This is a genomic window from Erwinia sp. TECH1 (assembly GCF_054057575.1).
The window spans coordinates 4,500,889-4,616,231 of the sequence record NZ_JBSRZK010000001.1 but is presented as its reverse complement, the minus strand read 5'-3'; the positions used below and the strand labels follow the sequence as shown (position 1 = coordinate 4,616,231).

General features: G+C 56.9%; 88 protein-coding genes, 7 tRNA genes, 3 rRNA genes, 1 other RNA gene and 5 pseudogenes (1 of these 104 running past the window's edge). 74 read left to right on the top strand and 30 right to left on the bottom strand.

Annotated features, from left to right (window positions below):
- A protein-coding gene (gene rhlB, locus ACVWZ0_RS21680; RefSeq protein WP_253457186.1) for an ATP-dependent RNA helicase RhlB crosses the window boundary here: on the bottom strand, positions 1 to 162 show its start. It extends 1,128 nt beyond the left edge of the window; only the first 162 of its 1,290 coding nucleotides appear in the window; the start codon lies at positions 160 to 162; the stop codon falls past the left edge of the window.
- A 117-nt stretch (positions 163 to 279) separates the two neighbouring features.
- Between rhlB and trxA the strand changes: the two genes are divergently transcribed.
- From trxA to ACVWZ0_RS21590, 18 genes and pseudogenes are all read left to right on the top strand, one after another.
- On the top strand, positions 280 to 612 hold the full coding sequence (trxA, locus tag ACVWZ0_RS21675) for a thioredoxin TrxA (protein ID WP_125290733.1): 333 nt from the start codon (positions 280 to 282) through the stop codon (positions 610 to 612).
- Positions 613 to 1,022: 410 nt separating this feature from the next.
- Positions 1,023 to 2,282, top strand: a complete 1,260-nt coding sequence (gene rho, locus ACVWZ0_RS21670) for a transcription termination factor Rho (RefSeq protein WP_125290732.1) — start codon at positions 1,023 to 1,025, stop codon at positions 2,280 to 2,282.
- Positions 2,283 to 2,594: 312 nt separating this feature from the next.
- Positions 2,595 to 3,674 (top strand): UDP-N-acetylglucosamine--undecaprenyl-phosphate N-acetylglucosaminephosphotransferase, encoded by a 1,080-nt coding sequence (gene wecA, locus ACVWZ0_RS21665; RefSeq protein ID WP_253457189.1) that lies wholly within the window; start codon positions 2,595 to 2,597, stop codon positions 3,672 to 3,674.
- A gap of 41 nt (positions 3,675 to 3,715) precedes the next feature.
- Positions 3,716 to 4,745: pseudogene (gene wzzE, locus ACVWZ0_RS21660) on the top strand (ECA polysaccharide chain length modulation protein).
- Positions 4,746 to 4,790: 45 nt separating this feature from the next.
- The gene (gene wecB / locus ACVWZ0_RS21655) at positions 4,791 to 5,921 is read left to right on the top strand and encodes a non-hydrolyzing UDP-N-acetylglucosamine 2-epimerase (protein ID WP_253457195.1); all 1,131 of its coding nucleotides are present in this window, start codon (positions 4,791 to 4,793) and stop codon (positions 5,919 to 5,921) included.
- Positions 5,918 to 7,180, top strand: a complete 1,263-nt coding sequence (gene wecC, locus ACVWZ0_RS21650; RefSeq protein WP_253461189.1) for a UDP-N-acetyl-D-mannosamine dehydrogenase — start codon at positions 5,918 to 5,920, stop codon at positions 7,178 to 7,180. Before wecB ends, wecC begins: the two co-directional genes overlap by 4 nt.
- Positions 7,177 to 7,881 (top strand): dTDP-4-amino-4,6-dideoxy-D-galactose acyltransferase, encoded by a 705-nt coding sequence (rffC, locus tag ACVWZ0_RS21645; RefSeq protein ID WP_253457197.1) that lies wholly within the window; start codon positions 7,177 to 7,179, stop codon positions 7,879 to 7,881. The genes wecC and rffC overlap by 4 nt, the downstream gene beginning before the upstream one ends.
- A 4-nt stretch (positions 7,882 to 7,885) precedes the next feature.
- Complete coding sequence (rffA, locus tag ACVWZ0_RS21640; RefSeq protein WP_253457201.1) at positions 7,886 to 9,013, top strand: dTDP-4-amino-4,6-dideoxygalactose transaminase; 1,128 nt, start codon at positions 7,886 to 7,888, stop codon at positions 9,011 to 9,013.
- A 1-nt stretch (position 9,014) separates the two neighbouring features.
- Positions 9,015 to 10,265 (top strand): lipid III flippase WzxE, encoded by a 1,251-nt coding sequence (wzxE, locus tag ACVWZ0_RS21635; RefSeq protein WP_253457204.1) that lies wholly within the window; start codon positions 9,015 to 9,017, stop codon positions 10,263 to 10,265.
- On the top strand, positions 10,262 to 11,326 hold the full coding sequence (locus tag ACVWZ0_RS21630; RefSeq protein WP_253457206.1) for a TDP-N-acetylfucosamine:lipid II N-acetylfucosaminyltransferase: 1,065 nt from the start codon (positions 10,262 to 10,264) through the stop codon (positions 11,324 to 11,326). Before wzxE ends, ACVWZ0_RS21630 begins: the two co-directional genes overlap by 4 nt.
- Positions 11,323 to 12,681 carry an ECA oligosaccharide polymerase gene (gene wzyE, locus ACVWZ0_RS21625; RefSeq protein ID WP_253457209.1) on the top strand — a complete coding sequence of 453 codons (1,359 nt, stop codon included), beginning with the start codon at positions 11,323 to 11,325 and terminating at the stop codon, positions 12,679 to 12,681. Before ACVWZ0_RS21630 ends, wzyE begins: the two co-directional genes overlap by 4 nt.
- 15 nt (positions 12,682 to 12,696) lie before the next feature.
- On the top strand, positions 12,697 to 13,437 hold the full coding sequence (wecG, locus tag ACVWZ0_RS21620) for a lipopolysaccharide N-acetylmannosaminouronosyltransferase (protein WP_253457211.1): 741 nt from the start codon (positions 12,697 to 12,699) through the stop codon (positions 13,435 to 13,437).
- 168 nt (positions 13,438 to 13,605) lie between these two features.
- A tRNA-Arg gene (locus ACVWZ0_RS21615) sits at positions 13,606 to 13,682 on the top strand.
- 74 nt (positions 13,683 to 13,756) lie between these two features.
- Positions 13,757 to 13,832 (top strand) — tRNA-His (locus tag ACVWZ0_RS21610).
- Positions 13,833 to 13,842: 10 nt separating this feature from the next.
- Positions 13,843 to 13,929: transfer RNA gene (locus ACVWZ0_RS21605), tRNA-Leu, on the top strand.
- A 26-nt stretch (positions 13,930 to 13,955) separates the two neighbouring features.
- A tRNA-Pro gene (locus ACVWZ0_RS21600) sits at positions 13,956 to 14,032 on the top strand.
- A 68-nt stretch (positions 14,033 to 14,100) separates the two neighbouring features.
- Positions 14,101 to 14,177 (top strand) — tRNA-Pro (locus ACVWZ0_RS21595).
- 35 nt (positions 14,178 to 14,212) lie between these two features.
- A non-coding RNA gene (locus tag ACVWZ0_RS21590) (RtT sRNA) lies at positions 14,213 to 14,326 on the top strand.
- Positions 14,327 to 14,992: 666 nt separating this feature from the next.
- Here ACVWZ0_RS21590 and hemY read toward each other — a convergent pair.
- From hemY to hemC, 4 genes and pseudogenes are all read right to left on the bottom strand, one after another.
- Positions 14,993 to 16,183 carry a protoheme IX biogenesis protein HemY gene (hemY, locus tag ACVWZ0_RS21585; RefSeq protein ID WP_253457214.1) on the bottom strand — a complete coding sequence of 397 codons (1,191 nt, stop codon included), beginning with the start codon at positions 16,181 to 16,183 and terminating at the stop codon, positions 14,993 to 14,995.
- Between the two features lie 2 nt (positions 16,184 to 16,185).
- The gene (hemX, locus tag ACVWZ0_RS21580) at positions 16,186 to 17,313 is read right to left on the bottom strand and encodes a uroporphyrinogen-III C-methyltransferase (protein ID WP_253457216.1); all 1,128 of its coding nucleotides are present in this window, start codon (positions 17,311 to 17,313) and stop codon (positions 16,186 to 16,188) included.
- A gap of 23 nt (positions 17,314 to 17,336) precedes the next feature.
- Complete coding sequence (hemD, locus tag ACVWZ0_RS21575; RefSeq protein WP_253457220.1) at positions 17,337 to 18,077, bottom strand: uroporphyrinogen-III synthase; 741 nt, start codon at positions 18,075 to 18,077, stop codon at positions 17,337 to 17,339.
- Positions 18,074 to 19,016 (bottom strand): annotated as a pseudogene (gene hemC, locus ACVWZ0_RS21570) (hydroxymethylbilane synthase). Before hemC ends, hemD begins: the two are co-directional and overlap by 4 nt.
- A 287-nt stretch (positions 19,017 to 19,303) precedes the next feature.
- On the opposite strand from hemC, the gene ACVWZ0_RS21565 reads away from it, so the two are divergent.
- From ACVWZ0_RS21565 to ACVWZ0_RS21555, 3 genes are all read left to right on the top strand, one after another.
- Positions 19,304 to 21,853: a class I adenylate cyclase gene (locus ACVWZ0_RS21565; protein ID WP_253457223.1), complete on the top strand. Its 2,550-nt coding sequence runs from the start codon at positions 19,304 to 19,306 to the stop codon at positions 21,851 to 21,853.
- A 168-nt stretch (positions 21,854 to 22,021) separates the two neighbouring features.
- On the top strand, positions 22,022 to 23,284 hold the full coding sequence (locus ACVWZ0_RS21560; protein WP_253457226.1) for an MFS transporter: 1,263 nt from the start codon (positions 22,022 to 22,024) through the stop codon (positions 23,282 to 23,284).
- 3 nt (positions 23,285 to 23,287) lie between these two features.
- A complete protein-coding gene (locus ACVWZ0_RS21555) occupies positions 23,288 to 24,586 on the top strand; it encodes a BNR repeat-containing protein (RefSeq protein ID WP_253457227.1) in 1,299 nt (432 codons plus the stop codon).
- An 11-nt stretch (positions 24,587 to 24,597) separates the two neighbouring features.
- Here ACVWZ0_RS21555 and ACVWZ0_RS21550 read toward each other — a convergent pair whose 3' ends face one another.
- Positions 24,598 to 25,410 carry a helix-turn-helix domain-containing protein gene (locus ACVWZ0_RS21550; RefSeq protein WP_253457230.1) on the bottom strand — a complete coding sequence of 271 codons (813 nt, stop codon included), beginning with the start codon at positions 25,408 to 25,410 and terminating at the stop codon, positions 24,598 to 24,600.
- Between the two features lie 264 nt (positions 25,411 to 25,674).
- Between ACVWZ0_RS21550 and ACVWZ0_RS21545 the strand changes: the two genes are divergently transcribed.
- The 9 genes and pseudogenes from ACVWZ0_RS21545 (at position 25,675) to corA (ending at position 33,071) form a co-directional block, all read left to right on the top strand.
- Complete coding sequence (locus ACVWZ0_RS21545; RefSeq protein ID WP_253457233.1) at positions 25,675 to 25,995, top strand: cupin domain-containing protein; 321 nt, start codon at positions 25,675 to 25,677, stop codon at positions 25,993 to 25,995.
- Positions 25,996 to 26,151: 156 nt separating this feature from the next.
- A complete protein-coding gene (gene lptM / locus ACVWZ0_RS21540; protein ID WP_253461191.1) occupies positions 26,152 to 26,361 on the top strand; it encodes an LPS translocon maturation chaperone LptM in 210 nt (69 codons plus the stop codon).
- 27 nt (positions 26,362 to 26,388) lie between these two features.
- Entirely contained in the window at positions 26,389 to 27,213 is an 825-nt protein-coding gene (gene dapF, locus ACVWZ0_RS21535; RefSeq protein ID WP_253457236.1) for a diaminopimelate epimerase, read from the top strand.
- Positions 27,210 to 27,911, top strand: a complete 702-nt coding sequence (locus ACVWZ0_RS21530; RefSeq protein ID WP_253457239.1) for a DUF484 domain-containing protein — start codon at positions 27,210 to 27,212, stop codon at positions 27,909 to 27,911. The genes dapF and ACVWZ0_RS21530 overlap by 4 nt, the downstream gene beginning before the upstream one ends.
- Positions 27,908 to 28,813 carry a tyrosine recombinase XerC gene (gene xerC / locus ACVWZ0_RS21525; protein ID WP_253457242.1) on the top strand — a complete coding sequence of 302 codons (906 nt, stop codon included), beginning with the start codon at positions 27,908 to 27,910 and terminating at the stop codon, positions 28,811 to 28,813. The genes ACVWZ0_RS21530 and xerC overlap by 4 nt, the downstream gene beginning before the upstream one ends.
- A pseudogene (gene yigB / locus ACVWZ0_RS21520) lies at positions 28,813 to 29,530 on the top strand (5-amino-6-(5-phospho-D-ribitylamino)uracil phosphatase YigB). The gene xerC and the pseudogene yigB overlap by 1 nt, the downstream one beginning before the upstream one ends.
- 54 nt (positions 29,531 to 29,584) lie before the next feature.
- Positions 29,585 to 31,747 carry a DNA helicase II gene (gene uvrD / locus ACVWZ0_RS21515; protein ID WP_253457248.1) on the top strand — a complete coding sequence of 721 codons (2,163 nt, stop codon included), beginning with the start codon at positions 29,585 to 29,587 and terminating at the stop codon, positions 31,745 to 31,747.
- 194 nt (positions 31,748 to 31,941) lie between these two features.
- A complete protein-coding gene (gene ysgD, locus ACVWZ0_RS21510; RefSeq protein ID WP_367317867.1) occupies positions 31,942 to 31,998 on the top strand; it encodes a YsgD/CorL family protein in 57 nt (18 codons plus the stop codon).
- A 119-nt stretch (positions 31,999 to 32,117) separates the two neighbouring features.
- The gene (corA, locus tag ACVWZ0_RS21505) at positions 32,118 to 33,071 is read left to right on the top strand and encodes a magnesium/cobalt transporter CorA (protein WP_253457251.1); all 954 of its coding nucleotides are present in this window, start codon (positions 32,118 to 32,120) and stop codon (positions 33,069 to 33,071) included.
- Positions 33,072 to 33,108: 37 nt separating this feature from the next.
- Here the strand turns inward: corA and mdtI are convergent, their stop codons facing one another.
- From mdtI to ACVWZ0_RS21485, 4 genes are all read right to left on the bottom strand, one after another.
- The gene (gene mdtI / locus ACVWZ0_RS21500; protein WP_253457253.1) at positions 33,109 to 33,438 is read right to left on the bottom strand and encodes a multidrug/spermidine efflux SMR transporter subunit MdtI; all 330 of its coding nucleotides are present in this window, start codon (positions 33,436 to 33,438) and stop codon (positions 33,109 to 33,111) included.
- Complete coding sequence (gene mdtJ / locus ACVWZ0_RS21495; RefSeq protein WP_253457255.1) at positions 33,425 to 33,775, bottom strand: multidrug/spermidine efflux SMR transporter subunit MdtJ; 351 nt, start codon at positions 33,773 to 33,775, stop codon at positions 33,425 to 33,427. Before mdtJ ends, mdtI begins: the two co-directional genes overlap by 14 nt.
- 372 nt (positions 33,776 to 34,147) lie before the next feature.
- Positions 34,148 to 35,047, bottom strand: a complete 900-nt coding sequence (gene rarD / locus ACVWZ0_RS21490; protein WP_253457257.1) for an EamA family transporter RarD — start codon at positions 35,045 to 35,047, stop codon at positions 34,148 to 34,150.
- A 28-nt stretch (positions 35,048 to 35,075) separates the two neighbouring features.
- Positions 35,076 to 35,549 (bottom strand): thioesterase family protein, encoded by a 474-nt coding sequence (locus ACVWZ0_RS21485; RefSeq protein WP_125290702.1) that lies wholly within the window; start codon positions 35,547 to 35,549, stop codon positions 35,076 to 35,078.
- Between the two features lie 161 nt (positions 35,550 to 35,710).
- On the opposite strand from ACVWZ0_RS21485, the gene pldA reads away from it, so the two are divergent.
- Complete coding sequence (pldA, locus tag ACVWZ0_RS21480; RefSeq protein ID WP_253457259.1) at positions 35,711 to 36,589, top strand: phospholipase A; 879 nt, start codon at positions 35,711 to 35,713, stop codon at positions 36,587 to 36,589.
- Between the two features lie 50 nt (positions 36,590 to 36,639).
- A complete protein-coding gene (gene recQ / locus ACVWZ0_RS21475) occupies positions 36,640 to 38,466 on the top strand; it encodes an ATP-dependent DNA helicase RecQ (RefSeq protein ID WP_253457261.1) in 1,827 nt (608 codons plus the stop codon).
- Positions 38,467 to 38,543: 77 nt separating this feature from the next.
- Here the strand turns inward: recQ and rhtB are convergent, their stop codons facing one another.
- Positions 38,544 to 39,167: a homoserine/homoserine lactone efflux protein gene (rhtB, locus tag ACVWZ0_RS21470; protein ID WP_125290699.1), complete on the bottom strand. Its 624-nt coding sequence runs from the start codon at positions 39,165 to 39,167 to the stop codon at positions 38,544 to 38,546.
- A gap of 103 nt (positions 39,168 to 39,270) precedes the next feature.
- Here rhtB and pldB point away from each other — a divergent pair, with 103 nt between their 5' ends.
- Both pldB and yigL read left to right on the top strand, forming a co-directional pair.
- Complete coding sequence (gene pldB / locus ACVWZ0_RS21465; protein ID WP_253457263.1) at positions 39,271 to 40,251, top strand: lysophospholipase L2; 981 nt, start codon at positions 39,271 to 39,273, stop codon at positions 40,249 to 40,251.
- A 49-nt stretch (positions 40,252 to 40,300) separates the two neighbouring features.
- Positions 40,301 to 41,101 carry a sugar/pyridoxal phosphate phosphatase YigL gene (gene yigL, locus ACVWZ0_RS21460; RefSeq protein WP_253457265.1) on the top strand — a complete coding sequence of 267 codons (801 nt, stop codon included), beginning with the start codon at positions 40,301 to 40,303 and terminating at the stop codon, positions 41,099 to 41,101.
- Between the two features lie 40 nt (positions 41,102 to 41,141).
- Here the strand turns inward: yigL and glpQ are convergent, their stop codons facing one another.
- A complete protein-coding gene (gene glpQ, locus ACVWZ0_RS21455) occupies positions 41,142 to 42,170 on the bottom strand; it encodes a glycerophosphodiester phosphodiesterase (protein ID WP_436830544.1) in 1,029 nt (342 codons plus the stop codon).
- A gap of 14 nt (positions 42,171 to 42,184) precedes the next feature.
- Positions 42,185 to 43,528: a glycerol-3-phosphate transporter gene (glpT, locus tag ACVWZ0_RS21450; RefSeq protein WP_253457269.1), complete on the bottom strand. Its 1,344-nt coding sequence runs from the start codon at positions 43,526 to 43,528 to the stop codon at positions 42,185 to 42,187.
- A 329-nt stretch (positions 43,529 to 43,857) separates the two neighbouring features.
- On the opposite strand from glpT, the gene ACVWZ0_RS21445 reads away from it, so the two are divergent.
- Positions 43,858 to 44,709 (top strand): carboxylate/amino acid/amine transporter, encoded by an 852-nt coding sequence (locus ACVWZ0_RS21445; protein WP_253457272.1) that lies wholly within the window; start codon positions 43,858 to 43,860, stop codon positions 44,707 to 44,709.
- Positions 44,710 to 45,138: 429 nt separating this feature from the next.
- Here ACVWZ0_RS21445 and ACVWZ0_RS21440 read toward each other — a convergent pair whose 3' ends face one another.
- Together ACVWZ0_RS21440 and metR are read right to left on the bottom strand one after the other, a co-directional pair.
- Positions 45,139 to 45,618 (bottom strand): YehS family protein, encoded by a 480-nt coding sequence (locus ACVWZ0_RS21440; protein WP_253457275.1) that lies wholly within the window; start codon positions 45,616 to 45,618, stop codon positions 45,139 to 45,141.
- A 158-nt stretch (positions 45,619 to 45,776) separates the two neighbouring features.
- Positions 45,777 to 46,718 carry an HTH-type transcriptional regulator MetR gene (gene metR, locus ACVWZ0_RS21435; RefSeq protein WP_253457277.1) on the bottom strand — a complete coding sequence of 314 codons (942 nt, stop codon included), beginning with the start codon at positions 46,716 to 46,718 and terminating at the stop codon, positions 45,777 to 45,779.
- A 135-nt stretch (positions 46,719 to 46,853) separates the two neighbouring features.
- Between metR and metE the strand changes: the two are divergent.
- Positions 46,854 to 49,125: pseudogene (metE, locus tag ACVWZ0_RS21430) on the top strand (5-methyltetrahydropteroyltriglutamate--homocysteine S-methyltransferase).
- Positions 49,126 to 49,507: 382 nt separating this feature from the next.
- Here the strand turns inward: metE and ACVWZ0_RS21425 are convergent.
- Positions 49,508 to 50,335 (bottom strand): dienelactone hydrolase family protein, encoded by an 828-nt coding sequence (locus ACVWZ0_RS21425; protein WP_253457283.1) that lies wholly within the window; start codon positions 50,333 to 50,335, stop codon positions 49,508 to 49,510.
- Between the two features lie 268 nt (positions 50,336 to 50,603).
- Between ACVWZ0_RS21425 and udp the strand changes: the two genes are divergently transcribed.
- The 9 genes and pseudogenes from udp to tatD all read left to right on the top strand — a co-directional run bounded on the left by udp (position 50,604) and on the right by tatD (position 59,095).
- The gene (udp, locus tag ACVWZ0_RS21420) at positions 50,604 to 51,365 is read left to right on the top strand and encodes a uridine phosphorylase (protein ID WP_253457286.1); all 762 of its coding nucleotides are present in this window, start codon (positions 50,604 to 50,606) and stop codon (positions 51,363 to 51,365) included.
- Between the two features lie 252 nt (positions 51,366 to 51,617).
- A complete protein-coding gene (gene rmuC / locus ACVWZ0_RS21415; RefSeq protein ID WP_253457289.1) occupies positions 51,618 to 53,150 on the top strand; it encodes a DNA recombination protein RmuC in 1,533 nt (510 codons plus the stop codon).
- 74 nt (positions 53,151 to 53,224) lie between these two features.
- Positions 53,225 to 53,980 carry a bifunctional demethylmenaquinone methyltransferase/2-methoxy-6-polyprenyl-1,4-benzoquinol methylase UbiE gene (gene ubiE, locus ACVWZ0_RS21410; RefSeq protein WP_125290686.1) on the top strand — a complete coding sequence of 252 codons (756 nt, stop codon included), beginning with the start codon at positions 53,225 to 53,227 and terminating at the stop codon, positions 53,978 to 53,980.
- Between the two features lie 12 nt (positions 53,981 to 53,992).
- Positions 53,993 to 54,598: a ubiquinone biosynthesis protein UbiJ gene (gene ubiJ, locus ACVWZ0_RS21405; RefSeq protein WP_253457292.1), complete on the top strand. Its 606-nt coding sequence runs from the start codon at positions 53,993 to 53,995 to the stop codon at positions 54,596 to 54,598.
- Entirely contained in the window at positions 54,595 to 56,232 is a 1,638-nt protein-coding gene (gene ubiB, locus ACVWZ0_RS21400; protein ID WP_253457296.1) for a ubiquinone biosynthesis regulatory protein kinase UbiB, read from the top strand. The genes ubiJ and ubiB overlap by 4 nt, the downstream gene beginning before the upstream one ends.
- A 99-nt stretch (positions 56,233 to 56,331) precedes the next feature.
- Positions 56,332 to 56,577 (top strand): Sec-independent protein translocase subunit TatA, encoded by a 246-nt coding sequence (gene tatA / locus ACVWZ0_RS21395; RefSeq protein WP_125290683.1) that lies wholly within the window; start codon positions 56,332 to 56,334, stop codon positions 56,575 to 56,577.
- A 3-nt stretch (positions 56,578 to 56,580) separates the two neighbouring features.
- A pseudogene (tatB, locus tag ACVWZ0_RS21390) lies at positions 56,581 to 57,090 on the top strand (Sec-independent protein translocase protein TatB); the annotation flags it as partial.
- 401 nt (positions 57,091 to 57,491) lie between these two features.
- A complete protein-coding gene (gene tatC / locus ACVWZ0_RS21385; protein WP_253457299.1) occupies positions 57,492 to 58,241 on the top strand; it encodes a Sec-independent protein translocase subunit TatC in 750 nt (249 codons plus the stop codon).
- Between the two features lie 65 nt (positions 58,242 to 58,306).
- Positions 58,307 to 59,095 carry a 3'-5' ssDNA/RNA exonuclease TatD gene (gene tatD, locus ACVWZ0_RS21380; protein WP_253457301.1) on the top strand — a complete coding sequence of 263 codons (789 nt, stop codon included), beginning with the start codon at positions 58,307 to 58,309 and terminating at the stop codon, positions 59,093 to 59,095.
- 2 nt (positions 59,096 to 59,097) lie between these two features.
- On the opposite strand, the gene rfaH is transcribed toward tatD, so the two are convergent.
- Positions 59,098 to 59,586 (bottom strand): transcription/translation regulatory transformer protein RfaH, encoded by a 489-nt coding sequence (rfaH, locus tag ACVWZ0_RS21375; protein ID WP_253457303.1) that lies wholly within the window; start codon positions 59,584 to 59,586, stop codon positions 59,098 to 59,100.
- Positions 59,587 to 59,876: 290 nt separating this feature from the next.
- Here rfaH and ubiD point away from each other — a divergent pair, with 290 nt between their 5' ends.
- The gene (ubiD, locus tag ACVWZ0_RS21370) at positions 59,877 to 61,379 is read left to right on the top strand and encodes a 4-hydroxy-3-polyprenylbenzoate decarboxylase (RefSeq protein WP_253457306.1); all 1,503 of its coding nucleotides are present in this window, start codon (positions 59,877 to 59,879) and stop codon (positions 61,377 to 61,379) included.
- A gap of 21 nt (positions 61,380 to 61,400) precedes the next feature.
- Positions 61,401 to 62,102 carry an NAD(P)H-flavin reductase gene (gene fre / locus ACVWZ0_RS21365; protein WP_253457309.1) on the top strand — a complete coding sequence of 234 codons (702 nt, stop codon included), beginning with the start codon at positions 61,401 to 61,403 and terminating at the stop codon, positions 62,100 to 62,102.
- 45 nt (positions 62,103 to 62,147) lie between these two features.
- On the opposite strand, the gene fadA is transcribed toward fre, so the two are convergent.
- Together fadA and fadB are read right to left on the bottom strand one after the other, a co-directional pair.
- A complete protein-coding gene (gene fadA / locus ACVWZ0_RS21360; protein ID WP_253457311.1) occupies positions 62,148 to 63,311 on the bottom strand; it encodes an acetyl-CoA C-acyltransferase FadA in 1,164 nt (387 codons plus the stop codon).
- Between the two features lie 10 nt (positions 63,312 to 63,321).
- Entirely contained in the window at positions 63,322 to 65,505 is a 2,184-nt protein-coding gene (gene fadB / locus ACVWZ0_RS21355) for a fatty acid oxidation complex subunit alpha FadB (protein ID WP_253457314.1), read from the bottom strand.
- Positions 65,506 to 65,684: 179 nt separating this feature from the next.
- On the opposite strand from fadB, the gene pepQ reads away from it, so the two are divergent.
- The 11 genes from pepQ to birA all read left to right on the top strand — a co-directional run bounded on the left by pepQ (position 65,685) and on the right by birA (position 77,733).
- On the top strand, positions 65,685 to 67,016 hold the full coding sequence (gene pepQ, locus ACVWZ0_RS21350; protein WP_253461193.1) for a Xaa-Pro dipeptidase: 1,332 nt from the start codon (positions 65,685 to 65,687) through the stop codon (positions 67,014 to 67,016).
- Entirely contained in the window at positions 67,016 to 67,627 is a 612-nt protein-coding gene (locus tag ACVWZ0_RS21345) for an IMPACT family protein (RefSeq protein ID WP_253457317.1), read from the top strand. Before pepQ ends, ACVWZ0_RS21345 begins: the two co-directional genes overlap by 1 nt.
- Positions 67,628 to 67,653: 26 nt before the next feature.
- Positions 67,654 to 69,105, top strand: a complete 1,452-nt coding sequence (gene trkH / locus ACVWZ0_RS21340) for a Trk system potassium transporter TrkH (protein WP_125290673.1) — start codon at positions 67,654 to 67,656, stop codon at positions 69,103 to 69,105.
- 15 nt (positions 69,106 to 69,120) lie between these two features.
- A complete protein-coding gene (gene hemG, locus ACVWZ0_RS21335) occupies positions 69,121 to 69,657 on the top strand; it encodes a menaquinone-dependent protoporphyrinogen IX dehydrogenase (RefSeq protein ID WP_253457320.1) in 537 nt (178 codons plus the stop codon).
- A gap of 408 nt (positions 69,658 to 70,065) precedes the next feature.
- A 16S ribosomal RNA gene (locus ACVWZ0_RS21330) occupies positions 70,066 to 71,607 on the top strand.
- A 74-nt stretch (positions 71,608 to 71,681) separates the two neighbouring features.
- Positions 71,682 to 71,758: transfer RNA gene (locus ACVWZ0_RS21325), tRNA-Ile, on the top strand.
- Between the two features lie 151 nt (positions 71,759 to 71,909).
- A tRNA-Ala gene (locus tag ACVWZ0_RS21320) sits at positions 71,910 to 71,985 on the top strand.
- Positions 71,986 to 72,184: 199 nt separating this feature from the next.
- A 23S ribosomal RNA gene (locus tag ACVWZ0_RS21315) occupies positions 72,185 to 75,091 on the top strand.
- Between the two features lie 105 nt (positions 75,092 to 75,196).
- A 5S ribosomal RNA gene (gene rrf / locus ACVWZ0_RS21310) occupies positions 75,197 to 75,312 on the top strand.
- The 16S, 23S and 5S rRNA genes sit together here with 2 tRNA genes alongside, the layout of an rRNA operon.
- A gap of 421 nt (positions 75,313 to 75,733) precedes the next feature.
- A complete protein-coding gene (murB, locus tag ACVWZ0_RS21305; protein WP_253457323.1) occupies positions 75,734 to 76,771 on the top strand; it encodes a UDP-N-acetylmuramate dehydrogenase in 1,038 nt (345 codons plus the stop codon).
- On the top strand, positions 76,768 to 77,733 hold the full coding sequence (birA, locus tag ACVWZ0_RS21300; RefSeq protein ID WP_253457326.1) for a bifunctional biotin--[acetyl-CoA-carboxylase] ligase/biotin operon repressor BirA: 966 nt from the start codon (positions 76,768 to 76,770) through the stop codon (positions 77,731 to 77,733). Before murB ends, birA begins: the two co-directional genes overlap by 4 nt.
- 39 nt (positions 77,734 to 77,772) lie before the next feature.
- Here the strand turns inward: birA and ACVWZ0_RS21295 are convergent, their stop codons facing one another.
- Entirely contained in the window at positions 77,773 to 78,594 is an 822-nt protein-coding gene (locus tag ACVWZ0_RS21295; RefSeq protein ID WP_253457329.1) for an alpha/beta fold hydrolase, read from the bottom strand.
- A gap of 298 nt (positions 78,595 to 78,892) precedes the next feature.
- On the opposite strand from ACVWZ0_RS21295, the gene ACVWZ0_RS21290 reads away from it, so the two are divergent.
- Both ACVWZ0_RS21290 and ACVWZ0_RS21285 read left to right on the top strand, forming a co-directional pair.
- The gene (locus tag ACVWZ0_RS21290) at positions 78,893 to 81,067 is read left to right on the top strand and encodes a TonB-dependent siderophore receptor (RefSeq protein WP_301289648.1); all 2,175 of its coding nucleotides are present in this window, start codon (positions 78,893 to 78,895) and stop codon (positions 81,065 to 81,067) included.
- Between the two features lie 294 nt (positions 81,068 to 81,361).
- Positions 81,362 to 83,452: a hypothetical protein gene (locus ACVWZ0_RS21285; protein WP_253457331.1), complete on the top strand. Its 2,091-nt coding sequence runs from the start codon at positions 81,362 to 81,364 to the stop codon at positions 83,450 to 83,452.
- A 42-nt stretch (positions 83,453 to 83,494) separates the two neighbouring features.
- Here ACVWZ0_RS21285 and gorA read toward each other — a convergent pair whose 3' ends face one another.
- Positions 83,495 to 84,847, bottom strand: coding sequence for a glutathione-disulfide reductase (gene gorA, locus ACVWZ0_RS21280; protein WP_253457335.1), 1,353 nt, complete (start codon positions 84,845 to 84,847; stop codon positions 83,495 to 83,497).
- 177 nt (positions 84,848 to 85,024) lie between these two features.
- Between gorA and rnz the strand changes: the two genes are divergently transcribed.
- Entirely contained in the window at positions 85,025 to 85,939 is a 915-nt protein-coding gene (gene rnz / locus ACVWZ0_RS21275; RefSeq protein WP_253457337.1) for a ribonuclease Z, read from the top strand.
- A 38-nt stretch (positions 85,940 to 85,977) separates the two neighbouring features.
- Here rnz and ACVWZ0_RS21270 read toward each other — a convergent pair whose 3' ends face one another.
- Both ACVWZ0_RS21270 and ACVWZ0_RS21265 read right to left on the bottom strand, forming a co-directional pair.
- Positions 85,978 to 86,820: a 23S rRNA (adenine(2030)-N(6))-methyltransferase RlmJ gene (locus ACVWZ0_RS21270; RefSeq protein ID WP_253457340.1), complete on the bottom strand. Its 843-nt coding sequence runs from the start codon at positions 86,818 to 86,820 to the stop codon at positions 85,978 to 85,980.
- 91 nt (positions 86,821 to 86,911) lie between these two features.
- The gene (locus ACVWZ0_RS21265) at positions 86,912 to 87,736 is read right to left on the bottom strand and encodes a CPBP family intramembrane glutamic endopeptidase (RefSeq protein ID WP_253457343.1); all 825 of its coding nucleotides are present in this window, start codon (positions 87,734 to 87,736) and stop codon (positions 86,912 to 86,914) included.
- Positions 87,737 to 87,917: 181 nt separating this feature from the next.
- Here ACVWZ0_RS21265 and prlC point away from each other — a divergent pair, with 181 nt between their 5' ends.
- Positions 87,918 to 89,966, top strand: coding sequence for an oligopeptidase A (prlC, locus tag ACVWZ0_RS21260; protein ID WP_253457346.1), 2,049 nt, complete (start codon positions 87,918 to 87,920; stop codon positions 89,964 to 89,966).
- Positions 89,963 to 90,721 (top strand): 16S rRNA (guanine(1516)-N(2))-methyltransferase RsmJ, encoded by a 759-nt coding sequence (gene rsmJ / locus ACVWZ0_RS21255; protein WP_253457348.1) that lies wholly within the window; start codon positions 89,963 to 89,965, stop codon positions 90,719 to 90,721. The genes prlC and rsmJ overlap by 4 nt, the downstream gene beginning before the upstream one ends.
- A gap of 63 nt (positions 90,722 to 90,784) precedes the next feature.
- Here rsmJ and uspA read toward each other — a convergent pair whose 3' ends face one another.
- On the bottom strand, positions 90,785 to 91,222 hold the full coding sequence (gene uspA / locus ACVWZ0_RS21250) for a universal stress protein UspA (protein WP_125289982.1): 438 nt from the start codon (positions 91,220 to 91,222) through the stop codon (positions 90,785 to 90,787).
- Positions 91,223 to 91,597: 375 nt separating this feature from the next.
- Here uspA and uspB point away from each other — a divergent pair, with 375 nt between their 5' ends.
- Positions 91,598 to 91,933, top strand: a complete 336-nt coding sequence (gene uspB / locus ACVWZ0_RS21245; RefSeq protein ID WP_125289981.1) for a universal stress protein UspB — start codon at positions 91,598 to 91,600, stop codon at positions 91,931 to 91,933.
- Positions 91,934 to 91,986: 53 nt separating this feature from the next.
- On the opposite strand, the gene pitA is transcribed toward uspB, so the two are convergent.
- Positions 91,987 to 93,489, bottom strand: coding sequence for an inorganic phosphate transporter PitA (gene pitA, locus ACVWZ0_RS21240; RefSeq protein ID WP_253457351.1), 1,503 nt, complete (start codon positions 93,487 to 93,489; stop codon positions 91,987 to 91,989).
- 243 nt (positions 93,490 to 93,732) lie between these two features.
- Here pitA and ACVWZ0_RS21235 point away from each other — a divergent pair, with 243 nt between their 5' ends.
- From ACVWZ0_RS21235 to ACVWZ0_RS21220, 4 genes are all read left to right on the top strand, one after another.
- Positions 93,733 to 94,914 (top strand): BaiN/RdsA family NAD(P)/FAD-dependent oxidoreductase, encoded by a 1,182-nt coding sequence (locus ACVWZ0_RS21235; RefSeq protein ID WP_253457354.1) that lies wholly within the window; start codon positions 93,733 to 93,735, stop codon positions 94,912 to 94,914.
- A 674-nt stretch (positions 94,915 to 95,588) separates the two neighbouring features.
- Positions 95,589 to 99,074 (top strand): autotransporter outer membrane beta-barrel domain-containing protein, encoded by a 3,486-nt coding sequence (locus ACVWZ0_RS21230; protein WP_253457357.1) that lies wholly within the window; start codon positions 95,589 to 95,591, stop codon positions 99,072 to 99,074.
- A 129-nt stretch (positions 99,075 to 99,203) separates the two neighbouring features.
- Positions 99,204 to 101,336 (top strand): TonB-dependent siderophore receptor, encoded by a 2,133-nt coding sequence (locus tag ACVWZ0_RS21225; RefSeq protein ID WP_253457360.1) that lies wholly within the window; start codon positions 99,204 to 99,206, stop codon positions 101,334 to 101,336.
- Between the two features lie 17 nt (positions 101,337 to 101,353).
- Positions 101,354 to 102,460: an ABC transporter substrate-binding protein gene (locus tag ACVWZ0_RS21220; protein WP_253457363.1), complete on the top strand. Its 1,107-nt coding sequence runs from the start codon at positions 101,354 to 101,356 to the stop codon at positions 102,458 to 102,460.
- A 58-nt stretch (positions 102,461 to 102,518) separates the two neighbouring features.
- On the opposite strand, the gene proP is transcribed toward ACVWZ0_RS21220, so the two are convergent.
- Complete coding sequence (proP, locus tag ACVWZ0_RS21215) at positions 102,519 to 104,024, bottom strand: glycine betaine/L-proline transporter ProP (RefSeq protein ID WP_253457366.1); 1,506 nt, start codon at positions 104,022 to 104,024, stop codon at positions 102,519 to 102,521.
- A gap of 418 nt (positions 104,025 to 104,442) precedes the next feature.
- Between proP and ACVWZ0_RS21210 the strand changes: the two genes are divergently transcribed.
- Positions 104,443 to 104,916 carry a hypothetical protein gene (locus tag ACVWZ0_RS21210; RefSeq protein WP_253457368.1) on the top strand — a complete coding sequence of 158 codons (474 nt, stop codon included), beginning with the start codon at positions 104,443 to 104,445 and terminating at the stop codon, positions 104,914 to 104,916.
- 58 nt (positions 104,917 to 104,974) lie between these two features.
- Here the strand turns inward: ACVWZ0_RS21210 and ACVWZ0_RS21205 are convergent, their stop codons facing one another.
- Positions 104,975 to 106,543 (bottom strand): EAL domain-containing protein, encoded by a 1,569-nt coding sequence (locus ACVWZ0_RS21205; protein WP_253457371.1) that lies wholly within the window; start codon positions 106,541 to 106,543, stop codon positions 104,975 to 104,977.
- Positions 106,544 to 106,747: 204 nt separating this feature from the next.
- Between ACVWZ0_RS21205 and ACVWZ0_RS21200 the strand changes: the two genes are divergently transcribed.
- Positions 106,748 to 107,512: a class II aldolase/adducin family protein gene (locus ACVWZ0_RS21200; protein WP_253457374.1), complete on the top strand. Its 765-nt coding sequence runs from the start codon at positions 106,748 to 106,750 to the stop codon at positions 107,510 to 107,512.
- 9 nt (positions 107,513 to 107,521) lie between these two features.
- On the top strand, positions 107,522 to 108,466 hold the full coding sequence (locus tag ACVWZ0_RS21195; protein ID WP_253457377.1) for an ABC transporter substrate-binding protein: 945 nt from the start codon (positions 107,522 to 107,524) through the stop codon (positions 108,464 to 108,466).
- A gap of 3 nt (positions 108,467 to 108,469) precedes the next feature.
- Here ACVWZ0_RS21195 and ACVWZ0_RS21190 read toward each other — a convergent pair whose 3' ends face one another.
- Positions 108,470 to 109,531, bottom strand: a complete 1,062-nt coding sequence (locus tag ACVWZ0_RS21190) for an AI-2E family transporter (protein WP_253457379.1) — start codon at positions 109,529 to 109,531, stop codon at positions 108,470 to 108,472.
- Between the two features lie 247 nt (positions 109,532 to 109,778).
- Between ACVWZ0_RS21190 and ACVWZ0_RS21185 the strand changes: the two genes are divergently transcribed.
- Positions 109,779 to 110,975 (top strand): MFS transporter, encoded by a 1,197-nt coding sequence (locus tag ACVWZ0_RS21185; protein WP_253457382.1) that lies wholly within the window; start codon positions 109,779 to 109,781, stop codon positions 110,973 to 110,975.
- Between the two features lie 302 nt (positions 110,976 to 111,277).
- Here ACVWZ0_RS21185 and ACVWZ0_RS21180 read toward each other — a convergent pair whose 3' ends face one another.
- The gene (locus ACVWZ0_RS21180) at positions 111,278 to 112,093 is read right to left on the bottom strand and encodes a TIM barrel protein (RefSeq protein ID WP_253457385.1); all 816 of its coding nucleotides are present in this window, start codon (positions 112,091 to 112,093) and stop codon (positions 111,278 to 111,280) included.
- Between the two features lie 545 nt (positions 112,094 to 112,638).
- On the opposite strand from ACVWZ0_RS21180, the gene ACVWZ0_RS21175 reads away from it, so the two are divergent.
- Positions 112,639 to 114,144: a CoA-acylating methylmalonate-semialdehyde dehydrogenase gene (locus tag ACVWZ0_RS21175; protein ID WP_253457389.1), complete on the top strand. Its 1,506-nt coding sequence runs from the start codon at positions 112,639 to 112,641 to the stop codon at positions 114,142 to 114,144.
- Positions 114,145 to 114,162: 18 nt separating this feature from the next.
- Positions 114,163 to 114,984, top strand: coding sequence for a 5-deoxy-glucuronate isomerase (gene iolB / locus ACVWZ0_RS21170; RefSeq protein ID WP_253457391.1), 822 nt, complete (start codon positions 114,163 to 114,165; stop codon positions 114,982 to 114,984).
- Between the two features lie 61 nt (positions 114,985 to 115,045).
- Here the strand turns inward: iolB and ACVWZ0_RS21165 are convergent, their stop codons facing one another.
- On the bottom strand, positions 115,046 to 115,315 hold the full coding sequence (locus ACVWZ0_RS21165) for a hypothetical protein (RefSeq protein WP_253457393.1): 270 nt from the start codon (positions 115,313 to 115,315) through the stop codon (positions 115,046 to 115,048).
- Positions 115,316 to 115,343 lie beyond the last annotated feature (28 nt).

The window sequence follows — 115,343 nt, the reverse complement described above, 5'->3', positions numbered from 1 at the left end:
TTGCGCCTGTCCCGCTACATCACGCCCGTTAAGGGTGAAAGGCAATGCCAGCGCCTGAATAGGCGTGCAGTTATGAAAGCCTTTATTTTCAAGGGCTTCAATGACCTGAGGGTGCAGGGCGAAGTCGGAAAACTTCTGTTCGGTTAAGTGTGTTTTGCTCATAGTGTGGTAGAATATCAGCTTACTATTGCTTTACGAAAGCGTATCCGGTGAAATAAAGTCAACCTAAGTTGGCAGATTTTACGCCAGGCAGCCAGGCATAATCTTTTGGAGTAAGACATGAGCAGCGATAAAATTGTCCACCTGACCGATGACAGCTTTGAAACCGACGTCCTGAAAGCAGAAGGCTTGACGCTGGTCGACTTCTGGGCAGAATGGTGCGGTCCGTGCAAAATGATCGCCCCGATCCTTGACGAAGTCGCCGAAGAATACGACGGCAAACTGACTATCGCCAAACTGAATATCGACGAAAACCCAGGCACCGCGCCAAAATACGGGATCCGCGGTATTCCTACTTTGCTGCTGTTTAAAGACGGCGAAGTCGCGGCAACGAAAGTGGGCGCACTTTCTAAAGGACAGCTGAAAGAGTTCCTGAACGCGAACCTGGGCTAACCAGCTCTGCTGCTGCGGTGGGCCATATGCGCTCACCGCAGGCGCGAGTCTGCTTCCCGCTTCGGTTTTCTTTTTGCCTCGTTCATATTTTTAGCTCATCGCTAGACGTTTGCCATAGAGCGTGCTAACTTACTTTTACTGCATTACGCACTTACCTGTAGTTTGAATCTAATATTTACTCCTTGTTGAACACTGTTTTCCTCTGAATGTAACAAATGTTCAGCAATCTGACGGTTAGTATCCAGAATTTCCGGCACCTTGTCCTTACCGTCTCCCCGTATCGGATCCGCGTATTCCTGCACGCGATGATCGGGAGTCTGACAAGACAGCCATTAACAGGCATGGATTTTTCGCCATACCATTGACGACAAACATTTCGAGATTTACCCCGAGTTTAAGAACCCACCATTATGAATCTTACCGAATTAAAAAATACGCCGGTTTCTGACCTGATAACACTCGGCGAAAATATGGGGCTGGAAAACCTGGCGCGCATGCGCAAACAGGACATTATCTTCGCCATCCTTAAACAACACGCGAAAAGCGGCGAAGATATCTTCGGCGACGGCGTACTGGAGATATTGCAGGATGGATTTGGTTTCCTCCGCTCTGGAGACAGCTCCTACCTCGCCGGCCCTGACGACATCTACGTATCCCCCAGCCAAATTCGCCGCTTTAACCTCCGCACTGGTGACACCATCTCCGGCAAGATCCGTCCGCCGAAAGAAGGCGAGCGCTACTTTGCCCTGCTGAAGGTTAATGAAGTTAACTTTGACAAGCCGGAAAATGCCCGTAACAAAATCCTGTTTGAAAACTTAACGCCGCTGCACGCTAATTCGCGTCTGCGCATGGAGCGCGGCAACGGGTCTACCGAAGACTTAACCGCACGCGTACTGGATTTGGCTTCGCCAATTGGTCGCGGCCAGCGTGGTCTGATCGTGGCGCCGCCAAAAGCGGGTAAAACCATGCTGCTGCAGAACATCGCGCAGAGCATCGCCTATAACCATCCTGACTGCGTGCTGATGGTGCTGCTGATTGACGAACGTCCGGAAGAAGTAACCGAGATGCAGCGTCTGGTGAAGGGTGAAGTGATCGCCTCTACCTTCGATGAGCCAGCTTCCCGCCACGTGCAGGTCGCTGAAATGGTGATCGAGAAAGCCAAGCGTCTGGTCGAGCATAAAAAGGACGTTATCATCCTGCTCGACTCCATCACGCGTCTGGCTCGCGCCTACAACACCGTGGTGCCGGCTTCCGGTAAAGTGCTGACCGGTGGTGTGGATGCCAACGCCCTGCACCGTCCAAAACGCTTCTTCGGCGCCGCGCGTAACGTGGAAGAGGGCGGCAGCCTGACCATCATCGCTACCGCGCTGGTCGATACCGGTTCGAAGATGGATGAAGTCATCTACGAAGAATTTAAGGGTACGGGCAACATGGAACTGCATCTGGCGCGTAAAATCGCCGAGAAGCGCGTGTTCCCTGCTATCGACTACAATCGTTCCGGTACGCGTAAAGAAGAGCTGCTTACCAGCTCTGAAGAGCTGCAGAAGATGTGGATCCTGCGCAAAATCATCCATCCAATGGGTGAGATCGATGCGATGGAATTCCTCATCAACAAGCTGGCGATGACCAAAACCAACGACGAATTCTTTGACATGATGAAGCGTTCGTAAGTCGGCTGGTCTGCTGGAAAAAAAGAGGGTTGAGCGATCAACCCTCTCTTTTTTTGGCCTGTTTTTGTGCGAATTCACCGCAGAAGCCGGAAAAAGAAGAAAACTCGGGGAACGCCGCGCTCAGACGTGGCGTTTTTCGTTTATGGGCTATACGATGTTGCCACTGGAGAATTAAATTAAAGGTGCGGCGGGCAGGAAATCGGGCGGTGAGGCTGGATTTTTCCCGTGGCACAATGGACATCAGAATCAGACAGCGGTTTGTGGCACAGAAATTGCTATAACACTGGGATTCTTAGCAGAGAGCTGGTTAATGTGAATTTACTCAATATGAGTACTGAGCTTGCTTTAATATTTTTGTTTTCGCTGGTGTTTCTCTTTTTCGCCCGTAAAGCAGCCAAGAAAGTGGGTCTTGTGGACAAGCCCAACTATCGCAAACGTCACCAGGGCGTTATTCCTCTGGTTGGCGGCATCTCTGTTTTCGCCGGCATCTGTTTTAGCTTCGCGGTGACCGATTACTACATTCCCCATAGTCTGCTTTACCTGAGCTGCGCTGGCGTGCTGGTGCTGGTCGGAGCGCTTGATGACCGCTTTGATATCAGCGTAAAGATACGCGCCTGCGTTCAGGCAGGCATCGCCGTGGTGATGATGACCATGGCCAAACTCTATCTGCTCAGCCTGGGCTTTATTTTTGGCCCCTGGGAGCTGATCGTCGGGCCTTTCGGCTACGTGCTGACGCTGTTTGCGGTCTGGGCGGCCATCAACGCTTTTAATATGGTGGACGGTATCGACGGTCTGCTGGGCGGCCTGTCCTGCGTCACCTTCCTGGCGATGGGCATTATTCTGTTCGTGGACGGACAGCAAAGCCTGGCGATGTGGTGTTTTGCGATGATCGCCGCCATTATCCCCTATATCCTGCTTAATCTTGGCGTTTTCGGCCGTCGCTACAAGGTTTTTATGGGCGATGCGGGCAGCACGCTGATTGGCTTTACCATTATCTGGATCCTGCTGGAGGCGACCCAGGGACAAAGCCATCCCGTCACGCCCGTCACGGCGCTGTGGCTGATCGCCATTCCGCTGATGGATATGATCGCCATTATGTATCGCCGCCTCAGCAAGGGCATGAGCCCGTTTTCCGCCGATCGCCAGCACATTCACCATTTGATTATGCGCGCCGGGTTTACCTCGCGGCAGGCCTGCTTTCTGATCACGCTGGCGGCCGCGCTGCTGGCCGGCGTCGGCGTGCTGGGCGAATCGCTGAGCTTTGTGCCGGAGTGGCTGATGCTGGTGCTGTTTTTACTGGCTTTTATGCTCTACGGCTACTGTATTAAACGCGCCTGGCGCGTGGCGCGAATGCTGAAAAGAGTCAAAAGAAGGCTGCGCAAAGCCCGCTAGACCGTTTCGGACCTCTTTACCCTGGACAAGGAATATCATGTATGACGCATCCTGACGTTGCAGAGAACGAGCTGGATATTCGCGGGCTGTGCTGCGCGCTATGGCGAGGAAAGCGGTGGATTATCGGCAGCGCGCTGCTTTTTGCCCTGCTGGCCTGGCTCTGCTCGCTGCTGATCACGCCAAAATGGAGCACCACGGCGGTCACCGATCGTCCCACCGTCAATATGTTGGGCAATTACTACTCGCAGCAGCTGTTTCTGAACAATCTGGACAGCCGCAGCAGCAGCACGCCCATCGTTGCGCCCGCCATTGCGGACGAAGCCTATCAGGAGTTCGTGATGCAGCTGGCGTCTTATGACACCCGCCGCGAGTTCTGGCTGCAAAGCGACTACTACAAACAGCGGCAGAGCGGGCAGGCTCGCGACGATGCCGCACTGCTCGACGAGCTGATCGCCAATATTCAGTATCAGCCCGGCGATGCGGCAAAAAGCCTGAATGACAGCGTCAAGCTGATTGCGGAAACCGCGCCGGCGGCCAACACGCTGCTGCGCCAGTATGTCGCTTTTGGCCGGCCAGCGCGCCGCGCAGCATCTTAACGCCGAGCTGGCAGGCGGCTGGGCCGCCCGCGCTCAGCAGCTGAAGGCGCAGGTGCAGCGGCAGGAAGCGGTAGCGAAAGCCATCTATGACCGCCAGATCAACAGCGTGCAGCAGGCGCTGAAAATCGCGCAGCAGCAGGGCTTCGAGCAGGCGAAAACCAGCACGCCTTCAGAACAGCTGCCCGATTCCGAGCTGTTTCTGCTGGGCCGCTCGCTGTTGCAGGCCCGCCTGGAAAACCTGCAGGCCAGCGGGCCGACCTACGATCTGGACTATGATCAAAACAGAGCCATGCTGAGCACGCTGAATGCCGGGCCGAAGCCGGATAATGCTTTCCAGACCTGGCGCTATCTGCGCACGCCGGAAGAGCCGGTGAAGCGCGACAGCCCACGTCGCCTGTTTATGATGATCATGTGGGGTGCCGTAGGCGCGCTGGTTGGCGCGGGTACCGCTTTGCTACGCCGACGTCGCGGTTAAGCGCCGATTTATAGTTACCTGACAGACGAAGGAAAGAGAACAACAGTGAAAGTATTAACTGTTTTTGGCACGCGCCCGGAAGCGATAAAAATGGCTCCGCTGGTTCATGCACTTGCCCAGGATGGCGAGATAGACGCGCGTCTGTGCGTTACCGCGCAGCATCGTGAGATGCTGGATCAGGTGCTGCAGCTGTTTGCTATCGTCCCCGATTACGATTTGAATATTATGCGGCCAGGCCAGGGGCTGACGGAGATCACCAGCCGTATTCTGGAAGGGCTGAAAGGCGTGTTTACGGAGTTCAGGCCGGATGTCGTGCTGGTGCACGGCGATACCACCACGACGTTCGCAGCCAGCCTGGCGGCTTTTTATCACCGCATTCCGGTGGGGCATGTGGAGGCCGGACTGCGTACGGGCGATCTGTATTCGCCGTGGCCGGAAGAGGCCAACCGCACGCTGACCGGGCATCTGGCGACCTGGCACTTCCCGCCGACGGAAACGGCGCGGCAAAATCTGCTGCGCGAAAATCTGCCCGCCGCGCGCATGTTTGTTACCGGCAACACGGTGATCGACGCGCTGTTTTGGGTACGCGATCGCGTGTTAAGCGACGAGCAGCTGCGTAACGGCCTGGCGACTCGCTATCCCTTCCTTGAGGCTGATAAGAAGTTGATCCTGGTAACGGGGCACCGTCGGGAAAGCTTCGGCGACGGCTTTGAGCGCATTTGCAGCGCGCTGGCCGATATCGCCCGCCGCCATCCCGAGGCGCAGATCGTTTATCCGGTGCACCTGAATCCTAACGTCAGCGAGCCGGTCAATCGTATTCTCAGCGATATCGACAACGTAGTGCTGATCGAGCCGCAGGAATACCTGCCGTTTGTCTGGCTGATGGATCGTGCCTGGCTGATCCTGACCGATTCCGGCGGCATCCAGGAAGAAGCGCCTTCGCTGGGCAAGCCGGTGCTGGTGATGCGTGATACCACCGAACGCCCGGAAGCGGTAGACGCAGGCACCGTCAGGCTGGTAGGCACTGACACACAAAAAATCGTTCGCGAGGTGACGCGCCTGCTGACGGACGAAGAGGCTTACCAATCCATGAGCCGCGCCCATAATCCCTATGGCGACGGCCTGGCCTGCGAACGTATTGTGCAGGCCCTTAAAAACAATCGGATTTCTTTATAATGTTCAATACCATTTCTGTTATCGGGCTGGGCTATATTGGCCTGCCTACCGCTGCGGCTTTCGCCTCCCGCCAGAAAAAAGTGATCGGCGTGGATATCAACACGCGAGCGGTCGAGACGATTAATCGCGGCGATATTCATATCGTGGAGCCGGACCTGGACGTGGTGGTGAAAACGGCCGTGGAGCAGGGCTATCTGCGGGCGACCACCCGGCCAGAGCCGGCGGACGCTTTTCTGATTGCGGTGCCGACGCCGTTCAAAGACGGACACCAGCCGGATCTCGCCTGGGTCAAAGCGGCGGCCGAGTCCATCGCGCCGGTGCTGAAAAAAGGCGATCTGGTTATCCTGGAATCGACCTCGCCCGTGGGCGCGACGGAGCAGATGGCCGAGTGGCTGGCGATGGCGCGCAGCGATCTGGCTTTTCCTCAGCACGCGGGCGAAAAAGCCGACGTGCAGATCGCCTATTGCCCGGAGCGCGTACTGCCCGGCCAGGTGATGGTCGAGCTGATTAAAAACGACCGCGTGATCGGCGGCATGACGTCGCTTTGCTCGCAGAGAGCGTGCGATCTCTACAAAATATTCCTTGAGGGCGAGTGTGTGGTCACTAACTCGCGCACCGCTGAGATGTGCAAGCTGACGGAAAACAGCTTCCGCGACGTCAATATCGCCTTCGCCAACGAGCTGTCGCTGATCTGTGCCGATCAGGGCATCAGCGTCTGGGAGCTGATCGCGCTGGCCAACCGCCATCCCCGCGTCAATATTTTACAGCCCGGCCCTGGCGTCGGCGGCCACTGCATCGCCGTGGATCCGTGGTTTATTGTGGCGCAGAATCCGGTACAGGCTCGCCTGATCCGCACCGCGCGCGAAGTTAACGACAGCAAGCCGCACTGGGTGCTGGAGCAGGTGAAGAAAAAGCTGGCCGAGTGCCTGGTCGCCAGCGACAAACGCCCCAGCGAGCTGACCATCGCCTGCTTTGGCCTGGCCTTTAAGCCCAATATCGACGACCTGCGGGAAAGTCCGGCAATGGAAGTGGCGCAGATGATCGCCGACTGGCATCAGGGCGTCACCCAGCTGGTGGAGCCGAATATTCACGAGCTGCCGAAGGGGATGCCGGAGAGAAGCGTGCTGGTTACGCAGGAAGAGGCGTTACGCCAGGCGGACGTGCTGGTTATGCTGGTGGATCATCAGCAGTTCAAAACCATCGACGTCGAAGGCCTGCGCTCGCGCTGGCTGGTGGATACCAAAGGCCTCTGGCGATGAACGCCACCGCTTTGCCGGGACGCGTCGAACCGCTGACGTGGGAAAACGCGTTCTTCGCTATCAACAGCGCCCTGCTGACCGTCGATCTGCACGAGGCGCCGATCGATGAAGCGTCGCTACGGCAATATGACCTCGTCCAGGCGAAAATCCTGTCGCAGCAGACGGCGGAGCTGGATGCGTTAAGCGCGCTGGGGTTTCGCTTTGTAGAAGGCGAAGCGGATTTCGTGCTGGGTATCGGCGTGGGCGGCAGGCCGGAAGGCATTCGCATTGCCCGTAAGGAACATATTCCGGCGCTGCGCGAGGTAGCCAGCAGCGCTTTTGCCTTCAGCCGCTTTCGCGCGCCCTGGTATAAAGCGGAAGACAGCGGGCGATTCTATGCGCAGTGGGTGGAAAACGCTGTACTGGGGACTTTCGACCATCAGTGCCTGATTGCCGTCAACGACCAGGGCGAACTACAGGGTTTCGTCTCACTGCGCGAGCTGGCCGACGGCAGCGGCAGGATCGGCCTGCTGGCGACGCTGCCTGAGGCGCAGGGACTGGGCGTCGGTCAGCGCATGATCGAGGCCGCCATTGACTGGTGTCGCGCGCGACGCCTGACGCGTCTGCATGTTGCCACTCAGCTTGGCAATCTGCCGGCACTCCGACTTTATCATCGCTGCGGCGGCGTAATTGAACGCACCGCCTGGTGGCTCTACAGGTAATTTTATGATCCCGTTTAATGCCCCACCGGTGGTGGGAACCGAACTTGAGTATATGCAGTCCGCGATGGGCAGCGGCAAGCTGTGCGGCGACGGCGGCTTTACCCGTCGCTGCCAGCAGTGGATGGAAAACCGGTTCGGCAGTCGTAAAGTGCTGCTGACGCCTTCCTGCACCGCCTCGCTGGAGATGGCCGCCATCCTGATCGACATTCAGCCCGGCGATGAAGTGATTATGCCGAGCTACACCTTCGTCTCTACCGCCAACGCCTTTGTGCTGCGCGGCGCGACTATCGTGTTTGTCGATATCCGTCCCGATACGCTCAACATCGACGAAAAACTGATCGAAGCGGCCATCACCGAGAAAACTCGCGCGATCGTGCCCGTGCATTACGCGGGCGTCGCCTGTGAGATGGATACGATCATGGCGCTGGCGGAAAAGCATAAACTCTATGTGATTGAAGACGCGGCGCAGGGCGTAATGGCTACCTACAAAGGCAAAGCGCTGGGTACGATTGGCCATATCGGCTGCTTCAGCTTTCACGAAACCAAGAACTATACAGCGGGCGGCGAGGGCGGCGCGACGCTGATCAACGATCCGGCGCTGGTGGAAAGAGCGGAAATCATCCGTGAAAAAGGCACCAACCGCAGCCAGTTCTTTCGCGGCCAGGTGGATAAATACACCTGGCGGGATATCGGCTCCAGCTACCTGATGGCCGATTTACAGGCCGCTTATCTCTGGGCGCAGCTGGAAGAGGCCAAACGCATCAACGAGCAGCGCCTGCGCCTGTGGCAGAACTACTACGACGCGCTGCTGCCCGTCGCCGCCAGCGGACGAATTACGCTGCCGACCCTTGCGGCAGATTGCCAGCACAACGCGCATATGTTCTATATCAAGCTGCGCGATAACGACGACCGCAACGCGCTGATTAACTGGTTAAAAGAAGCGGAAATCCTGGCCGTATTCCACTATATCCCGCTGCATTCGTCACCGGCCGGGCAGCGTTTTGGCCGTTTTCACGGGACGGACTGCTACACCACGGCGGAAAGCGAACGCCTGCTGCGGCTGCCGCTGTTTTACAACCTTTCCGACAATAACCAGAAAACGGTTATCAACTCGCTGCTGAGCTGGTTCTGATATGTCGCTGGCTAAAGCTTCGGTGTGGACGGCAGCGTCCACGCTGGTAAAAATCGCTGCCGGTCTGCTGGTGGTCAAGATGCTGGCCGTGTCCTTTGGCCCGGCGGGCGTGGGGCAGGCGGGCAACTTTCGCCAGCTAATCACCGTGCTGGGCGTGCTGGCTGGCGCAGGCATCTTCAACGGCGTCACCAAATACGTGGCGGAATATCAGCAGCAGCCTGCCCGGCTGCGCGCCGTAACCGGCACGGCGTCGGCAATGGTGCTTGGCTTCTCTACGCTGCTGGCGGTGGTTTTCCTGCTGTTTGCCGAACCGGTCAGCATAGGCCTGTTTGGTCACGGCGGCTATGCGAACGTGGTGCGGATGCTGGCTTTTGTGCAGGTCGGCATCGCCTGGGCCAACCTGGCGCTGGCGGTGATCAAAGGCTTTCGCGATGCGATGGGCAACGCGCTGTCGCTGATCGCAGGCAGCCTGATCGGCGTGGCGGCGTGGTTTGTCTGTTATTGGCTGGGCGGCTACAGCGGCGCGCTGATCGGCATGGCGCTGGTTCCGGCGCTGGTAGTGGTGCCCGCGGCGCTGTTGCTGGCAAAGCGCGACCATCTGCCGCTGCATTTCCTTAAGCCGCAGTGGCACGGCGACATCGCGCGTAATCTGGGTAAATTCACGCTGATGGCGCTGATGACCGCCGTAACGCTGCCGGTCGCCTGGGTGATGATGCGTAATCTGCTGGCGGCGCACGACGGCTGGGAGCAGGTCGGTCTGTGGCAGGGCGTAACCAGCATCTCGGACGCTTATCTGCAATTTATCACCGCCTCTTTCAGCGTCTATCTGCTGCCGACGCTGGCAAAGCTGACCGATAAAAAAGCGATCTCGCGCGAGATCCGGCGGTCGCTGAGCTTTGTGCTGCCTGCGGTGATGGCGGTCAGCCTTACCGTCTGGCTGCTGCGCGACGTGGCGATCTGGCTGCTGTTTTCCAGCAAGTTCACCGGGATGCGCGACCTCTTTATCTGGCAGCTGACCGGCGACGTTTTTAAGGTAGGCGCTTATGTGTTCGGCTATCTGGTGATTGCCAAAGCCTCGCTGCGTTTTTACCTGCTGACGGAAGTCAGCCAGTTTCTGCTGCTGACGCTGTTTGCCTGGTGGCTGATCCCACTGCACGGCGCTGTCGGCGCGGCGCAGGCCTATATGGCAACCTACATCGTCTATTTTGCGCTTTGCGCTGGCGTATTTTTTCTTTATCAAAGACAAGTATGACAACACTGATCCACGTTCTTGGCTCGCCGATTGAGCACCACAACCAGACCGTTCTGCGGTTTTTTAATGACGTCATGACCCAGGCCGCGCCGTGCAATGAACAGCGCCAGTTTTGGGTCGTGGGCGAACCTGCGACGGCGTTTCCCTCACTGGCTATTCGCTGGTTTAAGGATAAAAAAAGCATTGCTGAGGCAGTAACTGCCCGCGCACAGGCCGATCGACAGACGCGCTTTTTCTTTCATGGCCAGTTCAATCCGACGCTGTGGCTGGCGCTGCTGCTGCGCAAAATCCGGCCTGACCAGGCGTACTGGCATATCTGGGGCGCCGATCTCTACGAGCAGGCTGGCGGCCTGAAGTTCCGCCTGTTTTACGCCATGCGTCGCCTGGCGCAAAAGCGCATCGGTCATGTCTTCGCCACGCGCGGCGATATCGCCTTTTTCCAGCAGCGTCAGCCTGCCGTGCCCGCTTCGCTGCTCTATTTCCCGACGCGCATGGCGCAGATCGCGCTGCCTGACGCGCCAGAAAACAGCGAGCTGACCATTCTGGTCGGCAACTCCGGCGATGCCAGCAACCGTCACCTTCAGGCGTTGCAGGAAATCCATCAGCAGTTCGGCGAGCGGGTGAACGTCATTGTGCCCATGGGCTACCCGGCAAATAACGACGCTTATATCCAGCGCGTGCGGGAAGCCGGCGCGGCGCTGTTTGGCGCCAGGCTGAACGTGCTGACCGAAAAGCTTGATTTTACGGCTTACCTGGCGCTACTTGCCCGTTGCGATTTGGGCTACTTTATCTTCGAGCGCCAGCAGGGCATTGGCACGCTGTGTCTGCTGATCCAGGCCAACATTCCGTTTGTTATCAACCGTAAAAATCCTTTCTGGCAGGATCTGACCGGGCAGCAGGTGCCGGTGCTTTTTGCCGGTGATAAACTGACGCCGGAGCTGATCGCCGAAACAAAGCGGCAGATGGCCGGCATGGATAAAGCCGCCATCGCCTTTTTCGACCCGGCCTTTGTGGCGGGCTGGCAGCAGGCGCTGGCGCTGGCGGAAGGAGCAACGGCATGATGTTTTCACAGTTTGCAGGCCTGCTGTCGGTCTGGCTGCTGTCGCTGGGGCTAATTTTGACGCTGACCTGGCGAGAGTTTCGGCGCGTGCGGTTTAACTTCAACGTCTTCTTCTCGCTGCTTTTTCTGCTGACCTTTTACTTTGGCTTCCCGCTGACCTGCGTGCTGGTGTTTGGCTTCAATGTGCAGGTGGTGCCTGCGGAGTATTTGCTGCAGGCGATGCTTGCCGCAACCTGCTTCTACGCTATCTATTATGTCAGCTATAAAACCCGGCTCAGGCAGGCGACGGAAAGGCCTGCTCGCCAGGTGTTCACCATCAACCGCGTTGAGGCGCACCTGACGTGGAGCATCCTGGCGCTGATTGCGCTGGGCACGGTGCTGGTGTTCTTTCTGCATAACGGTTTTCTGCTGTTTAAGCTGCACAGCTACAGCCAGATTTTCTCGGCAGAAGTGTCGGGCGTGGCGCTGAAGCGCTTCTTCTACTTCTTTATCCCGGCGATGCTGGTGGTCTACTTCCTGCGTCCCGGCCTGAAAAGCTGGCTGCTGTTCCTGGTGGCTACCGTCGCTTTTGGGCTGCTGACCTATGCGATTGTCGGCGGCACGCGCGCCAACATCATCATCGCCTTTGCGCTGTTTCTTTTTATCGGCATCATCCAGGGCTGGATCACGCTGTGGATGCTGGCCGCCGCTGGCGTTGCGGGCATCGTTGGCATGTTCTGGCTGGCGCTGCGCCGTTATAACCTCGACGTCAGCGGCAGCGAGGCGTTTTACACCTTCCTTTACCTGACGCGCGATACCTTTTCGCCCTGGGAAAATTTGGGTCTTCTGCTGCAAAATTACGACAAAATCGAATTCCAGGGGCTGGCGCCCATCGTCCGGGATTTCTACGTCTTTATTCCGGGCTGGCTGTGGCCGGACAGGCCTTCGGTGGTACTGAACAGCGCCAACTACTTTACCTGGGAAGTGCTGAACAACCATTCCGGGCTGGCGATCTCGCCGACGCTGTTAGGCTCGCTGGTGGTGATGGGCGGCGTCTGGTTTATTCCGCTGGGCGCGGTGGCGGTAGGCATGATTATCAAATGGTTCGACTGGCTGTATGCCAAAGGACGTCATGAGGATAATCGCTACAAGGCCGCCATTCTGCAAAGCTTCTGCTTCGGCGCGGTTTTTAATATGATCGTGCTCGCCAGAGAAGGGCTGGACGCCTTCGCCTCCCGCGTGGTGTTCTTCTGCCTGATTTTTGCGGCGGCGGTGGTGGCAGCCAAGCTGCTCTACTGGTTGTTCGACAGCGCGGGCGTAATCCGTGCGCGGCCGGTGCGCCATCCGGGCGCAAAAACAAAACCTGTTAGCCAGTAACTTTAAGGACCTGTCATGGACTCCGCTTTTACGCCGCCGCACTACCCGATCCGCGGCATTACGCTGTTGGGCTTTCGCGATATGGCCGAATTCCTTGATTATCTCTGGCTGGGGGAACGCCTGAAAAGCGGCACGCTGGTGGCTATCAATGCGGAAAAGGTGCTGACGGCGGAAAGCCGCCCGGAAATTCATCGTCTGATCGACGAGGCGGAATATAAGTACGCCGACGGCATCAGTATCGTCCGCTCCATCCGCAAAAAGTATCCGCAGGCTAAGGTTGCGCGTATTGCCGGAGCCGATCTGTGGGAAGGACTGATGGAGCGTGCCGGCCGCGAAGGCACGCCGGTTTTCCTGGTCGGCGGCAAGCCGGGCATTTTGTCCCAGACCGAAGAGAAGCTGAAGCGCCAGTGGAACGTCAATATTGTTGGCTCGCAGGACGGCTATTTCGCGCCTGCCGATCGGGAAGCGCTGTTTGCCCGCATCGCCGCCAGCGGCGCAAAGATTGTCACCGTGGCGATGGGATCGCCGCGTCAGGAGATCCTGATGCGCGACTGCAAGGCTCTCTACCCTGATGCGCTCTATATGGGCGTAGGCGGCACCTACGATGTTTTCACGGGCAACGTGAAGCGCGCGCCGAAAATATGGCAGAGAACGGGCTTTGAGTGGCTTTATCGGCTGATCGTGCAGCCTTCGCGGATTGGAAGGCAGCTCAGCCTGCTAAAATACCTGCGTTATCACCTGCGCGGCGATCTTTAATTAACGGCTTTTAAACGGCCTCATCGGTTAAAAGACAAGCATTAACGCGCTAAAACGCCTGTAGTTTAGACAGAACGCACAAAGCGTAAGCAAACGGAATTTTTTGTGCAAAAAGCACTGGACAGGATCGGCTCGAATCCGTAGTATGCCCATCCGCAACGGCGCTACGCGCCCGTAGCTCAGCTGGATAGAGCGCTGCCCTCCGGAGGCAGAGGTCTCAGGTTCGAATCCTGTCGGGCGCGCCATTAAGTTTGTGCGCAAGAGCTGCGGTGGTAGTATTACCGCGTTAGGTAGTAAAGCAGTACGAGTAACAGGTGTGGTGGCTATAGCTCAGTTGGTAGAGCCCTGGATTGTGATTCCAGTTGTCGTGGGTTCGAGTCCCATTAGCCACCCCAGATTTTGTATGCGAAGGTGGCGGAATTGGTAGACGCGCTAGCTTCAGGTGTTAGTGTTCTTACGGACGTGAGGGTTCAAGTCCCTCTCTTCGCACCACAAAATCTTTAGCAGTACGCAGTTTTCGGCGAGTAGCGCAGCTTGGTAGCGCAACTGGTTTGGGACCAGTGGGTCGGAGGTTCGAATCCTCTCTCGCCGACCATATTCCTGAAACCTTGCCGAGGCAGGGTTTTCGCTTAAAGCGATTTAAGCCGCAGTAAAAGCAGTATTCGGCGAGTAGCGCAGCTTGGTAGCGCAACTGGTTTGGGACCAGTGGGTCGGAGGTTCGAATCCTCTCTCGCCGACCACTTTAAGAAAAAGCCAGCTCTCGAGCTGGCTTTTTTGTCTCTGTAGCTTCCAGAGGATGAGAAGCTCCGAAGGAGGTTTGCGCCGAGCGCAGCGAGACAACGTTGCTACAGCAACGGCCCGCAGGGGAATAATCCTCTCTCGCCGACCACTTTAAGAAAAGGCCAGCTCTCGAGCTGGCCTTTTTGTCTCTGTAGTTTCCAGAGGATGAGAACCTCCGAAGGAGGTTTGCGCCGAGCGCAGCGAGACAACGTTGCTTCCCGCCTTCATAACGTCCCGGCTTTCGTGCGTTTTACAGTAAACAGCGCTTCCGGCGAGGGCTTCTCTGCTTTGTCTCTGAAAGACGACATTCATCTCATTGTTATTTAAAAGGTTTACCCGCCTGTACATAAGCTGTCGCTGACTGACGACGCTGTAAACGGCCTCTGTTGTTTTTTAGCGACGGCCCCTGAAAAGTAATATAAGAATATTTTCAGGATAACAGGCTGAATTTAATAGAAATAAGCATCGTTCACAGGCGTAGCTGAAGACCTGGCACGGTATATGCTACAATCCCCCTGTAGAATGCTCATTCCATCTCTTATGTTCGCGTAAGCTTCATAAACCCGGGAATGATGCAGAGCCATTAGGGTACCTGTTGTCCATCTGCCGCTATCGCCGTCAGGCCTTAACGGAGGTTCAGGGCAAAACGTTGAGTCAGGTACCAGCCGGTCTTTCGGCCTGTTTATTTACACCCGCCAAATCGGCGGGTGTTTTTTTATCGGGCTACAGGTAAAAAAAGCCGGGCAGGGCGCCCGGCTCGTTAATCCAGCCTGGATCAGGGATTGTTTTTCAGCGTTAGCAGCAAACCGTCGCGACGCATTTGCGCGGCTTCTTCCGGCTTGTGCTGACGATCCAGCGTGTCGGCCAGCCAGGCGTAGTCAAACGCGTCAGGACGCTGCTTCAGCGCCTCACGGAAAGCTTCGCTCGCCTGCTCCCACTCGCCGTGCTTCATCAACAGCTGACCCAGCGTACTGTGCAGCAGCGGCGTAGCGCCGTGCTGCTTGATCTGCTGGCGGAGCGCTTTTTCAAGCTGTTCAGGATTGCCGGTTTTCAGGCGCGGCATCAGCAGCACCAGTCGCTCATCGTAACCGCGCTTCAGGCCGTCCAGCACGATGGTCTGCGCGCTGTCATGATCGTCACAAACGATCAGATGATCCGCCATCGCCACCTGCAATGCCGTTTCCTGACGCGTTTTACGACTCTGGTCATGCCACCAGCGCTTCAGGCCTTCGCTGCCCTGATCGGCCATCGCCTGATTCATCAGGCCCAGCCAGGCCTGCTGCTGTAGCGCCAGACGGTGCGTTTCATCGGCAACGTGCGCTTTTTCCATAGCGGGCAGGATATCCAGCAAGGCGCTCCATGCGCCGGTGCGAACGTAGGCCTGCTCGGCCAGACGCAGCACTTCCGGATGGCGAGGCGCGACCTCCAGCAGGCGATCAACGCCGTTACGCGCGGCATGATCTTCATTACGCGCCAGCTGTAAACGCACGCGCGTAATTTCCACCGGCAGCTGATCGTTGCCGGCCAGCTCGGTAGCGCGTTCCAGATGCTGATTAGCGCGCGCCTCATCGTTACGCTGCTGAGCGGCTTCCGCCGCCAGCAAATAGTTAACCATCGGCTGTTCAGCGTGATCCGCATTGCGCGACAGCAGCTTTTCAACCTGACGATGATCGCCTTCCGCCAGTTTGATCAGCGCGGCGTTAGTCTGCTTACGCGCCCGGCTGCGCTTGCGTCCCTTAAACCAGCCGCGGGTTTTGGCGCCGGTGCGGAATAAACGGCGCAGGATCCACTCGACGAACAGGATCACCAGCAGCGAAAGGATCAGCACGATCGCCAGCCCTGTGACGCTGGTTTCAATATTCCAGTTGTCGGTCTGGATCAGCACGTAACCCTGATGGCCCGCCAGCATCGGGCCAAGCACGACGCCGACCATCAGCAAGACAAAAATAATCAGTACTTTAAGCATGCTCATTCTCCCTGCTGCTGTTGGACACCCGGCTGGGCCAGCAGGTTGCGCACGCGCGTTTGCATCAGCTTATCCAGCATCGGCTGGCTTTGCAGCGTATCCGGCACGTCCATCGACACGCTCTGCTGGCTCAGCTCGTCCAGCTGGCTCAGGAAGGCTTTGGTGGCCGCATCGTTAGTGTCGAACCAGGCGCGTACCCAGGCAGAGACCGTATCAATAGACTGCTTATAAACCTGATCCTGATGACGCGGTACGGCCTGAGCGGCAATCAGCAGGCGCGAACGGATGTTTTCCCGCAGGTAAATATCCTGATTAGGGGCCAGCAGCGGCTCAGCGGTGGTGTCGCGGCGGCGGATGGTGATGAAATCATCCATAAAGTTATGCCAGCTTTTCACCAGGTTCTGTCGCCACTCGCGCAGCGAAGAGGAAAGCTCACCGCTGTCGGCGTCCATCGGCGCGTCGTCGCTGTCGTTATCGGCCAGGCGCAGATTATCCACGCCGTTGGAGAGCTGGTTCAGCTTGAGGATAATGCCGTCGTAGTCGACCTGACTGACGGCGGAGAGCGAACTGATATCCTGGGTTAACGCGCGACGCGCGTCGATCAGGCTGGGATCGTTCATATCGGCCAGGCTGGCATCGGCGCTTTTCAGCAGCGCGGCGGCCGTGGTCACATCCTGATCGCTCCACAGTTTGCGCCCGGCCAGCTTGACCAGGTAATCCGCCTGCGCCAGCAGCCAGGTGTGTGCGTCATTGCCGGAGATAGTCGCCACTTTCTCTTTCAGCTCTTCCAGCTGCTTGCTCGTGGCCGCCTGCTGAGCGCGTGCGGTATCCAGCGCGCTGCTCTGCGTGGCCAGCTGACGCACCAGATTCTGTTTTTCGCCAGCGGCGTCCTGCTGCAAACTGGCAAGCTGGTCAGCCAGCGCCTGGTTGGTCGCGGCCTGCTGCTGAGCCTGAGTGCGGGCGTGGAAATAGAGGCCTGCGCCCGTAGCCAGCGCAATCGCAATCGCCAGCACGGCCAGCGCCGTAGCGGCATTGCGTGGCTTACGGTCGGGCTGTTGCTTTGGCGTTAAGGTCGCTTCCTCCGGGGTGGTTGCTTCAACCATGGCAGAGGACTCTTTTTGTTCCGTCATTGTGGCACATCCCATATTTAAGTTTATTGTAACGCGCGCAGTAAGGCGTCGTTATCGGCACCCTCGGCCACCCTGATATCGCGCCAGCCCAGTTCTGCGGCACGGGTAGCCAGGCGTTCACTGACGACAATCAGCCGACAGTGCAGAAGCCATTCCTCGCGATCGATCTCCGGGAACAGCGAATAAAGCTGCTGTAGCATTTCGCCGCTGGTAACCACCAGCGTATCCACCTGCCGGTCACGCCAGCGGCGGCCTTCAATGGCGCCCTGATAAATTTTCGCACAGCGTTGATAGCATTCAACAAACTGTACATCAGCGCCGCGCTGTTGCAAGGTTTCCGCCAGTAATTCCCGCCCGCCGTTGCCGCGCAGGATCAGCGCGCGTTTGCCGGCTACCTGCTGTAAGGCAGGAAGCTGGATTAAGATCTCACTGGTTTCGCGCTCGTGCGGCCAGACGACATCGTGTCCGCTGACGGTATGCAAGGCGAGCGCGGTAGTGCGGCCTATAGCATAGTAGTGCAGTGAAGCGGGCCACGACACGCCGGCTCGCACTAAGGCGGGATGAGCGTAATGGATCGCATGCTGCGACAGAAGAAAAACCAGATCGCCGCTTTGCAACGACGTCAGCTGGTTCGGGAGATCGTCCAGACCGGTGCCCGGCGTAAATTCAATCAGCGGCATCGCCCAGGCAACCCGGCCAGCGGTACGTAAACGGCTGACCAACTCTTCGGCCGCCGGTGTCGGACGGGTTACCAGGATGCTCATCTGGGCGGATTTCCTTTATACACTTCCGCCAGAATTTCGCGCGCGCCATTATTCAGCAGCTCTTCCGCCAGCGAGATGCCCATCTTTTCGGCGTCTTCGCGCGGGCCACGGCGCTCGCCACGGATCATAGCGCGCCCGTCCGGCGAGCCGACCAGGCCGCGCAGCCACAGCTCGTCGCCTTCCAGCTCGGCAAAGCTGCCGATCGGCACCTGACAGCCGCCTTCCAGCCGGGTATTCATCGCCCGCTCGGCCTTGACGCGCACCGCGGTGTCTTCATCATTCAGCGCGGCGAGCAGCGTGATGGTCTGCGCGTCGTCAAGACGGCATTCGATCCCGACCGCGCCCTGGCCGACCGCAGGCAGCGACTCTTCCGCAGGCATGGCATGGCGAATGCGATCGCCCATGCCCAGACGCTTCAGTCCGGCGACGGCAAGGATAATGGCGTCGTATTCGCCCGCATCCAGCTTGCTTAAGCGGGTGCCGACGTTACCGCGCAGCGAGCGGATAACCAGATCCGGACGGCGCGCGCTCAGCTGACACTGGCGGCGCAGGCTGCTGGTGCCGACCACCGCGCCCTGAGGCAGCGCGTCCACGGAATCAAAGCGATGGGAAACAAAGGCGTCCAGCGGATCTTCGCGCTCGCAAATCGTGACCAGCCCCAGGCCCCTGGGGAAACTCGACCGGCACATCCTTCATGGAGTGAACGGCGATATCCGCACGGCCGTCCAGCAGCGCCTGTTCCAGCTCTTTCACGAACAGGCCCTTGCCGCCGACCTTGGCCAGCGGCGTATCTAAAATGATGTCGCCTTTGGTGACCATGGGCACCAGCTCAACGCTCAGCCCCGGATGACAGGCCATCAGGCGCTGCTGAACATAGTGCGCCTGCCACAGCGCAAGTGGACTCTGGCGGGTAGCTATTCTTAAAATTTTGTCTGACATGCTGGTTACCGTTTTTATCGTTCACTGATTATCCTATCATTGATACGGGAAGGCTGACAGTTTCCGCCGCCTGAAACGGCAGGCGCGGGCGGTATGCGGGCTTTTTCGGTCGGGGTGATGGTAAAACGTGCTAAACTGTTTGGTAGCGCAACTTTCTTTACGGTCAACCGACCAGGTGTTAGATTGATCACGTTTCCAGCAATTATTCGCACGACTATTTTTAAAGCAAGCGGCGGATGTCGGGAACGGGGTTTTTTGCAGGCACTGGGATAATCAGGCGAGACGTCTTGTACCTCTACATTGAGACACTGAAACAGAGACTGGATGCCATCAACCAGCTACGCGTCGATCGCGCGCTGGCGGCCATGGGACCTGCTTTTCAACAGGTTTACAGTCTGCTGCCGACCTTATTACATTATCATCATCCGTTGATGCCGGGTTACCTTGCAGGTAACGTTCCACATGGCATCAGCTTCTACACGCCTGATGAAAGCCAAAAAAATTATCTTTATGATTTAGAAGGCAAATCTGGATCCCTCGCCGCGCTGACGCCGCAGGGCGAGATGCCGATCACCGGCGTTTACTCCATGGGCAGCACTTCTTCCGTCGGCCAGAACGCCACTTCCGACCTGGATATCTGGGTCTGCCATCAATCCTGGCTGGATAACGAAGAGCGGCTGGCGCTGCAAAAGAAATGTACGCTGCTGCAAAAATGGTGCGCCGGTATGGGCGTCGATGCCAGCTTCTTTCTGATCGATGAAAACCGCTTCCGTCATAACGAAAGCGGCAGCCTGGGCGGCGAAGACTGCGGTTCCACGCAGCATATCCTGCTGCTGGACGAATTCTATCGCACTGCGGTACGCATGGCCGGCAAACGCATTCTGTGGAATATGGTGCCGGGCGAAGAAGAAGAGCATTACGACGACTACGTGATGTCGCTGTATCAAAAAGGCGTGCTGACCCCGAACGAGTGGCTTGATTTGGGCGGTCTGAGCACGCTTTCCGCCGAGGAGTATTTCGGCGCGAGCCTGTGGCAGCTCTATAAAAGCATCGACTCGCCCTATAAGGCGGTGCTGAAGACGCTGCTGCTGGAAGCCTACTCCTGGGAGTATCCGGGCACCCGGCTGCTGGCGATGGATATCAAACAGCGCCTGCACGATGGCGAAATCGTCTCTTATGGTCTGGATCCCTACTGCATGATGCTGGAACGCGTCACGCACTACCTCACCAGCATTGACGATCATGCGCGTCTGGATTTGGTACGCCGCTGCTTCTATCTGAAGGTGCGCGAAAAACTTTCCGTCGACAGCGATCCGGGCTGGCGGCGCGAAATTCTCAGCCAGCTGGTCAGTGAATGGGGCTGGGACAAAGAGCGGCTCACAATGCTGGACAGCCGCGCCGAGTGGAAAATCGGCCGCGTGCGTGAAGCGCACAACGAGCTGCTGGACGCGATGATGCAGAGCTACCGCAACCTGATCCGCTTTGCCCGCCGCAATAATCTGAGCGTCAGCGCCAGTCCGCAGGATATCGGCGTGCTGACGCGCAAACTCTACGCCGCTTTCGAGGCGCTGCCGGGCAAGGTGACGCTGGTCAATCCACAGATTTCGCCCGATCTTTCCGAGCCGCATCTGACCTTTATTCACGTGCCGCACGGCCGCGCCAACCGCGCCGGCTGGTATCTTTATAATCAGTCGCCGGATATGCAGTCCATCATCAGCCATCAGCCGCTGGAATATAACCGCTACCTGAACAAGCTGGTGGCGTGGGCGTGGTTCAACGGCCTGCTGACCAGCAAAACGCGACTGCATATTAAAGGCAATGAGATTTGCGATCTGGCCAGGTTACAGGAGCTGGTGACGGACGTGTCGCACCATTTCCCGCTGCGGCTGCCCGCGCCGACGGCAAAGGCGCTTTACAGCCCGTGCGAGATCCGCCATCTGGCAATCATCGTTAACCTGGAACACGATCCTACGGCGGCCTTCCGCAATCAGGTGGTGCATTTTGACTTCCGCAAGCTGGACGTGTTCAGCTTTGGGCAGCAGCAGCAGTGCCTGATCGGCAGCATCGATCTGCTTTACCGCAACTCGTGGAATGAAGTCCGTACGCTGCATTTCAACGGCGAGCAGGCGATGATCGAGGCGCTGAAAACCATCCTGGGTAAAATGCATCAGGATGCGGCGCCGCCGGATAACGTCGAGGTCTTTTGTTACAGCCAGCATCTGCGCGGCCTGATCCGCACTCGCGTGCAGCAGCTGGTGTCGGAGTGTATCGAGCTGCGCCTCTCCAGCACGCGCCAGGAACCCGGTCGGTTTAAAGCCGTGCGCGTGGCCGGACAAACCTGGGGACTGTTCTTTGAGCGGCTGAGCGTCTCGGTGCAAAAGCTGGAAAACGCCGTGGAGTTTTATGGCGCCATCTCCAACAACAAGCTGCACGGCCTGTCGATTAAGGTGGAAACCGATCAGACGCGGCTGCCGTCGGTAGTCAACGGCTACGCCAGCGAAGGCATCATCCAGTTTTTCTTTGAGGATACGAAAGACGATCGCGGCTTTAATATCTACATCCTGGATGAGACCAATCGGGTGGAGATCTATCATCACTGCGAGGGCAGCAAAGAGGAGCTGGTACGCGACGTCAGCCGCTTCTACTCCTCCTCGCACGATCGCTTTACCTACGGCTCCAGCTTTATCAACTTTAACCTGCCGCAGTTCTATCAGATTGTGCAGGTGGACGATCGTTTTCAGGTTATCCCTTTCCGCAGCCAGACGCTGACGCAGCTGTGCGCGACCGATTCAGACAACGATCCCAGCGACTACACGCCGCGTTATCAGATGCATTGATACTGCCCGCCATCTGCGGGCAAATGCCATTTCTTCCGCCGTTCTGGCGCTGAAGTACAAATCGCCATGATGCTATTCACAGAGTAAATCATCCCGCGCTCTTGCCCGATATCATCCATTTTATACTCGCGCCGTATTCTCATTTAAAGGCATTACCGCGAGGGATATATGGAAAAAGGACAGGCATTACTCACCAGGGAAGGAAATAAGTTCGGCCTTTTTATTTCTCTGCTTCTGCTCTTGCTCGGCTGCATTCTGTTTTTCTTCTCTTTCGATCGGCAAATCGTTTCCATTCTTAAAACCACGCTGATGCATGAAATGGGCGTGGGCAATAAAGAGTATTCGCTGCTGATTACCGCTTTTATGCTGCCCTATATCGTGATGTATTTTTTCTCGGGCGCGCTGGTGGATAAATTCGGCAGCCGCTGCGTGCTGACCTTTTTAATGCTGCTAATGTCGATAGCCACGCTGATCACCGGCCTGGCGCATTCGCTGACCGGGATGCTGATTGGCCGCTTTATTCTTGGCATAGCGGAGTCCGGCGTCGTGCCCGCCTTGACGCTGGCGATATTTACCTGGTTTAGAGCGGAGCAGCGCGCTTTCGCTTTTCAGCTGACCAATATTATTCAGTCGCTGGGCCTGATCGTTGCGCCGCCTTTTATTGCCTGGGTCACGCTGGCGGGCGGCTGGCGCTGGGCGTTCTTTATTCCGGCCGCGGCGGGCATCGTGGTCGGCCTGCTGTGGTTTCTGGCCAGCCGTCGCCAGCCGACGTCGGCGGAGCCGCTGCCGGAAAAAGAGGACGACCGCGTCTCCACGCTGCAACGCTATAAATTGGTGCTGGCTTCCGCGCCCGTCTGGACGCTGATTATCGCGCGGCTGCTGACCGATCCTTTCTGGTTCTTTTATCAATACTGGCAGATCGGCTTTATGCAGGAAAAGCTGGGGCTGAGCCTGGCACGCGTCGGCGAGCTGATGTGGTTTCCGCCGCTGGCGGCGGTGTTTGGCGTGCTGCTGGTGTGCCGGATCTCCGATCGGCTGGTGGCGCGCGGCGTCGAGCCAACCCGGGCGCGGCTGAATCTGATCTGGACGGTAACCTGTCTGGCGCCGCTGATTTTTTTACTGCCCACGGTACAAAACATCTGGCTGGCGGTAGGCATTATGACCGTGATTAATTTTATGTGCACCGCCTGGCTGAGCATGGTGACCATCATGATGGGCGGGCTGGTGCCGCGCGCGGCCATCGCTACCGCTATCGGCATCATGAGCGCGCTCGGCGGCATCAGCGCCATTCTCTTCAACGGCTTTGTCGGCACCATTATCGATGCCTTTGGCTATGCCGTACCGATCTATATCGGCGCGATGCTTCATCCCGCCGGTGCCATCGTGCTGGCCGTTTATTTCCTGCGCCGTAAAAATAATCAAGGAGAATGAAAGATGAGTACAGAGGTTCATGTCTCTGCCGTGGGTGAGGCCTGCGCAGATTTTAACGTGCTCTATTGCCTGCTGCATCATGAGGGGACGCTGTTTGCCGCCTGGTACGACGCCGCGCATCGCATCACCGTGGGATGCCGTCGTGCAGGCGTAGCGACATGGGAAACTTTTCAGCCGGAAGGCTTCTGGCTGGCGTCGCGCAACCGTGACGCCAACGTCACCGATTACGATTCACATAACTACCTGACGATGGCCATAGACAGCGAAGGCTACCTGCACCTTTCCGGCAATATGCATGTCGATCCGCTGATCTATTTTCGCTCTGAACGCCCGCTGGATATTTATTCGCTGCGCGTGGTCAGAGCGATGACCGGCGCACGCGAAGCGCGCACAACTTACCCGCTGTTTTTTAAAGACGCGCAGGGACGTTTACTGTTCCGCTATCGCGACGGCTGTAGCGGCAACGGCGACGATATCTATAACGTATATAATACGGCGCGGCGGCAGTGGTCGCGCCTGTTGGACACGCCGCTGCTGGACGGCGAAGGCTTACGCAACGGCTACGCGCGGCCGCCGGTAGCCGGGCCGGATGGCTGGTGGCATCTGGTCTGGATGTGGCGCGAAACCCCGCACTGTGAAACCAACAACAATTTATCCTATGCGCGAAGCCGCGACCTGCAACGCTGGGAAACCTCTGCCGGACAGCACCTGACGCTGCCCATCTCGCGGGAACGAGGCGAAATTGTTGATAGCGCCGGGGTTGGCGAAGGGCTGATTAATATGGTGCAGGAAATCGGCTTTGACAGTCAGGGAAGGCCGCTGCTGATTTATCACCGCTACGACCAGAACGGCTGCTCGCAGGCTTATCTCGCCAGGCCGGATGGCACGGGAAACTGGCAGAAAAGCCAGCTCAGCCAGTGGCGTTTTCGCTGGGATTTCAACGGGCCTGGCTCTATCCCGCCGGATCTGGTTTTGCAGCCGCCGCGCGTGACCGCCGAAGGCCAGCTGGAAGTGGCGTGGCGTTCGCTATGGAGCGGCGCAGGGCGCTGGCTGATTGATGAAGCATCCTTAACCGTGACGGCAACGCTCCCCGCCCGCGTAACGCTGCCGGAAACGCTGTTGCGGCCGCGCCAGCAGCTGCATCCGCAGGCCGAGGTGCAGCTGCTGGCGGCGCAAAACAGCGACTATAGCCCGCAACATCGCTACTGGCTGCGCTGGGAGGCGCTGCCGATCTGCCGCGACGAACCTTATCCGGCGACGGTGGCGCCGGGCAGGCTGGAACTGGTCGAAGCGCAGGGCTAACTGCTTTGGGCTTAACGGCACTGGCCGGGCGACAGGCCAAACTGCTTGCGAAACAGACGGGAAAAATAGCTGACCTCGTTAAAGCCGACCCGCTTTCCCGCTTCGGAGATGGTCATATCACTGTATTGCAGGTGATATCTTGCCTGGAGCAGCCTGGTGGTGGTCAGATATTGCTGCGGCGAGACGCCCGTATAGTCGACAAACCCCCGTTGCAGCGTGCGGCGGGAAATCGCAAACGTCTGGCAGAGGCGCTCCATATCCAGCGGCTCGGCCAGATGACTATTCAGCCAGATAATAATCTGGCTGATGCGATCGTCGCTGGAGGCGAAATCCTGGGTTTTATAGCGCCACTGGTTCAGCGTATGCAGCGTTTCCAGAAAAATAGCTTCCTTATGGCTTTCGCCAAGCAGCTTGTTTTCGTACTTTGTGGCCGAATGCGCCATTAATCTGGCCATGATCTGCTTTATTACCCGTATATTTATCTGCCAGACGCGGCTTTCACCCGGCTGAATCAATAAGTGCTCAATATTTTTTAGCACGTTAAAACGATCGGGCGCCAGATAAAGTAAATTCACCTGCCTGATATTTTTCATCTCTTCGAAAAGGTGATAATCGTGACGGTTGAGATAACACAATGTGCCTGCGGTTAATAAGTAGGGTTTTTCATTAATAACGTGGATGCCGCTGCCTTTTTCCACCAGAAACAGTTCGCAATACTCATGCCGGTGCTCCTGACACAGGCTCTTTTCCGGCCGCCAGAAATGAAAAATAACTTTTTCATCGGGATGGCGGAAATGCGTCTCGCGTGGAAGCGTAATCGTCATGGCTTTATATCCTTATCGCGGGCGTCGTTTGCAAATAAATAGTCATCTTCAGCCAGGCTGCCCGCCCTGTAATTGCCGCCCATCACAAAATGGTAAAAAATTAACCCGCCTCGCGGCGGGAATAACTATTACGCCATCCCAACTCATCCGTTTGCGCTTTTGTACAAATCGGCATGATAGCCGTCACAGTTGGTTTTGCGTTGCCTGGAAAATTGCCGCTGCCGGAGCAGAATAGCGGCCAAATTTATTGTAAGGAGAACACGCATGTTTTTCTTTTATAAAGATTCACGGCAGGAAAGAGCGGGTGAAGGCGTCGCCCGTCGCGTGCTGGCGCACGGCGGCAAGCTGATGTGCGTGCAGGTCAGTTTTGAGCAGGGCGCGATTGGCCCGATGCACAGCCATCCTCATGAACAGCAAACCTGGGTGCGTTCCGGCGTCTTTCTGTTCACTATCGGTAAGGAACAGCGCGAGGTGAGAGCGGGCGACAGCTTATATAAGCAGCCGAATATACCGCATGGATGCGTCTGCCTGGAAAGCGGCGTGCTGATCGATCTCTTTACGCCACAGCGCGAAGACTTTTTGTAGCCCATCGCCGCCGCTGCTTTTTGCCCGGCACGGCAAACAGGATGCCGTGCCTTTTACCGCTTTCCTTTCTGCAACCTTCGCCTTTTTCCTGTTGCTTTTAGCACTTCACCTGCGATGATAGTCTACCAACAGGCAGCAATGATGAGCAGAACAAGCATGAAGAAGATGATTTGCCGGATGGCGCTGGCGCTGGCCGTGGTCAGCCTGGCGGGATGCGGACTGAAAGGCCCTCTCTATTTTCCAAAGCAGGAGCAGCCGCCAAAAAACGCTGGCGCGACGACACCGCCAAAAACCGCCAGCGGTACGGCGTCCGGCGCGCAGCAGCAGTCAACGACTACCGATGCGGAACAGCAATCGGCTCAGTAACTCATGACGCACTCGCTGGAGCCAAACATGCAGTTCTCCAAAATGCACGGTCTGGGCAATGACTTTATGGTGGTCGATGCCGTGACGCAAAACGTCTATTTTTCTCCTGAACTGATCCGGCGACTGGCGGATCGGCATCTGGGGATCGGCTTCGATCAGCTGCTGATCGTGGAACCGCCTTACGATCCCGACCTGGATTTTCACTACCGCATTTTCAACGCCGACGGCAGTGAAGTGGCACAGTGCGGCAACGGCGCGCGCTGCTTCGCCCGCTTTGTGCGTCTGAAAGGGCTGACCAATAAAAGCGAGATCCGCGTCAGCACGCAGACCGGGCGCATGGTGCTGAGCGTCACGCCGGATGAGCTGGTGTGCGTCAACATGGGCGAGCCCAATTTTGAGCCGCAGCAGGTGCCTTTTCGCGCGAACAAGGCGGAAAGCCTCTATCTGATGCGCGCGGCGGAGCAAACGGTGATGTGCGGCGTGGTATCGATGGGCAACCCGCATTGCGTATTACAGGTCGACAGCGTAAAAACGGCGCGAGTGGAAAGCTTAGGGCCGGTGCTGGAAAGCCACGAGCGTTTTCCCGAACGCGTTAACGTCGGCTTTATGGAAGTGGTCAGCCGCGAGCATATCCGCCTGCGCGTCTACGAGCGCGGCGCGGGCGAAACGCAGGCGTGCGGCAGCGGCGCCTGTGCGGCGGTAGCGGTCGGCATTCAGCAAACCCTGCTGGCAGAAAAGGTTCGCGTCGATCTGCCCGGCGGCAGCCTGCATATCGCCTGGAAAGGGCCGGGACATCCGCTCTATATGACCGGCCCGGCCACTCACGTTTACGACGGATTTATTCATCTATGAAACATGTCAGCGAGGCCGCCAGCGATATCCTGTTGGACGATCGCGCGGTGAGCGATTACCTGCTGCAAAACCCGGATTTCTTTATCCGCAACGCTCGCCAGGTCGAGCAAATGATTGTGCCGCATCCGGTACGCGGCACGGTTTCGCTGGTGGAGTGGCAGCTCAGCCGCCAGCGCCACCAGATTGCGCAGCTGGAAGAGGAAATAACGCTGCTGATGGAGCAGGCCAGCGCCAATCATCGGCTGTTCGAACAGCTGCTGACCTTGCAGACGCGGCTGGCGGCGGCCGACAGCCTGCACGAGATGCTCAACCGCCTGCATCGCTGGGCGCGCGAGCTGGGGCTGGCGGGCGCCAACGTGCGGCTGTTCAGCGAAAAGTGGCGGATTGGCGCGCCGTCCGACTTCACGCAGCTGGCGCTGTCGCGGCAGGCGTTCGAGCCGGTACGTATTCAGCGTCTGGGCAAGCAGCAGCACTATCTGGGCAGCCTTAACGGCCCGGAACTGCTGCTGTTGCTGCCGCAGGCCAAAGCGGTCGGCTCGGTGGCGATGTCGCTGCTGGGCGAGCGCGGCGAGCTGGGCGTGCTGATCTTCAGCAGCCGCGACAGCCAGCACTATCAGTCCGGCATGGGCACGGTGCTGTTGCAGCACCTCTCGCATATGCTGCCGGAACTGCTGCAGCGCTGGGTGGAAAGGGCATGAACGCGTCTCCTCTACAGCCAGCCGTAGAGGGCTTCCTGCGCTACCTGAAAGTCGAGCGCCAGCTCAGCCCGCTCACGCAGATTAGCTACGAGCGGCAGCTGAGCGCCTGTATTATCCTGCTGGATGAGATGAAGCTTGCCGCCTGGGAGAAGCTGGACGCCGCCCAGGTACGCGCGCTGGCCGCACGCAGCCGCCGTGGCGGCCTTAAGCCCGCGAGCCTGGCGCTACGCCTTTCCGCGCTGCGCAGCTTTCTGGACTGGCAAATCAGCCAGGGCAAGCTGAAAGCCAACCCGGCCAAGGGCGTCGCCACGCCGCGAGCTTCCCGGCATCTGCCGAAAAATATCGATGTGGACGAGGTTAACCGCCTGCTGGATATCGATCTGAACGATCCGCTGGCGGTGCGCGATCGCGCCATGCTGGAAGTCATGTACGGCGCCGGGCTGCGCCTTTCTGAACTGGTCGGCATCGATATTTCCCATCTCGATCTGGCTTCCGGCGAAGTATGGGTTTCCGGCAAGGGCAGCAAAGAGCGCCGTCTGCCGATTGGCCGCATGGCGGTGGAATGGACGGAGCGCTGGCTGGCGCTGCGCGAGCTGTTCGCGCCATCCGATAACGCGCTGTTTCTGTCAAAACAGGGCAAGCGCATTTCCACCCGCAATGTGCAAAAGCGTTTTGCGGAGTGGGGCGTGAAGCAGGGGCTGTCCAGCCATATTCATCCGCACAAGCTGCGTCACTCCTTTGCGACGCATATGCTGGAGTCGAGCGGCGATTTGCGCGCGGTACAGGAGCTGCTGGGGCACGCCAATCTCACCACGACCCAAATCTATACCCACCTTGATTTTCAACATCTGGCCTCGGTTTACGATGCCGCGCATCCCCGTGCCAAACGAGGAAAAACCTGATGCATTTTTACCGTTCGCTGCGGCCGATCGCGGCCATGACCTTCGATCTGGACGATACGCTGTACGACAATCGGCCGGTAATCAGCCGCACCGCTAAAGAAACCCACGCGTTTTTGCAGGCCTATCATCCGGCGCTGAACGAGTTCAGTCCCTTACAGTATCAGCAGCTGCGTGACAGCCTGCTTGAGCAGGAGCCGGACATTTATCACGACGTCAGCGAATGGCGTCGCCGCGCGGTGGAGCTGGCAATGCTGAATAGCGGCCTTGACGCGTCGGAAGCGGAAAAAGGCTCGCGCGCGGTGATGGCGCATTTCGCCCACTGGCGCAGCCAGATCGAGGTGCCGGCCGAAACGCACAGCACGCTGGCCGCACTGGCGGCGAAAATCCCGCTGGTGGCGATCACCAACGGCAACGCCGAGCCGCACCTGTTTCGGGCTGGATAAATACTTTAAATTTATTCTGCGAGCCGGGCCGCACGGCCGCGCCAAGCCTTATCACGATATGTATCACCTGGCGGCAGAAAAGCTTAACCTGCCTTTACACAGCATTCTGCACGTGGGCGACGATCTCACGACGGACGTGGCTGGCGCGGTGCGCTGCGGGATGCAGGCGTGCTGGATCAACCTGCATCATCATAACCTGATGCAGGCCAGCGACAGCCGCCTGCTGCCCACGCTGGAAATTTCGCAGTTGGCATCCCTGACCGCGTTGTTATAATACGCTGGTTAAATATCCAGTGGAGCAACAGCTTCCCCTAACCTGACGGTGCTTATGGACGTTTCTGACCTTCTCGACGGCTTGAATGACAAACAACGCGAGGCCGTAGCCGCGCCGCGCAGCAATTTGCTGGTGCTTGCGGGGGCGGGCAGCGGCAAGACTCGCGTGCTGGTTCACCGCATCGCCTGGCTGCTGGGGGTTGAAAACTGTTCGCCTTACTCCATCATGGCCGTGACCTTTACCAACAAGGCCGCCGCCGAGATGCGCCACCGCATTGAGCAGCTGATCGGCACCAGCCAGGGCGGCATGTGGATCGGCACCTTCCACGGCCTGGCGCACCGCCTGCTGCGCGCGCACCACCTGGACGCCAACCTGCCGCAGGATTTTCAAATCCTCGACAGCGAAGATCAGATGCGCTTATTAAAACGCCTGATCAAAGCGATGAATCTGGATGAGAAGCAGTGGCCCGCCCGCCAGGCCATGTGGTACATCAACGGCAAAAAAGATGAAGGGCTGCGGCCAAAGCATATTGAGAGCTACGGCAATCCCGTTGAGCAGACGTGGCTGCGCATCTATCAGGCCTACCAGGAAGCCTGCGACCGCGCCGGGCTGGTGGATTTCGCCGAGCTGCTGCTGCGCGCGCACGAGCTGTGGCTGAACAAGCCGCATATCCTTAACCACTATCGCGAGCGCTTCACCAATATCCTGGTGGACGAATTTCAGGATACCAACAATATCCAGTATGCCTGGATCCGGATGCTGGCGGGCGACAGCGGAAAAGTGATCATCGTAGGCGACGACGATCAGTCGATCTACGGCTGGCGCGGCGCGCAGGTTGAGAACATCCAGCGCTTCCTTAACGATTTTCATGGCGCGCAGACCATCCGTCTGGAGCAGAACTACCGCTCCACCAACAATATTCTGAAGGCGGCCAACGCCCTGATCGCCAACAATAACGGTCGTCTGGGGAAAGAGCTGTGGACAGACGGCAGCGACGGCGAGCCGATCTCTATTTACTGTGCGTTCAACGAGCTTGATGAAGCCCGCTTCGTGGTGAACCGCATCAAGGTGTGGATGGAAAACGGCGGCGCGCTGAACGACTGCGCCATTCTCTATCGCAGCAACGCCCAGTCGCGCGTGCTGGAAGAAGCGCTGCTGCAAACCAGTATGCCTTACCGCATCTACGGCGGAATGCGCTTCTTCGAGCGTCAGGAAATCAAAGACTCGCTGGCCTATCTGCGGCTGATCGCCAACCGTAACGACGACGCCGCTTTCGAGCGCGTGGTCAATACGCCGACTCGCGGCATTGGTGACCGCACGCTGGACGTGGTGCGGCAAACGGCGCGTGAGCGCCAGCTGACGCTGTGGCAGACCGCCCGCGTTCTGCTTCAGGAGAAAGCGCTGGCCGGTCGTGCCGCTTCGGCGCTGCAACGCTTTACCGAACTGGTGGACTCGCTGGCGCAGGAAACCAGCGAAATGCCGCTGCACGTGCAGACCGACCGGGTGATCAAAGATTCCGGCCTGTGGCTGATGTACGAGCAGGAAAAAGGCGAAAAGGGCCAGGCGCGTATCGAAAACCTTGAGGAACTGGTCAACGCCACGCGGCAGTACAGCTATCAGGATGAAGACGAAGACCTGATGCCGCTACAAGCGTTTCTTTCCCACGCGGCGCTGGAAGCGGGCGAAGGTCAGGCGGATAAATGGCAGGATGCGGTGCAGCTGATGACCATGCACGCGGCCAAAGGCCTGGAGTTCCGTCAGGTCTTTATCGTGGGGATGGAAGAAGGCATGTTCCCAAGCCAGATGTCGCTGGAAGAGGGCGGCAGGCTGGAGGAAGAGCGTCGCCTGGCCTATGTGGGCGTCACGCGCGCCATGCAGAAGCTGACGCTGACCTATGCGGAAACGCGTCGGCTGTATGGCAAAGAGGTGTATCACCGGCCATCGCGTTTTGTCGGCGAGCTGCCGGAAGAGTGCGTGGAGGAAGTGCGCCTGCGCGCCAGCGTCAGCCGTCCGGTCAACCATCAGCGAATGGGCACGCCAGTTACGCAAAACGACAGCGGCTTTGCGCTCGGCCAGCGCGTGCGCCACGCTAAATTCGGCGAGGGCACCATCGTCAATCTGGAAGGCAGCGGCGATCACAGCCGGTTACAGGTTGCTTTCCAGGGCCAGGGCATCAAGTGGCTGGTGGCCGCCTACGCGAAGTTAGAAACGGTTTGATCCCGCTGCGGCGCGCCTAACCCCGCGCCGCCTTTACGGTTTTCCCCTTCGCTGCTTCAACGCCGCCCGCGCGCTTTCTCCGGCAGTCGGCGGGGATGCCCGTGCCTGCCGCTTCGTTTCTCCCGGCTGGCTGTTGACGCCATTTTCAGCACAGCGTAACATGCGCGCACTATCACCCTCAGAGGACATTCGCCTTGGACACACCCAGTAGATACTGGCTCATTGACCTGGAAAACAGGTACAACTCCTAAGGCTATCCTCCTCTGCCGATAGCCTTCGTGGTTGTTGGCGACCCGCATCCCGCTTCGCTCTGAGTCAGATTCCCCGTGTTCAGGCGCGTCCCACGCTATGACGAATTGGGAGTACAGCTATGCTGAGCGCATTTAAACTTGATCAAAGCCGCCTTGCCCGCCTGGAGCTGGAAGAAACCACGGACGAACTGTCCAGTTCGGTCTGGGTCGATCTGATCGAACCAGAAGAAAATGAGCGCGATCGCGTGCAGAACGAGCTGGGCCAAAGCCTGGCGACCCGTCCCGAGCTGGAAGATATCGAGGCCTCCGCACGCTTTTTTGAAGATGAAGACGGTCTGCATATCCACTCCTTTTTCTTCTACGAAGATGCAGAAGATCACGCGGGCAACTCCACCGTAGCCTTTACCATCCGCGACGGCCGCCTCTATACGCTGCGCGAGCGCGAACTGCCCGCGTTCCGTCTTTATCGTATGCGCGCGCGTAACCAGGTTCTGACCGACGGCAACGCGTATGAGCTGCTGCTGGATCTGTTTGAAACCAAAATCGAACAGCTGGCGGACGAAATCGAAAACATTTACAGCGATCTGGAAAAGCTCAGCCGCGTGATTATGGAAGGCCAGCAGGGCGATGAGTTCGATGCCGCGCTCTCCACGCTGGCCGAGCTGGAAGATATTGGCTGGAAGGTGCGCCTGTGCCTGATGGATACCCAGCGGGCGTTAAACTTCCTGGTGCGCAAGGCGCGTCTGCCGGGCAATCAGCTGGAGCAGGCGCGCGAGATCCTGCGCGATATCGAATCGCTGCTGCCGCATAACGAATCGCTGTTCCAGAAGGTCAACTTCCTGATGCAGGCGGCGATGGGCTTTATCAATATCGAGCAGAACCGCATTATCAAAATCTTCTCGGTGGTATCGGTCGTGTTTCTGCCGCCAACGCTGGTGGCTTCCAGCTACGGCATGAACTTTGAGTTTATGCCGGAGCTGAAGTGGAGCTTCGGCTATCCGGGCGCTATCTGCCTGATGATCCTGGCGGGCCTGGCGCCTTACGCCTATTTCAAGCGTAAAAACTGGCTGTAGCAGACGATAAGAGAGCGTTCGAGGACGCTCTCCACTCTCAGGCAAGCTTGATCAACACCATGCCGACCAGCAGTACGAGCAGGCCGAACCAGCCGCGACGGTTCAGACGCTGACCGAACAGTATCCAGCCCGCCGTCGCCGTAACGACGATGCCGAAGCCTCCCCACAGCGCATAGGCTACCGACAGATCGATACCTTTAACTGCCTGCGCCAGCGCGCTAAAGGCCGCCAGCACGGCAACAATCGACGACAGGCCATACAGCGGGCGGCGAAAGCCGTTCGAATATTTAAGAAAAATATTGGCTAAAATTTCCAGCACCACGGCGAGCGCCAGCCAGGCAATATGCGTCCCGTTAAGCGGCAGCATGGCTGGCCTCCTTGCGGCTTATCGTCCCCGACTTCACCAGGGCAATACCGGTCACCAGCGTCGCCAGTCCGGCCACTTTCATCAGGGGCAGCGCCTCGTCAAACAGCATGACGCTGAACAGCGTAATACACAGCACGCCGACGCCTTCCCAAATAGCATAGGCCACGCCCAGCGCAATTTTTTTAACGGCGAAACACAAAGTAATATAAGAAAGGGCGATCATTGCCAGCATAAAAAAATAACCGGCAGCGTGGCCGTTAAGGCTGGCCCATTTCATGGCCAGCGTGCCAACAATTTCAAAAACGATGGCAAGCGCCAATAATAACCAATAAAACATTTTCTCTCTCCGGAAACAGAAATAATTAGCGCAATCGATGCGCGGCAGAAAATCCGTAGAGAGTGCGCTACAGCGCGAAACGCCAGTGCTGGTCAGCGACGGGACGGCAGGCAAGCCGGAGGGGGGAAAATGCAGGAAGTATCAGGGAAATGAACAAACTGTCCATAGATTTACAACTCATCCACGCTATTGCTTCTCATCCTGGTGGAGTGAATATTGTCCTCAGTAGTTAAACACGCGTCTATTCTGGCATTATCCTGACGTACTGTGCCAAAAGATTTGCACTGATTTACGATGGGTACGTCAGGTTATAAAGTTTTTACTTAAGTGTTACTTTCCCCGGCCAGGCAAACCGGGGAAAGCAATTAACGGTCAGACCTCGGCGGGCCGCCTGCGTTTTAACGTTATAAGCGCATCGAAAATAAATAAGGCCAGCGCCGCCCAGATAAAGCTGAACGTCACCACTTTATCCGGCGTCATTTTCTCGCCGTAAAAGATCACCGCCAGCAGGAACATCAGCGTTGGGCCAAGATACTGGAAAAACCCAACAGTAGAGAGGCGCAGGCGCGTGCAGGCGGCGGTAAACAGCATCAGCGGCACGGTGGTTATCACGCCAGCAGCGATCAGCAGCAGGTTTAACGACGAGGGATTCTGCGTCAGATGGCTGGTGCTGCTGTCCGCAATGCCGAAAAGATAAATAGCGGCGAAGGGCAACAGCCAGCTGGTTTCAATCATCATACCGGTCTGCGCGTCGACGGCGATTTTTTTGCGCATCAGGCCGTACAGCGAAAAGGTCACCGCCAGACCCAGCGCAATGACCGGCACCGACCCAAATTTCCAGAGTTGGATAATCACGCCGCAGACGGCCAGCGCCACCGCCAGCCATTGCAGACGCCGGAAGCGTTCGCCCAGAAACAGCATCCCTACCAGCACGTTTAACAGCGGGTTAATAAAATAGCCCAGGCTGGCCTCCAGAATATGCTGGTTATTCACTGCCCAGATAAAGATCAGCCAGTTGCTGCACACCAGCGTGGCGGAAACCGCCAGCAGCAGCACCTTCTTCGGCGTTTTAAAAATCGCTTTTACGTTGCCCCAGCTGCGGCTGACGCTCAGCAACAGCAGCATAAAAAAGAACGACCAGATCACCCGATGGGTAATGATTTCGCCCGGTGCGACCTGCTGAAGAAGCTTGAAATAGGCAGGTGCTATGCCCCAGATAAAATAAGCGCCGAGGGCATAAAAAATGCCCTGACGAGTTTGCTGCGCATCCATGTAACATCACTCCGTTAATGTTGGGAAATCAACCTACAAGATAGGTTGCCGTAGTGCTGGCAATATAAAGACCAGCGTCATTATGCAGCTCAACCCGTGCCACCGCGACCTTATTGCCGCCGCGCAGCAGGCTACTGGTCGCGATAAAGCGTTCGCCCCGGCCGGGCCGCAGGTAGTCGACCCGCAGATCGATAGTGCCCATGCGCGACAGGCGCTGCCGCAGCTCTTCTTCCGTAATGGTTTCCTGGCGGGTCAGCGAGCTGCTGACGCAGACCAGACCGGCCGCCACGTCCAGTACGGCCGCAATCACGCCGCCGTGCAGAATCTTTTGTGCGATGTTGCCCACCAGCTGCGGCTGGTTTGCGAAGCTCAGCTCCGCATAATCCGGCTCCAGCCGATCCAGCGTGAGGCCAAGCGTGCGGTTAAACGGCATATCATAAACAAAGATGTCGCCGATCAGGCGGCGAGCGGCCTGCCGATCGAGCGGCGCAGATGAAGTCATAGCAAAATTCCTTTACAACGTAAGTCGCTTATCAGATTGACTATTTTTATCCGTTGTTAACGGGTCGTTTACTTTACAAAAACAGCACTAATGCCGACCAGCAATTCTGTGTAGAATGGCGTGCTTTTTATCCATCACCCTTATCAGTTCTGGAGAATCTTATGTCGATGCTGAAAGGCCCGCTGGCTGCAGCGCTCCTTTTTCCCTGTCTGACCCTGGCGCAAGAGGCTCAGGTCACAGAGGTGCATGACCAGCCCGCGGTGCGTGGCAGTATTATTGCTAATCTTCTGGAAAAGCATGACAACCCTTTTGTGCTTTTTCCTTATGAAAGCAACTATCTGCTGTACACCGATACCAGCAACATCAACAAAGAGGCGATTGATTCCTATAACTGGTCGAATAAGGCGAAGCACGATGAGGTAAAATTCCAGCTGAGCCTGGCCTTTCCTCTCTGGCGGGGCATTTTAGGTGACAACTCGGTGCTTGCCGCCTCTTATACTCAGTCCTCCTGGTGGCAGCTCTCTAACCGTGGCGCCTCGTCGCCGTTCCGTGAAACGGATTATCAGCCGCAGATTTTCCTGGGCTGGGCCACCGACTACAGCTTCGCCGGCTGGACGTTGCGCGACGTGGAGCTGGGCCTGAACCACCAGTCCAACGGCCGCTCGGAGCCGACCTCCCGCAGCTGGAACCGCGTTTACGCTCGCCTGATGGCGCAGAACGGCAACTGGATGGTGGAAGCCAAACCCTGGTATCGCCTTCCGGAAGGTGAAAATGATGACGATAACCCTGATATCACTAAGTACATGGGGTATTATCGCATGACGGTCGGCTATCAGCTGGGCGAAAGCGTCTTCAGCCTCCAGGGCAACTACAACTGGAACAGCGGTTTCGGCGGCGCGCAGGCAGGCTGGAGCTACCCGATTACCGAACATGTCCGTTTCTATACGCAAGTCTTTAGCGGCTATGGTGAATCATTGATTGACTATAACCATCGTCAGACCAGGGTCGGCGTCGGCGTCATTCTGAACGACCTGTTTTAATGCTTTCCGGGCGGCCATCACGCGTCGCCCGCCATCAAGTTGGAGTACACGTGTCTACGGCTGCAGTGATCAATCAGGAGATGCTGACGCAACAGGTTTTGCAGGAAACCTTCGGCTATCAGCAATTTCGTCCGGGGCAGCAAACTATTATTCAGGCGTCGCTGAAAGGGCGCGACTGTCTGGTGGTCATGCCGACCGGCGGCGGCAAATCGCTTTGCTATCAGATCCCGGCGCTGGTGCGCGAAGGGCTGACGCTGGTGGTGTCGCCGCTGATCTCGTTGATGAAGGATCAGGTCGACCAGCTGCTGGCTAACGGCGTGGCCGCCGCCTGTCTGAACTCAACGCAGACGCGGGAAGAGCAGCAGGAGGTCTTCGCCGGCTGCCGCACGGGCCGGATCAAGCTGCTTTATATCGCGCCTGAACGCCTGATGATGGATAACTTCCTGGATAATCTGGCGCACTGGAATCCGGCGATGCTGGCCGTAGACGAGGCCCACTGTATTTCGCAATGGGGCCACGATTTCCGTCCGGAATACGGCGCGCTGGGCCAGCTGCGTCAGCGGCTGCCGGACGTGCCGGTGATGGCGCTGACCGCCACCGCCGACGAAACCACCCGTAACGATATCGCGCGCCTGCTCCAGCTTGACGATCCGCTGATCCAGGTCAGCAGCTTCGATCGTCCCAATATCCGCTATACGCTGGTGGAAAAATTCAAGCCGACGGATCAGCTGATCCGCTACGTGCAGGATCAGCGCGGCAAATGCGGCATCATCTACTGCAACAGCCGCGCGAAGGTGGAAGACACCGCCGCGCGTTTGCAAAGCCGTGGCCTGAGCGTTGGCGCCTATCATGCCGGAATGGATAACGTGCATCGCGCCCGCGTGCAGGAAGCCTTCCAGCGTGACGATCTCCAGATCGTCGTCGCCACGGTCGCCTTCGGCATGGGTATCAACAAGCCCAACGTGCGCTTTGTGGTGCACTTTGATATCCCGCGCAATATCGAATCCTACTATCAGGAAACGGGCCGTGCCGGTCGTGATGGCCTGCCGGCGGAGGCGCTGATGCTGTACGATCCGGCCGATATGGCCTGGCTGCGCCGCTGTCTGGAAGAGAAAGCGCCGGGGCCGTTGCAGGATATTGAACGCCACAAGCTGAACGCGATGGGCGCTTTTGCGGAAGCGCAGACCTGCCGCCGTCTGGTGCTGCTGAACTACTTTGGCGAAGGGCGGCAGCAGCCCTGCGACAACTGCGATATCTGTCTCGATCCGCCGCGTCGTTACGACGGCACGGTAGAGGCGCAAAAGGCGCTTTCCTGCATTTATCGTGTCGGCCAGCGGTTTGGCATGGGCTACGTGGTGGAGGTGCTGCGCGGTGCCAACAATCAGCGTATTCGCGATATGCAGCACGACAAGCTGCCGGTTTACGGCATTGGCCGCGATCAGAGCCACGAGCACTGGATAAGCGTGATCCGTCAACTTATTCATCTGGGCTTTGCGACACAAAATATTGCGATGCATTCCGCGCTTCAGTTAACGGAAGCGGCGCGTCCCCTGCTGCGTGGCGAAGTGCCGCTGCTGCTGGCGGTGCCGCGCATGGTCAGCGTCAAGCCGCGCAACAGCAATCAGAAATCGTTTGGCGGCAACTACGATCGCAAGCTGTTCGCCAAGCTGCGTAAGCTGCGTAAAGCCATTGCCGATGAAGAGAACATTCCGCCTTACGTAGTGTTTAACGACGCCACGCTGATAGAAATGGCCGAGCAGATGCCGCTGACCGCCTCAGAAATGCTGAGCGTCAACGGCGTTGGTCAGCGCAAGCTGGAGCGCTTCGGCAAGCCGTTTATGGTGATGATCCGCGAGCATGTCGACGGCGAAGAGTAGGCCGGGCGTGCGGCCGGAGAACGGGGAAGACGCGGGCTGGCATGGACGGCGCGTCCTCCATGCCAGCCTTTAATGCATCAGGCAATACGCCGCGCGGAAGCCAGCAGCGCGCCGACCGCCATAAACATGCCGCCAAACAGGCGGTTTAACAGCTTCATCTGTTTTGGCCCTTTAATCCAGGCCGCAATCCGCTGCGCCAGCGTGGCGTAGCCGATCATCACGATGATATCGACCACCACCGTCGTCACGCCCAGCACCAGATACTGCATCGCCTGCGGCTGGTGCGGGATGATAAACTGCGGAAAGAGCGCCGCCAGAAAAACAATGCTTTTTGGGTTGGTCAGGTTCACCAGCACCGCACGCTTAAACAGCCTGCGGCGCGGCATCGCTTTGGCGACCGCCTGAAGATCTATCGCGCCTGCCGAGCGCCACTGCTGGATGCCCAGCCAGATCAGGTAAGCCGCGCCCGCCCATTTCAGCACTTCAAAAGCCAGCACGGATTGGGAAAACAGCGCGCCCAGGCCGATGCCAACCAGCAGAATATGCACCGCCAGCCCAACCTGCAGGCCGGAAATAGAGGCCGCCGCGCCGCGATAACCGTGGCTGATGCCGGTACTCATGGTATTGATTGCGCCGGAACCCGGCGAAAGGCTTAAGATGCTGGTCGTTAACAGATAGGCCAGCCACCACTGCATGGTCATTGGGTCAGACTCCCTGATAGCACAGAAGTATGACACAATACGCCATTGCGGCTGCGCAGGCTACGGGGCCGGGCGGAATGTGAAAAAAGCGGAGGTCGGGTCAATGAAAAAGCATGGCTGGCGAAATCGTGAAAAAGCTTTTGCCGCTTTCGCCACCGGCCCGCTGCTGGATTTCTGGCGGCGGCGGGAAGAAGACGAGTTTATCGGCGTGGAAAACGTGCCCATTCGCTACGTTCGCTTCACGTCATCGCAACACAACCGCGTTATCCTGATTTGCCCCGGACGTATCGAAAGCTACGTAAAATATCCGGAGCTGGCCTACGACCTGTTTCACTGCGGCTATGATGTGATTATTGTCGATCATCGCGGGCAGGGCCGTTCCGGCAGGCTGCTGCAGGATAGCCATCGCGGCCATGTGGAGCTGTTCGACCACTATGTTGAAGATCTGGAGACGCTCTATCTGAAAGCGATCCTCAGCCGTCACTATCAGCATCGCTATGCGCTGGCGCACTCAATGGGCGGCGCGATCCTGACGCTGATGCTGGCCAGGCAGCCGCAGGCCTTTAACGCCGTGGCGCTGGCCGCGCCGATGTTCGGGATCTTCCTGCCGATGCCGCTGTGGATGACGCACTGTATTCTGAACTGGGCGGAAAAGCGTCCCGTGGTGCGCGACGGTTACGCGATCGGCACCGGCCAGTGGCAGCCCAGGCCGTTCGGGATGAACCAGCTGACCCACAGCCGCGAGCGCTACCGGCGCAACCTGCGCTTTTACGCCGACGATCCGGGGCTGCGCGTCGGCGGGCCGACTTATCACTGGGTCAGAGAAGGCATTCTGGCCGGCAAAAACATTCTGGCTCAGGCAAAAGAGATAAAGACGCCGCTGCTGCTGTTACAGGCCAGCGCGGATAAGGTGGTGGATAACCGCGCTCAGGATCTCTTTTGCCAGGCCATGAAAGCGGCGGGAAACCCCTGCGAGGGCCCGCTGATTATCGCAGGCGCGCGTCATGAGATCTTGTTTGAAAAAGACAGCATGCGCGCCGAAGCGCTGGAGGCCATTACGGCGTTTTTTGCCCGGCATCCCTGATTTTACTGCTCAGATATAGCAACCGTAGCTCACCATTAACAGAGGTTTTATGTACCCGATTGTTGCTTCCGATCTCGACGGCACGCTGCTGTCGCCGGATCACCGTTTATCCGCTTTCGCCCGTGAAACGCTCCAGCTGCTGACGCAAAAGGGCGTCCATTTTGTGTTCGCCACCGGTCGCCATCACATTGATGTCGGGCAGATGCGTGACAGCCTGGGTATTGATGCCTATATGATCACCTCGAACGGCGCGCGCGTGCACAATACCGCAGGCGAGCTGATCTTCAGCCATAACCTGGAAGAAGACATTGCCCGTGAGCTTTTTGCTTTGCATCACAGCCACCAGGATATCTATACCAACGTCTACCGCGATGAAGAGTGGTTCCTTAACCGCCACCGCCCGGAAGAGATGGATTTTTTCCGCGAGTCCAATTTTAACTACCAGACCTATCAGCCGGATTCGCTGCCAACCGACGGCATCAGCAAAGTGTTCTTTACCTGCGCTAAGCCGGAACTGCTGATCCCGCTGGAAGAGGCGCTGATGGCGCGCTGGGGCGATCGGGTTAACGTCAGCTTCTCGCTGCCGACCTGTCTGGAAGTGATGGCGGGCGGCGTTTCCAAAGGTCACGCGCTGGACGCGGTATCCCGACTACTGGGCTTTACGCTGGCGGACTGCATCTCTTTTGGCGACGGCATGAACGACAAAGAGATGCTGAACATGGCGGGCAAAGGCTGCATCATGAGCAACTCGCATCAGCGCCTGAAGGATCTGCTGCCGGAACTGGAAGTGATTGGCAGCAATGCGGATAACGCGGTGCCGAACTATCTGCGCAAGCTTTATAACGTCTGAAGCCGGTAAAAGCCGCCTCTGGTTACAGAGGCGGCAACGCTTACCGCTTCAGGAAGCGCACGGCCTTGTCCGGGAAGTCGGTAAACAGACCGTCCACGCCCGCCTGGTTATAGAGCGCGTCGTACAGCTCGTCCACGTTATCCACCCAGCCGGGCAGCTGGTCGGCCCGCACGGTATAGGGATGCACGACCAGGCCATTCTGATGCGCCTCCTTCACCATCGGCGTAAAGTGAACCGCGCCTTTGGTCGAGCCGTTGGCAATCAGCATATGATAATCAGGGCCGATGCCGTCGACGTAACGGGCCAGCGTTTTCATCGCGCCCGGTTGCAGCATCCAGTCATAGCTGTAGTTCACCCATTTCCCGTCTTGCTGCTCCTGCGTCTCTTTTGAGTCCGTTTCGGTGATCAGCTGCACCAGTTTGACGTCCATGCCTCTTTGCGGCTCCAGCTCCGTTTTAATGCGTTTGAGTTCGTTATGGTCAAAGCATTGCAGGTAGACGTTGTCGCTTTTCGAGCTATAGCCGTACTGCTTAAGCACATCCAGTACCCTGGCGGAGATATCTTTGCCTTCCTGGCGGTGAAACCACGGCGCTTTAATTTCGGTGTAGATGCCGATATTTTTGCCCGTCGAGTGGTTCAGGCCCTGAATAAATTCAATCTCTTCGGCAAAGGTATGCACGTGGAAGTCCGATTTGCCCATCGGGAAACGCTGCGGATAAGTCTGCACTTTCTTACCGTCTTTTAGCGTAAAGCCTTCCGTAAACTTCAGCCCCTTGATTTCGGCCAGCGTAAAGTCGATGGCATAGTAACGTCCATCCTTTCTGGCGCGGTCGGGATAGCGTTCCGCCACGTCCGTTACGCGATCCAGGTAGTGATCGTGCAGCACCACCAGCCGATCGTCGCGGGTCATCACCAGATCCTGCTCAAGGAAGTCGGATCCCTGCGCGTAAGCCATCGCTTTGGCGGGCAGCGTGTGTTCCGGCAGGTAGCCGCTCGCGCCACGATGGGCAATTACAATCTTGTGTGTTTCCGCGGCTACTGCGCCGAACGAAGCGCCCAGCAGCAGCATAGCTATCAGCTTTTTCATTGCGTTGCCTCTTTTTTGTGCCTGTGTTCGTTCAGCATGGTGATAACCAGCAGGATAACGGCCAGCACGCCGCCGCCGATCATCACGATAAAGCCGCCGTCCCAGCCGAAGTAATCTACGGTGTAGCCGACAATAGCGCTGGCGGCCACCGAGCCGCCAAGATAGCCGAACAGCCCGGTGAAGCCCGCCGCCGTTCCCGCAGCTTTCTTCGGCGCCAGCTCCAGGGCGTGCAGCCCAATCAGCATTACTGGCCCATAAATCAGAAAGCCGATTACAATCATGCAGGTAATATCCACGCCCGGATTGCCGGGAGGATTCAGCCAGTAAACCACGGTGGCGATCGTCACCAGCACCATAAAAAAGACGCCGGTCGCGCCACGATTGCCTCTGAACACCTTATCGGACATCCAGCCGCACAGCAGCGTGCCGGGAATGCCGGCGTACTCATAAAGAAAGTAGGCCCAGGAGGATTTATCCAGCGTAAAGTGCTTCACCTCTTTTAAATAGGTCGGTGACCAGTCGAGAATGCCGTAGCGCAGCAGATAGACAAACACGTTGGCCAGCGCGATATACCAGAGCAGCCGGTTGGGCAGTACGTACTGCATAAAAATTTGCCTGGCGGTCAGCTCCTCTTCCTGGCTTTTATCATAGTCGGGCGGATAGTCGTTTTTATACTCTTCAATCGGCGGCAGACCGCAGGATTGCGGCGTGTCGCGCATCAACGCAAAGGCGATAACGGCCACCAGAATGGCGGCGAAAGCGGGCATATAAAGCGACGCTTTCCAGTCGTTAAACCAGTACATGCCCAGCAGAAACAGCAGCGGAGGCAGGCCGCCGCCGACGTTGTGCGCGCAGTTCCAGACGGAAACGATGCCGCCGCGCTCCTTGTGCGACCACCAGTGCACCATAGTGCGTCCACAGGGCGGCCAGCCCATGCCCTGGAACCAGCCGCATAAAAACAGCAGCACGAACATCACGGTAATGCTGGAGGTGGCCCAGGGAACGAATCCCATAAACAACATGACCGCCGCCGCCAGAATTAAACCGGCGGGCAAAAAGTAGCGTGGATTCGAGCGATCGGAAACGGATCCCATAATAAATTTAGAAAATCCGTAGGCGATGGAAATACCTGAAAGGGCAAAGCCTAAATCCCCCCGAGAAAAACCCTGCTCGATCAGCGAAGGCATCGCCAGCGCAAAATTTTTCCGCACCAGATAATAGGCCGCATAGCCGAAGAAAATACCAAAAAATATCTGCCAGCGTAATTTACGATAAAGCGGATCGATTTCGCTGGTGTCAACGCGCGTTCGATGCGACGCAGGTTTAAAAACAGATAACATAACAGCCTCCAATGGCAATTTATATTCGTTTTTTTCGTCGTGCAGCAACAGATAAACGCGATCCGTAGCGGAAGGAGCCTAAAAGAAAACGCGCGGCCTCGCTGTGAAGAAGAACCCAAAGGTTACATTTTTATGACAATCAAACGAATTATGCGGCACGCTTCTCTGAATGCTTGTAGCCATGCCGGCAAGGAGTGTGAGCAGGCTCACTCAAACGGCAGGATAAAAACAGGTGAGTACATTTTGCAATCAGATGTCAACCAGATATTTCCCCGCGTCCACGTTGATTTCGCTACACTGTGCCCACTTTTCACCAGCGAGTTTTTATCGTGATCTTACTGATAATCACCACTATCCTGTGGGCCTTTTCGTTCAGCCTGATCGGCGAATATCTGGCAGGCCAGGTCGACAGCGTCTTTTCCGTGCTGATCCGTCTGCTGCTGGCCGCCGTGGTTTTCCTGCCGTTTCTGCGCTGGCGCGGCTATCGGCCATCAACGCTGCTGCTCTATATGGGCGTAGGCGCGCTGCAGCTGGGTATTATGTATCTGTTCAGCTTTGAGGCTTACCTCTACCTCAGCGTTTCCGAGCTGCTGCTGTTTACGGTGATGACGCCGCTCTATATCACCCTGATTTATGACCTGATGAGCGGAAGAGGCGTGCGCCCCGGCTATGCACTGAGCGCGCTGCTGGCGGTGGCGGGCGCGGCGATTATTCGCTACGACAAGGTCAGCGACCACTTCTGGTTTGGCCTGCTGCTGGTGCAGCTTGCCAACCTTTGCTTTGCCGTTGGCATGGTGGGCTACAAGCGCCTGCAGGAAACGCGTCCGATGCCGCAGCACGCCGCCTTTTCCTGGTTTTATATGGGCGCGGCGCTCGTCGCGATTATCGCCTGGTGCCTGTGGGGCAATCCGCAGAAGCTGCCGACCACCACGCTACAGTGGAGCATCCTGATCTGGCTGGGCGTGGCGGCTTCCGGGCTGGGTTATTTTATGTGGAACTACGGCGCGACGCAGGTTGATGCCGGCACGCTGGGCATTATGAATAATATGCACGTGCCCGCCGGATTGCTGGTTAACCTTGCAATCTGGCAGCAGCAGCCGCACTGGCCGAGCTTTATCGTTGGCGCAGCGGTAATTTTCGCCTCGCTATGGGTACACCGACACTGGGTGATCAAAAAATAGCACGACGATAAAAAGCGGGGCGCGACACGCCCTGCTTAACGCCTTTGCCTGGCTCGTTAGTGAACCAGGCAAAGGCCGTGATTTACTGACCAGCAGATTCACATTCGTTTTACTGGTTTTGCCAATATGGCTACCGCTGTCGTTACCTGCCCGCTGTTATAACTCAGCGCTGACGGGCAAAGCAGCCTATAAATTTTAGAAAAAAGCGTGCCGAAAATAGTTTTGGTAGTGTCGTTGTTTTTACCTGCGCTGCTGATAGTTGCGCTCTCATAATATATCCACTTTCATGGTTCGCTGTATTTACAATGTGTAAATATCAGGCGGATATTATGAGGGGTGACTTACCCTGTAAAGGCAGGAAGGAAATATAAATAATGCATTTTTTTGATAGCGTTTAAATAGCAGGCAGCCCGAAGGCTGCACTAATATTTAAGCTTTTTTAACAGGGGCAGGGCGTAATTTCATTGTCATTCCCTTCAGGAAATTCCTTAAAATCTGATCGCCGCATTCACGGTAATTTTTATGCCCTGGCTTTCGGAAAATAGCGCCAATTTCAGACTGGCCCACGGCGAAGTCCGCCAGCTTAAGCACGTCAATAATATCCGTAGTTTTTAAATCGAAAGCGATGCGCAGTTTTTTAATAATAATATTATTCGTCATCTTGCGTTCGACAGAAGGCTCAGGCGCATCTTCGCTTTTGCCACGGCGCTGAAAAATCAGCCCGTTCAGGAAATAGCCCATTACCACGTCAGGACAGGCGCGAAAGCCCGCTTCGCCTTCTTTTTTCAGGAAGCTTTGCATTTCCGCTTCGCTGACTTCACTTTCCGCCAGCGCCAGGATGCCAACCATCTGAGCATCGCTCAGGCTCAGCATGTAGCGCACGCTGCGCAAAACGTCATTATTGGTCATAAAAATCTCATTGGTTCAGGATCGTTGGCCGCATTATAGAGACAAATGGCGCTGGATAAAGGAATACCGTCAGCAAAAAGGCAGGCGGCCAGCGCGTTATAAAGGCACGGCTGCGCTAAAAGGGCCACCGCGCAAAAGCGATCGCCCGTACTGGCCGCTCAGGAATGATGCAAAGAGGTCGGCAGCGGCGTGCCCGGCGCGGAAGCGTCCCTGACCAGCGGCAGATGCTCGCAGGCGTGCTGGCGGGCGGAGCGGATAAAAGCTTCGACTACTGCCTGACGCTGCTCGCCGTCGCGCACGGCGGCATATAAACGGCTCCATAAACCCTGGCCAAGCGTTTTGGTCACCACCAGCCCCTGATGCTCAAAGCTTTCCACAACCCAGTGCGGCAGGGCGGCGATGCCCATGCCCGCGGACACCATCTGGATCAGCAGCAGCGTATTATCCACGCTTTTTAACGCCGGGCTGACGCCTGCGGGCTGCAAGAAATGCCGCCAGATATCCAGGCGCTGCCGCTGCACCGGATAAATCATCAGCACTTCGCTGGCCAGATCTTCCGGTGAAATATGATCAACCTGCGCCAGCGGATGGTCGGGCGCCAGCACCAGGCGAACTTCAAAATCAAACATTGGCGAATAGAACAGCCCGCTGCGCGGCAAAATATCGGAGGTGAGCACCACGTCCAGCTCCCCCTGTTGAAGCGCGGGCTGGGGATCGAAAGTCACCCCGGATTTAAAATCCATCACCACCTGCGGCCAGCTCTGACGGAAGTTGCTCAACGCTGGCGTCAGCCATTGAATACAGCTGTGGCACTCGATAGCGATACGCAGCGTGGCCTGATGCGGTTCGTGGCAGGCCTGTAAAGCGTGCTGGATCTGCGGCAGCACCTGCTCGGCAAGCTGCAGCAAGATTTCGCCCTGCGGCGTAAAGCGCAGCGGCTGGCTTTTACGCACAAACAGGCGGAAGCCCAGGCGCTGCTCCAGATCGCTGAACTGATGGGACAGGGCCGACTGTGTCTGATGAAGCTGAGCGGCGGCGGCGGCCAGCGAACCGCTGTTGCGCAGCGCTTGCAGCGTCCGCAGGTGTTTGAGTTCGATCATGAGAGTCCTTCACATCGACAATGAACAATTTGCGCTTGTGGTGAATACAGTACCTGCGGATTATAGATGTGTAAACATCTGGACGTCTAAAAGCCCGATTGCCACGACAGCGGGCGGTAACTGAGGAACGCATTGATGACTATTCTGAACCATACGCTCGGCTTCCCCCGCGTTGGCCTGCGTCGCGAACTGAAAAAAGCACAGGAAAGCTACTGGGCGGGCAACAGCACGCAGGAAGCGCTGCTGGCGGTAGGCCGCGAACTGCGCGCCCGCCACTGGGAACAGCAGAAACAGGCTGGGGTAGACTATGTACCGGTCGGCGATTTCGCCTGGTACGATCATGTGCTGACTACCAGCCTGCTGCTGGGCAACGTGCCTGCCCGTCATCAAAATAAAGATGGCTCTGTCGATCTGGATACGTTGTTCCGTCTGGGCCGTGGCCGTGCGCCGACCGGCGAACCTGCGGCGGCGGCTGAAATGACCAAATGGTTTAACACTAACTATCACTATATGGTGCCGGAATTTACCCCGGGGGCAGCAGTTTAAGCTTAGCTGGACGCAGATCCTGGACGAAGTGGACGAAGCGCTGGCGCTGGGCCATAAAGTGAAGCCCGTGCTGCTTGGCCCGGTGACCTATCTGTGGCTGGGTAAAGTCAAGGGCGAGCCGTTCGACCGTCTGAGCCTGTTAACCGAAATTCTGCCGGTTTACCAGCAGGTGCTGAGCGAGCTGGCGAAGCGCGATATCGAATGGGTGCAGATCGACGAGCCTGCGCTGGTGCTGGAGCTGCCGCAGGCGTGGCTCAACGCCTTTAAACCGGCTTACGAGGCGCTGCAAGGGCAAACCAAACTGCTGCTGACCACCTACTTTGACAGCGTCGGCACCAACCTGGACGCTATCGTTAAGCTGCCGGTTCAGGGTCTGCATGTTGATTTGGTACACGGCAAGGACGATATCGCCGCGCTGAACGCTAAAGTGCCGGCCGACTGGTTGCTTTCCGTCGGCGTAATCAACGGCCGTAACGTGTGGCGCGCCGATCTCAGCAGCTGGTTTGAGCGTTTACAGCCGCTGGTCGGCAAGCGTCAGCGGCTATGGATCGGCTCTTCCTGCTCGTTGCTGCACAGCCCCATCGATTTAAGTACCGAAACCCGCCTGGATGAAGAAGTAAAAAGCTGGTTCGCCTTTGCGCTACAGAAATGCCAGGAGCTGGCGCTGTTGAGCCATGCGTTAAACCACAATGACGCGCGGTCGCTGGAAGCCTGGAGCGCGCCCATCCGCGCCCGCCGGGACTCTGCGCGCGTGCATAACGAGGCCGTCAGCAAACGGCTGGCCGCTATCACCGCGAAAGACAGCGAGCGCCACAGCAGCTATAAGGCGCGTGCCGAAGCCCAGCGCCAGCGCTTTCAGCTGCCGGCCTGGCCGACCACCACTATCGGCTCTTTCCCGCAGACCACCGAAATCCGTGGCCTGCGCCTGGATTTCAAACAGGGGCGTCTGGACGGAAAGAGCTACCGCACCGGCATTGCTGAACATATCAAACAGGCGATCGTGGAGCAGGAGCGGCTGGGGCTGGACGTGCTGGTTCACGGCGAGGCGGAGCGCAACGACATGGTGGAATACTTCGGCGAAAACCTGGACGGTTTTGCCTTTACGCAAAACGGCTGGGTACAGAGCTACGGCTCCCGCTGCGTGAAGCCGCCGGTGATTATCGGTGACGTCAGTCGGCCGGAAGCGATCACCGTCGAGTGGGCGAAATACGCGCAGTCGCTGACCGACAAGCCGGTAAAAGGGATGCTGACCGGCCCGGTAACCATTCTTTGCTGGTCTTTCCCTCGTGAAGACGTGTCGCGTGAAACCATCGCTAAGCAGATCGCGCTGGCGCTGCGGGACGAAGTGGCCGATCTGGAAAAAGCCGGTATCGGCATTATCCAGATTGATGAGCCGGCGCTGCGTGAAGGCCTGCCGCTGCGGCGGTCAGAGTGGGCTGCCTATCTGGAGTGGGCCGTAGACGCGTTCCGCCTGAACGCCGCCGTGGCGCAGGATGCTACCCAAATCCACACCCATATGTGCTATTGCGAATTCAACGACATCATGGATTCTATCGCCGCGCTGGATGCGGATGTGATCACCATCGAAACCTCACGTTCTGATATGGAACTGCTGGAATCGTTCGAGGAATTTGACTATCCGAACGAAATCGGCCCGGGCGTTTACGACATTCACTCGCCAAACGTGCCAAGCGTGGCATGGATAGAGGCGCTGCTGCTGAAAGCGGCGAAGCGTATTCCGGTGGAGCGTTTGTGGGTGAACCCGGACTGCGGCCTGAAAACGCGCGGCTGGCCGGAAACCCGTCAGGCGCTGGCTAATATGGTGGAGGCGGCCCGCAATCTTCGCAAAGCCGCTGTCTGATGGTGGTGTTGCCCGTGGACCTCTCATTTATTGATAACGTTTAGCGGCGTTTGGAATGTACGGGCGATGAAGCTGGCACTGTGCCCGCCGCGAGGGTGGCATAAAAAAAGCCCGCCGATTGAGGCGGGCTCAGACTGCTGACAAACCTAAATAGCGGATGCATCCTGGTGTTTCTTACAGCAACCCAGCTGTTTCACGGTGGCAGAGGCTGAGCGGATAAGCGGACCGTTTTCGCGCATGGACGCGCGAAACGAGCCTACATGGACGTATCTACGGCGTGTCCGTGTTCCGATCTGCCTCTGCCGCTTTTCATCAATCTGCAAGCGGCCTAAGTTTGAGTTTGTCAGCAACCTCAGCCCGCCGATTGAGGCGGGCCTGAGCGTTAGCTGACGCCGTGCTGCCTGAACCAGGCCAGCATTCGCTGCCAGCCGTCTTTGGCCGACTCTTCGTGATAGCTGGGACGATAATCGGCGTTAAACGCGTGCCCGGCCTCGGGATAAACCACGATTTCCGATTTGGCGTTCGCCGCCCGCAGCGCCTGACGCATGGTTTCCACGCTCGCCAACGGAATGCCGTCATCCTGCGCGCCGTACAGCCCCAATACCGGCGCGTTCAGGTCAACTGCGACGTCAACCGGGTGCTTCTGCTGCTGCAAGGTTTTATCGCCTGTCAGCTTGCCATACCAGGCAACGCCCGCTTTCAGCTGAGGATTGTGCGCGGCGTAGAGCCAGGTTATCCGGCCGCCCCAGCAAAAGCCGGTAATGGCCATATTGCGCATATCGCCGCCGTGGCGCGATGCCCAGTTGGCTACGTGATCCAGATCCGCCAGCACTTGGCTATCCGGCACCTTGCTGACCAGCTCTTTAAACAGCGTGGGAATATCATCGTACTCGGCGGGATCGCCCTCGCGAAAATAGAGTTCGGGCGCGACGGCAAGATAGCCTTCGGTCGCCAGGCGACGGCAGATATCGCGAATATGCTCGTGCACGCCAAAAATTTCCTGCACGACCAGCACCACCGGTAGCGGGCCATCGGCCTGACGCGGTCTGGCGTGGAAAGCAGGCATATTCTCGCCCTGCGTTGGAATTGACGTTTCGCCGGAAACGATGTCGGCGCTGTCGGTAATGATGGTGGTCGATGCGGCAGGTGAAACCGCAGGAGCGAATCCCTTATTGCTCAATGTTTGAGTCGGATTATCGTCGCTTTTCATTGTCCTCTCCATACATGCAGTAGCGCAATCAGCTAACTATAGCCAGGATTACGTTTCGATCGGGTGAAGGTCAGCCTGTCATCTTCGACGGCGTTATCGGTTTCCGACAGCGCGATTCGTGCGGGAAGGCTTTTTTGTGTGATTACCGTCACGATTCAATAGACTCCAAATGTAACTTTCATTACTCAGAGTGAATTTACTCACATAAATTCACACAGCTTTGCGCTACTGTAAGCGCTTCATCGCCTTTTAATTACAGGATCTTGTCATGGCACAGTCAGACGTTTTTCACCTGGGTTTAACCAAAGCCGATCTTCAGGGCGCCACCCTTGCCATTGTGCCAGGCGACCCCGAGCGCGTTAAAAAGATTGCCGCGCTGATGGATAATCCGGTTCATCTGGCGTCGCACCGCGAATTCACCACCTGGCGCGCCGACATTGACGGCAAGGCCGTTATCGTCTGTTCAACCGGTATCGGCGGCCCTTCCACCTCCATCGCGGTAGAAGAGTTGGCGCAGCTGGGCATCCGTACTTTTCTGCGCGTAGGTACAACTGGCGCTATCCAGCCTGACATCAGCGTGGGCGACGTGCTGGTAACCACCGGCTCCGTGCGTCTGGACGGCGCGAGTCTGCACTTTGCGCCGCTGGAATTCCCGGCCGTGGCCGATTTTACCTGCACCACCGCGCTGGTCGAAGCGGCGAAAGCGCTTGGCGCGACCACGCATATCGGCGTCACCGCGTCTTCCGACACTTTTTATCCGGGACAGGAGCGTTACGACACCTTTTCTGGCCGCGTAGTAAGCCGTTTCCAGAACTCCATGAAAGAGTGGCAGCAAATGGGCGTGCTGAACTACGAAATGGAATCCGCCACGCTGCTGACCATGTGCGCCAGCCAGGGTCTGCGTGCCGGCATGGTGGCGGGCGTGATCGTGAACCGCACCCAGCAGGAAATTCCCGATGCGGAAACCATGAAGAAAACCGAAAGCGATGCGGTGCGTATCGTAGTTGAGGCGGCGCGCCGTCTGATCTAGACGTTGAGATCGGCCTCGCCAACCTCTGGCCTGGCCGTTGAGACCAGTTTCGCTAACTTCTTCAGCCTTCATTAAGGGAGCGCGGCTCCCTTAATGGTTTCGCCCTTGCGCTACCCACGGCAAATTTTTCGAGCCGTCTCTGACATCCTGATGAAAACCTCCTCGATCCCGTTACATCGCGCTTTTTAACTCGACATTGCCACGGCCTGCCCTTACCTTTTCTGCCAGAGAAGCCTGGACGGGAGAAGGCGCGTGGATGCAATAATCGGTTACGGCATTGGCTCAGGCCTGGCGGGCGCGCTGGTCGGCTGGCTTATCGCCTGGTATCACAGCCAGCAGCGCGCGGCGCACCAGGAAACGGAGCGCAGGCTGCTGCAACAGGCCAGCGAGCAGCTGAAGCAGGAGCGCGATCGCCTGACGCAGCAACAGAGCCAGCAGCAGCAGGCGCAAAAACAGCAGGAGCTGGAGCTGCGTCAGCTGCACGGCACGCTCGCCGCTACCCAGGAGAAACTCACCCAGCTTGACCACTGGCGCGGCGAGGCCGAACAGCTGGCGCGCGAACTGCGCACCCAGCTGGAGATCAACAGCGCCCAGGAGGCGGAACTGCGCGAGGTCACCATTCGGCTTGAAGAGAGCAGAATGGCGGCGGAAGAGAAGCAGCGCCTGCTGGTCAACAGCGAACAGCGGCTGAATGCGCAGTTTGAACACCTTGCCAACCGTATTTTCGAACACAGCAACCGCCGTGTCGATGAGCAGAACCGCCAGAGCCTGGACGGGCTGCTCTCGCCGCTGCGCGAACAGCTGGAAGGGTTTCGTCGCCAGGTTCAGGAAGGCTTCGGCCAGGAGGCGCGCGAGCGCCATACGCTTTCTCATGAAATCCGCAATCTGCAACAGCTCAATGCCCAAATGGCGCAGGAAGCGATTAACCTGACCAAGGCCCTGAAGGGCGACAATAAAATACAGGGAAACTGGGGCGAAGTCGTGCTCAGCCGCGTGCTGGAAGCCTCCGGCCTGCGGGAAGGGCACGAATATGAAACCCAGGTCAATATTCAGCTGGAGCATAACGCCCGTATGCAGCCGGACGTGATTGTGCGTCTGCCGCAGGGCAAAGACGTGGTGATCGACGCGAAGATGACGCTGGTGGCTTACGAACGCTATTTCAACGGCGAAGATGAAGCCACGCGCGAAACGGCCATCGGCGAGCACGTTGCGGCCATTCGCAGCCATATCCGCCTGCTGAGCCGCAAAGATTATCAGCAGCTGCCCGGCCTGCGATCGCTGGACTACGTGCTGATGTTTATTCCGGTCGAACCCGCTTTTCTGGTCGCTATTGACCGTCAGCCGGAACTGATCAACGAGGCGCTGGGTCAAAACATCATGCTGGTCAGCCCCACCACGCTGCTGGTGGCGCTACGTACCATCAATAACCTGTGGCGCTACGAGCACCAAAGCCGTCATGCCCAGCGCATCGCCGACAGAGCGGCTAAGCTCTATGACAAAATGCGCCTGTTTGTCGACGACATGTCGGCAATGGGGCAAAGCCTCGATAAGGCCAGCGAAAGCTATCGTCAGGCCATGAAGAAGCTGGCGGAAGGGCGGGGCAACCTGATCGCGCAGACGGAAAGTTTTCGGCAGCTGGGCGTGGCCATCAAGCGGCCTATTAATCCCCGCCTGGTCGCGCAGGCGATGCCGGATGAGGCTGACGAGCAAGAGAACGAAGATGAGGAAGATGTCGCGTATCTGGCGACGCAAACCGGGCCAGGCGCGGCCCGAGTTAATGAATAACCCGCAAGGCTGTGCCTGGCCTGCGGGACTCTGATACACTTGGCAGATAACTGATTGCAGAGCAGGCAAAACAAATGGCAGATGAATCAAAGGATACCACGCACTTCGGCTTTCGCACGGTAGCGAAAAGCGACAAAGCTGAAATGGTGGCTGATGTTTTCCATTCCGTTGCGGCCAAATATGACCTGATGAACGATCTGATGTCGTTCGGCATCCACCGTGTCTGGAAACGTTTTACTATCGATTGCAGCGGCGTGCGTCGCGGACAGCGCGTCCTGGATCTGGCCGGCGGTACCGGCGATCTGACCGCTAAATTCTCTCGCCTGGTGGGTGAAACGGGTGAAGTGGTGCTGGCGGATATCAACAGCTCCATGCTGAAAGTAGGCCGTGAGAAACTGCGTAACAACGGGATTATCGGCAACGTGAACTACGTGCAGGCTAACGCCGAAGCGCTGCCGTTCCCGGACAATCATTTCGACTGCATCACTATCGCTTTCGGCCTGCGTAACGTCACCGAAAAAGAGAAGGCGCTGGCCTCGATGTTCCGCGTGCTGAAGCCGGGCGGACGCCTGCTGGTGCTGGAGTTTTCCAAACCGCTGCTGGAGCCGCTAAGCAAGGCGTATGACGCCTACTCATTCCACGTGCTGCCGCGTATCGGCGAGCTGGTGGCGAAAGATTCCGAAAGCTACCGCTATCTGGCCGAATCTATCCGAATGCATCCGGATCAGGATACGTTAAAGCAGATGATGGATGATGTCGGCTTCGAGAATACTACCTATCACAATCTTACCGGTGGCATCGTTGCGCTGCACCGCGGATTCAAGTTCTGAACAGGATAGCGAATGACCTTAACGCCGCTGTTAACCGCAGGGCTGGAAACGGCGCTCAATCAGATCCTTTATCGCGATCGCGGCCTGAAAGCCGCGCGTCAGCGTCTTAACGGCCGCAGCCTGGCCATTGAGCTGGCCGAGCTGAAGCAGCCGCTGATCTTTATCTTCAGCGACCAACAGGTCGATGTGCTGGGCGACTGGTGCGACATGCCGGACTGCAAGGTGAAAACCCGTCTGGCGACGCTGCGCAAGCTGCGCGATCGTCAGCAGTTAACCAGCCTGATCCGCAGCGGCGAGCTGGAGGTTGAGGGCGATCTACAGGTCGTCCAGCAGTTCTCCGCGCTGATCGATCTGGCCGAGCTTGACCCTGCCGAATATCTCGCGCCCTGGATTGGCGATATTGCCGCTCAGGGCATCAGCCAGGCCGCCCGTCGCGGGTTGCAGCTGGTGCGCGGCAATCTTGATCGTAAACAGAGCTATCTGGGTCAGGCGCTGACGGAAGAGTGGCGCCTGGCGCCGGGCGGCCTGGAGCTTGCCTGGTTTGCTGAAGAAGTCGACGCCGCCGCTCGCGAGCTGGCTGCGCTGGAAACCCGCCTTAAACAACTGGAGGGCAAATGACCCTCGGAGAAATACGTCGTCTCTATTTTATTATCCGTATCTTTTTGAGCTACGGACTGGATGAGCTAATCCCAAAAACCCGGCTGGCGCTGCCGCTGCGCCTGTGGCGTCGGACGCTGTTCTGGATGCCTAATTTGCACAAAGAGCGTCAGCTTGGCGAGCGTATCAGGTTAGCCATGGAGCAGCTTGGCCCGGTGTGGATCAAATTTGGTCAGATGATGTCCACGCGACGCGATCTTTTTCCGCCGCATATCGCCGATCAGCTGGCGATGCTGCAGGACAAGGTCGCGCCTTTCGATGGCGTACAGGCGAAAAAACAGATTGAGATGTCGCTTGGCTGCAAGGTGGAAACCCTGTTTGATGACTTTGTGATCACGCCGCTTGCTTCCGCTTCCATCGCGCAGGTACACACCGCCACGCTGAAGGAAAACGGCAGGGAAGTGGTCATTAAGGTTATTCGTCCGGATATCCTGCCGGTGATCAAAGCCGATATGAAGCTGATCAACCGCATGGCGGCCTGGGTGCCTCGCCTGTTACCGGACGGGCGCCGCCTGCGTCCGCAGGAAGTGGTGGCCGATTACGAAAAAACGCTGATAGACGAACTGAACCTGCTGCGCGAAGCGGCTAACGCCATTCAGCTGCGCCGTAATTTCGAAGGCAGCAACATGCTTTACGTGCCGGAAATCTATTCCGACTACTGTAGCGAAACCATGCTGGTGATGGAGCGCATTTACGGCATTCCAATCTCCGATGTGGTGCAGCTCGAACAGCGCGGCGTCAACATGAAGCTGCTGGCCGAGCGCGGCGTGCAGGTCTTCTTTACCCAGGTGTTCCGCGACAGCTTTTTCCACGCCGATATGCATCCGGGCAACATTTTTGTCAGCTATGAGCATCCTGAAGATCCGCAATATATAGGTATCGACTGCGGTATCGTCGGCTCGCTGAATAAAGAAGATAAGCGCTATCTGGCGGAGAACTTTATCGCCTTCTTCAACCGCGATTACCGCAAGGTTGCCGAGCTGCACGTTGATTCCGGCTGGGTGCCGGCGGATACCAACGTAGAGGATTTCGAGTTCGCTATTCGTACCGTTTGCGAACCGATTTTTGAAAAGCCGCTGGCGGAAATCTCCTTCGGTCACGTGCTGCTGAACCTCTTTAATACGGCGCGCCGCTTCAACATGGAAGTGCAGCCTCAGCTGGTGCTGTTACAGAAAACTCTACTGTATGTGGAAGGCGTCGGACGACAGCTTTATCCGCAGCTCGACCTGTGGAAAACCGCCAAGCCGTTCCTGGAAGACTGGATCAAAGATCAGATTGGCATTCCGGCTATCGTGCGCGCGCTGAAAGAAAAAGCGCCGTTCTGGGCGGAAAAACTGCCGGAGCTGCCGGAGCTGGTTTACGAAAGCCTGAAGCGGCACAAGCATCTGCAGCACAGCGTCGATAAGCTTTCTTACGATCTGCGCAACGACCGGGTGCGGCATCATCAGTCGCGCTATCTGTTCGGTATTGGCGCCACGCTGCTGCTGAGCGGCACGGCTATTCTGCTGACCAGACCGCAGTGGGATTTGCTGTCGGCGGTTATGGTCGCTGGCGGTCTGGTAAGCTGGCTGGTCGGCTGGCGTAAAACCGACTGACTGTCATGAAAGGTAAAGAGGGGCTGGCAGCGCTTTGCGCGCGGTCAGCCCGGCTTATATACTGCGAAACCTGCATTAACTGACATCTGAGGCAAAATTATGGGCGGTATTAGTATCTGGCAATTGTTAATTATTGCCGTAATCGTTGTGCTGCTCTTCGGCACGAAGAAACTGCGCGGGCTGGGTTCCGATCTCGGTTCATCAATCAAAGGCTTTAAAAAAGCCATGAGCGACGATGACGAAAAGCCAAAAACACATGCCGACGATGCTGATTTTAAAGCCACTCTGGCCGACAAACAGCACGCAGAAGCGAAGAAAGAAGACGTTAAGAACGACAAGGTGTAAGCCGTGTTCGACATAGGTTTTAGTGAACTGATTCTGGTGTTTATTATCGGGCTGGTAGTGCTGGGTCCGCAGCGTTTGCCGGTTGCGGTAAAAACCGTGGTCGGCTGGATCCGCGCGCTGCGCTCGCTGGCGGCTAATGTGCAAAACGAACTGGCGCAGGAGCTGAAACTCCAGGAGCTGCAGGACAGCCTGAAGAAGGTGGAAGAGGCCAGTAAAAACAGCCTGTCGCCGGAGCTGAAAGCCTCGATGGAAGAGCTGAAGCAGTCGGCGGAATCCATGAAGCGTACCTATCTGGGCGAGAACGAAAAAGCGGACGACGAAGCTAACACTATCCACAATCCGCTGGTGAAAAACGCCGAGGATTCTCATGAAGGCGTGACGCCTGCTGCGGCCGATCATCAGGCCAGCGCCCCGGCGCAGGCGCCAGAGGCAGCAACCAGTGCAGCGCCACAGCCTGCGGTGCAGCAGGAACAGCATACGCCAGTCGTGCATGTTTCGCCTGCGGCGAGCGATATGGCAGCAGCGCACTCCGCTACGGTTCGCGTTGCTGAACCTGCCGCAAGCGGTGTAGCCCAGGTTGCTGAAACTGTTTCGCCTGTCGCAAGCGATGCGGCTGTAGCACCGTCCGCTGCGGTTCACGTTGCCGAACCTGCCACAAGCGGGGTAGCCCAGGTCGCTGAACCTGCTTCGTCTGCTGCAAGCGATGCGGCCGTAGCAAAATCCGCGACGGCCAGGGCTGCTGAAGCGCCTGCCGCCGCCAGCGCGCCTTATGAAACCGCCGCCGGAAAGCCGGACGCCGCGTCGAATACGGCGCCTGCCGCCGCGCCTGAAAAGCCAAAGGCCGTTAAAGACGAAGCGCCGACGCTTTCCAGCCGTGCGCCTGTTTCCACCACCCAACCGGATGAACGCTAAACATGGCTGTTGAAGATACCCAACCGCTTATCAGCCATCTGATTGAGCTGCGTAAGCGCCTGCTGAACTGCATTATCGCCGTGGTGGCGATTTTCCTTTGCCTGGCGTACTTTTCCAACGATATTTATCAGCTGGTTTCCGCGCCGCTGATCGAGCAGATGCCAGCGGGCGCCAGCATGATCGCGACCGACGTGGCTTCGCCTTTTTTCGCGCCGGTCAAGCTGACCATGATCGTTTCCGTCTTCCTTGCGGTACCGGTGATCCTTTACCAAATCTGGGCCTTTATCGCGCCCGCGCTTTACCGCCACGAACGCAGGCTGGTGGTGCCGCTGCTGATTTCCAGTTCATTCCTATTCTATATAGGGATGGCTTTCGCCTACTTTGTTGTCTTCCCGTTGGCCTTTGGGTTCTTCGCTAAAACCGCGCCGCACGGCGTGCAGATCGCTACCGATATCAATAACTATCTCGATTTCGTAATGGCGTTGTTTATGGCGTTTGGCGTCTCTTTCGAGGTGCCGATTGCTATCGTGCTGCTGTGCTGGACCGGTGTGACCACGCCGGAGGAACTGAAGGCGAAGCGGCCTTATGTTCTGGTCGGCGCTTTTATCGTAGGTATGCTGTTGACGCCGCCGGATGTGCTTTCCCAGACGCTGCTGGCCATTCCGATGTACTGCCTGTTTGAGGTCGGCGTGTTCTTCTCCCGTTTCTATACCGGATTACGGCGGGAAGAGAGTGACCAGGAGACGGAGTAGCCGCGAAGGCCTGCCCACATTAAAAAATAACCGCCCGTAAGGGCGGTTACTGTTTGGAACACGCTATGTTTGATATTGGGGTCAATCTGACCAGCACGCAGTTCGCCAAAGATCGCGACAAGGTTGTAAAACGCGCCGTTGATGCGGGCGTCACCGGCATTCTGATTACCGGCACCAACGCGCTGGAGAGCCAGCAGGCGCAGAGCCTGGCGAAACGTCGTTCCGGCTACTGCTGGTCTACGGCAGGCGTTCATCCGCATCACGCCAGCGAATGGTCGGCGGAAACGGCCGCCACCTTAAGAAGGCTGGCGGAAAGCCCGGAAGTGGCGGCGATTGGCGAGTGCGGGCTGGATTTCAACCGCAACATCTGCGGGCCGGAACAGCAGGCTTACGCCTTCAATGCTCAGCTTGAGCTGGCGGCCGATCTGCAGCTGCCCGTTTTTCTGCACTGCCGCGAAGCGCACGATCGCTTTCTCGCTATCCTGACGCCCTGGCTGCCAAAGCTGCCCGGCGCGGTCGTACACTGTTTTACCGGCACGAAAGCGGAGCTGGAAGCCTGTCTGGCTGCCGGGCTTTATATCGGCATTACGGGATGGGTGTGCGATGAACGTCGCGGACTTGAGCTGCGCGAGCTGATGCCGCTTATTCCTGCTGACAGGCTGCTGCTGGAAACGGACGCGCCTTATTTGCTGCCGCGCGACATGCGTCCCCGCCCTGCATCGCGACGTAACGAGCCGTGCTTTCTGCCACATATCGTGGAACAGGTCGCGCTACTGCGCGGCGAAGAGGCGGCTACGCTGGGGCAGCAGTGCGACAGCAATGCGCGAGCGCTTTTCCGTCTGAACGCGCAGTAGCCTCAGAGTTTCTGGAACTGCCGATTGTCCAGGCTGCGGACGATCTGCTTATTCAGCAGGTTAAGCAGCAGCATAGAACGCGCCTCGCCGTCCGGCTCGGTAAAAATTGCCTTCAGGCCTTCGAAAGCGCCAGCGGTAATCAATACTCTGTCGCCGGGCTGCGGTAGCGTCGGTGCGGGCAGCGTTACCGTCGCCTGCGTTTGCAGCGCTTCGATCACGTCCTGCGGCACGGTCGCGGGCAGATTGCCGAAGCGAACGAAATGGCTGACGCCGCGCGTGGCGCTGATGGTCGTGGTATGAATCGCTTCCGGATCGAACTCAATAAAAAGGTAGTTCGGGAACAGCGGCTCATTTACCTGAGTACGCTTGCCGCGCACCAGTTTCTCTAAGGCAATCATGGGGCTGAGACAATGCACCGCCTGGCGCTCAAGATGTTCTTTCGCGCGGGTAAGCTGGCCACGTTTGCAATAAAGTAAATACCAGGATTCCATAACGTCACTTTGCAATTACAGGGTCGCTAAGAATAACAAAAATAGCGTGATAGTTATAGCAACATGCAGGCCAGAAGGCGCCTGAAATCGCGATGAATGAACGGACAGCGTTAAGCATAAAGCTTATTAACTGTAGTTATCAGCGGATCGGTTGATGAGTCGGGATGCCGGAAGAAAAAATTTTTGGCGGTCGCAGCGTGAGCGCGCCGACCTCCTGCCGCGAAAAACTAAGCACGAGAGCTTAATCCTCCCTATAATGGCCGATTCACTGACCGTATTGATGAGAAGTCATGAAATACCACGACCTACGCGACTTCCTTTCCCTGCTGGAGCAGCGCGGGGAATTAAAACGCATTAAGCAAGAGATCGATCCCGATCTTGAAATGACCGAAATTGCCGATCGCACCCTGCGAGCTGGCGGGCCGGCGCTGCTGTTTGAAAACCCCAAAGGCTATAATATGCCGGTGCTGTGCAACCTTTTCGGCACGCCGGATCGCGTTGCGCTGGGCATGGGCCAGGAAGACGTGAAGGCGCTGCGTGAAGTGGGCCGCCTGCTCGCCTTTTTGAAAGAGCCGGAACCGCCGCGCGGTTTTCGCGACTTTTTCGACAAAATGCCGCAGTGGAAGCAGGTGCTGAATATGCCGACGAAGCGCCTGCGCGACGCGCCGTGCCAGCAGCAAATCTGGCAGGGCGATGAAGTCGATCTGAGCCGCATTCCGGTGATGAAGTGCTGGCCGGAAGATGCCGCGCCGCTGATCACCTGGGGCCTGACGGTTACGCGCGGCCCGCACAAAGAGCGGCAGAACCTGGGCATCTATCGCCAGCAGGTTATTGGTAAGAACAAACTCATTATGCGCTGGCTGTCGCATCGCGGCGGCGCGCTGGATTTCCAGGAGTGGACGCAGCAGCATCCCGGCGAGCGCTTCCCGGTCTCCGTCGCGCTGGGCGCCGATCCCGCCACCATTTTGGGCGCGGTCACGCCGGTTCCCGATACGCTTTCTGAATATGCTTTTGCGGGACTGCTGCGCGGCACCAAAACCGAAGTCGTGAAGTGCGTCTCCAACGATCTGGAAGTGCCGGCCAGCGCGGAAATCGTGCTGGAAGGCTATATCGAGGCGGGCGAAGTGGCGCCGGAAGGGCCGTATGGCGACCATACCGGCTACTATAATGAAGTCGATAACTTCCCGGTGTTTACCGTAACGCACATTACGCAGCGCCGCGACGCCATCTATCATTCCACCTATACCGGGCGTCCGCCGGATGAGCCAGCCGTGCTTGGCGTGGCGCTGAATGAAGTCTTCGTGCCGATCCTGCAAAAGCAGTTCCCGGAAATCGTCGATTTTTATCTGCCGCCGGAAGGTTGTTCCTATCGTCTGGCGATCGTTACGATGAAAAAGCAGTACGCAGGCCATGCCAAGCGGGTGATGATGGGCGTTTGGTCATTTTTGCGCCAGTTTATGTACACTAAGTTTGTTATCGTATGTGACGACGATGTGAACGCGCGCGACTGGAACGACGTTATCTGGGCTATTACGACCCGGATGGATCCGGCCAGGGATACGGTGCTGGTAGAGAACACGCCTATCGACTATCTGGATTTCGCTTCGCCGGTTTCCGGGTTAGGCTCGAAAATGGGCCTGGACGCCACCAACAAGTGGCCCGGAGAAACCCAGCGCGAATGGGGCCGCCCTATTCGCAAAGATCCCGCCGTCACCGCGCGCATTGATGCCATATGGGACGAGTTAGGCATCTTCAGTGAGTCGCCCACGCGCAAAAACGCGCCCGGCAAATAATCGACCCGACAGAGGGAACGCATGACAACGTTAAGCTGTAAAGTGATCTCGGTAGAGGCGATAACCGATACCGTTTACCGAGTCCGTATGGTGCCGGAAGCCGATTTCAGCTTCCGGGCCGGTCAGTATCTGATGGTAGTGATGGACGAGCGCGACAAACGCCCGTTCTCGCTGGCTTCCACGCCGATGGAAAAAGAGATTATTGAGCTGCATATTGGCGCTTCGGAACTCAATCTCTACGCGATGGCGGTGATGGAACGGATCCAGGAGCAGCGCAGCATTACCGTGGATATTCCGCACGGCGACGCGTGGCTGCGTGAAGAGAGCGACCGTCCGCTGATCCTGATTGCGGGCGGCACGGGCTTCTCCTACGCCCGTTCGATCCTGCTGACCGCGCTGGCGCAGCGGCCGGAGCGTCATATCGAAATTTACTGGGGCGGCCGTGAACTGAAGCACCTCTACGATATGGACGAACTGGAAGCGCTGGCGGTGAAGCACCCGAACCTGAAGGTGATCCCGGTGGTGGAACAGCCTGAGCCGGGCTGGGAAGGGCGTAGCGGCACCGTGCTGACGGCGGTTATGAACGACCACCGCAGCCTGGCCGAGTACGAGATCTATATCGCGGGCCGTTTTGAAATGGCGAAAATCGCGCGCGAACGCTTCTGTGCCGAGCGCGAGGCGAAAGCGGAACAGATGTTTGGCGACGCCTTCGCCTTTATCTGAGCCGGAACGATTGCGTAAAAAAGCCGCCCGTCAAGGGCGGCTGCATTAAACCCTTTCCAGTACGGTAGCGATGCCCTGTCCCAAACCGATACACATGGTCGCCAGACCAAACTGTGCATCGCGTCGCTCCATCAGGTTCAACAACGTCGTGGCGATCCGCGCGCCGGAACAGCCCAGCGGATGACCCAGCGCGATAGCGCCGCCGTTCAGATTGATTTTGTTATCCAGCTCCTCCATCAATCCCAGCTCCTTAATACACGGCAGCACCTGCGCGGCGAACGCTTCGTTCATCTCAAACAGATCGATATCGCTGACGTTCAGTCCTGCTTTCTTCAGCGCCAGCCGGGAGGCGGGCACCGGGCCAAAGCCCATAATCGACGGATCGCAGCCGACCACTGCCATCGAGCGGATCCGCGCCCGCGCTTTCAGGCCCAGCTCGCGAGCGCGTGATTCGCTCATCAGCAGCATCGCCGCCGCGCCGTCGGAGAGCGCCGAGGAGCTGCCCGCCGTTACCGTGCCGTTAACCGGATCGAAGGCGGGCTTCAGCGCGGCCAGACCCGCTGTGGTGGTATCGGGACGGATCACTTCATCAAAATCATAGCGCTTGAGCACGCCGTCGCCGTCATGGCCACTGGTCGCGACGATCTCCGCAGCAAAGTGACCCGCCTGCGTGGCGGCCCAGGCGCGCTGGTGCGAGCGGGCGGCAAATTCATCCTGCCTTTCCCGACCGATCTGGTGCATACGCGCCAGCATTTCCGCCGTCAGGCCCATCATGCCGGCGGCTTTCGCCACGGTTTTGCTCAGGCCGGGATGAAAATCGACGCCGTGGCTCATCGGCACGTGGCCCATATGCTCCACGCCGCCCACCAGGCAGGCGCTGGCGTCGCCAACCATGATGGCGCGCGCGGCATCGTGCATTGCCTGCATCGAGGAGCCGCAAAGGCGGTTGACGGTGGTAGCGGGCACCCGATGCGGGATTTCCGCCAGCAGGGCGGCATTACGGGCGATGTTAAAACCCTGCTCCAGCGTTTGCTGCACGCAGCCCCAGTAAATATCATCCAGGCTTGCCGCCGCCAGCGCCGGGTTGCGGCTCAGCAGCGAGCGCATCAGATGCGCCGAAAGATCTTCCGCCCGGACATGGCGAAAAGCGCCGCCTTTGGAGCGGCCCATCGGCGTGCGGATGGCATCAACAATTACGACTTTTTCCATTTCTCTTTCCTTACGCCGTTTTCAGGACGTCATCGGCCGGTTGAACCTGCGGATACCACTGCGTTTTATGCTGCGCTTTTTCCTGCAGGCTGGCCGGCAGCTGATAAAGCGGGCCGAGCGCGGCAAAGAAGGCCGCCTGGCTGGCAAAGCGGGCGCTGCCCTGCGTATCCAGATAGCGGAAAACGCCGCCGCGAAACGGCGGGAAGCCCAGCCCGTAAACCAGCGCCATATCCGCTTCGGCCGGCGTGGCGATAATGTTTTCTTCCAGGCAGAGCACCACTTCGTTAACCATCGGGATCATCATTCGGGCCACAATTTCTTCATCGCTGAAAACGCGCTGCGGCTGGCTGACGCTTTGCAGCAGTTTATCGACTTCGGGATCGACAATTTTCTTCTGTTTGCCTTTGCTGTCCTTCTCCCAGCGATAAAACCCGGCCTGACTTTTTTGTCCGAACCGTTTCGCCTCGAACAGCACGTCGATGGCATCACGGTAATCCTTTTTCATACGGTTCGGGAAACCGTCAGCCATTACGCTCTGCGCGTGATGCGCGGTATCAATGCCAACCACGTCCAGCAGCCAGGCAGGCCCCATCGGCCAGCCGAAATGCTTTTCCATGACTTTATCTATCTGACGATAATCCGCACCGTCGCGCAGCAGCAGGCTGAAGCCGGCAAAATAGGGGAACAGCACGCGGTTGACGAAAAAACCGGGACAGTCGTTCACCACGATGGGCGTCTTGCCCATTTGGTCGGCCCAGGCCACCACTTTCGCCAGCGTGGCGTCCGAGGTTTTTGCACCCCGGATCACTTCAACCAGCGGCATGCGGTGCACCGGATTAAAAAAGTGCATTCCGCAGAAGTTTTCCGGGCGCTGCAGCGCATCAGCAAGCTGGCTGATGGGAATAGTCGAGGTATTGGAAGCCAGAACGGCATCCTGATGAAGATGCTGTTCCGTCTCCGCCAGCACCGCCGCCTTAACGCGCGGGTTTTCCACCACGGCCTCGACGACCATATCGGCACGTTCAAATCCTTCATAGCTCAGGGTTGGATGGATAGCGCCGATGATGCCCGCCAGCTGCATCGCGTCAATTTTCCCTCGCGTCAGCTGCTTATTCAGCAGCCCGGCCGCTTCGGTCATACCGAGTTCCAGCGAGGCCGGATTGATATCCTTCATTAATACCGGTACGCCTTTGCTGGCCGCCTGATAAGCGATGCCGCCGCCCATAATGCCCGCACCCAATACGGCAGCCTGCTTCGGTAGCGCGCTATTCTGCGCCAGCTTTTTCGCTTTCGCCTTCAGCGCGCGATCGTTAAGGAACAGGCCGACCAGCGCACGCGCCTCGTCGGAACGGGCCAGCGGGACAAAAGCCTGCGTTTCCAGCAGCAAAGCTTCATCACGGCCCAGCGCAGCAGCGGCCTCAATCGTTTTTACCGCCGCCAGCGGAGCAGGGTAGTGTTTGCCCGCGGTTTGCAGCACCACGCCTTTGGCGGTGGTAAAACTCATCATCGCCTCAATTTTACTGAGCTTCAGCGGTTGCAGCTTCGGCTCGCGACGTTCGCGCCACGGCTGTTTGCCGCTAATGGCCTCGCGCAGGATGGCGATGCCCGCATCGCGCAGCTTATCAGCCGCCACAACGGCATCCACCAGGCCCAGCGCCAGCGCTTTTTGCGCATCGACATCTTTTCCGGCGGCGATAATTTCCAGCGCGCTGTCGGCGCCCAGCAGACGCGGCAGGCGCACCGAGCCGCCAAAGCCGGGCATGATCCCCAGCTTCGTTTCCGGCAGGCCAATACGCGCGTCCGGCGTGGCGATACGGAAGTCCGTTGCCAGGATACATTCACAGCCGCCGCCCAGCGCATAGCCCTGTACGGCCGACAAGGTCGGCACCGGCAGATCCTCAAGCCGATTAAAGATAGCGTTGGCGTAATGCAGCCACTGCGTCAGCTGTTCCTCCGGGGCGGCGAACAGCGATAAAAATTCGGTAATATCCGCGCCGACGATAAACGCCGGTTTGCGCGAACTGAGCAGAACCGCCTGCAGATCCGGCTGCCGCTCCAGCACGGCTATCGCCTCGCCCAGGCTGGCGACGGTTTGCGTATCCAGTTTGTTAACTGAACCGGGCGCATCAAAAACCAGTTCAGCAATACCATTTTCCAGCCAGTTCAGGGTCAGGGTGTCGCCTTGGTAAAGCATTCTTCTCTCCTGCTGCCGCGCTAAAGGGATCTGGTCATACCAGATGATCGAGAGTGTGGAGTTGATGTTAATTATTTGCAAACGAGAGTTTGCTTATTTGCAAACAAGATCACAGGCGCGGCAAAACGATCTCGCCGTGCTAAGATGCGCCTGATTACGTGATTAACGGAGGTAAAGTGATGGACTCGTTGAGCGCCCTTTATCATGAGCATCTGAAGACGCTACAGGCGCGCGCGCAGCAGGTGCTGGCCCGCTTTAAGCTGGATGCCATGCTGATCCATTCCGGCGAACTGCTGACGGTTTTTCTGGATGACCACGACTACCCTTTCAAAGTAAACCCGCAGTTTAAAGCCTGGCTGCCGGTGACCACCGTGCCCAACTGCTGGCTGTGGGTCGACGGCGTGAACAAGCCGAAGCTCTGGTTTTATTCGCCGGTGGATTACTGGCACAACGTCGAGCCGCTGCCGCAAAGCTTCTGGACGGACGGCATGGAGATTACGGCGCTGAAAAAAGCGGATGAAATCGGCCAGCTGTTGCCGACAAACCGTGAAAACGTTGCCTATATCGGCCCGGTGCCGCAGCGTGCCGCTCAGCTTGGCATCAACGCCGCCGCGATCAACCCAAAAGGGGTGATCGACTTCCTGCATTATCATCGCTCTTATAAAACCGATTACGAACTTTACTGCCTGCGCGAAGCGCAAAAGACGGCGGTGATCGGTCATCGCGCAGCGAAGGAAGCCTTTCTTTCCGGCATGAGCGAGTTCGATATTAATATTGCTTACCTCAGCGCTACCGGCCATCGCGATATCGACGTGCCTTACGGCAATATCGTCGCGCTGAACGAACATGCCGCCGTGCTGCACTACACTAAGCTTGATCAATTGCCGCCGGAACAGCCGCGCAGCTTTCTACTGGATGCAGGCACGGAATATAACGGTTATGCAGCGGATCTGACGCGCAGCTACGCTTACGATCCCGCCAGCGACTATGCGACGCTTATTCAGGATATGAATGAAGAAGAGCTGGCGCTGATTGCCACGCTGAAGGCGGGCGTGCGCTATACCGACTACCATCAGCAGATGCATCAGCGGCTGGCGAAACTGCTGCTGAAACATCAGCTGGTCAAAGGGCTGAGCGAAGAGGCGATGGTGGCGGAAAACCTTACCGGGCCGTTTATGCCGCACGGCGTGGGTCATCCGCTTGGCCTACAGGTGCATGACGTCGCCGGTTTTATGCAGGATGACAGCGGCACCCATCTGGCCGCGCCGCAGCAGTATCCCTTTTTACGCTGCACGCGCATCCTTGAACCGCGCATGGTGCTGACGATTGAACCCGGCATCTACTTTATCGAGTCGCTGCTCGCGCCGTGGCGCGAAGGCAAGTTCAGCCATCACTTCGACTGGGCGCGCATTGAGGCGCTGAAGCCTTATGGCGGTATCCGAATCGAAGATAACGTGGTGATCCATGAACAGGGCGTGGAAAACATGACCCGGGATCTGAAGCTGGATTAATGGACGCCTGGGAGATCCCCGCTGAAACCTTCAGCTTCAGCGAGGAAATAAAAAAAAGCCGCTTTATCACGCTGCTGGCGCATACCGAAGGCGTGGAGGCGGCGCGCGCTTTTGTGCAGCAGGTGAAAGGCGAGCATCCTGCCGCCCGGCATCACTGCTGGGCCTGGGTAGCGGGCGCGCCTGACGATTCGCAGCAGCTGGGTTTCTCGGATGACGGCGAGCCTTCCGGCACGGCGGGCAAACCGATGCTGGCCCAGCTGATGGGCAGCGGCGTGGGCGAGATAACGGCGGTAGTGGTGCGCTATTACGGCGGCATACAGCTGGGCACCGGCGGGCTGGTTAAGGCCTACGGCGGCGGCGTGCAGCAGGCATTAAAATTGCTGCCTCGTGCGCGGAAGGTGCCCATGCTGACCTTTACGCTGGTTTGCGACTATGCGCAGCTGGCGGAAATAGAAAGGATGGTCGCCCGTTTTAACGGTCAGCTGCTGCACAGCGAGTTTTTACAGCGTGTCTCGCTGACGCTGGCGCTGCCCCATGCGCAGGTCGCAGGCTTCACGCGCAATCTCACCGATTTCAGCAGAGGGGCGCTCCATCTGGCCCCGACCGACTAACACCTTGTCAGGAAAGGAAAGGCTACATGCATTTTCGTGCCATCACCCGCATCGTGGGTTTACTGGTCATTTTGTTTTCGGGCACCATGATCGTGCCGGGCCTGGTGGCGCTAATCTACCGTGACGGCGCCGGACGAGCCTTTACGCAAACCTTCTTTATGGCGTTACTGATCGGCTCGCTGCTGTGGTGGCCGAACCGCAAGCAGAAAAGCGAGCTGAAGCCGCGAGAAGGCTTTTTGATCGTCGTGCTGTTCTGGACGGTGCTGGGCAGCGTCGGGGCGATGCCCTTTATCTTTGCCGAACATCCTAACCTGTCGTTAACCGACGCGTTCTTTGAATCTTTCTCCGGCCTGACCACCACGGGCGCCACGACGCTGGTGGGGCTGGATTCCCTGCCCAAAGCCATTCTGTTCTACCGGCAAATGCTGCAATGGCTGGGCGGGATGGGGATCATCGTGCTGGCAGTGGCTATCCTGCCTATACTGGGCGTCGGCGGGATGCAGCTTTACCGTGCGGAGATGCCAGGCCCGCTGAAAGATAACAAGATGCGGCCCAGAATTGCCGAAACGGCAAAAACGCTCTGGCTGATCTACGTGCTGTTAACCGTCATTTGCGCACTGGCGCTCTGGCTGGCCGGGATGCCGCTGTTTGACGCCATCGGCCACAGCTTTTCTACTATAGCTATCGGCGGCTTTTCCACACATGACGCCAGTATCGGCTATTTTCACAGCCCAACCATTAACAGCATTATTGCCATTTTCCTGCTGATTTCCGGCTGTAACTACGGCCTGCATTTCACGCTGCTCAGCGGACGTAATCTGCGTGTTTACTGGCGCGACCCGGAATTCCGTATGTTTATCGGGGTGCAGTTCACGCTGGTTATCATCTGCACGCTGGTGCTTTGGGCGCACAATGTCTATCAAAGCGGGCTGCAGACGCTGAACCAGGCTTTTTTCCAGGTGGTTTCCATGGCGACGACGGCAGGCTTCACTACCGACAGCATCGCCCGTTGGCCGCTCTTCTTACCGGTACTGCTGCTTTGCTCTGCTTTTATCGGCGGCTGTGCGGGATCGACCGGCGGCGGCCTGAAGGTGATCCGCATCCTGCTGCTGTTCAAACAAGGGTCGCGCGAACTGAAGCGGCTGGTGCATCCCAATGCCGTTTACACTATTAAGCTGGGGCAGCGGGCGCTGCCGGAAAGAATACTGGAAGCGGTATGGGGATTCTTCTCCGCCTACGCGCTGGTGTTCCTGCTGAGCATGCTGGCCATTATCGCCACGGGCGTGGACGATTTTTCAGCCTTTGCCGCCGTCGCCGCAACGCTGAACAATCTGGGGCCGGGCTTAGGGGTAGTAGCGGATAACTTCACTACTATGAATGATACGGCGAAATGGATTTTGATTCTGACAATGCTGTTTGGTCGTCTTGAAGTCTTCACGCTGTTGGTTCTGTTTACGCCAACCTTCTGGCGCGAATAACAAAAGTTGGATCTTATGAAAGCACTTATTCTTTATTCCAGCCGTGACGGGCAGACTCGTGAAATCGCGGCTTATATAGCTAACCAGCTCAAAGCGCATCAGGAATGCGATACGATCAATATCCTTCAGGCGGATAACATCGAATGGGCCAGGTACGACAGGGTACTTATCGGCGCTTCTATTCGCTATGGCCACTTCCATCCTAAGGTCGACAAGTTTGTTAAGCAGCATCTGAACGAGCTTACCAAAAGGCCTTCGGGATTCTTCTCGGTTAACCTTACCGCGCGCAAGCCGGAGAAGCGTACGCCGCAGACAAACGCCTACACGCGTAAATTCCTGCTGAACTCGCCGTGGCAGCCAGACTGCTGCGCCGTGTTCGCGGGCGCGCTGCGCTATCCGCGTTACGGCTTCTTCGACCGCTTTATGATTCAGCTGATTATGCGGATGACCGGCGGCGAAACGGATGCCAGTAAAGAAGTGGAGTATACCGACTGGGAGCAGGTGACGCGTTTTGCCCATGAATTTGCCGCTTTATCAGGCAATGTGAAGTAAAAACGGACGCTTTGTTGAAAAATACGGCTGTCGTTCATTTATTTGTAATAAACGCTTGTCAGCCGTCAAGAACTCCCTATAATGCGCAACCACTGAGACGGCACAACGGCTTACAGGCCAGCGGCTCAGGAGGTTCAGGAAGCTGAATCGCCGGAGAAAACTTCTGAAAAAGAGGTTGACTCTGAAGGAGGAAAGCGTAATATACGCCACCTCGCGGCAGGAAGCGAAAGCACTGCTCGCAACGCTCTTTAACAATTTATCAGACAATCTGTGTGGGCACTCGCAGGATTGATATCAGCGTCTCCGGACGCAAAAAAATATCAAGTCTTAAGAGTGAACACATAATGAAATTCATTATGACGTTTTACACTTGAGCATCGCTGCACTTGTTGCAGCAAATCGAACTTTTAATTGAAGAGTTTGATCATGGCTCAGATTGAACGCTGGCGGCAGGCCTAACACATGCAAGTCGAACGGTAGCACAGAGAAGCTTGCTTCTTGGGTGACGAGTGGCGGACGGGTGAGTAATGTCTGGGAAACTGCCCGATGGAGGGGGATAACTACTGGAAACGGTAGCTAATACCGCATAACGTCTTCGGACCAAAGTGGGGGACCTTCGGGCCTCACGCCATCGGATGTGCCCAGATGGGATTAGCTAGTAGGTGGGGTAACGGCTCACCTAGGCGACGATCCCTAGCTGGTCTGAGAGGATGACCAGCCACACTGGAACTGAGACACGGTCCAGACTCCTACGGGAGGCAGCAGTGGGGAATATTGCACAATGGGCGCAAGCCTGATGCAGCCATGCCGCGTGTATGAAGAAGGCCTTCGGGTTGTAAAGTACTTTCAGCGGGGAGGAAGGCGATGCGGTTAATAACCGCGTCGATTGACGTTACCCGCAGAAGAAGCACCGGCTAACTCCGTGCCAGCAGCCGCGGTAATACGGAGGGTGCAAGCGTTAATCGGAATTACTGGGCGTAAAGCGCACGCAGGCGGTCTGTCAAGTCAGATGTGAAATCCCCGGGCTTAACCTGGGAACTGCATTTGAAACTGGCAGGCTAGAGTCTTGTAGAGGGGGGTAGAATTCCAGGTGTAGCGGTGAAATGCGTAGAGATCTGGAGGAATACCGGTGGCGAAGGCGGCCCCCTGGACAAAGACTGACGCTCAGGTGCGAAAGCGTGGGGAGCAAACAGGATTAGATACCCTGGTAGTCCACGCCGTAAACGATGTCGACTTGGAGGCTGTTCCCTTGAGGAGTGGCTTCCGGAGCTAACGCGTTAAGTCGACCGCCTGGGGAGTACGGCCGCAAGGTTAAAACTCAAATGAATTGACGGGGGCCCGCACAAGCGGTGGAGCATGTGGTTTAATTCGATGCAACGCGAAGAACCTTACCTGGCCTTGACATCCAGAGAACTTAGCAGAGATGCTTTGGTGCCTTCGGGAACTCTGAGACAGGTGCTGCATGGCTGTCGTCAGCTCGTGTTGTGAAATGTTGGGTTAAGTCCCGCAACGAGCGCAACCCTTATCCTTTGTTGCCAGCGATTCGGTCGGGAACTCAAAGGAGACTGCCGGTGATAAACCGGAGGAAGGTGGGGATGACGTCAAGTCATCATGGCCCTTACGGCCAGGGCTACACACGTGCTACAATGGCGCATACAAAGAGAAGCGAACTCGCGAGAGCAAGCGGACCTCATAAAGTGCGTCGTAGTCCGGATCGGAGTCTGCAACTCGACTCCGTGAAGTCGGAATCGCTAGTAATCGTGGATCAGAATGCCACGGTGAATACGTTCCCGGGCCTTGTACACACCGCCCGTCACACCATGGGAGTGGGTTGCAAAAGAAGTAGGTAGCTTAACCTTCGGGAGGGCGCTTACCACTTTGTGATTCATGACTGGGGTGAAGTCGTAACAAGGTAACCGTAGGGGAACCTGCGGTTGGATCACCTCCTTACCTGAAGATACCTTCGTGCGTAGTGTCCACACAGATTGTCTGATAGAAAAGTAACGAGCAGAAAAAACCTCTACAGGCTTGTAGCTCAGGTGGTTAGAGCGCACCCCTGATAAGGGTGAGGTCGGTGGTTCAAGTCCACTCAGGCCTACCAAATTCTTTCCTGTCCTGCGTTGTGACTTCACTTGCATATCGTGATATGCGGCGCGAAGCCACGCCTTGACCAGAAAAGAATTACATTTCCCGTAAAAAGGACGTGTCACTCGCGGTTGAGTGGTAGTAGATGGTCTCTGCAGTAACTGTATGGGGCTATAGCTCAGCTGGGAGAGCGCCTGCCTTGCACGCAGGAGGTCAGCGGTTCGATCCCGCTTAGCTCCACCATGCAGTTTACAAAAACTATCTCAAAACTGGCTTTCGAGTCACGTTTGAGATATTTGCTCTTTAACAATCCGGAACAAGCTGAAAATTGAAACGACATGTCGTTTTCATTCTCCGTAATAAGAATGAAATTAACGATATGTTCGAGTCTCTCAAATGCTTGCAGCTGACAACCGTCTTTCGGGACGCTTGTGGGTTGTGAGGTTAAGTGACTAAGCGTACACGGTGGATGCCCTGGCAGTCAGAGGCGATGAAGGGCGTGCTAATCTGCGATAAGCGTCGGTAAGGTGATATGAACCGCAATAACCGACGATACCCGAATGGGGAAACCCGGTGCACTTGTGCATCATTGCAGCATGAATACATAGTGCTGCAAGGCGAACCTGGGGAACTGAAACATCTAAGTACCCAGAGGAAAAGAAATCAACCGAGATTCCCCCAGTAGCGGCGAGCGAACGGGGAACAGCCCGGAACCATCATCAGTTTGTGTGTCAGTGGAAGCGTCTGGAAAGTCGCAGGGTACAGGGTGATACTCCCGTACACAAAGGCATGCTTATTGTGGGTTCGAAGAGTAGGGCGGGACACGTGATATCCTGTCTGAAGATGGGGGGACCATCCTCCAAGGCTAAATACTCCTGACTGACCGATAGTGAACCAGTACCGTGAGGGAAAGGCGAAAAGAACCCCGGCGAGGGGAGTGAAACAGAACCTGAAACCGTGTACGTACAAGCAGTGGGAGCCTTCTTTATGGGGGTGACTGCGTACCTTTTGTATAATGGGTCAGCGACTTATATTCTGTAGCAAGGTTAACCGTATAGGGGAGCCGCAGGGAAACCGAGTCTTAACTGGGCGTTAAGTTGCAGGGTATAGACCCGAAACCCGGTGATCTAGCCATGGGCAGGTTGAAGGTTGGGTAACACTAACTGGAGGACCGAACCGACTAATGTTGAAAAATTAGCGGATGACCTGTGGCTGGGGGTGAAAGGCCAATCAAACCGGGAGATAGCTGGTTCTCCCCGAAAGCTATTTAGGTAGCGCCTCGTGAACTCATCTTCGGGGGTAGAGCACTGTTTCGGCTAGGGGGCCATCCCGGCTTACCAACCCGATGCAAACTGCGAATACCGAAGAATGTTATCACGGGAGACACACGGCGGGTGCTAACGTCCGTCGTGAAGAGGGAAACAACCCAGACCGCCAGCTAAGGTCCCAAAGTCATGGTTAAGTGGGAAACGATGTGGGAAGGCACAGACAGCCAGGATGTTGGCTTAGAAGCAGCCATCATTTAAAGAAAGCGTAATAGCTCACTGGTCGAGTCGGCCTGCGCGGAAGATGTAACGGGGCTAAACCATGCACCGAAGCTGCGGCAGCGACGCGAATGCGTTGTTGGGTAGGGGAGCGTTCTGTAAGCCGTCGAAGGTGGACTGTGAGGTCTGCTGGAGGTATCAGAAGTGCGAATGCTGACATAAGTAACGATAAAGCGGGTGAAAAGCCCGCTCGCCGGAAGACCAAGGGTTCCTGTCCAACGTTAATCGGGGCAGGGTGAGTCGACCCCTAAGGCGAGGCCGAAAGGCGTAGTCGATGGGAAACAGGTTAATATTCCTGTACTCGGTGTTACTGCGAAGGGGGGACGGAGAAGGCTATGTTGGCCGGGCGACGGTTGTCCCGGTTTAAGCGTGTAGGCTTGTGTTCCAGGCAAATCCGGAACACTTCAAGGCTGAGGCGTGACGACGAGGCACTACGGTGCTGAAGCAACAGATGCCCTGCTTCCAGGAAAAGCCTCTAAGCTCCAGGTAACACGGAATCGTACCCCAAACCGACACAGGTGGTCAGGTAGAGAATACCAAGGCGCTTGAGAGAACTCGGGTGAAGGAACTAGGCAAAATGGTGCCGTAACTTCGGGAGAAGGCACGCTGGCGCGTAGGTGGAGGGACTTGCTCCCCGAGCCGAGGCCAGTCGAAGATACCAGCTGGCTGCAACTGTTTATTAAAAACACAGCACTGTGCAAACACGAAAGTGGACGTATACGGTGTGACGCCTGCCCGGTGCCGGAAGGTTAATTGATGGGGTTATCCGCAAGGAGAAGCTCTTGATCGAAGCCCCGGTAAACGGCGGCCGTAACTATAACGGTCCTAAGGTAGCGAAATTCCTTGTCGGGTAAGTTCCGACCTGCACGAATGGCGTAATGATGGCCAGGCTGTCTCCACCCGAGACTCAGTGAAATTGAAATCGCTGTGAAGATGCAGTGTACCCGCGGCAAGACGGAAAGACCCCGTGAACCTTTACTACAGCTTGACACTGAACACTGGTCCTTGATGTGCAGGATAGGTGGGAGGCTTCGAAGCGTGGACGCCAGTCCGCGTGGAGCCGTCCTTGAAATACCACCCTTTAATGGCTGGTGTTCTAACGTGGCCCCGTAATCCGGGGTGCGGACAGTGTCTGGTGGGTAGTTTGACTGGGGCGGTCTCCTCCCAAAGAGTAACGGAGGAGCACGAAGGTCAGCTAATCACGGTCGGACATCGTGAGGTTAGTGCAATGGCATAAGCTGGCTTGACTGCGAGAGTGACGGCTCGAGCAGGTGCGAAAGCAGGTCATAGTGATCCGGTGGTTCTGTATGGAAGGGCCATCGCTCAACGGATAAAAGGTACTCCGGGGATAACAGGCTGATACCGCCCAAGAGTTCATATCGACGGCGGTGTTTGGCACCTCGATGTCGGCTCATCACATCCTGGGGCTGAAGTAGGTCCCAAGGGTACGGCTGTTCGCCGTTTAAAGTGGTACGCGAGCTGGGTTTAGAACGTCGTGAGACAGTTCGGTCCCTATCTGCCGTGGGCGCTGGAGAATTGAGAGGGGTTGCTCCTAGTACGAGAGGACCGGAGTGAACGCACCGCTGGTGTTCGGGTTGTCATGCCAATGGCACTGCCCGGTAGCTAAGTGCGGAAAAGATAAGCGCTGAAAGCATCTAAGCGCGAAACTTGCCTCGAGATGAGTTCTCCCTGTGGCTTTAAGCCACCTGAAGGGACGTTGAAGACGACGACGTTGATAGGCCGGGTGTGTAAGCGCAGCGATGCGTTGAGCTAACCGGTACTAATGACCCGTGAGGCTTAACCTTACAACACCAGAAGCGTTCTGGTAAGCGTTATGAGAGACGCAACATTTTCAGCCTGTTCACGGATAAACCCGCGCGGCCTCAGGGCGGCGGGGGAAACAGAATTTGCCTGGCGGCTTTAGCGCGGTGGTCCCACCTGACCCCATGCCGAACTCAGAAGTGAAACGCCGTAGCGCCGATGGTAGTGTGGGGCCTCCCCATGCGAGAGTAGGGAACTGCCAGGCATCAAATTGCAACAGCCCCGACCTCACGGTCGGGGTTTTTTGCGTTTGTGGGCCGGGAAAACCTGGATATCGATCGTAAATACTCAGGCTAACAGAAGGACAGACGTAATCACCCGAGCCAAACGCGTATAAAAGATGCATAAAAGCCCGCCTCGTCCCACTGCCATCAGATTTCAGCCCGCCACCAGGCTTGCTATTCAGCTTTTGACTGTCTTAAACGCCGCTCAACGCTTTTTTTTGCTGCAAAAATATGCGAAAGTAGAGCCAAAAAAGCTTTTTTCCGTCATTATTTTTTCTGCGTGCGCAGCAGTTTTTTGAGCCTGCCCAGACTGGCGTAAGCGCCATTTCGCAGTAAATCCTTCCACGCTTCCACTCTGAAATCGGGTAAACTACGGGCAGATAAATTTGTTAAGGCCGTCTCATGTCCAGCCAGCAGCACTCTTTACAACCTTTCAATACATTTAATCTTGATGTCTCTGCACAAAATATCGTTATTGCTACCACGGCAGAAGCGTTAAGCGCCGCCTGGCAGGAAAGCCAGCGCCAGCAGCGACCGGCACTGTTAATAGGCGAAGGCAGCAATATCCTGTTTTTAAAGGACTTTAACGGTACCGCCATCGTCAATCGTATCAAAGGCATAACGGTAAAAGAGAGCGCGGAAGCCTGGCATCTGCATGTAGGCGCCGGAGAAAACTGGCATCAGCTGGTTCAGTACACGCTGGAAAATGCGCTGCCAGGGCTGGAAAACATGGCGATGATCCCCGGCTGTACGGGATCGGCACCTATTCAGAATATCGGCGCCTATGGCGTCGAGTTAAAAAACGTCTGCGAGTATGTCGATATTCTGCATCTGTCTGATGGTCAGGTCAGCCGCCTTTCTGCGCAGGACTGCCAGTTCGGCTACCGTGACAGTATCTTCAAACACCAATATCAATGCGGCTACGCCATTATCGCCGTAGGTCTGATCCTGCAAAAGCAGTGGTCACCTGTCATCACCTACGGCGATTTAAGCAGGCTTTCTTCAGCTACGGTCACGCCACAGCAGATTTTCGACTCGGTATGTGCGATGCGCAGCAGCAAGCTGCCCAATCCTGCCGAAACGGGCAATGCCGGCAGTTTTTTTAAAAATCCGGTGATCGCTGCGGAACAGGCGGCCGCTATTGCGGCAGACTGGCCGGATATGCCGCGCTATCCGCAGGCTGACGGCAGCGTAAAGCTGGCTGCGGGCTGGCTGATCGATCGCTGCGATCTTAAAGGCTATACGGTAGGTGGCGCGGCGGTTCATCAGCATCAGGCGCTGGTCTTGATCAATAAGGATCGGGCAACCAGTGACGATATTGTGGCGCTGGCGCATGAAGTTCGTCAGCGTGTCGGACAGAAATTCAACGTATGGCTCGAACCCGAAGTGCGCTTTATCGGCGCAGAAGGCGAGCAGGATGCCGTCGGAGTCATTGCATGAAAGATCAAACCGTTCCGTTAAAACTTGTCGCCATTCTGGCCGACGGCGAATTTCATTCCGGCGAACAGCTGGGCGAGCGGCTGGGCATGAGCCGTGCCGCCATTAACAAACATATTCAGACGCTCAAAGAGTGGGGCATTGATGTTTTTACCGTAACCGGTAAGGGCTATAGCCTGTCAGGCCCGATCCAGCTGCTGAATGAAGAAACAATCCTCTCACAGCTGGATCAGGGCGGCCTGGCGGTGATCCCGGTGATCGATTCCACCAATCAGTATTTGCTGGACAGAATGGCTACGCTGCAATCCGGCGATGCCTGCGTGGCGGAATATCAGCAGGCGGGTCGCGGTCGTCGTGGGCGTCAGTGGTTTTCTCCCTTCGGCTCCAACCTTTATCTCTCTATGTACTGGCGGCTGGAGCAAGGCCCGCTGGCTGCGATGGGGTTAAGTCTGGTTATCGGCATTGTGACGGCGGAAGTCTTACAGGCGCTGGGCGCAAGCGATGTCAGGGTAAAATGGCCAAACGATCTTTACCTGAACGATCGTAAACTCGCCGGCATTCTTGTGGAATTAACGGGAAAAGCGGGCGATGCGGCGAATATCGTGATCGGCACAGGCATAAACCTGGCGATGCGCTCGCCGGACGCCAGCGTAGTTAATCAGGCGTGGATTAACCTGGAGGAAGCGGGTGTCACCATAGACAGAAACAAGCTGGCTGCCAGCCTGGTCAATAATATGCGCGGATCCCTTCAGCTTTTTGAGCGTGAAGGCCTGGCACCTTTTATTGAGCGCTGGAGTAAGCTGGATAATTTCCTGAACCGGCCGGTGAAACTGCTGATAGGCGACCGCGAGATACCGGGCATCGCCAGAGGCATCGATCAGCAGGGCGGTTTGATCCTGGAGCAGGATGGCATACGCAAATCCTGGGTTGGCGGCGAAATCTCTTTGCGTCCACAGGATAAATAAAAAGGGGCCGTAGCCCCTTATCGTCCTCTCGTGAAAGCGTTAACGGGCTTGCAGGAAAGCCAGCAGATCCTCGTTAAGTTGCTGCTGATGCGTAACGGCGAAGCCATGCGGCGCGCCGTCGTAAATTTTTAGCTGCGCGCCCGTGATGGTTTCGGCGGCCAGCTTGCCGGTTGCCTCAATAGGCACGACCTGGTCGCTGCTGCCGTGAATAACCAGCGTCGGCACGTCGATCTTCTTCACGTCCGGGCGGAAATCGGTTTCTGAGAAAGCGGTCACGCAGTCGATAGTGCCTTTCAGCGAAGCCAGCAGCGCGATATTCAGCGTCTGCGTTTTTAAGCCTTCCGATACCGTCATTCCCTTGTTGAGGCCGTAAAAGGGCGTGGCGAAATCGCTGATAAACTGCGCGCGATCCTTACGTAATCCTGCCTTGATATCGTCAAAAACAGATTTGTCCACGCCTTCCGGATGGTCATCGGTTTTGATAAAAATCGGCGTAACCGCACCCAGCAGCGCCAGGGCGCTAACACGTTCGGTGCCATAGCGGCCAATATAGCGGGTCACGTCGCCGCCGCCCATCGAGAAGCCGACCAGCGTGATATCGTGCAGATCGAGATGTTCGATTAGGTCATTAATATCGGATGCGAAAGTGTCATAGTTATACCCTTCCCATGGCTGATCGGAACGGCCAAAACCACGACGGTCGAAGGCAATAACGCGGTAGCCGCGTTCGGCCAGAAAATTCATCTGGCTGTCCCACATATCGGCATCCAGCGGCCAGCCGTGACTGAACAGAACCGGCTTACCCTTGCCCCAGTCTTTGTAATAAATCTGCGTACCATCCTGCGTCCTGAACGTGCTCATGCGTGTTTCCTCAGCTTATGGTTGGGTTGACTCGTTAACCTTAGCCTCAATTACGCCAGAAAGAGAAAGCAAAATATTTAACAAGCGATGAAATAATGATGGAGATCCGCCTGGCTTAGATAACGCGTAGTCTGACTACTGCTGCTGGCAGTGACGCCCCTGCCATCAAAACCTGTTTTACCCGCTGCTTTGCAAGGAAAAGTAAATTGTGAAGTTCATCCTTTATTATTCAAAAGAGAATAGTTATCGTTATCATGCGCATTTACTAAATCATGATGAATAATCAGGGATATGATTAATGGTTGACACAAAGAGTTTTAAAATCAAGCCGTTGGCGATGGTTATCGCCTGCTTTGCAAGCGGCCCGGCCTGGACGGCTGAAACAGAAGCAGTCAAAGATGACGAGGCGGAAATGGTGGTGACCCGCTCTGCTGAAGAGCAGCTAAAACAGCAGCCGGGCGTTTCTGTCATTACTGCGGAAGATATTGCCAAAGAGCCGCCCGTTAACGATCTTTCCGACATTATCCGCAAGATGCCCGGCGTAAACCTGACCGGCAACAGCGCCACAGGCAGCCGCGGTAACAATCGACAAATCGATATTCGCGGCATGGGGCCGGAAAACACGCTGATCCTGATTGACGGCATACCGACGAGGTCGCGCAATTCTGTGCGCTACAGCTGGCGTGGGGAACGCGATACGCGCGGCGACAGCAACTGGGTGCCGGCAGAGATGGTCGAGCGTATAGAAGTACTGCGCGGGCCAGCGGCGGCGCGCTACGGCTCCGGCGCGGCGGGCGGCGTGATCAATATCATCACCAAACGCCCCACCAACGACTGGCACGGTTCACTGTCGCTGTTTACCAGCCAGCCGGAAAACGACAAGGAAGGCGCCACCAGACGCGCCAACTTCAGCCTGAGCGGCCCGCTGGCGGGCGAAGCGCTGACCGCGCGGCTGTATGGCAATATCAATAAAACCGACGCCGATGCTTACGATATCAATACCGCAGAAAACGGTAGCCACGCGGCGGGTCGGGAAGGGGTACGCAACAAAGATATTAACGCGCAGCTCTCCTGGAAAATGACGCCGACGCAAATTGTCGATTTCGATGTGGGCTACAGCCGCCAGGGCAATATCTATGCGGGCGATACGCAGCACAGCAACGGCAATATCAGCGATCTGGTGCCGACGCTGTACGGCCAGGAAACCAACCGCATGTATCGTCAGACCTATGGCGTTACGCACAATGGCGTCTGGGACTGGGGGCAGTCAAAAGTCGGTTTCTACTACGAGAAAACCAACAATACCCGTCTGCATGAAGGCACGACAGGTCGCGTAGAGGGAATGATCGACAGCGAGACTTATGACACCAGCCGTCTGCAAAATTACCGCACCAGCGGCGAAGCAACTATCCCGCTGGAAAAATGGCTGGAGCAAACGCTGACGCTGGGAGCAGAGTGGAACCGCGAAGTGCTGAACGACCCCGCTTCGATGCGCGCTACCAATGCCAGCGGCGTATCGGGCAGTGGCATCACGGACAACCGCAGCGCTAAAAACAGCGCGGAGATGAGCGCGTTTTATCTGGAAGATAACATTGAGCCGGTCGTCGGCACCAACCTGATCCCCGGTTTACGCGTTGACTATCACAGCAAGTTTGGCGCTAACTACAGCCCCAGCCTCAATGCTTCTCAGGCATTAGGTGAACACTTCAAGCTGAAAGCCGGTATCGCGCGCGTATTTAAAGCGCCTAACCTCTATCAGTCCAGCGAAGGCTATTTGCTAAAAACGCGGGGCAACGGCTGCCCGATCGGGATCGACAGCAAATGTTATTTGATGGGCAACGACGATCTGGATCCGGAAATCAGCATCAATAAAGAGGTTGGTCTGGAGTTTGCTAACGCGGGCTATGCGGCAGGGATTACCTATTTCCGTAATGACTACAAAAATAAAATCGTCTCCGGCACGGATTTTATTGGCATAGCTTCGGATGGTTATCATGTTCTGCGCTGGGAAAACGGCGGCAAGGCGCTGGTGGAAGGACTGGAAGGTAACCTGACTATTCCTTTGATCGAAGAAATGCTGGAATGGCGTACCAATGCGACCTATATGATCACTTCGGAAAATAAAGACACCGGCAATCCGCTGTCGATTATTCCTGAATACACCATTAATACAATGCTGGATTATAAGGTGACCAGCAAGCTTTCTACCAACCTGAACTGGACGTTCTACGGCAAGCAAAAACCTCGTCAATACGCTGAAAGTAATACCGAAAATGGTTCACTTTCCGATAAAGAAGTTGCGCCTTACTCTATCGTGGGCGTTGGCGTGAACTATGCCGTAATAAAGGATGTACAGCTGAAAGCGGGCATCAACAACCTGTTCGACAAGCGTATTTATCGTGAAAACGAAGGGGCTTCGACCTATAACGAGCCTGGCCGCGCCTGGTACGCGGGCGTTACGCTTTCGTTTTAAGCACGGATAAAGCCAGCCCCGGCTGGCTTTTATTTCCCTTCGCCGCTGGTGATTGATCGCGTACGCGGCCGCCACATTCGTTTTTTATTTTGAAATTACCTTTTCCCCTGCAGGTCGTTCCCTGCGTAAATATAAGCGTGCCTATACTCCCTTCAATATCCTCAGAAAAAGGCCCTAATCGCCTTACTACCAACGCAGCGGCAGACTTAACAAGGGGCGTCCACTATGGCCAGGCTAAAAGCATTTATTCGTTCCCATCGCTGGCTAACTTTACTGGCAGGATGCTTCATATTATTGGCCCTGACGCTTATCGTCTGCCGTTTATTTAGCGGCATGGCCGCTGAAAAAGTTTTTCCGGATCTGGCGCAGCCGGAAGAGACGGAAGCGCCTTCCACCTTTACCACCTACCGCGCTTCGCTGGCTACGGAAGCGATTCTGGGCGGCCAGGGCACGGGGCTGAACTGCTCCATCCCGAAACTGATGGAAAAAATTGCTTTCAGTCCTGCGGAAGACGGGTCGGCTATTTCTCTGCGCTTCCGTCAGGCCTGCGTGATGCACGACCTCTGTTACCGCCATGGCTATGCGACCTACGGTTATACCCAGGCGGACTGCGACAGCCAGCTCCAGCAGTCCGCCTATCGTTTATGCCGACAGATCAACCGGCAGGGAAACTCTCAGGATCCGCTGTCGGCGTACGCGGCTTGCGAACACGAGGCGAAAGAAGTGCTGCTGGGCGTAACGCTGGGCGGAGCAGGCTCTTTTCACAGCAGAAGAAGCTCGACCTGGTTTGAGTACGATCCGCAGCCGGCCAGGGCCGACGATTACATTGTAGGACGCGCCGTACCCCAGGAAACCGTCAGCGATCCGGGGCGGGATTTTGGCGTTCGCACCTTCTACTTTCGGCGCAACACCGTGAAAATGCGCGTGCTGGCGACGCCGCCGGAAAGCAGCCGCGTCAGCGCGCTGCCTTTTCCCGGCGTGCTGGTGGTCACGCCGCCGATAGTAACGGACAGGCCCTCAGGTGAAGATGCCGCGCTGCCGCCGCTGGTTTCCCTGGCTCGTAACTCCTATAGCGATACCAGCGTTCACCTGATCCCGTTTGCCATCGCCCGGCAGGAAACGCCGCAGAAGTCGAGCCATGCGCTGAGCTTTCCCGGCTGTGTTCAGGATGCCTGTTCGCAGGATGCCGACGCCTCAATCAATAAGCTGGCCGTTATTGATAACCAGCCGGTGCTGGTTTCGTTGACCCATCGCGGCGTACTGAGCAGCAACAAAACCACGGTAAAAATCGAGCAGAACGCGTTTATGCCGGGCGATGTCAGAAAGCCCATGACCGATTACGCGCTGAACGGCCCGTCAACCTCCGTCCACAATCAGTATCGCTTCCTGTCACACGATATGCTGTTTGAACGGGACGACGTCGGCCATATCACTCATGCGCTGGTTTTTGCTCGCGGCGTAGGGGTTTCGGCAGACGGCAGGCAGTTTATTCGCGATGACAGCGGGGAAGATTACGCCACGCGCGTGGCGGTAGCGCGGCAGAGGCTGGGCAACGGCCACACGGGAGAGATCCAGCGCTTCTTTTTAAATGCCGCAGAGACGGATGAGCCGCTATCGTCGGTTCGGTTGGGTAAAGCGCAGGGCACGGCGCTGCTGGCGCTGGCGTGGTCGGCAGCCGATCTGCGGCGGGTAGAGAGCGGAAAACCGGCAAACCATCCGCCGCTGGTCAAAATCTGGCGGCTGCCGCTAAACGGCGCCAGGCCGGATCCGGTACCGCAGGCGCTCAGCGTGCCCGTACCCGTGCCTAACGGCTACATCAGCCTGCCGCCGATTATGGCCCGCCTGAGCACGCAGGAGGCGCCGCTGATGATCCTGACCCGCGTCGCGCCGGATCGCTGGCAGAATGAGAATACCCGTCCGACAGCGGTTATAACCGATACGCTGGCGATCGATTTCGTGATGACATCGCTGCTTACCGAAGCCGACGGAAAAAACCGTTTTGCCAACAGCTACCAGCTGCGCTGCGAAATTAGCCTGGATAAGCAGCTTCAGTCCCCGGAGGCCAGCTCGCTAAGGCAGCGTGCTTATCGCATCCGCTATGGGCGCTATAACCCGACGCTGGAGGCGCAAAACCCTGCCTGGCAGCTTAACGTCGTTAAATCCGATCTGGCCCGTCGCTGGCGGATGAGCCAGCCGATTGTTTCGGAACGGCAGCTTGCTGGCGGCCCGGTGATGGCGCTGACAATGGTTTTTAACGGGTTTCCGGCCATGTCTTTTCAGGCGTTGTTAAAGGCGGAAAACGGGCAGCTGCGCTATTTGCCTGCGGACACCCTGCCGCGTTTTATCAACAGCTGCTCGTTAAAGGCGCTGGCAAACGGGCAATAAAAAAGGCCAGCGAAGGCCGGCCTTTTTTTATGGGATGCGCCGTTAGCGCATGGTGACAAACTCTTCCGAGCCGGTCGGGTGGATAGCCACGGTATTGTCGAAGTCTTTCTTGGTCGCGCCCATTTTCAGCGCCACCGCGAAGCCCTGCAGCATTTCATCCATGCCGTAGCCAATGCCGTGGATGCCGACGATCTTCTCATCTTTGCCCACGCAAACCAGCTTCATGCGGCACGGCTGGCGGTGCTGCGTTACGGCGGTATACATAGCGGTAAAGGCGGATTTATAGACCTTCACTTCGTCATCGCCATACTGCTCGCGCGCCTGCGGCTCGCTCAGGCCCACGGTGCCGATAGGCGGATGGCTGAAGACCACGGTCGGCACGTTGCTGTAATCCAGATGCTCGTCCGGCTTGTTGTTAAACAGGCGTTCGGAAAGACGACGACCGGCGGCTACGGCTACCGGCGTCAGCTCGACGGCACCGGTGTTGTCGCCCACGGCGTAGATGCCTTTCACGTTGGTGTTCTGATACTTATCAACGTTGATATAGCCTTTCTCGTTCAGCTCAACGCCGGTCACGCCCAGATTCAGGTTGTCGGTAGCGGGTTCACGACCGATGGCCCAGACCAGACAGTCTACGGTCTGCTCTTTGCCGTTTTCCAGCTGCAGCGTCAGGCTGCCGTCAGCGTTTTTAATCACCGCTTTCGGAATCGATTCGGTATGCAGCGTCGGGCCTTCCGCGTTCATCACTTCCACCAGCGTATCCACAATCAGCGGATCGAAGGTACGCAGCGGCGCGTGTTTACGCACGAACAGGTGAGTTTCAGAGCCTAACGCGTTAACCACGCCTGCGATTTCAACGGCGATATAGCCAGCGCCGACCACGGCAGTGCGTTTTGGCAGCGCGTCCAGGTCAAAGAAACCGTCAGAATCGATACCGTATTCCGCACCCGGAATAGACGGATGGACTGGACGGCCGCCGGTCGCGATCAGAATATGATCCGCCGTGATCTTCTCACCGTTCACTTCCACCGTATGGGCGTCGACAAAACGAGCGAACCCTTTGATGACGTCTACGTTATTTTTGCCCAGCACGTTATCGTACGAGGTATGAATACGGTCGATATAGGCGCTACGGTTCTTAACCAGCGTCGCCCAGTCAAAGCTGTTGACGGTGGTATTAAAGCCGTAGTCAGGGCCATACTGATGAATCGCTTCGGCGATCTGCGCGGCGTGCCACATCACTTTTTTCGGCACGCAGCCGACGTTCACGCAGGTGCCGCCAAGGTCTTTCGCCTCGATCAGCGCGCATTTTTGTCCATACATGGCCGCACGATTAATGGAAGCGATGCCGCCGCTGCCGCCGCCGATAGCAAGGTAGTCATAATGTCTGGTCATCGAAAGAGTTCCATAAGGGTCGAATTAATTGGCACTAGTGTAACGCCTGACGGCCAAATGCCGCAAAGTTTGCGTCTATGATTGTGATAGGGCGGGCGCGTCAGAAGCGCGGATAAACGGCATAAAGCGTGACGTAAATCGCTATTTTGGATTTAAAAACCGGCAAAGAGAGACGGAATGGAACTGCTTTTTTTAGGTACCGGCGCGGGGACGCCAAGCCGCCAGCGCAACGTTACCAGCATCGCTTTAAATTTACAGGGCGTACGCAGCGGCAGCTGGCTGTTTGACTGCGGCGAAGGAACGCAGCATCAGATCCTGCGCAGCGCGGTCAAGCCCGGCAAACTGGAAAAGATTTTTATCACTCACCTGCACGGCGATCATATTTTCGGCCTGCCTGGTCTGCTGACCAGCCGCTCGATGAACGGCATCAGCGAGGGGATCACGCTCTACGGGCCGCCAGGCATCAAAACCTTTGTGGAGATGTCCCTCAGCCTGAGCGGCTCGTGGCTGACTTTTCCGCTGGAGATTGTGGAAATCGGCGCCGGAGAGCTTTTCAGCGACGAGCATTTCCGCGTCACGGCCTTTCCGCTGACGCATCCGGTGGAGTGCTACGGCTTTCGCATCGAAGAACATGACAGGCCCGGCACGCTGGACGCGGAACGGCTGCTGGCGGACGGCATCAAGCCCGGACGGCTGTTCCAACAGCTCAAGCTGGGCAAAACGGTCACGATGGAGGATGGGCGCGTAGTGGACGGCAGCCGCTATCTTGGCCCGGCGATCAAAGGGCGGACGCTGGCGATTTTCGGCGACACGGCGCCCACGGCGGCGGCAAGCGCGCTGGCGGCTGAGGCTGACGTCGTGGTGCATGAAGCGACGCTGGAAGCCGCCATGGAGGAGAAAGCCAACGGTCGCGGCCATTCGTCAACGGTGCAGGCGGCCACCATGGCAAAGGACGCGCGGGCGAAAAAGCTGATTATTACCCATCTCAGCTCGCGCTATCTGCGTGAGGATGCGGAACGACTGCTGGCGGAGTGTCGGGCAATTTTTCCGGCTACCGACATGGCGCACGATTTTGCGCTGTTTCCGCTATAGCTAACGCGGTCGGGCAGCGCCCGACCGGCAGGCCGGGCTTATTCCGGTACGATCCAGCTGACTTTGGTATGACCGGTGCCCGTTGGCACCAGCTGCTTATGCAGCCACGGCAGCACGTTTTTCATCTGCTGCTCCAGCTTCCACGGCGGGTTAATCACGATCATGCCCGATGCGGTCATGCCACGGCGATCGCTGTCCGGCAGTACCGCCAGTTCGATTTGCAGAATGCGGCGAATGCCCGTCGCTTCCAGCTCGGCAAACATACGTTTGATCTGCTGGCGCAGTACCACCGGATACCACAGGGCGAACACGCCGGTGCCGAAGCGCTTGTGGCCTTCCTGAATGCTTTTCACTACCGCCTGGTAATCCGTTTTGATTTCGTAAGGCGGATCGATCAGCACCAGACCGCGACGCGACGGCGGCGGCAGTTTGGATTTCAGCTGCTGGTAGCCGTCCGCTTTTTCCGTCCGCGCGCGCTCGTCTTTCTGAAACTCATTGCGCAGCAGCGGATAGTCGCTGGGATGCAGCTCGGTCAGGTTCAGCTTGTCGTAAGGGCGCAGCAGATGGCGCGCAATCAATGGCGAGCCGGGATAAAAACGCAGCCTGCCGTTAGGATTAAGCGCTTTCACACAGGAAAGGTAGCTTTCCAGCTCTTCCGGCACGTCGTCCTGCTGCCAGATACGGGCAATCCCTTCCAGATACTCTCCGGTCCGTTCGGCATGTTCGCTGCCCAGCTGATAGCGTCCGGCGCCCGCGTGAGTATCGAGATAGAGGTAGGGTTTATCCTTCTCGTTAAGCGCGTTAATGATCAGGCTCTGAACGGTATGTTTGAGAACGTCGGCGTGGTTGCCGGCGTGAAAACTGTGGCGATAACTCAGCATGTCGTGGGATTTGTCCGGTGGGAAAAAAGCAAGTGTGCCGCACGAGCGGCACGATTCCTGCCCAGTATAACCGTCTGGCGGAAAAAATGCGCTATCCGGGCTGATGCAGCCAGAAGGGATAGGTAAAAAACAGCAGCTGCAACAGATTAAAAGCAAAATGCACCAGCGTGGAAACCCAGACGCGTCCGCTCCACAGCCAGGCCAGGCCGTAAATCACGCCGGTCAGCGCGGCAAAAAAGACCAGCATCGGCCCGCCTGGGTAATGTACCAGGCCGAACAGCACGGCCGTAATCAGCAGCGCCCACACGTTGCCGAGCCGCTGGCTCAGGCGCTGCTGCACGTAGCCGCGAAACAGCGCTTCTTCGGCCAGCGAAACAAAAAACAGGTTAGCCAGCATAAAAGCGCCGAGCCAGGCCGGCTGATGCAGCTCCACTCGCAGGCCGCCAGCCAGCGTGGCGATCAGCAGCAGCGTGGGCATAGAGAGCAGCAAAACCAGCCACCACAGCCGGTTAGCGGGCGGCGCGGCCGGACGTTTCAGCAGCGTTGGCAGGCAGCCCAGCAGCACAAAGGGGATCAGCGCCTTGTCAAAGTTGTAATAGAAGGTAAAAGGCGCGCTCTCTGGCCCAACCTGCACGCCGGAAACGATGCGCAAATTATTAAAGCCCGGCACAAGATGCAGCATCAGCGCAACCGCACTCAGCAACAGCAAGGCTTCTCCGACCGCGCCCAAAGCGTTTCGCGCCTGCTGCCTGTAACAAAAAAAGGCGACGGCGCCCATTGCCGCCAGCGCGCCGAGCGCCGGTAGCTGCACGGTATGATTGCTGACGCCCACGATCAGCGAGACAGCCAGCAGGCCCAGCGAAACGCGGCGGTAAAAAGGCAGAAAGAACAACGATGCGGCAAGGCAGTACCACATAAAGACGCTCCCTGTGAGTCAACAGAATAAATTGCGGAAAAAGTATGCTCCCGCTGCGCTTTGCAGGCAATTGCCTTTTTTAAGCCCGCCGGTGCCCCATTGATTTTCGCTACACTTAACCTCATGTTAGCTTAATCGCGCGCGGCAACGCGCCCCATACATCGATAACAAGGACTGCGCTATGACCAATCCGTTGCTGACTTCTTTTACGCTTCCGCCTTTTTCCGCTATTAAGCCAGAACACGTGGTGCCAGCCGTAACGACCGCGCTGGAAGAGTGCCGTGCGGCGGTGGAAAAGGCTGTCGCCCAGGGCGCGCCTTATACCTGGGATAACCTGGTGCAGCCGCTGTCTGAAGCCGACGATCGCCTGAGCCGCCTATTCTCGCCGGTCAGCCATCTGAACTCGGTCAAAAACAGCCCGGAGCTGCGTCAGGCCTATGAGCAAACGCTGCCGCTGCTGTCGGAATACAGCACCTGGGTGGGTCAGCACGAAGGCCTGTACCAGGCTTACCGCAACCTGAAAGAAAACAGCTTTGACGCGCTGAGCGCACCGCAGAAAAAAGCGGTAGATAACGCGCTGCGCGATTTCGAGCTGTCCGGCATCGGCCTGTCGAAAGAGAAGCAGAAGCGCTACGGTGAAATCGCCGCTCGCCTGTCCGAGCTTGGTTCGACCTACAGCAACAACGTGCTCGACGCCACAATGGGCTGGAGCAAGCTGATTACCGACGAAAGCGAGCTGGCCGGAATGCCGGAAAGCGCGCTGGCCGCGGCCAAAGCGCAGGCGGAAGCCAAAGAGCAGGAAGGCTGGTTGCTGACGCTGGATATTCCAAGCTATCTGCCGGTGATGACCTACTGCGACAACCAGGCGCTGCGCGAAGAGATGTATCGCGCCTACTCCACCCGCGCCTCCGATCAGGGGCCGAACGCCGGGAAGTGGGATAACAGCGAAGTGATGGCGGAAACGCTGGCGCTGCGTCATGAGCTGGCGCAGCTGCTGGGCTTCTCTTCCTATGCCGAAAAATCCCTTGCGACCAAAATGGCCGAGAACCCGGCGCAGGTCACCGACTTCCTGACCGATCTGGCGAAGCGCGCCCGTCCGCAGGCGGAAAAAGAGCTGGAGCAGCTGCGCGCCTTCGCGAAAAAAGAGCACGGGATCGACGAGCTGAACCCATGGGATCTGACCTACTACGGTGAAAAACAGAAGCAGCACCTGTACGCCATCAGCGACGAGCAGCTGCGTCCTTACTTCCCGGAAGAGCGCGCCGTCAACGGCCTGTTCGAAGTCGTTAAGCGTATCTACGGCATTACCGCTAAAGAGCGTAAAAATGTGGATGTTTACCACCCTGACGTGCGCTTCTTCGATTTGTTCGACGAGAGCGGCGAGCTGCGCGGCAGCTTCTATCTGGATCTTTACGCGCGTGAAAACAAACGCGGCGGCGCGTGGATGGACGATTGCGTCGGCCAGATGCGTCGTGCCGACGGCAGCCTGCAAAAACCGGTCGCCTATCTGACCTGTAACTTCAACCGCCCGCTGAACGGCAAGCCGGCGCTCTTTACCCATGATGAAGTCACCACGCTGTTCCACGAGTTTGGTCACGGCCTGCACCACATGCTGACCCGTATCGACACCCCGGGGGTTTCCGGTATCAGCGGCGTGCCGTGGGATGCGGTAGAGCTGCCAAGCCAGTTTATGGAAAACTGGTGCTGGGAGCCGGAGGCGCTGGCCTTTATTTCCGGCCACTATGAAACCGGCGAGCCGCTGCCTCAGGCGCTGCTGGACAAAATGCTGGCGGCGAAAAACTACCAGGCCGCGCTGTTTATCCTGCGCCAGCTGGAGTTCGGCCTGTTCGACTTCCGCCTGCACGCCGAGTTCGATCCGGCGAAGGGCGCGCAGATCCTGGAGATGCTGAAAGAGATTAAAAAGCTGGTGGCCGTGGTGCCAGCCCCGTCATGGGGCCGCTTCCCGCACGCCTTCAGCCATATTTTCGCTGGCGGCTACGCGGCGGGCTACTACAGCTATCTGTGGGCGGACGTGCTGGCGGCGGATGCCTATTCGCGATTTGAAGAAGAGGGCATTTTCAACCGCGAAACGGGCCAGTCTTTCCTGGACAATATCCTGACGCGCGGGGGTTCCGAAGAGCCGATGGCGCTGTTCAAACGCTTCCGTGGCCGCGAGCCGCAGCTGGACGCGATGCTGGCGCACTACGGCATTCAGGAACCTGCTGAGTGAAGATCTGCCTGATTGACGAAACGGGCGCCGGAGACGGCGCCTTATCTGTTTTGGCCGCACGCTGGCAGTTAGAGCACGACGAAGACGCGCCGATGGCGCTGGTGATGACCGACGCCCGTCTGGAGCTGCGCAAACGCGATGAGCCGAAGCTGGGCGGCATTTTTGTGGACTTTGTCGACGGCGCGATGGCGCATCGGCGTCGCTTTGGCGGCGGGCGCGGCGAAGCCGTCGCGAAAGCGGTCGGCGTCAAGGGCAGCTATCTGCCGGTGGTGACTGACGCCACGGCGGGACTGGGACGAGACGCCTTTGTCCTCGCCTCGCTGGGCTGCCGCGTGCAGATGCTGGAAAGGCATCCCGTGGTCGCTGCACTGCTGGACGACGGCCTGCAGCGCGGCTACCGCAACGCGGAAATCGGCGGCTGGTTACGGGAGCGCCTGACGCTGGTGCACGCTTCCAGCCTGGAGGCGCTGGCAGCGATCGGCGAAAAGCCGGACGTGGTTTATCTCGATCCCATGTATCCGCACCGGCAAAAAAGCGCGCTGGTGAAGAAAGAGATGCGCGTGTTTCAGACGCTGGTAGGCGCGGATGACGATGCCGACGGGCTACTGGAACCGGCGCGACGGCTGGCGAAAAAACGCGTGGTGGTCAAGCGGCCCGACTATGCGCCGCCGCTGGCAGGCGTCGCCACGCAGTCCGCCGTGGTCACCAAAAGCCACCGTTTTGATATCTATCCGCCGCTGAACACCGGGCAGTAGCAGGCAGTAAAAAGCCGCTTCCCCTGAACCAGCGGAAGCGGCTTATCGCACGATAAAGAAACCTTAATCCTCTTCTTCATCGCGCAGCGGCACAATCAGCATATCGATATGCACGGTATTAATCAGCTGGCGGGCCGAGGACATCAGCTTGCTCCAGAAATCCTGATGATGGCCGCAAACCACCAGATCCACATCGTAACGTTTGATGGCGTCCACCAGTACCTGACCCAAATCGCCGCTGCCGCTAAGGGTTTCGGAAATCGGGTAGCCAGCGCTGTTTGAAATATCGGAAAGCGCGGAGTGGGTTTCTTCGGAAATCCTTTTTTGCATATCGCCCAGGTTTACGTCGATCAGGCCGGTATAGAGATCGGAGTAATTAACGTCAACGTGGATCAGCGACACTTTGGCGTCGTAAGGGCGGGCCATAGATACCGCTTTTGCCACCAGCAGTTTACTTTCTGGTGAAAGATCCACGGCAATCAGAATGTGTTTGTAAGACATAATGCTACTCCTTCCATTCGGTGCGGCTGCATACATGCAGGCAGTCTGGCATCATAACACATTGAATTAATGCGATGTGGCAGGGTTCCCCGCGCCTGTCGCGACGCGTTTTTTATCTTTACAGTATAGCGAAAAATGTTAACAAATCCCGGTCAGCGCCTCACCTTTGCGAGCGGGATCAAAATGAATCTGCGCCTCTTTTTATCTCCAGACTCGCGCATGCTGGAAAAAATTTCCTTCCATCTCCTAAACTGAAGAAGAGAATAAAAACGCTGGACGGCAACGTTGCCGTTACCATAGCCCGGTCCTGGGGTTGGCTACACTCTGTTTAAGCATCATGACGGCGGCTGGCAGAGTATCGTCGTGGAGGGGAGCATGATTAGCACGATTGCACTTTTTTGGGCTCTTTGCGTGGTTTGTCTGGTAAATATGGCGCGTTACTTTTCTTCCCTGCGCGCGCTGCTGGTGGTGCTTCGCGGCTGCGATCCTTTGCTTTATCAGTACGTTGACGGCGCGGGCTTTTTTACCTCTCACGGCCAGCCCGGCAAACAGGTGCGGCTGGTACGCTATATCTGGATGCAGCGCTACCGCGACCATCACGACGAAGAATTTATTCGCCGCTGTGAACGGGTACGCGGCCAGTTTCTGCTGACCAGCGCGCTGTGCGGACTGGTTTTTATCAGCCTGATCGGCCTGCTTATCTGGCATTGAGGCATAAAAAAAGGCGGGGAAATTTCCCCGCCCTGAGCTTACTTTTCGCTGGATTACGGCACCAGCTTCAGCGCCAGCCAGTAAAGGCTACCCGACAGCACGATGGATACCGGCAGGGTAAAGACCCAGGCCAGCAGAATGTTTTTAATCGTGCGGCCCTGCACGCCGCCGCCGTCTACCAGCATGGTGCCGGCAACGGAAGAGGAGAGCACGTGGGTCGTTGAAACAGGCATCCCGGTGTAGCTGGCCACACCGATAGAAACCGCCGCAGTCATCTGTGCGGACATCCCCTGAGCGTAGGTCATGCCTTTCTTACCGATCTTCTCGCCGATAGTGGTGGCGACGCGGCGCCAGCCCACCATGGTGCCCAGCGACAGCGCCAGGGCAACGGCGATAATGATCCAGACCGGTGCGTATTCCACGGTATTCAGCATGTCGCCTTTCAGCTTGCCGAGGAAACGCTGATCTTCAGCAGAAACGCTTTTCAGCTTGGCCGTTTTATCGGCGGTATCCGAGATACACATCAGCAGGCGACGCAGCTGGCCACGCTGCTCGACGTTTAACGCGTCGTAGCTTTGCAGGTTATTCAGCAGGCTCTGGGTGCGCTCGATAGCAGGCATCACGCGCGAAACATCGCAGTGAAACTCTTTCGGGCTACCCGGATTCTCTTCCGGCGTCGGCAGCGCAGGCGGCGCCATCTGCACCATCTGCGTCAGCGAATCGCCGTGCTGCCGGTAATACTGCTCCAGATGATTGACCGCATCGCGCGTGCGCGTGATGTCATAGCCGGAGGCGTTCATATTGACGACAAAGCCCGCAGGCGCCACGCCAATCAGCACCAGCATAATCAGGCCAATGCCTTTCTGACCGTCGTTAGCGCCGTGAGAGTAACTCACGCCGATAGCCGAGACGATCAGGGCGATACGGGTCCAGAACGGCGGCTTTTTCTTGCCGTCGATCTTTTCGCGTTCCGCAGGCGTCATATGAATACGGCGGCGCTTTTTATTGCCGCTCCAGCAGCGGCGCAGAATAAACACCATGCCGCCAGCCAGCACCAGGCCGACAATCGGAGAGATAACCAGCGACAGGAAAATGCCGATCATTTTTGGGATGTTCAGCGCATCAACGACCGACGTGCCGGTCAGCAGTGCGTTGGTCAGGCCAATGCCGATAATGGCCCCGATGAGGGTATGGGAGCTGGAAGCAGGCAGGCCGAAATACCAGGTGCCGAGATTCCAGATGATAGCGGCCAGCAGCATGGAAAAGACCATGGCCAGACCGTGAGCCGACCCGACGTTAAGCAGCAGATCGGTGGGTAGCAGATGAACGATGGCATAAGCAACGCTTAGCCCGCCCAGCAGTACGCCAAAGAAGTTAAATACGCCGGCCATGACCACCGCCAGTTGCGATCGCATTGCTCGGGTATAGATAACGGTAGCCACCGCGTTTGCCGTGTCGTGAAAGCCGTTAATGGCTTCGTAGAACAAAACAAAGAGCAGGGCAAGGACGAGTAACAGGCCGGTATGGTAATCAAGACCAGCAAACAGATGTAGCATAAGCGTTACGCCATTTTGGAGGACATGAACGCGGCGCATTATCAGCGAGAAACCGCGCCTGGGGAAAGTGAAATATAGACTTTTTTTGACATTAATGCGTCAGGCGGAGTAAATAGCGGCCCTGAAGCGTATGAAAATCATTCAGTTATAAACGCGGTCGCGCATGACGCTTTTGTGACGCTGGCGGGAAGCGCGCCTTGTCATTACAATCAGCGTTTTTTAAGCAGCAGGCCGGAGAGCAGTGTGGAAAAATTTGACGTTATCATTATCGGTGCGGGTGCGGCTGGCCTGTTTTGCGCCGCCCAGGCAGGGCAGCGAGGCAAGCGCGTGCTGGTGCTGGATAACGGCAAAAAAGCGGGACGCAAAATCCTGATGTCGGGCGGCGGCCGCTGTAATTTCACCAACCTTTATACCGAGCCTGCGGCCTATCTGTCGCATAATCCCCATTTTTGTAAATCTGCGCTGGCGCGTTATACGCAGTGGGATTTTATCGACCTGGTTAATCGGCACGGCATTCAGTGGCATGAAAAAACGCTGGGCCAGCTCTTTTGTGACGACTCCGCTCAGCAAATCGTGGATCTGTTGTTGAAAGAGTGTGAAACCGGCCAGGTGACGCTGCGGCTGCGCAGCGAAGTGCTGAAGGTCACGCGCGACAACGGCTATACGCTGGAGCTGAACGGCAGCGTAGTGCAGGCCGACAGGCTGGTTATCGCTTCCGGCGGGCTTTCCATGCCCGGCCTGGGCGCTTCGCCTTTCGGCTATAAAATTGCCGAACAGTTCGGCCTGAAGGTATTTCCCACGCGGGCGGGACTGGTTCCGTTTACGCTACACAAACCGCTGCTTGAGCAGCTGCAAACGCTTTCCGGCGTCGCCGTGCCTGCCGTAATGACGGCGGAAGACGGCACCGTGTTCAAAGAGGCGCTGCTGTTTACCCATCGCGGGCTTTCCGGCCCGGCGGTGCTCCAGCTTTCCAGCTACTGGCAGCCTGGCGAATTCGTCACCATCAACCTCTCGCCGGAAAGCGATCTCAATGCTTTACTCAGCGAAGAGCGCGAAATCCATCCGAATCAAAGCCTGAAAAATACATTGGCTAAAGTACTGCCTCGCCGGCTGGTGGAATGCCTGCAGCTATTGGGCATGGTGCCGGAATGTACCCTGAAACAGCTGAACGGCCGACAGCAGGCAGAGCTGGCAGAAACGCTGCACGGCTGGCGCGTGCAGCCCAACGGTACGGAAGGTTACCGCACTGCCGAAGTGACGCTGGGCGGCGTCGATACCGACGCGCTCTCGTCAAAAACGATGGAGGCGCGGGACGTGCCGGGCCTCTATTTTATTGGGGAAGTGGTGGATGTTACCGGCTGGCTTGGCGGCTACAATTTCCAGTGGGCCTGGAGTTCCGCCTGGGCATGCGCGCAGGCGTTGTAAATGACCTCCCGGCCAGTCTCTGTTACTCAGGCCGGGCGGCTGTTGCCACAAGCAGCGCAGCCTGATTAACGGACATAGTCGGCCAGAGGGATAGCGGCGCGCGGCTGGCAGCCCCTTTATTCGGCTTAATATCACGCTTACCGCCTGGAAAAAGGGTGATAAATTTTAAAAAATGTAAAACAGCGGGACTGGTTATTTCCCTTTTTACTTTCCTGCTGTCGTCTTTTAAATAACAACACTGTGTTATCAGGTAATGTAATTTTTTCGGGAAAGGCATGCCTTAAACAGACCTGGTCTGCGATACCATAAATAAAATAACGTTGCCGCTCACGCGGCTATATTAAGTCCGTCATTAAGATACTTACTGGAGTTTTCACTCCATAACAAGCATGCCTTTTTAGGTTAATTTCCATTGTTTCCTGTTGCAGTATTGAGTAACACTTCTGATTATATAAAATATTTTTTTAAAAAAAAGCCTTCTTGCTGTTAATAGGATCAACTAATATAACCCCATGGATGACCGGATCTGCTGGCATTATGGCGCAGGAAGCATTGCTATATTTCCATTTTTACTGTCAGCCTTTTTATATAAACCCTCTCCGGCAGACAGCGCCCTCCCTCAGATACGGTAGATGTATTTATAGTTATTATGGATATTAACGAAAGGAAGCATTATGGCTATGATATTAAGGCCTTTTATCCCCGGTATTATGCTGTCTTTACCACTTTACGCTGCGGCGGCTTCGCCGTGGGTTGTCACCGATGGATCCACGCTACAGGTTACTTCCGATTATTCCTCTGTGGAACAAAACGATGTCCCGCTGGTGGTATCGGGTGCGGGCAGCCAGCTTACTACCAACAGCGGCCTGACTTTTACTACTTCGCACGCCGGGACGAGAGGGGCCAGGGTAACCGAACAGGGCAGCCTGAATCTGAATGGCGTGACGTTATCAACCAGCGAAGAAAACTCCACGGCGGTCTATGCTGATTCTGGCACGCTGACCATCACCGACAGCACGATCGCTACACTGGGCAGTCAAAGCCGCGGGATCCGGGCCAAAAACAGTGATGTTACTATTATTAATTCTACGCTTACGACTAACACAATTGACGGCGCTATCGAAGTATCGGGCGGGGTGCTGAAAGCTGAAGGACTAACTATTACTAGTCCTGTTGCCGGCATTGAAGTCTATGCACATGAAGGCGTGTATGGCAACGCCACGCTAAATAATATCCATTTCACGCTGACCGGTGACAAAGCCATTCAGGCTATTTTTGCGCGCAGAGGCCATGTTACCGGCACCAATATCACTATCGATACCGCTTCTGAATACTTTTCGGCTATTGAGATCGGCAACGGTACAAACAGCACGTTGATCTTAAACGACAGCACTATCAATGCGGCCTATGTCGGCATCCGTACATTGGGCGGTCATGCAACCCTAAATAACGTTGATATCACGACAACAGTGAATGATAACAATCATGCGCATAACGCCCTTGAAATAAGCGGGCAGGGCGATAGCGCTACCATTAACGGCGGCACGTTTCAAACCTCTAAGGTCTACTCCCACGGCATTTATATGCCGCTCAGCAGCACTATACTGGACGCCACCGGCGTTAATATCCTCACCCACGGCGGCAGTTCCCATGGGATTATGGCGGGTGGCAAAGTTAATCTGACTGACGCTACGCTACTTACCTCAGGTAGTGGGAGCTACGGTCTTTATGCCACGGTAAGCTATTCTTTTGCAGGAAACGTCACGGGCGACGGGATAACGGTTAATACCTCTGGCGAACAGGGCTACGGCGTGAGGACTGCCCAGGGAGCCATAATAGACCTTAACAACAGCAACATAACGACAAGTAACACCCAGGCGTATGGCGCAGTCGCCTCTGACGCTGGCGTATTGACGCTGACTAATAGCGCTATCACTACGGCCGGCGAGTTTTCAGTTGGCACCTATCTTATTCGCTCCGGCAAATTAACGTTGCACGACACGCAGATAAATACTTCTGGCGACAGTGCTTATGGCATCCTGGCTATGACAAACAGCACCGCAACGCTGGTCAATCCAGCCATTACCACCAGCGGTAAAGAGGCGCATGGCGTTGCCGCTACCGCCAGCAGCGTGGTTACTATTACCGGCGGCGAAATTGTCACTACCGGCGAAGGCACCGGGGGCATCTATGCCGGAAGTGCGGCAACCGTTACCGCCGCTAACGTCGCCGTTACCGCTTCCGGGAACAACGCGTTTGGTTTAATTGCCAACCTTGGCAATATAGAAATGACCGACAGCACCATCGCCAATACGGGAACGGCTACAGCATCAAAAGGACCGCAGGCGGCCGGGCTGTACGCGAACATCTATTCCGATACCCTGAGCAGCGCAGTCACGCTGAATAACACAACGCTGCGTAGCGAAGCGGGAAGCGGCGTGCTGGTTAAAGGCTCCGCGCTGGATCTGACGCTCAGCAACGGTAGCCTTGTTTATGGCGGCAACGGTACGGCGCTCAGCGCTGGCGCAAACGTTAATGACAAAGGCGAGGTTTTTCTTTCGACGGTGAACGTGACGGCGAACGGCGCCTCGCAGCTGCTGGGCGATGTTATCGTCAGCGACGACAGCCTCGTTAACCTGAAGCTGAACGACGGCTCCATGCTGAGCGGGGCGACGCAAAACGTTAATCAGCTAATCCTCAACAGCGCCAGCAGCTGGCTGGTAACGGCCGATTCCAACCTGAACACGCTGACGATGGACGGCGCCTCGGTGGTGTTCAATAACGCTTCGGGCTTCAGCTCGCTCGCCGTGAAAGGCGATCTGGCCGGCTCCGGTTCGTTTGCGTTTAATACCCAATTGGGCGGCGACGATTCACCCAGCGACAGGCTGCTGGTAAACGGCAACGCTTCGGGCAGCTATGATGTCAGCGTCAACAACAAAGGCGGCACGGGCGCGCTGACCCACAGCGGTATTCTGCTGGTGCGCGTGGAAGGCGATGCTGATGCCGCGACCTTTGATCAGAAAAACGCCGTGGTGGCCGGTAATTATCAGTACTTCCTGAATAAAATCGGTGACAAGGACTGGTACCTGCAATCTTCGCTGACGCCCGTTCCGCCACCGGATGACGCCGCAGAGATCGATGAGGATCCCATTATTCCTGATGTGCCGGATACGGATGAGGTTGTTGAGCCGGATACGGATAAGAGCGACGAAACAGGTAATGACGTGGCGGCGCCAGAGCCGGAAGTTATTGCTTACCGCCCGGAAACAGCAGGTTACCTTATCGCGCCTTATCTGAATTCGACCTACGGATTTGACACCATCGGTACCTGGCACGAACGCCTCGGCGCTTACCAGGGCGGCACGGCCTGGGCGCGAGTCTCAGGCCGTCACGACAGGTATGCAGCCGGACGCTTTGCTTTCAACGTGAATACCACTTTCGTCCAGCTGGGCGGCGATGTCGTCACGCGTCAGTTTGCCGACGGCTGGCATCTGACGGCTGGCCCGATGATGACGCTTGGCCATCAGCGCAGTAACAACAAAGACACCGCGCGCAGCCTGAGGTCGGAACTGTCCGTTGACGTGGGTAAAGTGACCACCAACGCTTACGGCATCGGCGGCTATCTGACGGCATGGAACGACAGCGGCGCTTATCTGGATAACGTTGTGCAGCTCACGCGCTACAGCAACGAGTTCTCCAGCCTGACCCGCGCCAAAATGGACAGCTACGGCGTCGTCGCCTCGGTGGAAACCGGTATCCCGCTGACTTTAGGCGACCGGTTCAGGCTGGAACCCCAGCTACAGGCGATGGGCCAGTACATGAACATCAGCCAGACCTATTCCAGCGGCGTTAAGCTGAAGGATCAGAACCTGATGGTCGCCCGGCTGCGCGAAGGTCTGCGGTTCTATTACGATAATCCCGTGCTGAAGCCTTACCTACAGGCAGACGTGGTGCAGTTTCTGGGCCACACGCCGGGCGTTGATATGAATAACGAAACAATGCGGCCGGACGTACGTCGTGGCTACTGGCAGGCGGGCGCCGGTGTCAGCAGCCAGCTGAATCCGCACTTCAGCGTGTATGCTCAGGTAAAATATGCCCACAGCTTTGGGCCGGGTACGGAAGGCTATACCGGCAACATGGGGATACGTTACAAGTTCTGACCGCTTCAGCGGTTGCTGAAAGGGCCTGCGGGCCCTTTTTTGTTGCGCCAGACGGCTTTTTGAAATTGCTAACGGTAATGAAAATTATTATCATCCGCAGCAATTATAACTCTACCTGCGCGCTTATTGATGAAAACACCTTTCGCTCTTCCTTTTGCCGTTGGGCATTTTACCGGGAAAATTCCCCTGCTGTTACCTGGCTTACTGTTCAGCACGGCCGCGCTGGCAGCGGGCACCGCAAAAGATCCGACGCTGACCGTGACCGCCGACGGCACCGGCGAGCCAGGCAGCTACAGCCAGGATACCGCGAGCGCGGCCAGCAAAATGCCGCTGCCGCGAAATGAAACGCCGCAGTCCGTCAGCGTGGTTACGCCGCAGGTGATAGAAGATTACCAGGTGAAAAGCGTGAACGACGCCATGAAGTTCGTCAGCGGCGTCAGCCAGGGCAACACGCTGGGCGCTATTGAGGACGGTTTCGTCAAGCGCGGCTTCGGCAGCAACTCTGACGGCTCGATCTTTATCGACGGCGTACGCAGCAACCAGGGGCTGTCGATGGACAGCACCATCGATCATGTGGAAGTGCTGAAAGGCTCGGCCTCGCTACTGTACGGCATTCAGAATCCTGGCGGCATTATCAACCTGGTCAGCAAAAAGCCGCAGTATGAATGGCACACGCATCTTGCCGGCGAAACCACCAGCGTCGGCGGCGGCGCGGGCAGCGTGGACATCACCGGGCCGCTGGGCGACGGCTTTGCCTTTCGCCTGATTGCCGAGCGCCAGCGCGAGGATTACTGGCGTAATTTTGGCGCTAATGAACATACGCTGCTGTCGCCATCGCTGAGCTGGTATGGCGAAAAAGCCGCTTTCAACATCAGCTATACCGAATATAAGTTTGATATTCCGGTCGATCGCGGCACCGCGTTTATCAATAAAAAACCGGTAAATATCCCCTATAACCAGCGTCTGGACGACAGTGCCAACCACGCCTGGGGGAAAAACAAGCGCCTGAATATCAGCTACGCCTACAGCCTGGATGAAACCTGGGAAACCCATCTCAACTACGCCTGGATGCAGCGTCGCTACGACAGTAACGAAGTCCGCGCTACGGCGGTCAACGCCGCCACCGGCATTGTCTCTCGCCGCGCGGACGCGAACCGCGGCTTCAATCACCAGACCACTTATCTTGCCTGGGACATAGGCGGCAGCCCGCAGATTTGGGGCATGCAGCACGATATTATGCTGGGCGTTGACTACGAGCAGAATGAAACCTACAAGGCCTGGTCCTATCGCGGCAAGGTGTCAAAAACCTTCAACATGTACGATCCGATCTATGGCGAAGAGCCGCCGATCAACGCCAGCACGGTGGCCGATGCGCAGAGCAATCTGCGCACCAACCTTTACAGCCGTTCGCTGTTTGCCAAAGACAGTATCCATCTGACCGATAAATGGATAGCGGTAGCGGGCGCCCGCTATCAGCGCTACACCCAAACCGCCAGCAGCGGCTGGGCCGATCCGCAGAGCACGCTCAACGATCGCGGCGATGCTTTTCTGCCGCAGGCGGGGCTGGTGTATAAGGCGCGGCCCGATCTTTCACTCTACGGCAGCTACAGCAAATCGTTTACCCCTTCAACACAAACCGATGACGACGGCAACGTCGCCTCGACGGAAAAAGGCACGACTTATGAAGTGGGCGCAAAGTGGCAAATGCTGCCCGCTGTGTCCGCCACGCTGGCGCTGTATCGCATTGACGAGAAGGATATGTCGGTGTTAATCAACGGCAGTACGCGCAACATTCCTGAGGCGCGCTCTACCGGCGCGGAGGTGGAGATCAACGGTGAGCTGGCGCCGGACTGGAACATGATAGCCACCTATAGCCACGATAAAACGGAAATCGTTGAGGATGACGTTAATCCGGCTAACGAGGGCAATCGGCTGGTCAACGCGCCAACCAACAGCGGCAGTCTCTATCTGACGCACGCCATGCGTTTCTCCTGGCTACAGGGCGAGGTGCGCGTCGGCGGCGGCGGGCGCTACGTCGGTTCCCGCGCGGGCGACCCGGAAAACAGCTTCACGATGCCGGACTATACGGTGGCGGACGCTTTCGCCGCCTGGGACAGCAAGCTGGTGGGCAAACATACTCAGCTGAAGATCAACGTCAACAACCTGTTTGATAAAGCGTATTACGGATCCAGCGGCGGCAACCTGCGTGTTAGCGAAGGCGCCCCGCGTGAAATCGTGGTTTCCGCGTCCGTTGATTTCTGATCGTAATGGGAAACCTCATGAAAAAATGGCCTATCCTGCTGCTGCTGTTAGCCTGCAGCGCGCCGCAGGCAAAAATGCTTACCGATATTTTGCAGCGCAAGGTCACGGTGCCGGACAATCCGCAGCGCATCGTACTGGGCGAAGGACGGCTGCTCTATACGCTGGCGCTGGTGGAACAGGGCAACCCGCTGCGGCGCGTGGCGGGCTGGCCTGGCGATCTGCCGCATTACGATCGGCAGACCTGGGCACGCTACAGCGCCGCTTTCCCCGCCATCAAAAAAATTCCCCTGATTGGCGGTGCTAATCCGGGCCAGCTCAGCGTGGAAAAAATCATCGCGCTGCGGCCGGATTTGGTGATCCTGCCGCTTTACGCCAAAAAGCCTGCGGCGCAGGACAGCACGCTGATGCAGCTGGACGCGGCGGCCATTCCGGTTATCTACGTCGATACGCGGGTAGATCCGCTGAAAAATACCGTACCGAGCCTGAAAATTTTGGGTGAGGCGCTGGGTGACCAGCAGAAAGCGCAGCGCTTTATCGCCTTCTATCAACGGCATATGGCGCTAATTCATGACCGGCTGCGTCAGGCGGCTCCAGTCAGGCCACGCGTGATGCTGCAACTGCATATAGGGCGGCGGGAAGTGTGCTGTACCACGGTGGGACACGGCAATCTGGCCGATCTGCTGGCGTATGCGGGCGGCGACAATATTGCGGCCGGTCAGTTTAGCAGCGTATTTGGTCAGCTAAGCGCGGAGGCGGTGCTGGCTGCCCGTCCCGATTTCTTTCTGGCAACCGGCCTGGGCGATGCGCAGCAGCCGCATCGGCTACAGCTTGGCCCGCAGGTCGCGCCGGCCACGGCAAAGCAAAGTTTTTCGCAGGCGCTGGCGAGCGAGCGGGTTATCGCCCAGCTGGCGGCCATTCGTCAGGGCCGAACCTTAGCCGTGTGGCACAATTTTTATCTGAGCCCGTGGCATCTGCTGGCGGTCGAGGTTATTGCTAAAACGCTGCATCCGCAGCTGTTCCACGATCTGGAACCGGCCGACACGCTGCGTGAAATGAACGAGGAATTTTTGCCGCTGCCGGAAACCGGCACCTACTGGACAAGCGGCGAAAAAAGCGGAAGGTGAAAGAAAAAGCCCGCGGCTGCGGGCTTTTAAACTGACTTGCTAATGCAAACCTGTAGGCTTACTCGTTAATGCGGGGATGCTGGTTAATCAGATGCTTACGCTTCTCTTCCAGCTCGGCGATCTGCTCGCTAATATCTTCGATCTTGCTCTCGATATTGTCGTGATGCTCCTGCAGCAGCTCTCTTGCCTCGGCAATATCAGAGGCGGCAGGCGTTGCACCACGCAGCGGCATATTGGCCGTTTCCTTCATCATGATACCGGTAATCAGACCCACAACCGCTACCACCATCAGATAGTAGGCTGGCATATACAGGTTGGCGGTGTATTCCACCAGCCACGCCGCCAGCGTTGGCGTCAGGCCCGCTACCAGAATAGATATATTGAAGGCGCTGGCCAGCGCGCTGTAGCGAATATGGGTAGGGAACATCGCTGGCAGCGACGAAGCCATTACGCCCGTAAAGCAGTTCAGGATCACCGCCAACAGCAACAGACCGGCGAAAATCAGGCCCATCACGTTACTGTTAATCAGCATAAAGCACGGGATCGCCAGCAGCAGCAGCGCAATACTGCCGATAATCACAAACGGGCGACGGCCGAACTTATCGCTCATCAGGCCCATAACCGGCTGCACGAACAGCATACCAATCATAATCGCGATAATAATCATTACGCCGTGATCTTCGGAGTAGTGAAGGTTATGCGACAGGTAGCTGGGCATATAGGTCAGCAGCATGTAGTAGGTGACGTTGGTAGACAGCACCAGACCGATACAGGCCAGCAGGCTTTTCCAGTGTTTGGTAGCGATGTCCTTAAACGACACTTTCGGGCCGTCGGCCAGACCTTCGCGATCGCCCTGTTCCAGTTTCTCAACGTGCTGCTGGAACGCAGGCGTTTCTTCCAGCGCGTTACGCAGATAGATGCCGATCAGGCCCAGCGGCAGCGCCACGAAGAACGGAATACGCCAGCCCCAGTCAAGGAAATTCGCTTCGCCGACCACGGTAGAAATCAGCACCACCAGGCCTGCGCCTGTCACAAAGCCGACGATAGAACCGAAGTCCAGCCAGCTGCCCATAAAGCCGCGCTTGCGGTCAGGCGAGTATTCGGCCACAAAAATAGAGGCACCGGTATATTCGCCGCCTACCGAGAAGCCCTGCGCCATTTTACACAGCAGCAGCAGGATGGGCGCCCAGATGCCGATAGAGGCATGAGAAGGTATCAGGCCGATACAGAAAGTACTGACCGACATAATGACAATGGTAATGGAAAGGATTTTCTGACGACCATACTTATCGCCCAGCGCGCCAAAGAACAGGCCGCCAAGCGGGCGGATCAGGAAAGGAACGGAGAAGGTCGCCAGCGCGGCAATCATCTGCACGCCAGGATCGGCGCCGGGGAAAAATACCTGGCCCAGCGCATAGGCGACAAAGCCGTATACCCCAAAGTCAAACCACTCCATAGCGTTACCGAGCGACGCTGCGGTAATGGCTTTGCGTAACCTGGCATCATCAATGATCGTTACGTCTTTTAAGCCAATCGGCTTAACACGCTTCCTACGTAGCTTCATATAAAGCACCCTGTAATTGACTGTTTCCCGGAAAAATCTTCCGCTCCGCTCGCGCCGTCGCAGCGGGAAAGCAGAGCGAATAGCGTACGGGCTTTCGCCCTGTCGACGGAGATAAGTAGCAAATTTGTTCGTTCGTTAACAAATATCCGTCTGCTTTCAGTATATCGTTTCTGCGCTGTGTAACATAATTTCTACCTGAAATTAGATTATGTAACCAGCGGTTAACGGACGCAACCGCGCCCTCGACGCAGCCGAAAACGCCAGAAAAATTCACGGCGAAGGCCAGCCAGGTGAGGGGGAATAAGAAGACATTGCCCACTTTTTTATAATGAGATTAAGTCAGGCTACCTGCCAATATTAGTATTGCGCCTGCTGGCTCGATCGGTAATACTGCCGTTCGCAGTCTTGCGGGGGGGTAATGAATAATAAAAAACACGTTCATTTTAAAAACTATTGGCTGGAAAGCACAGAAGCTAATTTAAAATTCTTCCGGCCTCAGCAAACTTTTCTCCTTAATAACGGTAGGGTTTATTCACAAAAACAGATAAAGCCTGAGAGTGGAGAAATTACAGACAAAACAGGGTCTGAAGAACGCGCTTTGCTAATGGCTAAGTGGCCAGGCTTGATGCGAATGAAAGTTATTCAATGTATTGATAACATTAGGTTTATATTAAAGTATCGCTTCCTGAAATATCAGCGAAAAAGCTATTGGGATATATATCAGGAGCACCAGCAGGTTTCGTCTCAAATTATCACAATGCTGGCCAGGATTAATGAACGGACGAAAGCCCGGTACGAAGAGGCAGGGATAACCCATAGCGAACAAAAAACGTTCCCCGAAGACGACGCCGTCAGGATTGCATTGCGGGCGGCGCTAAAGCTACGTAAATGAAATTGAAAATCGTTACGCTTTTCCGCCGTCGGCGTTAATTCAGCCTGTACCCGACTATTTAAACCAGCGGGCGTTGACCTTCCTGCTGCATCCAGGACATAAATAGCCGGTTGTCCATTGGGCGGGCGTAATAATATCCCTGAATAAATACTACTCCGCGCGCCTGCAGATAATGAAGCTGAGTGGCGTTTTCTACGCCCTCCGCCACAATCTTCAGCCCCAGCTTGTGGCTTAGCGTGATGATGGCATCCAGCACCGGCGCTTCGCCCGTGGTTGATTCGATGGCATTGACGAAGCCGCGGTCGATTTTCAGGTAATCCAGCGGGAAGGTTTGCAGATAAGAGAGCGAGCAGTGGCCGGTGCCAAAGTCATCAATGGCGATATGGATACCTTCATTACGCAGCAGCTGGAGCTTTTGCACAACGTCTTCTCCGTCGGAAAGCAGGCTGCGCTCGGTCAGTTCCAGCGTGATATCCGGTCGATGTATCGCCATGCCACGAGCAAAATAGCGGATATCCCCGACAAAATCGTCGTGCTGGACGTGCGCGGCGGCCACGTTAAGCGCCAGACGGAAATCCGGCGGCAGGCTCCACTGTTTGGCATCCTCCAGCACCAGCTCCATCAGATGGCGGGTCAAAGGTATGATCATCTCTTCCGCTTCCGCCGCGGTGATAAACATATCTGGCCTTACCCAGTGGCCGTCGGGCCGCTGCCAGCGCATCAGCACTTCAGCGCCGCTGGCTTTACCTGTAACCATATGATAAACAGGCTGATAATTAACGGAGAATTCGCGATGCAGTATGGCTTTCCGCAGCTGGTCGCGGGGAGAAAGCTTACGTTTCAGCCAGTTGTTGGTCACGGTCATCAACAGCAGCGACAGGATCAGCGCCATCGGCACGAAGGTAAACAGACCCTGACGCCAGGTAAAGGCAATATCGCTGGCGGGCGAGGTCACCTCGACGCCGATAGGGTAGCGGCTGGAACGTTCGCTGAGCGTCACGGGCTGGAGCAGTCCTGACGGCTGATTGCCGTTCGCGCCGCTGCGCAAGGCGAAGCCGCCACCGAACTGTAGCCGGATACTGTTATGCTGGCTTTTGCCGACCGCGCTCATCACATCCAGCAAATACTGGCCGTCAACGATCACAAAAGCGCCGGAATGCGCGGGCATATCGTGTATAAAAATCACGGCGGGCCTGTCTCTCACCGCCCAGGTTTGGCTTAACGAAAGCATCCACTTCGCTTTTCGATCCGTCGGCGGCTGACGCTGAATAACGGTAGCGATATTGTTATGTATCCCGTCGAATGCGGAAGAGCAGGTTATGCGACCCTCACGCATAACGCCTATTGAGCGAAAATAGGGGGACAGCGCCGCATACTTTCTCAGCTCGTCATTGATCTCTTCGCAGGGTCTTTTCGGAAACGCCTGAAGTTCGTCAAGGGTATCCCAGGCCCGGTCGCCGATTGCTTCGGCATGCGCCAGCAGCATACCCGCCGTCGCCGCCTGCTGGCGCTTAACGATCTGTCTGGCGTCGATAAAAGTAAAGATCAGACAAAGGAGCAGCGGCACTATGCCAGCGACCGCCAGCAGCACGCCTCTTTTTTCACTGCTTCTTTTCGGCCGATCCATTCATTGTCCTCTGTTAGCGGCATCCCTGCGCCGCCTGAAAAGGTAAAGGTAGCATGGCGCGGAAAAAAAAATCAGGTGCGCCGTCGCTTAGCTAATTTTATGCAATTTATTCTCAGATTGATCGTTTCCGCCATACGTTTCTTCTGTGTCAGGATGCCCTGGCCCGGCTTCGGGCTTCCATCACGCTGTATTCAGGAGGATTTTATGAGTGGCGCACTGCATTCCGCCGAATCGCTTCGCGCGCGTATTACCGACGCGGAGTGGCAGGCTCGCGTCAAACTGGCCCAGTGTTACCAGCTGGCCGCGCGGCTGCGCTGGACCGATCATATCTACACCCACTTTTCGCTGCGGGTGCCGGGCGACAAGCCGCATTTCCTGATCAACGCTTACGGACAAACCTTCGACGAAATTGCGCCGGAAACGCTGGTAAAAGTCGATCTGGACGGCGAAATCATTGACGATCCTGTCGGCTCAGGCATCAACCCGGCTGGCTACGTTATCCACAGCGCTATTCACCGCGCCCGCCCGCATACGCACGCCGTTCTGCATACCCATACGGCGGCGGGCATTGGCGTGGCGGCGCAGAAAAACGGTCTGCTGATGATTTCGCAGCACAGTATGCGTTTTTACCGCAGGCTGGCCTATCACGATTACGAAGGCATCGCGCTGGATCTGGATGAACAGCAGCGTATCGTCGCCGACCTGGGCGATCTGAACGCGCTGATCCTGCGTAATCATGGCCTGCTGACCTGCGGTGAAAATCTGGAAGAGGCCTTCTACAACCTTTATTACCTGGAAAGAGCGTGCGTGGCGCAGTTGGCGGCCCAGTCTGGCGGCGCAGAGCTGAGCATTGTGCCCGACAGCGTGGCCGAAAAAGCCGCGCGGGTTTTTGATAACGGCATAAAAAATAAAAAGTATCTGCTGCACTGGGATGCCTATATTCGTCAGCTGGCGCGTAACGCGCTTTAAGGAAAAAAGATGAAAGCGGGAAAAAGCGCGCTGGCGCTGCTGCTGGGCATAAGCCTGATAGCCAGTGCGGCAAAAGCGGAAAAAGCGATGCTGGTACTGGGCGACCAGGCGCGGAATCTACGGTCGCTGGTGGAGGCTTCCGGCGTAATGAAAGACGCGCCTTATGACTACCGTTGGGCCAACTTTCAGGGCGCCGCGCCGCTGTTTGAAGCCCAGCGGGCTGGCGCAGTGGATACCTCTTACGCGGGCGACCTGCCGGTGCTGATGGCGGCCTCGGGCGGCGTCGATCTGAAAATTATCGCCACCAACGTGGGCGACAGCGCGAGCAATGGACTGATCGTACCCGCTGATTCACCGCTGCACAGCGTCAGGGATCTGGCCGGAAAAACGGTGGTGGTCTCCTCCGCGCGCGGCAGCATCTCGCAGCATTTGCTCTATGAAGCGCTGGAAGAGGCCGGAGTGCCGCAAACGGCGGTTTCCGTACGCTTTGTTCTGCCGACCGACGCCAGCGCCGCCTTTAATTCCGGCCAAATTGCCGCCTGGGCCACTTTCGATCCCTATCTGGGCATTGCTGAACAGCACGGCGCGCGGCTGCTGCGCGACAGCAAAGGGCTGACCACCTCGCTCTCATTTGTCACCGCTACCGGCAGCTCGCTAAAAGATCCGCAAAAGCGGTTGGCTATCGCCGATTTCGCGCGCCGACTGGTGCAGGCTCGCGCCTGGGGGATAGCGCATCCGGTTGAGTATAATAAGGTTTATTCGTCGCTGACTCGTCTGCCGCCGGAAGTGTCGAAAGGCATTACCGGCCGTATTTCTCATGGCATACGGCCGGTTACGGCAGAGGATATCGCTAAAGTTCAGCAGGTTGCCGATCTCTTCTCCTCGCTGGCTATCTTGCCCAACAAGGTTGAGGTGCGGGCAATAACCGATACCAGCGTCTTTGACGCGCGCTGACGACTATTTTTGCAGTTTGGGTTTTGCCGTCCTCGGCGGCCTGCCGTTGCCCAGCAGGATCGCCAGTTTACTGCCGCCCGGCGTGGTCTCCATCAGGATTTTACACACGCTGGTGAGCGGTACGGAGAGCAGCATTCCTACCGGCCCCAGCAGCCAGCCCCAGAAAATCAGCGACAGGAACACAACCAGGCTGGAAAGCCCCAGTCCTTTTCCCATCACGCGCGGCTCCAGCATATTGCCAAACACCATATGGATCGCGCTGAAAAGCGCTGCGACCAATGCCGCTTCATACACGCCGTTTAGCAGCAGCGCCTGTAGCGTGGGCGGAATACCGGCAATAATAGGGCCGATATTGGGAATATAGTTTAAAACGAACGCCACTACGCCCCACATTAGCGCGAACTGCACATCCAGCAGCATCAGCACCAGCCAGACGGAAAACCCGGTAATCAGGCTAATCAGCGTTTTCAGCGCCAGGTAATGGGTAACGCCTTTCAGCGCTTTATGCAGCCCGGCGATGCGAATTTTAGGATTGATCAGCGCGAAACGCAGCTTGTAGGGCAGGTGATGCACTTCAAACAGCATAAACACCACTGTCATAATCAGCAGCACCAGGTTGGTCAGCGCGCCGGAAAACTGGCTGAGGATCAGCGTCGCCATGCCCATAATGGCGTTGGGATCGAGCCGCGCCGCCAGGCTGTTGGTAGAAAGATTAATATGAAAAGGCGCGGCAATGTGTTGAAGCTGCGCCAGCCTTTGCGTCATTTGCTGCTGAAGCTGCGGATAAACGGTAGAGAACTCATCCGCCGAACCGGCAATCATCGCCACCAGCAGCCCAAATGCAACCAGCACCGCCGCGATCACCAGGCTGATAGCCATACCGCGCCGGACGCCGCGCCGCATCAGGATGGTAACCAGCGGGTTTAAAATAATGGCCAGAAACAGGGCCAGTAAAAAGGGAACCAGGATAGCCGATGCCGCCTTGATGCCGGCTAAAACCACGACCAGCGTCGCCATTTTTAGCAGCATATTCTGCCCCATCTTCTCCTGCTGTGGTGCGTTCATTCCTTCTCCTTCAGGCTTTTTGTGATTAAGTGTAGCGACTGTTTTCCGGCAGGCTTCTGATTTCAGGAAAGGTCTCAGAACCGGGATATTTTGTTCAACGTAGAGCAGGATACGTCAGCAATAGCTGGTCTGGCTGCAGGCCGTGTTAAAAATAGCGTGCCGCATAATTTATGCACTGGCCGCCTGCGGGCCGGGAAATCAGGTTATAGTTATTATTCATGTCATTTCGGACAGGATATTCTTCGCTATGCCTGAACAACCCGCCCCGGAGGCTCCGGGCGCTTTACGTCTGAATCTGCGCATCATTTCCGTTGTGATTTTCAATTTCGCCGCTTATCTGACTATTGGCCTACCGCTGGCAGTGCTGCCTGGCTATGTCCACGATGTGATGGGCTACAGCGCATTTTGGGCTGGATTAGTGGTAAGCCTGCAATATTTCGCCACGCTGGTCAGTCGTCCGCACGCGGGGCGCTTTGCCGACCTGCTGGGCCCGAAAAGAGTCGTGGTGGCTGGGCTTTGCGGCTGTCTGATCAGCGGGCTGTGCTATGCGCTTGCCGCGTTAACCGCAACGCTCCCGATGGTTAGCCTGCTTTTGCTTTGCTTTGGCCGGATCGTGCTTGGCATAGGGCAAAGTTTTGCCGGAACCGGCTCCACGCTTTGGGGCGTCGGCGTAGTGGGATCGCTTCATATAGGACGCGTAATTTCCTGGAACGGCATTTTCACCTATGGCGCGATGGCGATTGGCGCGCCGCTGGGCGTGGGCATTTATCGCTGGGGCGGCCTGCTGTTGCTGGCCGGCGTGGTAACGGCTATCGCGCTGCTGGCGGTGCTGATGGCGCTGCCACGACCTGCCGTCAAAAGCAGCAAGGGCAGACCGCTGCCTTTTCGCGCCGTGCTGGGCAAGATCTGGCGCTTCGGTACCCTTTTGGCGATGGGATCCGCCGGCTTTGGCGTGATCGCTACCTTTATTACGCTCTTCTACCAGGACAAAGGCTGGGACGGCGCGGCCTGGGCGCTGACGCTGTTCAGCGGCGCTTTTGTCGGTACGCGCCTGTTGTTTCCCAACGCCATTAACCGGCACGGTGGACTGATGGTGGCGGCGGTCTGCTTTGCGGTAGAAGCCGTCGGTTTATTTCTGGTCTGGGGTGCGGCGGATCCGTGGATGGCAAAGCTGGGCGCGCTGCTGACCGGTGCCGGCTTCTCGCTGGTTTTCCCGGCGATTGGCGTGGTGGCGGTGAAGGCCGTGCCCGCGCAGAATCAGGGCAGCGCGTTGGCAACCTATACGGCCTTTATGGATCTTGCGCTGGGCATCACCGGGCCGCTGGCCGGGCTGGTAATGAGCTATGCCGGCGTCCCGGTTATTTATCTGGTTAGCGCGCTGCTGGTCTGTCTGGCGATGTTGCTGACGTTGAAGGCCCGTCATGCAACAGCGGAAAGCGCCTGAGCAGCATTTCCGTTGCGCAGGGCGCCAGATACGGTTGAACATTGTAAATATTATGCAAAAGACTTTTTGATCAGGCGCCAGGGCGCGGCGTGGCTGTCGATGATGCATGTTGCGCAGGAAGGTTGTTGATAACGCTCGTCACGCGGAAAGCTGTCGACGCCGCGTGCTGCGTGGGAAAGCTGTTGATACCGCAAAAGCGCTAAAAAAAGGGCGGTCATCAGACCGCAAGATACGACACAGATAAAAGAGAGGGAATCAGGGGCAGAGCGCAGCCACAGCACCGGGCCGCGCGCTAAAAAATTTTATGCCTGCAACAGCTGAATGCTTTGACGGATTTCCCGCTCAATATCCGCAGCGCGCCAGTTTTCCATAACAGAAGAAAAAGGTTCCAGCGCGTACACGCCCCGATACCCCATGCGTTCCAGGCGCTGTACCTGAGCCACGCTTCTCAGCAGGTCACCTTCACTCAGCATAATGCGTTCTTCGTCGGTCAGTTCCGCCGTTGGCCTTGTATCCTCGACGCCCGAAAGGTGGACCAGGCCAATATTGTCGATATCGATCCCGCTTTCAAATTCCGCTTCCGCCTTTTCGTACAGATGATGGTGGAAGGTATCCACTAACAGGCGGAAAGGCACGTTGGCATCGCGGATTAGCGCCTGGGCGTGGACGGCGGAACGCAATGAACTGATCGGAAAGCCGAGAGGCTCAACCAGGCCTTCAATGCCATATTGCTCAAACAGCGGCGCCAGTTTTTTCAGCGCGCTGATAGTTTCTTCCGCAGAAATTGGCGTACCGTCATTTAACGGACAGAGCACCAGCGCTTTTGCGCCTACGCCCCTGGCGTCCTTCAGCAGCGCTTCCGTTTTTGCCAGCAGGGCTTCGTCCACCTGGTTGAAAGGATAGACAGCGTTGATGGTAACAATTTCCAGACCGTATCGCTGCGCCAGCTCGCGCACCTCTTCGTGGCTCAGATTGTCCGTCACCTTGCCGCTGGACATATCGTTGCGCAGCTCAACCTTATTCAGACCGAGCCCGTGAACCAGTTTGAAAAATTGCTCAATGCCAAGGCCGGGAGCAATTTTACGGTTAATACAGATACGGGTTGGATCAATCGCCATCTTGCAGCTCCTGCAAAGTAAAAGAGATAAATGTCGGACTGTTGGCAAGGGCTTTGCCTGGCCTGCACCATCAGCAATCAGACCAGCCCCGATAACCTGAACTTTCAGCCTGTACCGCGACCTGTCGAACGTTGTGTAACAGAAGAACATTTATTTCATTAGTGGGGAATGATGAAACTTAAATTTTTAGATCTTCCTCGCAAAATTTCGTTTTGAGCAGGCTTTATACATGAAATCCCGCTCCTTCCGGAGCAAGTGAAATCAAATGAATGCGCGAGGAAAAAAGCCTCTATTAAAGCTCCTGGCCCCCATCAGCACTGGATTATTTATTTTAACGCTCCGCGCTGACGCAGCATAAAATCAGCCGACAGAGCGAAAAGAAAAATGCGATCTATGCCGCTAAAAACAGATTTTCTAAAGTGGAATATTTGAAAAATTTATTCCAATATAATAGTGTCTTTGCACGCATTCGGGAGTTGTCCGGTTGGGCCGTCCGCTAAAAGGCAGCCGCCCACAGGGAATACCACCATTTAAGAGGCCAGAACATGACTATTACAGGAAACTTTATCGGCGGAAAAACGTCTTTGAGCGCCAGTAACGAAACAATTCCGGTTTACGATCCGGCGACCGGCAAACCGGTGCGTGAGGTGACGCAAAGCACGGCACAAGAGGTCGCTCACGCCATCGAAGTCGCGCATAACGCCTTTGAAGGCTGGTCCCGCACATCACCGCTGCGCCGCGCCCGCGTCCTGTTTAATTTCAAGGCCCTGATGGAGCAGCATCGCGACGAGCTGGCTGCGCTAATCGTTAGCGAGCACGGTAAAGTCTGGTCAGACGCGCTGGGAGAACTGACGCGCGGTATGGAAGTCGTGGAGTTTGCCTGCGGTATTCCTCATTTGATTAAAGGCGAAAATTCGGCGGACGTCGCGACAGGCGTGGACAGCTATTCGCTGATGCAGCCGCTGGGCGTCGTCGCCGGCATTACGCCTTTCAACTTCCCGGCGATGGTGCCGCTGTGGATGTTCCCTATCGCGCTGGCCTGCGGCAACACCTTTGTGCTTAAGCCGCCGGCGCTGGATCCCTCCGCCTCCGTGCGTATGGCTGAACTGCTGACGGAAGCCGGCCTGCCGGATGGCGTCTTTAACGTTATTCACTGTTCCAATGAAGATGCTGAACAGCTTTATACCGATCCGCGCGTTCAGGCCGTCAGCTTTGTTGGCTCTTCGGGCGTGGCAGAACATATTTATAAAACCGCAAGCGCACATGGCAAGCGCGTGCAGGCCTTCGGCGCGGCCAAAAACCATGCGATTGTCATGCCGGACGCGGATTTAGACGCCACGGTCAATGCCATTATGGGCGGTGCCTTTGGTTCTGCGGGCGAACGCTGCATGGCGCTGCCGGTAGTGGTCGCGGTGGGCGATGATACGGCCGATAAGCTGATTGCCGCGCTGACGCCGCTGGTCAAGGCTCTGCGTGTCGGGCCCGGCATGCAGAAAGGCAGTGAAGAAAACGAAATGGGGCCGGTAGTTTCCGCCGCACACCAGAAAAAAGTGCTGGGTTATATCGACAAAGGGGTAGAGGAAGGCGCGAAACTGGTTGTCGATGGGCGTAATTTCCAGGTGCCGGGCTATGCGGAAGGTTACTACGTAGGCGGAACGCTTTTTGATAACGTCACTGCCGATATGGTTATCTGGCGCGAAGAGATTTTTGGCCCGGTGCTGAGCATCATGCGCGCGCCGGATTACGAGACGGCGCTAAAACTGGTTAACAGCCATGAGTTCGGCAACGGCAGCGCGATCTTTACCAGTAACGGTCATACAGGTCGCGACTTTGTACGCGAGGTGCAGGCGGGCATGGTAGGCGTTAACGTACCGGTTCCCGTACCGATGGCATTCCACAGCTTCGGCGGCTGGAAGCGTTCCGTGTTTGGTGCGCTGAACGTTCATGGGCCGGACGGCGTGCGTTTCTACACCCGAATGAAAACCGCGACCGTTCGTTGGCCGAGCGGACAAAAGACCGTTTCTGAATTTAGTATGCCAACGCTGGGATAACGCATAAGGAGGAGCACCATGTCATTGCTGTCCAAAGCACAACGTCCGGATGCGCAGGGACGTATCCAGCAGATTACGCCGGAAAGCGCAAACTGGCGCTATGTCGGCTTCGAGGCCTGGCAGCTGAAAAAGGGCCAGACCCTGCAGCTGGAAAGCGGCAGTCAGGAGCTGTGCCTGGTGCTGGTGGCCGGGCTGGCGTCGGTAAAAACCCGCGACGCAGAGTTTCCGGATATCGGCAGACGCATGTCGCCTTTTGAACGCACGCCGCCTTACTCCGTTTACGTGCCGCATAACGATCGGGTAGAGGTTCGGGCCGATTCCGATCTGGAACTGGCGGTCTGTCGCGCGCCTGGCAAGGGTAACCTGCCGGCACGCCTGATTGCGCCTGGTGACGTGGGCGTGGAGAGGCGCGGCAAAGGGCGCAATAAACGGCTGGTGCATAATATTCTGCCGGATGACCAGCCCGCTGACAGCCTGCTGGTGGTCGAGGTTTATACCGACGAGGGCGATACCAGTTCTTATCCCAGCCATAAGCACGACAGGGAGGATTCAGAAACCGAAACCTATCTGGAGGAAACCTATTACCACCGTTTTAATCCGGAACAGGGCTTTGCGATGCAGCGAGTCTATACCGACGACCGCTCGCTGGATGAGTGCATGGCGGCCTATAACCACGATGTGGTAATGGTGCCGCGAGGCTACCATCCGGTGGCGACTATCGCCGGTTACGACAATTATTACCTGAACGTAATGGCCGGGCCGGTTCGCCTGTGGAAATTCAGCTGGGAAAAAGATCATGCCTGGGTAAACAGCGAAGATTACCCGCGTAAAGAAGGTTAAGAACCCTTTCGGGTGGCCGCTCGCCACCCGTTTTATCTTTTCACCGTGGCTTCCGGCTATTTTACCTTTTCCTGTTGTGCTTGCTGGCGTAATCATCAAGCCTGACCTTTCTGACCTTTCTGACCTTTCTGACCTTTCTGACCTTTCTGACCTTTCTGACCTTTCTGACCTTTCTGACCTTTCTGACCTTTCTGACCTTTCTGACTGTTCTGGCCATCCTGACTGTTTTGATCGTTTTGATCGTTTTGATCGTTTTGACCGTTTTGACCGTTTTGACCGTTTTGACCGTTTTTCCGCTAAACGATATGGCTTGCCGGTACGGGTCACGCACTCAGTCGCTCCTGGTCGTGTTTGAGCCG

Bases quoted from the DNA above. Each gene is read 5' to 3' on its own strand.
- lptM (WP_253461191.1), top strand. From the start codon at position 26,152: ATGAAGAAGATGATTTGCCGGATGGCGCTGGCGCTGGCCGTGGTCAGC.
- hemG (WP_253457320.1), top strand. From the start codon at position 69,121: ATGAAAGCACTTATTCTTTATTCCAGCCGTGACGGGCAGACTCGTGAA.
- fadA (WP_253457311.1), bottom strand. From the start codon at position 63,311: ATGGAAAAAGTCGTAATTGTTGATGCCATCCGCACGCCGATGGGCCGC.
- rffA (WP_253457201.1), top strand. From the start codon at position 7,886: ATGATCCCGTTTAATGCCCCACCGGTGGTGGGAACCGAACTTGAGTAT.
- uspA (WP_125289982.1), bottom strand. From the start codon at position 91,222: ATGTCTTACAAACACATTCTGATTGCCGTGGATCTTTCACCAGAAAGT.
- metR (WP_253457277.1), bottom strand. From the start codon at position 46,718: ATGATCGAACTCAAACACCTGCGGACGCTGCAAGCGCTGCGCAACAGC.
- ACVWZ0_RS21290 (WP_301289648.1), top strand. From the start codon at position 78,893: ATGGTTGACACAAAGAGTTTTAAAATCAAGCCGTTGGCGATGGTTATC.
- ACVWZ0_RS21225 (WP_253457360.1), top strand. From the start codon at position 99,204: ATGAAAACACCTTTCGCTCTTCCTTTTGCCGTTGGGCATTTTACCGGG.
- mdtJ (WP_253457255.1), bottom strand. From the start codon at position 33,775: ATGTTTTATTGGTTATTATTGGCGCTTGCCATCGTTTTTGAAATTGTT.
- hemX (WP_253457216.1), bottom strand. From the start codon at position 17,313: ATGACGGAACAAAAAGAGTCCTCTGCCATGGTTGAAGCAACCACCCCG.
- birA (WP_253457326.1), top strand. From the start codon at position 76,768: ATGAAAGATCAAACCGTTCCGTTAAAACTTGTCGCCATTCTGGCCGAC.
- ACVWZ0_RS21550 (WP_253457230.1), bottom strand. From the start codon at position 25,410: ATGACGATTACGCTTCCACGCGAGACGCATTTCCGCCATCCCGATGAA.
- iolB (WP_253457391.1), top strand. From the start codon at position 114,163: ATGTCATTGCTGTCCAAAGCACAACGTCCGGATGCGCAGGGACGTATC.
- xerC (WP_253457242.1), top strand. From the start codon at position 27,908: ATGAACGCGTCTCCTCTACAGCCAGCCGTAGAGGGCTTCCTGCGCTAC.
- ACVWZ0_RS21555 (WP_253457227.1), top strand. From the start codon at position 23,288: ATGAGTACAGAGGTTCATGTCTCTGCCGTGGGTGAGGCCTGCGCAGAT.
- ubiJ (WP_253457292.1), top strand. From the start codon at position 53,993: ATGACCTTAACGCCGCTGTTAACCGCAGGGCTGGAAACGGCGCTCAAT.
- ACVWZ0_RS21270 (WP_253457340.1), bottom strand. From the start codon at position 86,820: ATGCTGAGTTATCGCCACAGTTTTCACGCCGGCAACCACGCCGACGTT.
- rho (WP_125290732.1), top strand. From the start codon at position 1,023: ATGAATCTTACCGAATTAAAAAATACGCCGGTTTCTGACCTGATAACA.
- wzyE (WP_253457209.1), top strand. From the start codon at position 11,323: ATGATGTTTTCACAGTTTGCAGGCCTGCTGTCGGTCTGGCTGCTGTCG.
- trxA (WP_125290733.1), top strand. From the start codon at position 280: ATGAGCAGCGATAAAATTGTCCACCTGACCGATGACAGCTTTGAAACC.
- wzxE (WP_253457204.1), top strand. From the start codon at position 9,015: ATGTCGCTGGCTAAAGCTTCGGTGTGGACGGCAGCGTCCACGCTGGTA.
- wecG (WP_253457211.1), top strand. From the start codon at position 12,697: ATGGACTCCGCTTTTACGCCGCCGCACTACCCGATCCGCGGCATTACG.
- ACVWZ0_RS21175 (WP_253457389.1), top strand. From the start codon at position 112,639: ATGACTATTACAGGAAACTTTATCGGCGGAAAAACGTCTTTGAGCGCC.
- ACVWZ0_RS21560 (WP_253457226.1), top strand. From the start codon at position 22,022: ATGGAAAAAGGACAGGCATTACTCACCAGGGAAGGAAATAAGTTCGGC.
- ACVWZ0_RS21485 (WP_125290702.1), bottom strand. From the start codon at position 35,549: ATGACTTCATCTGCGCCGCTCGATCGGCAGGCCGCTCGCCGCCTGATC.
- rarD (WP_253457257.1), bottom strand. From the start codon at position 35,047: ATGGATGCGCAGCAAACTCGTCAGGGCATTTTTTATGCCCTCGGCGCT.
- ACVWZ0_RS21530 (WP_253457239.1), top strand. From the start codon at position 27,210: ATGAAACATGTCAGCGAGGCCGCCAGCGATATCCTGTTGGACGATCGC.
- ubiB (WP_253457296.1), top strand. From the start codon at position 54,595: ATGACCCTCGGAGAAATACGTCGTCTCTATTTTATTATCCGTATCTTT.
- ACVWZ0_RS21440 (WP_253457275.1), bottom strand. From the start codon at position 45,618: ATGACCAATAATGACGTTTTGCGCAGCGTGCGCTACATGCTGAGCCTG.
- mdtI (WP_253457253.1), bottom strand. From the start codon at position 33,438: ATGCTGCCGCTTAACGGGACGCATATTGCCTGGCTGGCGCTCGCCGTG.
- ACVWZ0_RS21295 (WP_253457329.1), bottom strand. From the start codon at position 78,594: ATGAGCACGTTCAGGACGCAGGATGGTACGCAGATTTATTACAAAGAC.
- rfaH (WP_253457303.1), bottom strand. From the start codon at position 59,586: ATGGAATCCTGGTATTTACTTTATTGCAAACGTGGCCAGCTTACCCGC.
- pldA (WP_253457259.1), top strand. From the start codon at position 35,711: ATGTCGATGCTGAAAGGCCCGCTGGCTGCAGCGCTCCTTTTTCCCTGT.
- fre (WP_253457309.1), top strand. From the start codon at position 61,401: ATGACAACGTTAAGCTGTAAAGTGATCTCGGTAGAGGCGATAACCGAT.
- tatC (WP_253457299.1), top strand. From the start codon at position 57,492: ATGGCTGTTGAAGATACCCAACCGCTTATCAGCCATCTGATTGAGCTG.
- prlC (WP_253457346.1), top strand. From the start codon at position 87,918: ATGACCAATCCGTTGCTGACTTCTTTTACGCTTCCGCCTTTTTCCGCT.
- hemY (WP_253457214.1), bottom strand. From the start codon at position 16,183: ATGCTTAAAGTACTGATTATTTTTGTCTTGCTGATGGTCGGCGTCGTG.
- ACVWZ0_RS21545 (WP_253457233.1), top strand. From the start codon at position 25,675: ATGTTTTTCTTTTATAAAGATTCACGGCAGGAAAGAGCGGGTGAAGGC.
- tatD (WP_253457301.1), top strand. From the start codon at position 58,307: ATGTTTGATATTGGGGTCAATCTGACCAGCACGCAGTTCGCCAAAGAT.
- murB (WP_253457323.1), top strand. From the start codon at position 75,734: ATGTCCAGCCAGCAGCACTCTTTACAACCTTTCAATACATTTAATCTT.
- ACVWZ0_RS21265 (WP_253457343.1), bottom strand. From the start codon at position 87,736: ATGTGGTACTGCCTTGCCGCATCGTTGTTCTTTCTGCCTTTTTACCGC.
- fadB (WP_253457314.1), bottom strand. From the start codon at position 65,505: ATGCTTTACCAAGGCGACACCCTGACCCTGAACTGGCTGGAAAATGGT.
- ACVWZ0_RS21220 (WP_253457363.1), top strand. From the start codon at position 101,354: ATGAAAAAATGGCCTATCCTGCTGCTGCTGTTAGCCTGCAGCGCGCCG.
- glpQ (WP_436830544.1), bottom strand. From the start codon at position 42,170: ATGCTGCTGCTGGGCGCTTCGTTCGGCGCAGTAGCCGCGGAAACACAC.
- hemD (WP_253457220.1), bottom strand. From the start codon at position 18,077: ATGAGCATCCTGGTAACCCGTCCGACACCGGCGGCCGAAGAGTTGGTC.
- glpT (WP_253457269.1), bottom strand. From the start codon at position 43,528: ATGTTATCTGTTTTTAAACCTGCGTCGCATCGAACGCGCGTTGACACC.
- ACVWZ0_RS21180 (WP_253457385.1), bottom strand. From the start codon at position 112,093: ATGGCGATTGATCCAACCCGTATCTGTATTAACCGTAAAATTGCTCCC.
- rnz (WP_253457337.1), top strand. From the start codon at position 85,025: ATGGAACTGCTTTTTTTAGGTACCGGCGCGGGGACGCCAAGCCGCCAG.
- dapF (WP_253457236.1), top strand. From the start codon at position 26,389: ATGCAGTTCTCCAAAATGCACGGTCTGGGCAATGACTTTATGGTGGTC.
- ACVWZ0_RS21185 (WP_253457382.1), top strand. From the start codon at position 109,779: ATGCCTGAACAACCCGCCCCGGAGGCTCCGGGCGCTTTACGTCTGAAT.
- ACVWZ0_RS21230 (WP_253457357.1), top strand. From the start codon at position 95,589: ATGGCTATGATATTAAGGCCTTTTATCCCCGGTATTATGCTGTCTTTA.
- ACVWZ0_RS21195 (WP_253457377.1), top strand. From the start codon at position 107,522: ATGAAAGCGGGAAAAAGCGCGCTGGCGCTGCTGCTGGGCATAAGCCTG.
- trkH (WP_125290673.1), top strand. From the start codon at position 67,654: ATGCATTTTCGTGCCATCACCCGCATCGTGGGTTTACTGGTCATTTTG.
- rhtB (WP_125290699.1), bottom strand. From the start codon at position 39,167: ATGACCATGCAGTGGTGGCTGGCCTATCTGTTAACGACCAGCATCTTA.
- proP (WP_253457366.1), bottom strand. From the start codon at position 104,024: ATGAAGCTACGTAGGAAGCGTGTTAAGCCGATTGGCTTAAAAGACGTA.
- uvrD (WP_253457248.1), top strand. From the start codon at position 29,585: ATGGACGTTTCTGACCTTCTCGACGGCTTGAATGACAAACAACGCGAG.
- rffC (WP_253457197.1), top strand. From the start codon at position 7,177: ATGAACGCCACCGCTTTGCCGGGACGCGTCGAACCGCTGACGTGGGAA.
- yigL (WP_253457265.1), top strand. From the start codon at position 40,301: ATGTACCCGATTGTTGCTTCCGATCTCGACGGCACGCTGCTGTCGCCG.
- udp (WP_253457286.1), top strand. From the start codon at position 50,604: ATGGCACAGTCAGACGTTTTTCACCTGGGTTTAACCAAAGCCGATCTT.
- ACVWZ0_RS21190 (WP_253457379.1), bottom strand. From the start codon at position 109,531: ATGAACGCACCACAGCAGGAGAAGATGGGGCAGAATATGCTGCTAAAA.
- corA (WP_253457251.1), top strand. From the start codon at position 32,118: ATGCTGAGCGCATTTAAACTTGATCAAAGCCGCCTTGCCCGCCTGGAG.
- ACVWZ0_RS21345 (WP_253457317.1), top strand. From the start codon at position 67,016: ATGGACGCCTGGGAGATCCCCGCTGAAACCTTCAGCTTCAGCGAGGAA.
- ACVWZ0_RS21630 (WP_253457206.1), top strand. From the start codon at position 10,262: ATGACAACACTGATCCACGTTCTTGGCTCGCCGATTGAGCACCACAAC.
- ubiE (WP_125290686.1), top strand. From the start codon at position 53,225: ATGGCAGATGAATCAAAGGATACCACGCACTTCGGCTTTCGCACGGTA.
- ACVWZ0_RS21210 (WP_253457368.1), top strand. From the start codon at position 104,443: ATGAATAATAAAAAACACGTTCATTTTAAAAACTATTGGCTGGAAAGC.
- ubiD (WP_253457306.1), top strand. From the start codon at position 59,877: ATGAAATACCACGACCTACGCGACTTCCTTTCCCTGCTGGAGCAGCGC.
- pitA (WP_253457351.1), bottom strand. From the start codon at position 93,489: ATGCTACATCTGTTTGCTGGTCTTGATTACCATACCGGCCTGTTACTC.
- gorA (WP_253457335.1), bottom strand. From the start codon at position 84,847: ATGACCAGACATTATGACTACCTTGCTATCGGCGGCGGCAGCGGCGGC.
- ACVWZ0_RS21200 (WP_253457374.1), top strand. From the start codon at position 106,748: ATGAGTGGCGCACTGCATTCCGCCGAATCGCTTCGCGCGCGTATTACC.
- ACVWZ0_RS21425 (WP_253457283.1), bottom strand. From the start codon at position 50,335: ATGAAAAGCGACGATAATCCGACTCAAACATTGAGCAATAAGGGATTC.
- tatA (WP_125290683.1), top strand. From the start codon at position 56,332: ATGGGCGGTATTAGTATCTGGCAATTGTTAATTATTGCCGTAATCGTT.
- ACVWZ0_RS21205 (WP_253457371.1), bottom strand. From the start codon at position 106,543: ATGGATCGGCCGAAAAGAAGCAGTGAAAAAAGAGGCGTGCTGCTGGCG.
- pepQ (WP_253461193.1), top strand. From the start codon at position 65,685: ATGGACTCGTTGAGCGCCCTTTATCATGAGCATCTGAAGACGCTACAG.
- pldB (WP_253457263.1), top strand. From the start codon at position 39,271: ATGAAAAAGCATGGCTGGCGAAATCGTGAAAAAGCTTTTGCCGCTTTC.
- uspB (WP_125289981.1), top strand. From the start codon at position 91,598: ATGATTAGCACGATTGCACTTTTTTGGGCTCTTTGCGTGGTTTGTCTG.